The sequence below is a fragment of the Cytobacillus sp. FSL K6-0265 genome (assembly GCF_038003465.1).
GTDB classification, from domain to species: domain Bacteria; phylum Bacillota; class Bacilli; order Bacillales; family Cytobacillaceae; genus Cytobacillus; species Cytobacillus stercorigallinarum.
In genome coordinates, this window is record NZ_JBBOPE010000001.1 from 3,917,734 (window position 1) to 4,033,076 (window position 115,343).

General features: G+C 38.2%; 120 protein-coding genes (2 of these 120 only partly in view). 39 read left to right on the plus strand and 81 right to left on the minus strand.

What is annotated here, in order from left to right:
• The 3 genes from MHH73_RS19840 to MHH73_RS19850 form a co-directional block, all read right to left on the minus strand.
• On the minus strand, nt 1-317 hold the 5' portion of the coding sequence (locus MHH73_RS19840) for a hypothetical protein (RefSeq protein ID WP_341068909.1). 448 nt of this gene lie to the left of the window's left edge; the window shows 317 of its 765 coding nt (coding positions 1-317); the start codon lies at nt 315-317; its stop codon lies beyond the left edge, outside the window.
• A gap of 24 nt (nt 318-341) precedes the next feature.
• Nucleotides 342-767, minus strand: a complete 426-nt coding sequence (locus MHH73_RS19845) for a hypothetical protein (RefSeq protein WP_191813236.1) — start codon at nt 765-767, stop codon at nt 342-344.
• Nucleotides 768-1,317: 550 nt separating this feature from the next.
• Entirely contained in the window at nt 1,318-1,734 is a 417-nt protein-coding gene (locus tag MHH73_RS19850; protein WP_191813238.1) for a DUF4825 domain-containing protein, read from the minus strand.
• 145 nt (nt 1,735-1,879) lie between these two features.
• Between MHH73_RS19850 and MHH73_RS19855 the strand changes: the two genes are divergently transcribed.
• On the plus strand, nt 1,880-3,409 hold the full coding sequence (locus MHH73_RS19855; RefSeq protein ID WP_191813241.1) for an amidase: 1,530 nt from the start codon (nt 1,880-1,882) through the stop codon (nt 3,407-3,409).
• 32 nt (nt 3,410-3,441) lie between these two features.
• On the opposite strand, the gene MHH73_RS19860 is transcribed toward MHH73_RS19855, so the two are convergent.
• The 3 genes from MHH73_RS19860 to MHH73_RS19870 form a co-directional block, all read right to left on the minus strand.
• On the minus strand, nt 3,442-3,624 hold the full coding sequence (locus MHH73_RS19860; protein ID WP_191813243.1) for a hypothetical protein: 183 nt from the start codon (nt 3,622-3,624) through the stop codon (nt 3,442-3,444).
• Between the two features lie 66 nt (nt 3,625-3,690).
• Nucleotides 3,691-3,834 carry a hypothetical protein gene (locus MHH73_RS19865; protein ID WP_191813245.1) on the minus strand — a complete coding sequence of 48 codons (144 nt, stop codon included), beginning with the start codon at nt 3,832-3,834 and terminating at the stop codon, nt 3,691-3,693.
• Nucleotides 3,835-3,849: 15 nt separating this feature from the next.
• Nucleotides 3,850-4,080 carry a hypothetical protein gene (locus MHH73_RS19870; protein ID WP_191813247.1) on the minus strand — a complete coding sequence of 77 codons (231 nt, stop codon included), beginning with the start codon at nt 4,078-4,080 and terminating at the stop codon, nt 3,850-3,852.
• A gap of 46 nt (nt 4,081-4,126) precedes the next feature.
• Between MHH73_RS19870 and MHH73_RS19875 the strand changes: the two genes are divergently transcribed.
• Nucleotides 4,127-4,474 carry a YnfA family protein gene (locus MHH73_RS19875; RefSeq protein ID WP_191813249.1) on the plus strand — a complete coding sequence of 116 codons (348 nt, stop codon included), beginning with the start codon at nt 4,127-4,129 and terminating at the stop codon, nt 4,472-4,474.
• 117 nt (nt 4,475-4,591) lie between these two features.
• Here MHH73_RS19875 and MHH73_RS19880 read toward each other — a convergent pair whose 3' ends face one another.
• The 6 genes from MHH73_RS19880 to MHH73_RS19905 all read right to left on the minus strand — a co-directional run bounded on the left by MHH73_RS19880 (nt 4,592) and on the right by MHH73_RS19905 (nt 12,078).
• Nucleotides 4,592-5,038 (minus strand): VanZ family protein, encoded by a 447-nt coding sequence (locus tag MHH73_RS19880; protein ID WP_191813251.1) that lies wholly within the window; start codon nt 5,036-5,038, stop codon nt 4,592-4,594.
• 314 nt (nt 5,039-5,352) lie between these two features.
• Complete coding sequence (locus tag MHH73_RS19885) at nt 5,353-6,009, minus strand: carboxymuconolactone decarboxylase family protein (RefSeq protein WP_191813253.1); 657 nt, start codon at nt 6,007-6,009, stop codon at nt 5,353-5,355.
• 92 nt (nt 6,010-6,101) lie between these two features.
• Nucleotides 6,102-7,565: a CoA-acylating methylmalonate-semialdehyde dehydrogenase gene (locus MHH73_RS19890; protein WP_191813255.1), complete on the minus strand. Its 1,464-nt coding sequence runs from the start codon at nt 7,563-7,565 to the stop codon at nt 6,102-6,104.
• A gap of 21 nt (nt 7,566-7,586) precedes the next feature.
• Entirely contained in the window at nt 7,587-8,924 is a 1,338-nt protein-coding gene (locus MHH73_RS19895; protein ID WP_191813257.1) for a GntP family permease, read from the minus strand.
• A 22-nt stretch (nt 8,925-8,946) separates the two neighbouring features.
• Nucleotides 8,947-10,140: an iron-containing alcohol dehydrogenase gene (locus MHH73_RS19900; protein WP_191813259.1), complete on the minus strand. Its 1,194-nt coding sequence runs from the start codon at nt 10,138-10,140 to the stop codon at nt 8,947-8,949.
• Between the two features lie 135 nt (nt 10,141-10,275).
• Nucleotides 10,276-12,078: a sigma-54-dependent Fis family transcriptional regulator gene (locus tag MHH73_RS19905; RefSeq protein WP_191813261.1), complete on the minus strand. Its 1,803-nt coding sequence runs from the start codon at nt 12,076-12,078 to the stop codon at nt 10,276-10,278.
• Nucleotides 12,079-12,220: 142 nt separating this feature from the next.
• On the opposite strand from MHH73_RS19905, the gene MHH73_RS19910 reads away from it, so the two are divergent.
• Complete coding sequence (locus MHH73_RS19910) at nt 12,221-13,429, plus strand: M20 family metallopeptidase (protein ID WP_191813263.1); 1,209 nt, start codon at nt 12,221-12,223, stop codon at nt 13,427-13,429.
• A 376-nt stretch (nt 13,430-13,805) separates the two neighbouring features.
• On the opposite strand, the gene MHH73_RS19915 is transcribed toward MHH73_RS19910, so the two are convergent.
• The 7 genes from MHH73_RS19915 to MHH73_RS19945 form a co-directional block, all read right to left on the minus strand.
• Nucleotides 13,806-14,603, minus strand: a complete 798-nt coding sequence (locus MHH73_RS19915; protein ID WP_191813265.1) for a DUF4097 family beta strand repeat-containing protein — start codon at nt 14,601-14,603, stop codon at nt 13,806-13,808.
• Nucleotides 14,596-15,153, minus strand: coding sequence for an HAAS signaling domain-containing protein (locus tag MHH73_RS19920; protein WP_191813267.1), 558 nt, complete (start codon nt 15,151-15,153; stop codon nt 14,596-14,598). The genes MHH73_RS19915 and MHH73_RS19920 overlap by 8 nt, the downstream gene beginning before the upstream one ends.
• A complete protein-coding gene (locus MHH73_RS19925; RefSeq protein WP_191813269.1) occupies nt 15,146-15,469 on the minus strand; it encodes a PadR family transcriptional regulator in 324 nt (107 codons plus the stop codon). The genes MHH73_RS19920 and MHH73_RS19925 overlap by 8 nt, the downstream gene beginning before the upstream one ends.
• 153 nt (nt 15,470-15,622) lie before the next feature.
• On the minus strand, nt 15,623-16,375 hold the full coding sequence (locus MHH73_RS19930) for an amino acid ABC transporter permease (protein ID WP_191813271.1): 753 nt from the start codon (nt 16,373-16,375) through the stop codon (nt 15,623-15,625).
• Nucleotides 16,376-16,393: 18 nt separating this feature from the next.
• Nucleotides 16,394-17,092, minus strand: a complete 699-nt coding sequence (locus tag MHH73_RS19935) for an amino acid ABC transporter permease (protein WP_191813273.1) — start codon at nt 17,090-17,092, stop codon at nt 16,394-16,396.
• A gap of 51 nt (nt 17,093-17,143) precedes the next feature.
• Nucleotides 17,144-17,989 (minus strand): transporter substrate-binding domain-containing protein, encoded by an 846-nt coding sequence (locus MHH73_RS19940; protein ID WP_191813275.1) that lies wholly within the window; start codon nt 17,987-17,989, stop codon nt 17,144-17,146.
• A 17-nt stretch (nt 17,990-18,006) separates the two neighbouring features.
• A complete protein-coding gene (locus MHH73_RS19945; RefSeq protein ID WP_341068918.1) occupies nt 18,007-18,759 on the minus strand; it encodes an amino acid ABC transporter ATP-binding protein in 753 nt (250 codons plus the stop codon).
• A 215-nt stretch (nt 18,760-18,974) separates the two neighbouring features.
• Between MHH73_RS19945 and MHH73_RS19950 the strand changes: the two genes are divergently transcribed.
• On the plus strand, nt 18,975-20,129 hold the full coding sequence (locus MHH73_RS19950) for an acyl-CoA dehydrogenase family protein (RefSeq protein WP_341068920.1): 1,155 nt from the start codon (nt 18,975-18,977) through the stop codon (nt 20,127-20,129).
• Nucleotides 20,130-20,928: 799 nt separating this feature from the next.
• Here the strand turns inward: MHH73_RS19950 and MHH73_RS19955 are convergent.
• Genes MHH73_RS19955 through MHH73_RS19970 form a run of 4 tightly spaced genes read right to left on the minus strand, consistent with a single transcriptional unit; the run spans nt 20,929 to nt 23,746 of the window.
• Nucleotides 20,929-21,231 (minus strand): hypothetical protein, encoded by a 303-nt coding sequence (locus MHH73_RS19955; RefSeq protein WP_341068922.1) that lies wholly within the window; start codon nt 21,229-21,231, stop codon nt 20,929-20,931.
• A 16-nt stretch (nt 21,232-21,247) separates the two neighbouring features.
• Nucleotides 21,248-22,279 (minus strand): DUF2804 domain-containing protein, encoded by a 1,032-nt coding sequence (locus tag MHH73_RS19960; protein ID WP_341068924.1) that lies wholly within the window; start codon nt 22,277-22,279, stop codon nt 21,248-21,250.
• A 13-nt stretch (nt 22,280-22,292) separates the two neighbouring features.
• Nucleotides 22,293-22,919: a histidine phosphatase family protein gene (locus MHH73_RS19965; RefSeq protein ID WP_191813285.1), complete on the minus strand. Its 627-nt coding sequence runs from the start codon at nt 22,917-22,919 to the stop codon at nt 22,293-22,295.
• 26 nt (nt 22,920-22,945) lie between these two features.
• A complete protein-coding gene (locus tag MHH73_RS19970; RefSeq protein WP_191813476.1) occupies nt 22,946-23,746 on the minus strand; it encodes an MBL fold metallo-hydrolase in 801 nt (266 codons plus the stop codon).
• 368 nt (nt 23,747-24,114) lie between these two features.
• On the opposite strand from MHH73_RS19970, the gene MHH73_RS19975 reads away from it, so the two are divergent.
• Entirely contained in the window at nt 24,115-24,438 is a 324-nt protein-coding gene (locus tag MHH73_RS19975) for a GNAT family N-acetyltransferase (RefSeq protein ID WP_341069850.1), read from the plus strand.
• Nucleotides 24,439-24,600: 162 nt separating this feature from the next.
• Here MHH73_RS19975 and MHH73_RS19980 read toward each other — a convergent pair whose 3' ends face one another.
• Nucleotides 24,601-25,224 (minus strand): acyltransferase, encoded by a 624-nt coding sequence (locus MHH73_RS19980; protein ID WP_341068926.1) that lies wholly within the window; start codon nt 25,222-25,224, stop codon nt 24,601-24,603.
• A gap of 176 nt (nt 25,225-25,400) precedes the next feature.
• On the opposite strand from MHH73_RS19980, the gene MHH73_RS19985 reads away from it, so the two are divergent.
• The 4 genes from MHH73_RS19985 to MHH73_RS20000 all read left to right on the plus strand — a co-directional run bounded on the left by MHH73_RS19985 (nt 25,401) and on the right by MHH73_RS20000 (nt 27,888).
• Entirely contained in the window at nt 25,401-25,859 is a 459-nt protein-coding gene (locus tag MHH73_RS19985) for a MarR family winged helix-turn-helix transcriptional regulator (RefSeq protein WP_341068928.1), read from the plus strand.
• Entirely contained in the window at nt 25,856-26,332 is a 477-nt protein-coding gene (locus MHH73_RS19990) for a glutathione peroxidase (RefSeq protein WP_341068930.1), read from the plus strand. The genes MHH73_RS19985 and MHH73_RS19990 overlap by 4 nt, the downstream gene beginning before the upstream one ends.
• Nucleotides 26,333-26,427: 95 nt before the next feature.
• On the plus strand, nt 26,428-27,141 hold the full coding sequence (locus MHH73_RS19995) for a TspO/MBR family protein (protein ID WP_341068932.1): 714 nt from the start codon (nt 26,428-26,430) through the stop codon (nt 27,139-27,141).
• 21 nt (nt 27,142-27,162) lie between these two features.
• On the plus strand, nt 27,163-27,888 hold the full coding sequence (locus MHH73_RS20000) for an alpha/beta family hydrolase (RefSeq protein ID WP_341068934.1): 726 nt from the start codon (nt 27,163-27,165) through the stop codon (nt 27,886-27,888).
• A 37-nt stretch (nt 27,889-27,925) separates the two neighbouring features.
• On the opposite strand, the gene MHH73_RS20005 is transcribed toward MHH73_RS20000, so the two are convergent.
• From MHH73_RS20005 to MHH73_RS20015, 3 genes are all read right to left on the minus strand, one after another.
• Nucleotides 27,926-28,579, minus strand: coding sequence for a spr1630 family ClpXP-sensitive toxin (locus tag MHH73_RS20005; protein WP_445662548.1), 654 nt, complete (start codon nt 28,577-28,579; stop codon nt 27,926-27,928).
• A gap of 253 nt (nt 28,580-28,832) precedes the next feature.
• Nucleotides 28,833-29,246 carry a hypothetical protein gene (locus MHH73_RS20010; RefSeq protein WP_341068937.1) on the minus strand — a complete coding sequence of 138 codons (414 nt, stop codon included), beginning with the start codon at nt 29,244-29,246 and terminating at the stop codon, nt 28,833-28,835.
• Between the two features lie 30 nt (nt 29,247-29,276).
• Nucleotides 29,277-30,035 (minus strand): SGNH/GDSL hydrolase family protein, encoded by a 759-nt coding sequence (locus MHH73_RS20015; RefSeq protein ID WP_341068939.1) that lies wholly within the window; start codon nt 30,033-30,035, stop codon nt 29,277-29,279.
• Nucleotides 30,036-30,168: 133 nt separating this feature from the next.
• On the opposite strand from MHH73_RS20015, the gene MHH73_RS20020 reads away from it, so the two are divergent.
• The 4 genes from MHH73_RS20020 (at nt 30,169) to MHH73_RS20035 (ending at nt 35,357) form a co-directional block, all read left to right on the plus strand.
• A complete protein-coding gene (locus tag MHH73_RS20020; RefSeq protein ID WP_341068940.1) occupies nt 30,169-31,158 on the plus strand; it encodes a LacI family DNA-binding transcriptional regulator in 990 nt (329 codons plus the stop codon).
• 170 nt (nt 31,159-31,328) lie between these two features.
• Entirely contained in the window at nt 31,329-32,726 is a 1,398-nt protein-coding gene (locus MHH73_RS20025; RefSeq protein ID WP_341068942.1) for a hypothetical protein, read from the plus strand.
• A 1-nt stretch (nt 32,727) separates the two neighbouring features.
• Nucleotides 32,728-34,149 (plus strand): aldehyde dehydrogenase family protein, encoded by a 1,422-nt coding sequence (locus MHH73_RS20030; RefSeq protein ID WP_341068944.1) that lies wholly within the window; start codon nt 32,728-32,730, stop codon nt 34,147-34,149.
• A 17-nt stretch (nt 34,150-34,166) separates the two neighbouring features.
• Nucleotides 34,167-35,357, plus strand: coding sequence for an iron-containing alcohol dehydrogenase (locus tag MHH73_RS20035; protein ID WP_191813312.1), 1,191 nt, complete (start codon nt 34,167-34,169; stop codon nt 35,355-35,357).
• A gap of 41 nt (nt 35,358-35,398) precedes the next feature.
• Here the strand turns inward: MHH73_RS20035 and MHH73_RS20040 are convergent, their stop codons facing one another.
• The 3 genes from MHH73_RS20040 to MHH73_RS20050 form a co-directional block, all read right to left on the minus strand.
• Nucleotides 35,399-35,761, minus strand: coding sequence for a hypothetical protein (locus MHH73_RS20040; RefSeq protein WP_341068947.1), 363 nt, complete (start codon nt 35,759-35,761; stop codon nt 35,399-35,401).
• Between the two features lie 371 nt (nt 35,762-36,132).
• Nucleotides 36,133-36,510: a hypothetical protein gene (locus MHH73_RS20045; protein WP_341068949.1), complete on the minus strand. Its 378-nt coding sequence runs from the start codon at nt 36,508-36,510 to the stop codon at nt 36,133-36,135.
• A complete protein-coding gene (locus MHH73_RS20050) occupies nt 36,480-36,998 on the minus strand; it encodes a hypothetical protein (protein WP_341068951.1) in 519 nt (172 codons plus the stop codon). The genes MHH73_RS20045 and MHH73_RS20050 overlap by 31 nt, the downstream gene beginning before the upstream one ends.
• Before the next feature lie 228 nt (nt 36,999-37,226).
• Here MHH73_RS20050 and MHH73_RS20055 point away from each other — a divergent pair, with 228 nt between their 5' ends.
• From MHH73_RS20055 to MHH73_RS20085, 7 genes are all read left to right on the plus strand, one after another.
• Nucleotides 37,227-38,291, plus strand: a complete 1,065-nt coding sequence (locus tag MHH73_RS20055) for an ABC transporter substrate-binding protein (RefSeq protein WP_191813320.1) — start codon at nt 37,227-37,229, stop codon at nt 38,289-38,291.
• On the plus strand, nt 38,284-39,318 hold the full coding sequence (locus MHH73_RS20060) for a FecCD family ABC transporter permease (protein WP_191813322.1): 1,035 nt from the start codon (nt 38,284-38,286) through the stop codon (nt 39,316-39,318). The genes MHH73_RS20055 and MHH73_RS20060 overlap by 8 nt, the downstream gene beginning before the upstream one ends.
• Nucleotides 39,315-40,346, plus strand: a complete 1,032-nt coding sequence (locus tag MHH73_RS20065) for a FecCD family ABC transporter permease (RefSeq protein ID WP_191813324.1) — start codon at nt 39,315-39,317, stop codon at nt 40,344-40,346. Before MHH73_RS20060 ends, MHH73_RS20065 begins: the two co-directional genes overlap by 4 nt.
• Entirely contained in the window at nt 40,346-41,161 is an 816-nt protein-coding gene (locus tag MHH73_RS20070; RefSeq protein ID WP_191813326.1) for an ABC transporter ATP-binding protein, read from the plus strand. The genes MHH73_RS20065 and MHH73_RS20070 overlap by 1 nt, the downstream gene beginning before the upstream one ends.
• A gap of 279 nt (nt 41,162-41,440) precedes the next feature.
• Entirely contained in the window at nt 41,441-41,641 is a 201-nt protein-coding gene (locus tag MHH73_RS20075) for a cold-shock protein (protein ID WP_095371726.1), read from the plus strand.
• 89 nt (nt 41,642-41,730) lie between these two features.
• Complete coding sequence (locus MHH73_RS20080) at nt 41,731-41,907, plus strand: hypothetical protein (RefSeq protein WP_191813328.1); 177 nt, start codon at nt 41,731-41,733, stop codon at nt 41,905-41,907.
• A gap of 556 nt (nt 41,908-42,463) precedes the next feature.
• Nucleotides 42,464-43,150 (plus strand): N-acetylmuramoyl-L-alanine amidase, encoded by a 687-nt coding sequence (locus tag MHH73_RS20085; protein WP_341068954.1) that lies wholly within the window; start codon nt 42,464-42,466, stop codon nt 43,148-43,150.
• Between the two features lie 89 nt (nt 43,151-43,239).
• Here MHH73_RS20085 and MHH73_RS20090 read toward each other — a convergent pair whose 3' ends face one another.
• From MHH73_RS20090 to MHH73_RS20115, 6 genes are all read right to left on the minus strand, one after another.
• Nucleotides 43,240-44,244: a 2-hydroxyacid dehydrogenase gene (locus MHH73_RS20090; protein ID WP_341068956.1), complete on the minus strand. Its 1,005-nt coding sequence runs from the start codon at nt 44,242-44,244 to the stop codon at nt 43,240-43,242.
• Between the two features lie 14 nt (nt 44,245-44,258).
• The gene (locus tag MHH73_RS20095) at nt 44,259-45,020 is read right to left on the minus strand and encodes an SDR family NAD(P)-dependent oxidoreductase (protein ID WP_341068957.1); all 762 of its coding nucleotides are present in this window, start codon (nt 45,018-45,020) and stop codon (nt 44,259-44,261) included.
• A 2-nt stretch (nt 45,021-45,022) separates the two neighbouring features.
• Nucleotides 45,023-46,540, minus strand: coding sequence for an FGGY-family carbohydrate kinase (locus MHH73_RS20100; RefSeq protein WP_341068959.1), 1,518 nt, complete (start codon nt 46,538-46,540; stop codon nt 45,023-45,025).
• A gap of 11 nt (nt 46,541-46,551) precedes the next feature.
• Nucleotides 46,552-47,814: a PTS galactitol transporter subunit IIC gene (locus MHH73_RS20105; RefSeq protein ID WP_191813339.1), complete on the minus strand. Its 1,263-nt coding sequence runs from the start codon at nt 47,812-47,814 to the stop codon at nt 46,552-46,554.
• A gap of 118 nt (nt 47,815-47,932) precedes the next feature.
• The gene (locus MHH73_RS20110; RefSeq protein WP_191813341.1) at nt 47,933-48,484 is read right to left on the minus strand and encodes a glycerol-3-phosphate responsive antiterminator; all 552 of its coding nucleotides are present in this window, start codon (nt 48,482-48,484) and stop codon (nt 47,933-47,935) included.
• Between the two features lie 82 nt (nt 48,485-48,566).
• Nucleotides 48,567-49,370: a class I fructose-bisphosphate aldolase gene (locus MHH73_RS20115; RefSeq protein ID WP_341068961.1), complete on the minus strand. Its 804-nt coding sequence runs from the start codon at nt 49,368-49,370 to the stop codon at nt 48,567-48,569.
• 205 nt (nt 49,371-49,575) lie between these two features.
• Between MHH73_RS20115 and MHH73_RS20120 the strand changes: the two genes are divergently transcribed.
• Both MHH73_RS20120 and chrA read left to right on the plus strand, forming a co-directional pair.
• The gene (locus MHH73_RS20120; protein WP_191813346.1) at nt 49,576-49,935 is read left to right on the plus strand and encodes a PadR family transcriptional regulator; all 360 of its coding nucleotides are present in this window, start codon (nt 49,576-49,578) and stop codon (nt 49,933-49,935) included.
• A gap of 11 nt (nt 49,936-49,946) precedes the next feature.
• Nucleotides 49,947-51,122 (plus strand): chromate efflux transporter, encoded by a 1,176-nt coding sequence (gene chrA, locus MHH73_RS20125; protein WP_341068963.1) that lies wholly within the window; start codon nt 49,947-49,949, stop codon nt 51,120-51,122.
• Nucleotides 51,123-51,151: 29 nt separating this feature from the next.
• Here chrA and MHH73_RS20130 read toward each other — a convergent pair whose 3' ends face one another.
• The 8 genes from MHH73_RS20130 to MHH73_RS20155 form a co-directional block, all read right to left on the minus strand.
• Nucleotides 51,152-51,385: a hypothetical protein gene (locus tag MHH73_RS20130; protein WP_191813350.1), complete on the minus strand. Its 234-nt coding sequence runs from the start codon at nt 51,383-51,385 to the stop codon at nt 51,152-51,154.
• Nucleotides 51,386-51,588: 203 nt separating this feature from the next.
• Nucleotides 51,589-51,726 (minus strand): YxiJ family protein, encoded by a 138-nt coding sequence (locus tag MHH73_RS22510; protein ID WP_445662532.1) that lies wholly within the window; start codon nt 51,724-51,726, stop codon nt 51,589-51,591.
• Between the two features lie 5 nt (nt 51,727-51,731).
• Nucleotides 51,732-51,893, minus strand: a complete 162-nt coding sequence (locus MHH73_RS22515; RefSeq protein WP_445662533.1) for a YxiJ family protein — start codon at nt 51,891-51,893, stop codon at nt 51,732-51,734.
• A gap of 123 nt (nt 51,894-52,016) precedes the next feature.
• Nucleotides 52,017-52,196 (minus strand): DUF6366 family protein, encoded by a 180-nt coding sequence (locus tag MHH73_RS20135; RefSeq protein WP_341068967.1) that lies wholly within the window; start codon nt 52,194-52,196, stop codon nt 52,017-52,019.
• 79 nt (nt 52,197-52,275) lie between these two features.
• A complete protein-coding gene (gene yiaA, locus MHH73_RS20140) occupies nt 52,276-52,725 on the minus strand; it encodes an inner membrane protein YiaA (RefSeq protein ID WP_341069854.1) in 450 nt (149 codons plus the stop codon).
• 411 nt (nt 52,726-53,136) lie between these two features.
• Nucleotides 53,137-53,913: a VanZ family protein gene (locus MHH73_RS20145; RefSeq protein ID WP_341068970.1), complete on the minus strand. Its 777-nt coding sequence runs from the start codon at nt 53,911-53,913 to the stop codon at nt 53,137-53,139.
• A complete protein-coding gene (locus tag MHH73_RS20150) occupies nt 53,874-54,236 on the minus strand; it encodes a PadR family transcriptional regulator (RefSeq protein WP_191813363.1) in 363 nt (120 codons plus the stop codon). The genes MHH73_RS20145 and MHH73_RS20150 overlap by 40 nt, the downstream gene beginning before the upstream one ends.
• Before the next feature lie 274 nt (nt 54,237-54,510).
• Nucleotides 54,511-55,266 (minus strand): SDR family NAD(P)-dependent oxidoreductase, encoded by a 756-nt coding sequence (locus tag MHH73_RS20155; RefSeq protein ID WP_341068973.1) that lies wholly within the window; start codon nt 55,264-55,266, stop codon nt 54,511-54,513.
• Between the two features lie 687 nt (nt 55,267-55,953).
• On the opposite strand from MHH73_RS20155, the gene MHH73_RS20160 reads away from it, so the two are divergent.
• On the plus strand, nt 55,954-56,484 hold the full coding sequence (locus MHH73_RS20160; protein WP_341068976.1) for a ClbS/DfsB family four-helix bundle protein: 531 nt from the start codon (nt 55,954-55,956) through the stop codon (nt 56,482-56,484).
• Nucleotides 56,485-56,505: 21 nt separating this feature from the next.
• On the opposite strand, the gene MHH73_RS20165 is transcribed toward MHH73_RS20160, so the two are convergent.
• The 4 genes from MHH73_RS20165 to MHH73_RS20180 are packed head-to-tail and all read right to left on the minus strand — an operon-like array spanning nt 56,506 to nt 61,491.
• A complete protein-coding gene (locus MHH73_RS20165; protein WP_263600745.1) occupies nt 56,506-56,634 on the minus strand; it encodes a hypothetical protein in 129 nt (42 codons plus the stop codon).
• Nucleotides 56,635-56,686: 52 nt separating this feature from the next.
• Complete coding sequence (locus MHH73_RS20170; protein WP_341068980.1) at nt 56,687-58,486, minus strand: ABC transporter substrate-binding protein; 1,800 nt, start codon at nt 58,484-58,486, stop codon at nt 56,687-56,689.
• Between the two features lie 31 nt (nt 58,487-58,517).
• Entirely contained in the window at nt 58,518-60,017 is a 1,500-nt protein-coding gene (locus MHH73_RS20175) for an ABC transporter permease (RefSeq protein ID WP_341068984.1), read from the minus strand.
• 13 nt (nt 60,018-60,030) lie between these two features.
• A complete protein-coding gene (locus tag MHH73_RS20180; protein WP_341068987.1) occupies nt 60,031-61,491 on the minus strand; it encodes an ABC transporter permease in 1,461 nt (486 codons plus the stop codon).
• A gap of 120 nt (nt 61,492-61,611) precedes the next feature.
• On the opposite strand from MHH73_RS20180, the gene MHH73_RS20185 reads away from it, so the two are divergent.
• On the plus strand, nt 61,612-63,372 hold the full coding sequence (locus MHH73_RS20185) for an ABC transporter ATP-binding protein (protein WP_191813377.1): 1,761 nt from the start codon (nt 61,612-61,614) through the stop codon (nt 63,370-63,372).
• 262 nt (nt 63,373-63,634) lie between these two features.
• On the opposite strand, the gene MHH73_RS20190 is transcribed toward MHH73_RS20185, so the two are convergent.
• The gene (locus tag MHH73_RS20190; protein ID WP_341068989.1) at nt 63,635-64,543 is read right to left on the minus strand and encodes a hypothetical protein; all 909 of its coding nucleotides are present in this window, start codon (nt 64,541-64,543) and stop codon (nt 63,635-63,637) included.
• A gap of 183 nt (nt 64,544-64,726) precedes the next feature.
• Here MHH73_RS20190 and MHH73_RS20195 point away from each other — a divergent pair, with 183 nt between their 5' ends.
• The 3 genes from MHH73_RS20195 (at nt 64,727) to MHH73_RS20205 (ending at nt 65,818) form a co-directional block, all read left to right on the plus strand.
• Nucleotides 64,727-64,900, plus strand: a complete 174-nt coding sequence (locus tag MHH73_RS20195) for a hypothetical protein (protein ID WP_341068991.1) — start codon at nt 64,727-64,729, stop codon at nt 64,898-64,900.
• Between the two features lie 122 nt (nt 64,901-65,022).
• The gene (locus MHH73_RS20200; RefSeq protein ID WP_341068994.1) at nt 65,023-65,373 is read left to right on the plus strand and encodes a hypothetical protein; all 351 of its coding nucleotides are present in this window, start codon (nt 65,023-65,025) and stop codon (nt 65,371-65,373) included.
• Nucleotides 65,357-65,818 carry a hypothetical protein gene (locus MHH73_RS20205; RefSeq protein WP_341068996.1) on the plus strand — a complete coding sequence of 154 codons (462 nt, stop codon included), beginning with the start codon at nt 65,357-65,359 and terminating at the stop codon, nt 65,816-65,818. The genes MHH73_RS20200 and MHH73_RS20205 overlap by 17 nt, the downstream gene beginning before the upstream one ends.
• A gap of 29 nt (nt 65,819-65,847) precedes the next feature.
• Here the strand turns inward: MHH73_RS20205 and MHH73_RS20210 are convergent, their stop codons facing one another.
• Complete coding sequence (locus MHH73_RS20210) at nt 65,848-67,164, minus strand: short-chain fatty acid transporter (RefSeq protein ID WP_445662534.1); 1,317 nt, start codon at nt 67,162-67,164, stop codon at nt 65,848-65,850.
• Nucleotides 67,165-67,316: 152 nt separating this feature from the next.
• Here MHH73_RS20210 and MHH73_RS20215 point away from each other — a divergent pair, with 152 nt between their 5' ends.
• Together MHH73_RS20215 and MHH73_RS20220 are read left to right on the plus strand one after the other, a co-directional pair.
• Complete coding sequence (locus MHH73_RS20215) at nt 67,317-68,216, plus strand: nuclease-related domain-containing protein (protein WP_225230549.1); 900 nt, start codon at nt 67,317-67,319, stop codon at nt 68,214-68,216.
• Between the two features lie 179 nt (nt 68,217-68,395).
• On the plus strand, nt 68,396-69,868 hold the full coding sequence (locus MHH73_RS20220; protein WP_341068998.1) for an MFS transporter: 1,473 nt from the start codon (nt 68,396-68,398) through the stop codon (nt 69,866-69,868).
• On the opposite strand, the gene MHH73_RS20225 is transcribed toward MHH73_RS20220, so the two are convergent.
• The 7 genes from MHH73_RS20225 to hpaI form a co-directional block, all read right to left on the minus strand.
• On the minus strand, nt 69,822-71,333 hold the full coding sequence (locus MHH73_RS20225; RefSeq protein WP_191813393.1) for a 4-hydroxyphenylacetate 3-hydroxylase family protein: 1,512 nt from the start codon (nt 71,331-71,333) through the stop codon (nt 69,822-69,824). The genes MHH73_RS20220 and MHH73_RS20225 overlap by 47 nt on opposite strands.
• 102 nt (nt 71,334-71,435) lie before the next feature.
• The gene (locus MHH73_RS20230) at nt 71,436-73,256 is read right to left on the minus strand and encodes a XylR N-terminal domain-containing protein (protein WP_191813396.1); all 1,821 of its coding nucleotides are present in this window, start codon (nt 73,254-73,256) and stop codon (nt 71,436-71,438) included.
• Nucleotides 73,257-73,355: 99 nt separating this feature from the next.
• Nucleotides 73,356-74,207, minus strand: a complete 852-nt coding sequence (locus MHH73_RS20235; protein WP_191813398.1) for an FAD synthetase family protein — start codon at nt 74,205-74,207, stop codon at nt 73,356-73,358.
• A gap of 79 nt (nt 74,208-74,286) precedes the next feature.
• The gene (hpaD, locus tag MHH73_RS20240) at nt 74,287-75,276 is read right to left on the minus strand and encodes a 3,4-dihydroxyphenylacetate 2,3-dioxygenase (protein ID WP_191813400.1); all 990 of its coding nucleotides are present in this window, start codon (nt 75,274-75,276) and stop codon (nt 74,287-74,289) included.
• 13 nt (nt 75,277-75,289) lie between these two features.
• Nucleotides 75,290-76,762, minus strand: a complete 1,473-nt coding sequence (gene hpaB / locus MHH73_RS20245) for a 4-hydroxyphenylacetate 3-monooxygenase, oxygenase component (RefSeq protein WP_191813402.1) — start codon at nt 76,760-76,762, stop codon at nt 75,290-75,292.
• A 12-nt stretch (nt 76,763-76,774) separates the two neighbouring features.
• The gene (hpaE, locus tag MHH73_RS20250) at nt 76,775-78,295 is read right to left on the minus strand and encodes a 5-carboxymethyl-2-hydroxymuconate semialdehyde dehydrogenase (protein WP_341069005.1); all 1,521 of its coding nucleotides are present in this window, start codon (nt 78,293-78,295) and stop codon (nt 76,775-76,777) included.
• Between the two features lie 27 nt (nt 78,296-78,322).
• The gene (gene hpaI / locus MHH73_RS20255) at nt 78,323-79,252 is read right to left on the minus strand and encodes a 2,4-dihydroxyhept-2-ene-1,7-dioic acid aldolase (protein ID WP_191813406.1); all 930 of its coding nucleotides are present in this window, start codon (nt 79,250-79,252) and stop codon (nt 78,323-78,325) included.
• A 156-nt stretch (nt 79,253-79,408) separates the two neighbouring features.
• Between hpaI and MHH73_RS20260 the strand changes: the two genes are divergently transcribed.
• Nucleotides 79,409-80,296, plus strand: a complete 888-nt coding sequence (locus tag MHH73_RS20260) for a LysR family transcriptional regulator (protein ID WP_191813408.1) — start codon at nt 79,409-79,411, stop codon at nt 80,294-80,296.
• Nucleotides 80,297-80,544: 248 nt separating this feature from the next.
• Here the strand turns inward: MHH73_RS20260 and MHH73_RS20265 are convergent, their stop codons facing one another.
• Nucleotides 80,545-82,101, minus strand: coding sequence for a solute symporter family protein (locus MHH73_RS20265; RefSeq protein WP_341069008.1), 1,557 nt, complete (start codon nt 82,099-82,101; stop codon nt 80,545-80,547).
• 1 nt (nt 82,102) lies between these two features.
• Nucleotides 82,103-82,429 (minus strand): DUF485 domain-containing protein, encoded by a 327-nt coding sequence (locus MHH73_RS20270; protein WP_341069010.1) that lies wholly within the window; start codon nt 82,427-82,429, stop codon nt 82,103-82,105.
• 306 nt (nt 82,430-82,735) lie between these two features.
• Here MHH73_RS20270 and MHH73_RS20275 point away from each other — a divergent pair, with 306 nt between their 5' ends.
• The 4 genes from MHH73_RS20275 (at nt 82,736) to MHH73_RS20290 (ending at nt 85,601) form a co-directional block, all read left to right on the plus strand.
• Nucleotides 82,736-83,527, plus strand: coding sequence for a fumarylacetoacetate hydrolase family protein (locus MHH73_RS20275; RefSeq protein ID WP_341069013.1), 792 nt, complete (start codon nt 82,736-82,738; stop codon nt 83,525-83,527).
• Complete coding sequence (locus tag MHH73_RS20280; RefSeq protein WP_191813414.1) at nt 83,524-84,276, plus strand: fumarylacetoacetate hydrolase family protein; 753 nt, start codon at nt 83,524-83,526, stop codon at nt 84,274-84,276. The genes MHH73_RS20275 and MHH73_RS20280 overlap by 4 nt, the downstream gene beginning before the upstream one ends.
• Before the next feature lie 13 nt (nt 84,277-84,289).
• Nucleotides 84,290-84,685, plus strand: coding sequence for a 5-carboxymethyl-2-hydroxymuconate Delta-isomerase (locus tag MHH73_RS20285; protein ID WP_341069016.1), 396 nt, complete (start codon nt 84,290-84,292; stop codon nt 84,683-84,685).
• 196 nt (nt 84,686-84,881) lie between these two features.
• Entirely contained in the window at nt 84,882-85,601 is a 720-nt protein-coding gene (locus tag MHH73_RS20290) for a hypothetical protein (protein ID WP_341069018.1), read from the plus strand.
• 299 nt (nt 85,602-85,900) lie between these two features.
• Here the strand turns inward: MHH73_RS20290 and MHH73_RS20295 are convergent, their stop codons facing one another.
• From MHH73_RS20295 to MHH73_RS20345, 11 genes are all read right to left on the minus strand, one after another.
• Entirely contained in the window at nt 85,901-86,089 is a 189-nt protein-coding gene (locus tag MHH73_RS20295) for a DUF6440 family protein (RefSeq protein ID WP_341069021.1), read from the minus strand.
• A gap of 90 nt (nt 86,090-86,179) precedes the next feature.
• Nucleotides 86,180-86,668 (minus strand): small multi-drug export protein, encoded by a 489-nt coding sequence (locus MHH73_RS20300; protein WP_341069023.1) that lies wholly within the window; start codon nt 86,666-86,668, stop codon nt 86,180-86,182.
• Between the two features lie 113 nt (nt 86,669-86,781).
• Nucleotides 86,782-87,501, minus strand: a complete 720-nt coding sequence (locus MHH73_RS20305) for a hypothetical protein (RefSeq protein ID WP_341069025.1) — start codon at nt 87,499-87,501, stop codon at nt 86,782-86,784.
• Nucleotides 87,502-87,515: 14 nt separating this feature from the next.
• Nucleotides 87,516-88,532: a LytTR family transcriptional regulator DNA-binding domain-containing protein gene (locus MHH73_RS20310; protein ID WP_341069027.1), complete on the minus strand. Its 1,017-nt coding sequence runs from the start codon at nt 88,530-88,532 to the stop codon at nt 87,516-87,518.
• A gap of 825 nt (nt 88,533-89,357) precedes the next feature.
• Complete coding sequence (locus MHH73_RS20315; protein ID WP_341069029.1) at nt 89,358-90,530, minus strand: acyl-CoA dehydrogenase family protein; 1,173 nt, start codon at nt 90,528-90,530, stop codon at nt 89,358-89,360.
• Nucleotides 90,531-91,523, minus strand: coding sequence for an aldo/keto reductase (locus tag MHH73_RS20320; protein WP_341069031.1), 993 nt, complete (start codon nt 91,521-91,523; stop codon nt 90,531-90,533).
• 12 nt (nt 91,524-91,535) lie between these two features.
• Nucleotides 91,536-92,921: an LLM class flavin-dependent oxidoreductase gene (locus MHH73_RS20325; protein ID WP_341069034.1), complete on the minus strand. Its 1,386-nt coding sequence runs from the start codon at nt 92,919-92,921 to the stop codon at nt 91,536-91,538.
• Nucleotides 92,922-92,935: 14 nt separating this feature from the next.
• Entirely contained in the window at nt 92,936-93,817 is an 882-nt protein-coding gene (locus tag MHH73_RS20330; protein ID WP_341069036.1) for a MetQ/NlpA family ABC transporter substrate-binding protein, read from the minus strand.
• Nucleotides 93,818-93,836: 19 nt separating this feature from the next.
• The gene (locus MHH73_RS20335) at nt 93,837-94,499 is read right to left on the minus strand and encodes a methionine ABC transporter permease (protein WP_191813435.1); all 663 of its coding nucleotides are present in this window, start codon (nt 94,497-94,499) and stop codon (nt 93,837-93,839) included.
• Nucleotides 94,489-95,511 (minus strand): methionine ABC transporter ATP-binding protein, encoded by a 1,023-nt coding sequence (locus tag MHH73_RS20340; protein WP_191813437.1) that lies wholly within the window; start codon nt 95,509-95,511, stop codon nt 94,489-94,491. The genes MHH73_RS20335 and MHH73_RS20340 overlap by 11 nt, the downstream gene beginning before the upstream one ends.
• A 102-nt stretch (nt 95,512-95,613) precedes the next feature.
• Nucleotides 95,614-96,828: an acyl-CoA dehydrogenase family protein gene (locus tag MHH73_RS20345; protein WP_341069041.1), complete on the minus strand. Its 1,215-nt coding sequence runs from the start codon at nt 96,826-96,828 to the stop codon at nt 95,614-95,616.
• A gap of 563 nt (nt 96,829-97,391) precedes the next feature.
• On the opposite strand from MHH73_RS20345, the gene MHH73_RS20350 reads away from it, so the two are divergent.
• Nucleotides 97,392-98,054, plus strand: a complete 663-nt coding sequence (locus tag MHH73_RS20350) for a hypothetical protein (protein ID WP_341069044.1) — start codon at nt 97,392-97,394, stop codon at nt 98,052-98,054.
• Between the two features lie 44 nt (nt 98,055-98,098).
• On the opposite strand, the gene MHH73_RS20355 is transcribed toward MHH73_RS20350, so the two are convergent.
• Nucleotides 98,099-99,004, minus strand: a complete 906-nt coding sequence (locus MHH73_RS20355; protein WP_341069047.1) for a DMT family transporter — start codon at nt 99,002-99,004, stop codon at nt 98,099-98,101.
• A gap of 118 nt (nt 99,005-99,122) precedes the next feature.
• On the opposite strand from MHH73_RS20355, the gene MHH73_RS20360 reads away from it, so the two are divergent.
• From MHH73_RS20360 to MHH73_RS20375, 4 genes are all read left to right on the plus strand, one after another.
• Nucleotides 99,123-99,830: an ArsR/SmtB family transcription factor gene (locus MHH73_RS20360; RefSeq protein ID WP_341069050.1), complete on the plus strand. Its 708-nt coding sequence runs from the start codon at nt 99,123-99,125 to the stop codon at nt 99,828-99,830.
• A gap of 588 nt (nt 99,831-100,418) precedes the next feature.
• Nucleotides 100,419-102,215, plus strand: coding sequence for a T7SS effector LXG polymorphic toxin (locus MHH73_RS20365; RefSeq protein WP_341069053.1), 1,797 nt, complete (start codon nt 100,419-100,421; stop codon nt 102,213-102,215).
• A 5-nt stretch (nt 102,216-102,220) separates the two neighbouring features.
• Nucleotides 102,221-102,700 (plus strand): immunity protein YezG family protein, encoded by a 480-nt coding sequence (locus tag MHH73_RS20370; protein WP_341069056.1) that lies wholly within the window; start codon nt 102,221-102,223, stop codon nt 102,698-102,700.
• Between the two features lie 325 nt (nt 102,701-103,025).
• On the plus strand, nt 103,026-103,301 hold the full coding sequence (locus tag MHH73_RS20375; protein ID WP_341069059.1) for a hypothetical protein: 276 nt from the start codon (nt 103,026-103,028) through the stop codon (nt 103,299-103,301).
• Nucleotides 103,302-103,608: 307 nt separating this feature from the next.
• On the opposite strand, the gene galE is transcribed toward MHH73_RS20375, so the two are convergent.
• The 10 genes from galE to MHH73_RS20425 form a co-directional block, all read right to left on the minus strand.
• Nucleotides 103,609-104,598 carry a UDP-glucose 4-epimerase GalE gene (galE, locus tag MHH73_RS20380; protein ID WP_341069062.1) on the minus strand — a complete coding sequence of 330 codons (990 nt, stop codon included), beginning with the start codon at nt 104,596-104,598 and terminating at the stop codon, nt 103,609-103,611.
• Between the two features lie 17 nt (nt 104,599-104,615).
• The gene (gene wecB / locus MHH73_RS20385; protein WP_341069065.1) at nt 104,616-105,710 is read right to left on the minus strand and encodes a non-hydrolyzing UDP-N-acetylglucosamine 2-epimerase; all 1,095 of its coding nucleotides are present in this window, start codon (nt 105,708-105,710) and stop codon (nt 104,616-104,618) included.
• A gap of 32 nt (nt 105,711-105,742) precedes the next feature.
• Nucleotides 105,743-107,218 (minus strand): MOP flippase family protein, encoded by a 1,476-nt coding sequence (locus MHH73_RS20390; protein ID WP_341069068.1) that lies wholly within the window; start codon nt 107,216-107,218, stop codon nt 105,743-105,745.
• 122 nt (nt 107,219-107,340) lie between these two features.
• The gene (locus MHH73_RS20395) at nt 107,341-108,474 is read right to left on the minus strand and encodes a glycosyltransferase family 4 protein (RefSeq protein WP_341069071.1); all 1,134 of its coding nucleotides are present in this window, start codon (nt 108,472-108,474) and stop codon (nt 107,341-107,343) included.
• Nucleotides 108,471-109,763: an O-antigen ligase family protein gene (locus MHH73_RS20400; RefSeq protein ID WP_341069074.1), complete on the minus strand. Its 1,293-nt coding sequence runs from the start codon at nt 109,761-109,763 to the stop codon at nt 108,471-108,473. Before MHH73_RS20400 ends, MHH73_RS20395 begins: the two co-directional genes overlap by 4 nt.
• Complete coding sequence (locus MHH73_RS20405) at nt 109,750-110,967, minus strand: glycosyltransferase (protein ID WP_341069076.1); 1,218 nt, start codon at nt 110,965-110,967, stop codon at nt 109,750-109,752. The genes MHH73_RS20400 and MHH73_RS20405 overlap by 14 nt, the downstream gene beginning before the upstream one ends.
• A 128-nt stretch (nt 110,968-111,095) precedes the next feature.
• Nucleotides 111,096-112,139, minus strand: coding sequence for a glycosyltransferase family 4 protein (locus tag MHH73_RS20410; RefSeq protein WP_341069078.1), 1,044 nt, complete (start codon nt 112,137-112,139; stop codon nt 111,096-111,098).
• Between the two features lie 11 nt (nt 112,140-112,150).
• Nucleotides 112,151-113,470 carry a nucleotide sugar dehydrogenase gene (locus MHH73_RS20415; protein ID WP_341069082.1) on the minus strand — a complete coding sequence of 440 codons (1,320 nt, stop codon included), beginning with the start codon at nt 113,468-113,470 and terminating at the stop codon, nt 112,151-112,153.
• Complete coding sequence (locus tag MHH73_RS20420) at nt 113,445-114,737, minus strand: glycosyltransferase family 4 protein (RefSeq protein WP_341069085.1); 1,293 nt, start codon at nt 114,735-114,737, stop codon at nt 113,445-113,447. The genes MHH73_RS20415 and MHH73_RS20420 overlap by 26 nt, the downstream gene beginning before the upstream one ends.
• A gap of 3 nt (nt 114,738-114,740) precedes the next feature.
• Nucleotides 114,741-115,343, minus strand: the 3' portion of a protein-coding gene (locus MHH73_RS20425) for an acetyltransferase (RefSeq protein ID WP_341069088.1). The gene runs 15 nt beyond the window's last position; the window shows 603 of its 618 coding nt (coding positions 16-618); its start codon lies off the right edge, out of view; the stop codon is at nt 114,741-114,743.

Here is a 115,343-nt window from a genome sequence, read left to right on the forward strand (position 1 = left end):
TTCTCACTATCTAATGAGGTAATATGTTCATATTTTGCTTGGTTAATAGCTAAAGTAGACCCTTCAATTTCACTTAATGTTTTCTCATCAATTTGACTGGCTGCTAATTCTTTTAACGCTTCATTTTCTGCTCTGAGTTCTGTTAATAACTGTTCAAAATTGGCATCCGACTCATTTAAAACCTCAGCACTTGTTTGGTTAAATAAGTTATCATACCAAGTTTTTAAAGCTTGTCCCGCATCTGTATTTGCTAATGAAAAGCCTGCTCCCGTTAGCAATCCGACTGTGACTGCACCAGCTATGATTTTCTTTTTCATCTTCCCGACCCCTTTTGTCGAAATTTATTTTTCTAACGTTTCTTCTAAGAATGATAGTATTTCTTGATCCATCTCAGAATTTAGCTCTTCCTTCTTTTCACCTTCATAAGTATGAAATGAATCGCTTAGTTCTTTTTTTATATTTTGAAGGTCTACTTTGTACAAATATAAGTATTGGTCGATCTCTTTTTTTGCTTCTTCACTAGAAACTACTACGTTTTTTTCTATTTCCTCTTCAAAGGTTAATTGTGCATCTAACTTTTGCTGTTTCATTTGTTCAGACCAAGATTCATAGGCTGTTGCCAGTTCTATATTGGTCTGTTGCTCACTTAACTCGATTAATTCATTACTCCACTTTCCTAGGGATTCGCTCGAAAATGCTTGAACGAAGACACCTGTTAGTCCAATCATGAGACAAATAATGATTGTGATGGTCGTTACCTTTTTCACCCTCATACTGTCCTTTCTTGCTCACATTTATTTTTCGTAGGGGAATCAACCATAGATGTGTGTTCATTTTTAGGAAAAAGCAAAGCTAGTCATCCACTGCTGCAACTTTTATCCTAGAATCATCACTTTCCCCCTTCCATTCGTCATTTGTTCTTTCATATGTTCTATATTGTTCTTGATAAAAAACACTATATGTAGTATAAATGAGACGCATAATAATGAAAAACGTAATAGTTTAGCAAAAATTCAGAATATATTATCGATATCTATGTTTTTCTCATTCTTCCTATTATTTACACTCATTCCCACTTAAATCATAGAGAATGAGTGCACCGACTCCTTTGCTAGCAATACTTTTAAATCCAATGACCTATAAGTACAACAAGAAAAATAAGGAAAAATATTCAACCCTTTACATGCATTTAATAGGTCACTTGTTCTACCAAATATTTATATCCCATTCCAATTTACTATGTAGTTTTAGTATCAAAAAGGATCTGCAAAAGTGTCTATGTAGACCTGTAGTTCTTAAGTTATAGGTAGAATAGATCTAGTTCCAACTGTTTATCAATTGCTCTAGCTCTTCTTGGCTCCCTATAGTTGCTATATCTTTTTCATACCAACTGTTTACTTCGTCTTTTGTTACTTTCGTTTCAATTCCATTTACATGAAAGCTTATCCATTCCACGTTTTGTACTAAGGAAAACAGAGTAGTCGCTTGCTTTTTCATTAATGTCTCCCCATCATCGACTTCATGATAAAATACTTCTACACCATACGGTTCTTGCTCGGTCTTTAATTCAAAATAATCGATCGAATCTGCTGTCTCATTCAATATATTTCCCACGGCACTATTATCACCAATATAAGCACCCTTATATCGGAATACTTCTTCTTCTGTTCCTTGGCAACCAAAGAGAAAAAAGACTGGCAACAGTAAAATATATACGTTCTTTCTTGATAACATGTAACCACCTCTTGGCCGATTTTAATCTACCAATCTTACAAACACAATAACAATTTTTGTTAAATTTTCTCACAAAAATCATGCAAAAGATCTTCGCTTGTAATAAGATAGGTTAAATACACAAATGTTGAAGGGAGATTATGTGATGAAAACGAACTCGTTACTATCAGAAAATCAGCATTTATTTTTATTCGAGGAGATAACAATAGAACAGCTTCACAAATTGTATGATACAGGTGAGTATACGGTTGAAGAAGTCATTCAATCTTTCCTTGATCGTATTGAACAATATGAATCGACATATAATGCTTTTACTTTTATGAACGAACAGGCCCTTACTGATGCGAAAGCCATCGATGCGAAACGAATGCGCGGGGAAAAGCTCGGTCCATTAGCAGGTATCCCAGTAGTTGTAAAAGAAGCGGTTGATATGGTTGGGTTTCCATCTACATTTGGCTGGGCTCCACTCGCTAAAGATGCAGGTGGGATAGAATTATTACCACAGAAAGATGCCACCATTATCTCTAGATTAAAAGCAGCTGATGCCATCATACTCGGCAAAACAAATATCCCTGCCTTTAGTTGTGCTTACCACGCAAATACTAGTTGGAAAGGTCCTACATACAATGCGGTAAATAGAAAACTCACACCTGGTGGTAGTAGTAGTGGCACGGCTACTGCCGTATCTGGTAATTTTACCGTTCTTGGAGTAGCAGAAGAAACAGCCGGTTCCATACAAGTACCAGCAGCAGCGCAAGGAATCGTGGGGATCAAACCTTCATTCGGACTCATTCCTACTACAGGTGTGACTCCGCTTGCTGGCAGTACAAGAGATGTACTTGGACCACATGCCAGAACGGTGCGGGATGCAGCAATCATGCTTGATGTGATCGCTGGCTATTCACCTGATGATCCTAAAACTATTTCCAGTACGGTTCCAAAGAAAGGCTATACATCTTTCCTTTCATCACATGCTTTAAAAGGAAAAAGGATTGGTTTATACGGCCCTAGTTGGCGAGAAACGAGAATGACGGCAGAAACGGAAGAACTTTATAAAAAAAGCATTTCAATATTGCAATCACTGGGTGCAGAAGTCATTGAAGATCCTTTTCATGCAAAGCCACTGGCTCCATATATGAAAACAATTGATACAATGATTGGGAGAGAGTCCTTTTTTTACGACCTTAATCAATACTTCAAAAACCTTGATCCTTCGTTAAATATGGAAAAAGTATGCTTAAAAGCGGGAGCGATACCTTGGGCAGAAGACCAGCCCTTAGCTTCCTTTGTCCGACCACTTGAAACCGACAAAGCTTTCGAAAATGCTGAACACTTACCTGATTTAACCTGCTTTAAAGAAACGAAGAACGAACTGTTACGCACCATTACCTACATTATGGCTGAGCAACAATTAGATGCCTTTGTTTACCCAACAATGCTAGAAGATGTACCAACTATAGATAGTGAGGATGTTGCGACTTCAACCATATCCGAAATTAATATTAGTGGATTGCCACTCATTACAATACCAGCAGGGTTTTACAATAACGGCTCACCCTTTAACCTCGCCTTTTTCAGTACAATGTGGAGCGAGGGTGACATCCTTGGTATGGCGTATGCCTATGAAAAAGCTGCCGGTGGCCGGAGAGCCCCGCAATTAGTGAAAGAAAAGTAGCCCTTCAATCGAAGGGGCTCTTTTTTTATTTTCTACATAGCTGCTAGATTCATAATCGTATAAATGATTAAGCTAAACGATACTGTCAGCCAAAAAGTATTTTTTTCTGTTTCTTTTTCATCACGGATTTTCTTCAAAAGGGAAACCAAATTTAAGCAAAAAACAATACATAGGACTGGCATCAAATAGAAGCCGATAAAACTGAAGGTTAGCATGGAATCACTCCTTATATTCAAGCTCCATAAAAAAAGATGCTCTTAAAGAACATCATCATGATTGTACTAACTCATTAGCACTTGATAAATGATATACCCTATGATGGCAAGAACAATAACCATTCCTCCAACAGTTGGCGCACCGTAAAACGTTCTATTCCAATCATCATCTGTCTTCATTTTGCTCTCTTCGTCTTTTTTCCTTTTCAAACCATCACCTCAAGTTTACTTCGCATGATATAATCGTTGAGATAGAAAATAAGCGATACAGCCGGCAAGTAATGCAAATAAATAAGGGAACTGGTTAGCAATGGTTCCAAATTCTACTGTTTGACTTTGCGTTGTACCATATGTGATTTCGGGTGTATACATAAGTGTCAAGATTAGACCGGATCCGATTTCAAATACATAAATGAGAACGATAAAACTTAGTAAGAATATTAGGAATTTTTTCATCAAATAACCTCTTTCTTGTTATTTTCGCTACCTATATTTTACCATAATGAAGAATAGGAGTGAGCAAATTTTGAGTGCGATTATACTATTTTTATTAGCCGGAATTGCAGAAATTGGCGGCGGTTATTTCATTTGGTTATGGCTAAGAGAGGGGAAACCTTTTTATTGGGGAATTGGCGGCATGGTTGCCTTAGCGTTGTATGGGGTGATTGCTACCTTTCAATCCTTCCCATCTTTCGGACGAGTGTATGCTGCCTATGGTGGTGTATTCATTGTTTTGTCTGTCCTTTGGGGCTGGGGCATTGATAAAAAAGCGCCTGATATGTATGACTGGATTGGAGCTGCCATCTGCTTGGTTGGTGTGGGTGTGATGTTACTAGCACCTCGTCATTAAGCATATGATTAGGTAAAAGCGATTTGCTCTGCATAATGGGTGATGGACTATTTAAATTTGCCCACACTTCCACTGGTTTTGAAACCTTCTTGTGTGGGCGTTTCTCCCTTATTGTAACTACACAGATCTACGTCTTTTACTTTTCCGCAAATAATAAGCGATAGAAAATAAAATGAGCCCGGTTGCTGCTCCTACACTATCAATGAATACATCCCTTAATTCACCCGAACGCCCTGGAATAAAAAGTTGATGAAACTCATCAGACGCCGCATAAAGTGTTGTGAGGATCCAGGATATAAATAGCTTTTGACGCGTAAGGATATTCCCTTGTCTTATGGCAAAAAGAATAAATATACCTAAAATAAAATAAGCAAAAAAATGCGCGTTTTTACGAATAAAAGTCTCTAAAGTATGTAAGTTTTCAATTGAAAATGGAACCCAAGCAGCAATAACTTCTGTAATCCCACCACTTAATTGACTTGATTGTGTCCCCGGTTGATGAGATAAAATAAAAATAATTGCCATCCATAAAATACTAGGGAGCCAATATAATAGTTTTTTCATAAGCATGTCGTCCTTTATATGTCATAACGCTATTATACCTTAGTTGCTGACATCCTTCACGGGTTAGCCACAGATAGGGCTTGTTACGTTTATTTTAGATGATGAGCATTCACTCTTCATGTGAGACAACTTGGGTTTTTCTAACCTATTGTGTGCATTTCCTAGTTTCCAACACTTCTTGCAGCTCCTCTTCCCCTTGTTGTATCCCCTACTTTCCGAAAGGATGCTAAACTATTGGACTCCCCATGAACACAAATCTTTAACATTCAAAAAAATCCACGGGCAATCATGTCCGTGGAATAATCCTATTTCAATTATTTATCATAGGCATTTAATGCATTGATACCGTGTGCTAGTGCGGAACCAGCTTTTAAGGCCGTTGCGACAAAGATGCTTTCGACAAGTTCTTCTTTTGTAATACCGAGTCTTTTCGCATTCTTTGTGTGTATGTTGATACAGTAGGCGCAACCTGTAATATGGGCAACGGCGACGGCAATAAGCTCTTTATCTTTCTTATTGATCGCCCCGTCTTTCATAGCTGATTCATCAAAGCCGAAGAAACCTTTTACCGCATCTGGGGCATAGTCTTTCAACTCAGTCATTCTCTTCATATTTTCCGCTCGGTAGAGGTTATCTGCTTCTACTTCATCATAAGCATTTAACGCATGAGTGCCATGTGCGAAAGCAGAACCTGCTTTAAGGGCGGTCGCTACTAAGACTGCTTCTGTTATTTCCTCTTTTGAAACCCCCAATTTCTTCGCGTTACCAACATGGATTTCAATGCAATACGGACACCCCGTAACATGAGCACAGGCGACAGCAATAATTTCTTTCGTTCTTTCCGTAATGGCGCCATCCGCTAATGCCGCCTTATCAAAAGCAAAAAAGGCTTTATTGGCTTCCGCTGCTGACTTTCCTAATTCTCCAATCCTACTAATCTTTGATTTTTGATACAAACTGTCATTTGCCAACACATTCCCCTCCGATTCATTTTATTTCCCCAGAAATATTCTTGAAAAAAGGAAGAGAATCCTTTATTTTCGACAAATTCCTTTTAAATCGATCAAAACTCCCAGCGTTGAGTAAGCATTTTTCTACGAGTGTAAAATTCTACACCATCACTGCCATTTGCGTGAAGATCACCATAGAAGGAATTTTTCCAACCTGAGAATGGGAAGAAAGCCATTGGTGCTGGTACTCCGATATTAACTCCAAGCATGCCGACTTGGATGCGCTCCCTAAATTGACGGACATCACTGCCGCTCTTCGTAAACAAGCAAGCACCATTTCCGAATTCTGATTGGTTCGTTAGATCAATCGCTTCTTGGAGCGATGATACACGGATAATTGATAAAACGGGTGCGAAGATTTCATCCTTCCAAATCTTCATTTCCGGTGTTACTTTATCAAAAATGGTTGGCCCGATAAAATAACCGTCTTCATGGTAAGCTTCATCCTTGCGTCCATCGCGTACTAAAACGGCACCTTCTTCTTCCCCTGATTCAATATAACTAGCTGTACGTGCTTTATGCTCTGGGCGAATCACTGGACCTAAGAATACATTTTCATCCATACCATTACCAATTGTTATTTGATCAGCAGCGGTATTTAATTTTTGCAATAATGGCTCAATCACATCATCTACTGCCACGACAACTGAACATGCCATGCAACGCTCTCCTGCAGAGCCATATGCTGCACCAATAATTTCTTTAACAGCAGCGTCTAAATCCGCTGTTGGCATAACGATAGAATGGTTTTTCGCTCCCGCCAACGCCTGTACTCGCTTGCCGTGAGAGGAAGCTGTTTTATACACATATTCAGCAACAGGTTGAGAGCCCACAAATGAAATGGCTGGTACGTCCTTATGTTCAAGTAAACCATTCACGACATCATGTGCACCGTGAACGATATTCAATACGCCGTCTGGTAATCCCGCTTCTTTAAATAATTCTGCTAGGCGATTGGCAAGTAAAGGAGTCCTTTCTGATGGCTTCAAGATAAACGAGTTACCACAAGCAATGGCTAACGGGAACATCCAGCATGGGACCATCATTGGGAAATTAAAAGGTGTAATACCGCCCACTACCCCCACAGGATAGCGATACATACCAGATTCGATATTAGTGGCGATATCAGGTAATTGTTTACCCATCATTAACGACGGTGCACCCGCAGCAAATTCTACACACTCTATTCCACGTTGTACTTCACCATATGCTTCTTTAAAACTTTTTCCATTTTCTTCGGTTACAAGCTGTGCCAACTCATCCCAGTGGTCGACGAGTAGTTGTTGATATTTAAAAAGTACGCGAGCTCTTTTTGGTACAGGTGTTTGACTCCAAGTTTTGAATGCCTCACTTGCCGCTTTTACTGCTTCATTGACATCATCAATAGTTGAGATTGGTACTTGTGCTAATTCTTCACCAGTTGCTGGATTAGGAACCGGTTGATAGTTTTCCGTTTTTGCTTCTACCCATTGTCCGTTAATAAAATTCTTTAATGTAGATGTTGTAGTTGTTGTCATTTGTCATACTCCTCTCAAATTTTAAAATATAGAATACAAGACTACTGCTAGGAACATAGCAATTGTTGGAATCACTACACTAAGCCAGAATATTGGCCAGTACGCCCGTTTATGTGTTTCTCCACAAATCGCTCGCACAGTTGTAACAACATAACCGTTATGCGGCATAGAGTCTAGACCACCTGAAGCTAATGTCGCTACACGGTGCATGGCTCCAGGATCGACACCTTGAGCTAAATAGATTGGCGCTAAGATAGGTAGGGCAATACCTAGCCCTCCTGAGGCTGATCCTGTAATGCCACAAATTAATGTGACAGCCACCGCCAAACCTAATAAAGGTGGACCTGGCAAACTTACAAGTCCATCGACTACAGTATCGAATGCGGACACTTGAGCAGCTACACTACCAAAGCCCACGACCGCACAAGTATTCGCAACGGCGACCAGTGCATCTTGCGCTCCTTTTGCTAACGCATTCCAAAATTGGGCTAAAAACTTATACATCGTCAGACAAGCAATGACAATTCCAGCCGTTAAAGAAATAAGTGCGGCTGCAGTAGAAGAAGCAAACTGTGCGATAATATTTAGCATAACAATAACACAGACTAATGGCAAAATTGAGAAAATAATATGCGGTAATGATTTTTCTTCTACTAAGATTTCTCCTTCTGTTTTCTCCGCTAAACCTGCAGATACTTCTTCTTTTGCCCTATTACCTGGTAATGAGAAAGTTTCTCCTCTTTTAACAGCATTCTGTACGAATTTGCTTAGTAACAGTCCTCCTGCAACCATTACAAGAAGTGCCATGAGTACCCCAACCCAGCCGCCAGCCGTAGGAGTTGTACCGAAAAATTCAGTTGGAATTAAGTTTTGAATTTCTGGACTACCAGGCGCCGTCATCGTAAATGAAATCGATCCAAACACAAGAGCAGCAGGGATAAATCGATGTGGAAGATTCGCCGCTCTAAATAAAGAAACTGCAATTGGATAAACAGCAAAACCGACCACAAATAAACTTACACCACCATAAGTCATGATTGCGGCTGCAGCCACTACGGCAAATACAGCTCTTTTCGCCCCTAATGTTCTCTTAATCCATTGGGCAATGCTCTCAGCGGCACCTGTCTCATGCATAATCTTCCCAAAAATCGCTCCTAGTAAGAAAATTAAGAACCATGAGGCAAAATAATTTGTGAAGCCGTCCATATAATAACCTGCCAGCGCCGTCTCTAAATTTAAGCCACCTGTTATGGCAACAACAATTGAGCTTAGAATGGCAGCAATAATAATATTAATGCCTCTTAATGTTAAAAACATCAGTAGGACTAAACCTAATATTAACCCTAGCATTCCTAACATTTAAACGCCCTCCCCTGGACTATTACTTCACTTGTTCCTTTTTGGCAAATTGGTAATGGTAGCAAGCAAGATATAATTCTTCTAGCTCAGGAACTGTCGGCACTCTCGGGTTATTCCCTGGACTACCACTTGCAATGGCATCATGTGTCATTTTACTAATCGATTGTTTAAATAGATTCTCATCTATTCCCCATCCAGCAAGATTAGGTATTTTTAAGTTCACACATAACTTTTTAACGGCTTCTACTGCCAAATCGGCAGCTTGTTCGTTTGTGAGTGGCTCACTTCCATTAGCAAAGATTCTTCCTAAATCGGCTAGCCGATCGACACAAGCCCCTCTACTAAATTCTAAAACAGCCGGCAATAGCATAGCATTGGAGTAGCCGTGGGGCACATGGAATAGTGCACCAATCGGTCTCGACATTCCGTGCACAAGACAAACACTTGCGTTAGAAAATGCCATCCCTGCTTGCATAGAACCTAATGCCATTGCCTCTCTTGCCTCAACATCTTCACCATCTGTAAAAGCTTTCTCGATATTCTCTACAATTAATCTCATTGCTGATAAAGCCATCATATCCGTCATCGGGTGTGCTTTTCTCGATATGTACGCTTCTATCGCATGACTGAGCGCATCGACCCCGGTCGCCGCAGTGACATGTTGGGGAGACGTCATCGAAAGCACTGGATCAACAATAGCCACAGTCGGCATAAAGACTGGTTGTTTAATCATCATTTTGACATCATTAGTCGTATTCGTAATGATGGTTGCATCTGTTGCTTCAGACCCCGTTCCTGCGGTTGTTGGAATAGAAATATGATCGATAGCTGCACGGCTTGCTAATTTTTCCGCGCCCATATAGTCACCAATATAGCCACTATTAGTAGCTAATACAGCTACCGCTTTAGCGGTATCAATGCAACTTCCTCCTCCAATCGAAATAATTAAATCACAGGCTTCCTTTTGAAAAAGAGATAATGCTTCTGATACAAACTTATCAGTTGGTTCAGTAGATACACCTAGATAAAGAATCGTTTCAACATTAGATTTTGTTAAGATGGCTTCTGCTTTTTTCGTCCACCCTAAACCATCAATAATTTGGTCACTAATAATAAGCGCTTTCTTTCCTCTTAAACTGGCTTCCCCGCCAAGCTTTTCAAAAGAACCTTTTCCATATATGACCGTTTGTGGTGTTCTAAAAATCTGTGTACTCATTGTTCTCCCTCCTCTATTACTCATTTATATGCAATTGATATGCCAAAAAGAAAACCCTTACATTTAAAAGATTGTAAGAGTTTTAGTGTAGGAGAATCACTACATGTGTAGATTTTGTGTAGTGAAATAACTACACTACATTTGTATTTGAAACTTTTTCAACTTTTGATATAATGTGGTGCGGTGAATACCTAAACGTTCCGCAGCCTTTTTCTTATTGCCACCTACTTGACGTAAAGTATCTATTATAAGGTCTCTTTCCCGTTTTCTTCCCATATCTTTCGCTTCTTCTATTAAAGAAGGCTCCTTCGTTATAGCTTTTGGTTGTTCTGCTAAATAAGTATGTACATGAGTAATGTCAATCACCGTTTGTTCGACGAGAGTAACTAACCTTTCTATGACATTAACGAGTTCACGAATATTACCCGGCCAATCCCGTTGTACAAGTACCCCAATCGCTTCTGGTGTGTAGGTTTTCTCTTCGATTTGATATTGTTTGCAGATTTTTTTCGTATAGTCATTTAATAATAACGGAATGTCTGTTTTCCTTTCTTTGAGGGAAGGAAGGGGAATTTCGATAATATTTAAGCGGTAATATAAATCTTCACGGAAGCTCCCCTCTTGAATACATTTTTTTAAGTTACGATTCGTTGCAGCAATGATACGGGCACGAATCGGGTATTTCTTGTTTCCACCAATTCTCTCCCCTTCTTTTTCTTGCAAGACTCGTAACAGTTTTGTTTGCATGACTAAAGGTAATTCGCCAATCTCATCCAAAAAGAGCGTTCCATACTGCGCCAATTCAAATTTACCTAATTTCCCGCCTTTTTTTGCACCAGTAAAGGCACCTTCTTCATAGCCAAATAGCTCTGATTCAAACAGACTCTCTGGGATTGCCCCACAATTCACACTAATAAAAGGGCCTTCGGCAAACGGACTCAATGCATGCATGCTTTTCGCAATCATTTCCTTACCTGTCCCGCTTTCTCCCGTAATCAATGTTGTGGCCATGGTACGCGCAGCACGCCTTGTTAATCGCTTAATTTCTTTAATTTCCCTACTTTCACCAACAATATCGTCTAATGTAACATGGCGATCGTTTTTAAGTTGTTCGACAAAGGGGCGAACATGATTATCTTCTTGTTGATTCTTTTGTAATGATTGATAGATTTTATATACTTCCGTCACACCTTCAAAAATAAGCATGCCAATAGCACCAATCACTCTCCCATCTTGCCATAGTGGAATTCGGTGAACGATCATATCTTGGCCATTGATTCTTTGGACTACCCCACGTTCTGGTGTAGCTGTTTTAACCGTTTGATGAAGATTCGTATTTTCAATCACTTCAGTCACATGACGCCCAATCGCATCCTCTCTCTTCACACCAATAAACTGACTATAAGCTTCATTAAATTCCTGCACGACCCCATACTGATCAACAACAGCAATCCCTTCGTAAGCTCGCTCTAAAATAACCTTCAATACTTCTGATGCATTCTCTTGCTGTTCCATGCGATGGATCCATTTTTTATATCCATCCATCATATCTCTTGTATGAATCATTCCGACAACATAATCATTTTCGTCTACTACTGGCAGTTCTTCATAAGGAAAGGACGCTGCATAGAGGATGGAATCATCCAACCGGACATAAGCAAAATTCTTCGTTGGCACCGGATGAATGGTGACATCTTTATCTTGACCTTTAAGTAGATAAGAGAATAATTTTTTCATAGATACGATGCCAACTAACTTCTTATGATCATCAATGACTGGTAAGCTACTTACTTGATAACGATTCATTTTCTCACTGGCTTGTCCTAATGTGTCTCCTAATGAAATACACGGTGGATCAGGAGACATCCAATACCTTACTTTCAAGAATTCCTCTCTTTCTAGCTTCTCCCTTGTCTTTGAACGGTCTTCAATAAACATGAAAAACACCTCCTGCAAAGAAATAAAACGAAATATTCAAAAAATATATTGGAATTTATTCCTCTCTTCAACTATTATAAACATATTCACTCAAACGTGATGGACGATTTTCCATATTTTTTTACATAGAAGGAGGATTTATATGTTAGAAAAGCTTTATTCATTACTACAAGAACATTATAACGAAATGGTTGAAATCAGAAGACATTTGCACCAGCACCCTGAACTTTCTTTCCAAGAAGTAGAAACACCTAAGTTCATTGCTAACTATCATGAAAAGCTTGGGCATGAAGTCCAAACTGGTGTAGGAGAGCGTGGTGTTGTTGCTAAATTACATGGAGCAAAGCCCGGAAAAACCATTGCTTTAAGAGCGGATTTCGATGCATTACCCATTCATGAGGAAAATGATTTCCCTTATAAATCAAAAAATCCTGGCGTCATGCATGCTTGCGGCCACGATACACACACAGCAACATTACTTGTTTTAGCAAAAGTACTCAATAAACTACAAGATGAAATCGAGGGCACGGTTGTCTTCATTCATCAACATGCGGAAGAATATATGCCGGGTGGTGCGATTGCCATGATTGAAGATGGTTGCTTGGACGGGGTCGATGTTATCTTTGGTCAACATATTTCATCCGGTGAACCGTTAGGTGAAATTGGCTATCGTTCTGGACCACTCATGGCAGCAGCTGACCGATTCCATATTAAACTCCAGGGAAAAGGCGGACATGGCGCCCATCCTCACGAAGCAAATGACAGTATTGTTCTCGGCGCTCAACTCATTGTTAATCTCCAACAAATCGTCAGCCGCCGTATTGATCCACTTGAATCTGCTGTTCTTTCTATTGGAGAATTCGATGCTAAGAATGCTTTCAATGTCATTGCTGATTCTGTCACACTCACAGGAACGGTTCGAACCTTTGATGAGAATATCCGAAATAAAATGGAAAGGGAAATCGAGCGAGTAATTGAAGGTACCTGCTTAACCGCAGCGGCAAGTTATGACTATAAATATGTTCATGGCTATCCAGCTCTCGTCAACCATGAAGCTGAGACAAAATTTATTGCCCAATTAGCTGGTAAGGTTCCTGGTGTAACTGCAGCTATTGAAGTTTCCCCTCGTATGGGCGGTGAAGACTTCGCCTACTATTTACAAAAAGTTCCTGGCACCTTCTTCAATACCGGTGCTGCTATTGTTGGCAGAACACCTTACCCTCATCATCACCCCAAATTTGATATAGATGAAAGAGGCATGCTCATTGCAGCAAATATGCTCGCCACAGCAACAGTAAAATATATGGAACAACAAGGTGTAGTTGATAACACTGTGATTGAGACGCTTTGATCTATTCTCAGGCACTCTTAGAGTCTAAGGATGTGGGTTTCACTGAGCGGCGGATACTTCTTTTCATAGGCTTATGGTAGCATTATGGTTGATGTCATTGTTCGATACGCCTCTAAAAAAGTGTGATAACCGCATGCATCAAAGCTGTATTTTACGCGCAATTGTCACTGGGCTTTGCTTAGCTTTTGCGCGTATTCCCTTTTATGCACAATGCATTCGTTTTTTCCTCCTGTCTTGAGTATCGCGATTACTTCTTTTTCTCAACACTAACCTTCGATTTCTAGCCGTTATGTATACTGGTGAGACCACATTTTTCATCAATGAGCATCTGCCTCTAAAAAAAAGACAGTCTCAAAATGACTGCCTCCTACTTTCATTATTTTTCCGTTAATTCAATTCTTCCATTACTTGTCTTCAACTTCACCTCTATCGACCCGTCACCAATGATTCGATTTCCTTCATTCGATCCAAGGATATAAACCGAACCATTGGAAGTGTTAGCTGTGATCGTTGTATTGTTAACTGCTTCATCTACCTCCACATTAATCGCACCATTGGAAGTGGCTAAGTCTAACGGAGAGTGGATGGTTGGGAGTGACATTTCGATAGCTCCGTTACTTGTTTGAGCTTTTATCTCACCTTGTATATCATTTGCGATGATCGCACCATTACTCGTTTTCGCATGAATATAATCGCTATCAAGTTGCTCTAATCGTAGCTTTCCATTTTTCGTATCTAATATGACTTGATTGGCATTCAACTCCGATATCTCTATCATGCCATTGCTACTTTCGACACTTATTTCTTCATATGCTTCTCTTGGTAAATAAACTTCTATTTGTTTATTAAGCTCTTCTAAATCAACATTAAATAAGCGAAACGTACTTTTATCCGTTTTATGCTCTACTTTCAATGTATCTCCTGCTACGGATACTTTGAAAGCTTCCTTCTCTTTTTCTTTCATTTGACCACTTAATCTCACCTCTGCTTCACCATCGGTTGGGGCGAGGATTACTTGGGTATTATCTGTTTTAATCTCTACTTTATTAAAGGCTTCTTCCATTGTTTTCGTATCCGAGACATTTTCTGATTGCGTTTGACCATGGGTAAAAGCAACCCCTACTCCTCCAACACAAACGAGCAGTCCACCAATTAATAATAACTTTTTAATCACCCTTCATACCTCCTTTAACAATCGATACGTTATAAGAAAGATAACGAATAAAAACTTTCTTCATAAATTTAGTCACATAAATCATAGCGACCAATAATAATAACCCTAACCCACAAAAAAGAATAGCCGCAAATAAGTTCACTAATTCAAATGATGAGGCTATATAAATGTCGATGAGTACTAATAAGGGTGAAATAATACCTACAAAACTTACGATCCAACCGGAAAAGATCATACTAACGAGTGCAAGAAAAGGACCGAGGACAATGATGAGATTAAATAGACCTAATCCAATAACAGCTAGTGTTGCCTGCAAAATATTTTGGATGCCACCATCACTTTTGGCTTGCTCAATATGGTAACTCGCCTTAACCTCCTTGGCAATGCTTCTCGGTGAACCGAGATCTTTAGCAATTTCCTCTTCTGTTTTCCCTTCTTCTAACCCAAATTCAAAATGAGCTTCATAATCTTGAAGTAATTCAACTCTCTCTTGTTTATCAATACCTTTTAATTCCGCTTCTAAGGTGGTGAGAAATTCACTTTTATTCATCTTTAACACCCTCTTTTATTAAATGATTAACCCCGTTTGTAAATTCATACCACTCTGCTAACAACGTCTGCAAATAGCCGCGCCCCTTATCTGTTAGTTGATAATACTTTCTTGGTGGGCCCTCTTTCGATTCCTGTAAATAGGTTGTAAAATACTCTTCCTTCGTTAACCTGCGCAATAATGGATAAACCGTACCCTCAGATATTTGAATTTGATCAGATATCTTCTGTACTAGCTCATATCCATAATGATCCTGCTTATCAAGCAAAACTAATACGCACAACTCAAGCACACCCTTCTTAAACTGAACGTTCATTTTCTTCCTCCTTCCACTACTATATATTATATAGTACTAAACAATATGTGTTATTAAATTCTGTAACCATACTATAGCAGGTGCTATTATACATTGCAAGGTACTGAATGAAATTCACCAAAAAAAAAGAAGCCCGCAGACTTCATTTTTGCTTTATACCCTTAAAGGGAGATCTTTACTAATTGTTGTGTTCATTTTCTTTTGCTTTATCTCTTTATTCCTCATTTTTTCTTCTACAAAGGTAAATAACACTTCCAATAACCAACAAATTAACCAATAAATTAGAGCAGCGACTAAATACATTTCCAAAAAGTGATAACCATCATTAGCAATTATTTTTGCCAGCGCCATCACTTCTACTACTTTCACCGCAAATGCTAGTGACGTCGCCTTTATTAAACCAATAAAGGTATTTCCTAAGTTGGGTAAGGCCACTAAGAACGCTTGCGGAAGAACAATTCTTTTTAACGCTTGAAAAGTAGTCATTCCCACAGAATGAGCGGCTTCCATTTGACCGATTTGTACAGCATTTAATGAGGCCCGCATGATTTCTGCTTGATATGCTGATACATTAATTGTGAATGCAATAAAAGCGTAAAGCAGTGGTGAAATATGATCCGCATTATAAGCTGTACCGAAAGATTGATTCATCTTATCTAATAGAACAGGAACACCGTAAAAGAATACATATAATTGTACCAATAATGGTGTACCTCTAATAAATGAAATATAAATAATGAATAGGCGATTAAGGATAGGGACGCGATAAATCCGGCAAAGAGCAATCAGAAGACCGAATATTAACCCAAACACCATGGCAACAACGGCAATCGCTAAGGTGATTGGCACCCCTTTTAAAACCGCTGGAATTTCCTGAATAGCAAATTCAAAATTGATAATAGGCATTAAACGTTCATTCCTTCATTATGATTTGGATAAACTGACTTTTCCTTTCTTTAAAACCTTTTCTAATGTGCTAATGACCATCTCTATTAAAATACAAGTGCCCCAATATATAAGAGAAATGACAACATAAATCTCAAACATACCTATACCATGGTTATTACCTAATATAATCCTTACTTGACCCATGATATCGATAATACCAATCGTGAATGCTAAAGAAGTATCTTTTAATAGTTCGATAATGTTATTACCTAAATTCGGTAAGGATAAAACGAAGGCTTGCGGCAACACGACTCTCCATAATGCTTGTGTATAGGTCATTCCGACACTATAGGCTGCTTCAAATTGATCCTCACCAACTGCCAAATAGGCAGAACGTACAACTTCTGATAGATAGGCCGCATTATGCAGCGAGAGACTAATTAAAACAAAAATCATCCGATCCAGACTATTAATATCAATTTGAAAAGCTAATAACAGCTGGGGTAACCCAAAATAAACAAGAAATAATTGCACTAATAAAGGTGTGGAGCGGCAGAACGATAAATAGAATGTTGCAATTTGATAAAGTACTGTGAATCTCTTAATACGGACAATCGCAATAGCTACACCCAATACTAATGAACAAACTAATGAAATCAATAACATAAATAAGGTGATTGGCAGCTTATCTAATACTTGTATAAACAAACTAAACCAATCATTCATCACAGACATTCAACCCTCTCCCTTTTCAAATAACAAAGAATAATCCGTAATTCGCTATGATTACGGATTAAATTTATAGTTTTCCTCATTAATATAATCTAAGTTCTCAAAAAAATTGATCTTAAACCACTTTTCAGCTAAATCTGGTAAGGTGCCATCCTCAATAAGTTCTTTCGTCACTTCATCGAACTCTTTGGCTAATTCTGTTTGTTCTTTATTAAAAACGGCATAGACAGGCTCCTTTGACACAATCCCAGCCACTTTCAAATTTAAATCCAACTCTTCTTGGACCGCATTGAATGTCGTTACATTAATAAACATGGCATCATCTTTACCATCATTAACGCGCTGTAGGTTATCTGCATTAGAAGGAAATTCAATACTCTCAATTTCGATTTGCTCATCAGGATTGTTTTTGTTATAACTATTTAATATTGTTCTTAAACCACCACTAGGAGACATCGGTGCTAATTTTTTGCCAACCATATCTTCTAATGTTTTGATATCATCGCGATCTGGTTGTGTTACGAGGGAAGTTAGTGAATAACCAAATTCCTGTTCTGGATAAAGAAACTTTTCTTCTCTTTCAGGGTTTTTAAAGAACCAATTAATCGCAAAATCATATTTTCCTGTATCCACGCCAACTAAATTAGCTTCCTCTTCTCCCCAAACATATTCAAAATGGTAGTCTTCTAATTTCTTCTCTACTTCTTTCAAATAATCCATATCGTAACCAATTGGCTTATTATCATCATCCGCATATAGGAATGGTGGATTCACCTCGTCACTTATGGCGACAGTAATAATTTTCTTACCATCTTCAGTTGTCCCATTACTTGAAGACGAGCATCCAGCAACGAATAAAACGCTTATTATAAGCAGAAATGTAATTTTTAACCCTTTCATTTTAGTCCTCCATTCTCCTAGATAGTAAAGTCTGGTTCCTTCATTATTCTTTTTAAAAACTTTCTTGTTCTCTCTTGTTTCGGATGAATAAGAATGTCATCGGGTGGCCCTTGTTCGATAATCTGACCATCATCCATAAATACCACTCTATTCGAAACCTCACGAGCAAAATCAATCTCATGTGTGACAATCATCATCGTAACTCCACCACTCGCGATTTCTCGTATAATTTCTAACACTTCTCCTACCATTTCTGGGTCAAGTGCAGAAGTTGGTTCATCAAACAATAGGACGTCCGGATTTAGCGCTAACGCCCGGGCAATCCCCACTCTTTGTTTTTGTCCGCCAGAAAGTTGTTGCGGATACGCATTGATTTTATCTGCTAATCCTACCTTAGTTAGAATGTCTACCCCGATTTCCCTCGCCATTTTTTTCGATTTCTTTTGTGCGATGATTAAACCTTCTGTTACATTTTCGAGAACCGTTTTATTCTCAAAAAGATTATAGTGTTGAAAAACCATCGCCGTCCTTCTTCTTAATTGGAGGATATCTTTCTTCACTGGTTTTTTTGTTTGTATCGTTAAATCATTGATTGATATTATTCCTTCGTCTGGTTTTTCCAAATAGTTCACACATCTAAGGAGCGTTGTTTTTCCTGAACCGCTCGGACCAATGATTGTGACAACATCCCCTTTTGAAACTTCTAAATCAATCCCTTTTAATACATGGTTATTTTTGAACTTTTTATGAATATGCTTCAGTAAGATCATTTAAACCTCACTTTCCTGCATTACTGCATTGGTGTTTGAATTTTATAAAAAAAGATTAACAAAACAATTTCTATATGTAAAGTCGGAATTTTTCTATTTTTTAAATATTTACACAAACAAGCATCCCCTCCTTGACGAACCAGAACCACTTGTTTAACATTTAAACCAACAAAGGAAGTAGGAATTAGATAGTTAAATTAGAGGAGGAAGAGACATTGGTTTCACAATTATTCGTGAAGACGGAAGAGCAGAGAAAGTGGTTACATGCATTACAGACGAAAAAAGCGGCATTTCTTAGTCGTTCACAAGAAATAGATGAAGAGGCGAAATTCCCTCATGAGAATATTCGTGAATTAGTGACATTAGGTTATTCAAAAGTGACATTACCTAAAATATATGGCGGTGAGGGGCTTGGTGTGTATGACATGGTTCTTTACCAAGAAACCCTTGCTTCCTACGATAGTGCCACTGCCTTAAGTATCGGTTGGCATGTTGGTGGATTAGGCGAAATCTATGAAAATCAATTATGGACAGATCAACAACTAGCATCTTTTGCAAATGATGTACAAAAAGGCGCACTCGTGAACCGGTCTGTGAGCGAAGCACAAACGGGTAGCCCGACAAGAGGTGGCCGCCCCGGAACAACAGCTGTACGCCAAAATGGTTCGTGGGTTATTAATGGCCGTAAAAACTTCACAACCATGTCGCCTGCTTTAACCTATTTTCTCACTTCTGCCTGGATAGAAGAGAAACAAACGATTGGCTTTTTCTTAATTCATAAAGATACGCCAGGATTATCTATTGACGAAACATGGGATGTCGTTGCTATGAGAGGAACAGGAAGTCATGATCTTGTGTTAAAGCAAGTAGTCATTCCTGAAGAGGCACTCGTTGAAACAATTGCTGACAGGGGAAAGTCTTTAAACGGATGGGTACTACATATCCCCGCCTGCTATCTCGGAATTGCGCAAGCCGCTAGAGATTATGCCGTACAATTTGCCTTAGAGCATAAACCAAATAGCATAAAGGGGTCTATTAGTGAACTACCGAATGTACAAACACTTCTCGGTGAAATCGATGCCGCTTTACTTGCTGCGAGACACCTACTCTATCATGTGGCCGAAGTATACGATGATAAAGATAGAAGAAAATATATTGAAAACGAACTAGCTGTTGCTAAATATCAAGTGACGCATGCAGCACTGACTGTTGTCGATAAAGCGATGCGCGTCGCAGGAGCAAAAAGCTTACAACGTAACAATCCGCTACAAAGATATTATCGTGACGTTCGTGCGGGTCTTCATAATCCGCCAATGGATAACATCACCATCCAAAAACTTGCCGAATCGGCAATTGCTGAATTTAAATGAGGAATTGCTAGTAACAAACACGAGGGAATAAACTTTCTCGTGTTCTTTTTATGTGGAAGTCGATGCGCGTTGTGGGTGGTATTAGTAGGTTCACCCATTCTTGATGGAGGAGTGGGGGTTCTAATTGGCTGGGGGTTTTTGGGGTGGGCACCTCGTATGTTCGTCATTTCTGATTTGCCCACAGTTCTTGCTGGTTTTGAACTCTCTTATGGGGGTATTTCCTTTTTGCTCACACTTCTTCCTGATTTTGAACTCACTTAGGTGGGCTTTCCCTTTTTGCCCACACTTCTTTCTGTTCTAAAACTCTCTTATGGGGGCATTTCCCCTTTACCCACACTTCTCCCTAATCTTGAACCCTCTTTTGGGGGCATTTCTTTTTTGCCCACACTTCTTCCTGATCTTGAACTCTCTTATGGGGGCATCTCTCTTTTACCCACACTTCTCCCTAATCTTGAACCCTCTTTTGGGGGCATCTCTCTTTTACCCACACTTCTCCCTAATCTTGAACCCTCTTTTGGGGGCATTTCTCTTTTGCCCACACTTCTTCCTGATCTTGAACCCTCTCATGGGGGCATTTCTCTTTTGCCCACACTTCTTCCTGATCTTGAACCCTCTCATGGGGGGCATTTCTCTTTTGCCCACACTTCTCCCTAATCTTGAACCCTCTTTTGGGGGCATCTCTCTTTTACCCACACTTCTTCCTGATCTTGAACCCTCTTATGGGGGCATCTCTCTTTTGAAACATAGTTCTTCTTATTAATATTCCCGTGTAATCACTGACCTCGTCCCCATTCTACCTTTACATCGTCTGCCTATCATTCAACCATGCAAACATATTTAAAATAATCGTTACAACGAGGAGCACACTTGCAGCAAAAACCGCAAAACCTGCCGTATCCATCATGGCACTAAAATCCTCTATTTTCACCAAGTGGTATTGAAACATTAATTGGAATAAAATGGCCATACCACAACAAATAAAGCTTAAAAATGAATACGTAACCCACCGTGTAGCATGTTCCTTCTTTCGATTAAAGTGAAGAAATGGTAGTACCCAAGCGGTTACTCCTAAAATAAGACTACCTATATTCAACCAATCCAAAATGATCCCCTTTCCCTTACCACTTATTCGACACTTTCTCCGCAAAGCCAAGAAAGTCTTTCACCTGAATGATGCTTCCATCATCCAATACTGCTTTTCCTGTAAAACGACCAAATACTTGGTGCTGGTCACTGGATATGATCATAACCGAAGTGTAGTCTTTACGATCTAAAATCGGGATGAAATCCATTTCAAATCTGCCGTCATTTGAGGTGAACTGCCAAGGCTCTAGATAATCAAAGTTTCCATTCTTTTGTGGAATATGAAAAGTGACTTCATCTAGTTTATGGCCCACGCCGTCATAGAAGAGCATATTTTCACTGGCGTTAGAAGTGTCGCCAAATCCATAGCCAATATTAAATCCAAATGATTTCCCATTCACGACTCCAGATGCGGCGCCCCAATACCAAGTATTTTTATATGTCCAAACCCCTCTACCCCAGTCTAACGTAGCAAAAGTCGTACTCTCATGAAATTGATATTCTGTTGCGCCATAATGAACATGCCCCTTTGCGCGCATCCCATTGATCTTTTGATTATAGTAAAAAGCTTTCTTATCTTCCTTAAATGGAATGGCCATTACGATAGAATCTTGAGGTTCATTAAATAAATCAATATCACAGGCGAACTCTTTTTTGCCATCAAAATTATTCATACGGCAACATAACTTTCTTCCATTCTCCGTATGCAAAAAGGACATCTGAATTCGCTTATCTTGGTATACAATATCCCCTTTTTTAGAGGTTGATGGCAAGTTCAACTTTCCAAAGGTAAGAGGCTTTATCACACTAGTCGTTTGAAAGGAAGCACGTTTAAAATCGATGAAAGAAACACTGATTAAAGCCATGTACGAGTTATCCGCAATAGTTAATGCCACACCAAAGTCATCATTAGTAATTAAATAATAGTCCCATTCTTTTATTCGCCAGCCTTGAGCCTTGATTGCCTTTCTATCATATGTAAGTAGGAGCTGTTTGGCATAACCAGTCTGCATAAGCTCACCTTTATTATTTAGAAGATGGCCAGTTTCCGTCATTTCTCTTTGCACAGTATTTACCTCCCTAGGTGAATTCATATTGGTCCGGTTGAAGGTGAGACATATCTGCTTCCAATAGGATATTTTTCTGCCCATTTACGATTTCAATTACTGAAAGACAAGTATCATGAATGTACGGGGCATCCCAAAGATTTTCCATAGGTATTTGTTTTAAGTAGGCAAGAAGCGTTTTAATTACGACCGTATGTGTGACAAGCAAAACATGACCATTCTTATGATTTGTCATCACTCTTTCTAACATTTTTACTGCTCGGTCTTGTACTTGCTGAAAACTTTCCCGCTCTGTTGGGTGATAGAGATGGGGCGCACGCCAAAAAGCATGGAATTCAGCTGCGTATTGTTTTTCTACATCTGATTGTTGCTGCCCTTCCCAACTTCCCATATAAATCTCTTGTAAATCCTCATCAGTAAAAATCCTAATAGAGCGATTGCCTTTAATCAGGCTCGCTGTCATCATCGTTCTTCCACTTGGACTGGCATAAATAGCTTCAAACGGGACTTTGCTTAAATGTTCGCCTAATAATTTGGCGTTCTCACTCCCCGTTGTTGTTAGGTTAGAATCTAATCTCCCTTGTAGCCTTCTTTCTCTATTCCATTCTGTCTGACCATGTCTTGTTATGTATATTTTCACTATTCATCCTTCTTTCTGTACAAAAACTAAAAACGGAAACTAATTTGATGAAAGGAATGAATACCTGTCCCAAATTGATCCAATTGATGACTCTTTAAATACTGAACGGCATCATAAGCTTCCTGCAAAACAGTCGGTGCTAATCCTAATGTATGATGTGATCCGAACACTTTTTCCACATTGGGAATCATCGCTATTTTTTCAATTGATTGCACGAGATCAGATGGACTCGTAGAAGGATAAAAAGCGAATATCGGCTCGGTATCATACAATAAATCACCTGTGAATAAGTAGTTATTTGTTTCATCAAAAATAGTAATATGTCCCGGAGAGTGTCCTGGCGTATGATAGATAATGAGAGTTCTATTCCCTAATTGCAACACATCACCATCCGCCAGTAAAGCGGTTGGCTCTCCTGTAAAAGGCTGATATGTTTCAGGATTAAATGTTTTTGGGGTCGGGATTGTTATATCCCTTTGGATATCCGTGCGAATTTGCTCGATCGTTAGACCACTAATGCCATTTACTAACCAGTCTTTATCTAGCTCATGAACGTAAATGGTATCGTACAATCCATGACCACCAATATGGTCGACATGAACATGCGTCGTAATGACCTCAATAGGTAAGGAAGTTAATTGGTCGGTTATACGTTTAATGTCATCTATTCCAAGGCCAGTATCAATGAGAACCGCCTTTTCTTCACCAATGAGTAAAAACGAGTGCACTTTTTCCCAGTGGCCATATTCACTAATTGCATACGTTTTCTTATCAATTAATTGCACAGTAAACCAAGAATCATTTATTAACACATGCTTCACCTGCATTTCGAATATTGGGATGGAAGGGTTTTGAGGTAGTTGATATATAATGGTTGTTCTATTCCTAAGTATAGCAATTTTTGGTAGGTGTGAATAGATAACGTTTCCCAAAAAGGGATACCAACCTTTCAATTAAATAGTTTTTGTGGAACGGATACTCTCTCGTTCTGATTTTAATAGAATCTATATATAAAGTTGTTAAGGAAGGAAAGTTTTGATCATTATCGAAACCTTATAGAAATAATATTTGTTAGGTGTGAGTGATAATGGAAATGAGAAAGGCAACAATGAATGATATCAAAGGAATAACCGAATTGATGGGGCATCTTGGGTATCCTACCACATTCAATAAAATGTAAATAAGACTAAATAATATCTATTCAAGTCCGGATTATCATACTTTAATAGCCTCAGATAACGGCAAAATAGTTGGAATGATTGGTCTTGTTAAGGGATATTACTATGAACTGGATGGATTATATATTCGTATTGTCGTCCTTGTGGTAGATAAAAACTATCGTAATAAAGGAATAGGCAAACAACTATTAGAAAATGCAGAAAGTTGGGCAAAGAATATTGGAGCAACAGGAATAGGGCTGAACAGTGTGGATAGACCTGAGAGGATTAACGCGCACCATTTTTATAAAAAGAATGGTTATGTAGAAAAAAGTATTGGATTTGCCAAAAAAATGAGCTAAGAATAGGCTATTGATTTATATTCTTCCACAATCTCCATAGAGACTGAAAATCACCTTACGATTCCATTCGCTTTATAAAGACTTTGAAAGCCTTATTACATTATAAAAATAATAAGGCTATTATTTTTGAAAACAAAATTCAACATGATTATCGCTCCGCACCTATAACCGCTCTCGACTCCAAGTTGTTCCTGTTTTGATTACCTTAGCTGGAGAGCCTGCAATGGTTGTATGTGCTTCGGAGAAAGGTTTTGTAACCACAGACCTTGCGCCGATAATCGTATCGTCTGGTAGCACCGCTCCTTTAGAAATCAAACAACTGGCAGCAATCCAAACATGATTACCAATGACAACATCCTTTGCACCGTTCAATCTTTCATTTGTTTCAATGTCAAGAACGGAATGAGCATCTGTTGTTCTTATTGCTATGTCATAAGAAAACATACAATCTGCGCCAATGTGAATATTCTTTCCTTCTTGAGATAATAGATAAACATTTTTAAAGGTTGTTCGATCACCAATCTTAATCGATTGTTTTTTGCCTTTTAATAATATATGACCAATCAAGTCGGTATCTTCCCCTATTGTAATTTCATTGTTTGATCCTCGTATGTGAATTAATATATTCGATAGTTTTGTCCCTTTTCCAATATGGATTTTATTATTTGAACCAGTGATCCTTAATTCCGCATTTTTAAAAATAAACAATTCTTCATCATATATGAGTTGATTATTTTTTCCGAATACTTTCGTCGTTAGTCCTTTAATTTCTTCCTGAAGTATCATGAATATAGGCCTCCTTACGCAATGATTGCTCGTATTATAACATCACTGACGTTTTGTAAAGGAAGAATTTACAGAATCTGAAAACAACTGTTACATATGATTTAATTGTCATCTTTTATTTTTGTATTTACATCGCACACGATATATAATAGATCGTATACGATGTAAATGAGGAGGTGGCCAAAGTAAAAGCACAACCTCTAGAGGACCAATTATGTTTCGCTATTTATAAAGCAACAAATCAATATACGAAGCTATATCGAAAAGCACTGGAACCATTTGACCTAACTTACCCACAATATATTGTCCTACTCGTCCTGTGGGAAAGTGATCATATGATTATTAAACAATTAAGTGAAAAGCTATCATTAGGGATTGGCACATTAAACCCCATTATTTCTAAATTAGTTGAAAAAGATTATGTTACAAAAACACCTTCACCAATGGACAAACGATCTGTAGTCATTTCATTGACACCAAAGGGGAAAAACTCCGAAAAGACGATATCAGAAATGATTTCAACTAAAGCTACTGAATGTGATTCTTTTACTGTATTTGATCATCAATTCAAATTAAAATTACAAGAATTGAATACACTGTTATCCCATTTAAATGACTTGGAGGAGAAAAAATGAGTTTATATGATATAAATGTAACACTCGAAAACGGGACCAATTATACATTGGAGGAATATGAAGGCAAGGTATTATTAGTTGTCAATACTGCAACGAAATGTGGTTTGGCTCCACAATTTGAAGAACTCGAAAGCCTCTATCAAAATTATAAGGATGCGGGACTGGTTATATTAGGATTTCCATCGGATCAATTTAAACAAGAGCTCGACTCTGCTGAGGAAGCGAGTAAAGCTTGTCGGATGACCTACGGTGTTTCATTCCCTATGCACGAAATCATAAAAGTAAATGGGAAAGAAGCACACCCTCTATTTAATTATTTAACGACAGAAGCAAAAGGGTTTTTAAGCAAAAGCATTAAATGGAACTTTACCAAGTTTCTCATCGATCAAAATGGGCATGTGGTAGAGCGATTCGGCCCTACGGATAAACCAAGAGATTTTGAGGAAAAGATTAAACATCTACTAGCAAATTAACAAATAAGAAACTTCATCCTCCCCATGATTATTACCGTTCACTTTAGGGTATTACAATGAATACCATCAATTAATTATCAAGGGGAGGTTCATTCATGAATCGGTCAAAGAAACTAGGTATCGTATACCTTATTACATTCGCTATCATGATTTTCTTAAATTATTGGTCCGCTACAAATGTTGGCAATGTTGCTGATGCGAATCAACCATTATTGCAACCTGCTGGTTTTGCATTTTCCATCTGGGGTTTTATTTATTTCCTTTTATTCATTTGGGTGATAAGAGCTTTTTTTGTAAAGAATGATGCTGTTTATGTAAATACTAGCTACCTACCTGCTCTTAACTTTTTATTAAATGGCTGTTGGATTCTTGCCTTTACTGCTCAAGCATTACTTACATCAGTAGTCATCATTTTTGCATTACTTGTCACATTAATTCTGATTTATGGCAGAATAAACAATACACCTCACACTTTCTTTGAAAAACTTCCATTTTCCATTTATATTGGTTGGGTTTCTGTAGCAAGCATTTTAAATGTATTTGTTTGGTTTGTAGGAATGGAACAAACTGTATTTCTTGGAATGGATGAATTGACTTGGACCTTTATTACGTTATCAGTTGTTACGATAATAGCGATACTTTTCTCTATTCGATTTAAAGACTTTATTTATACACTTGTTTTTATTTGGGCATACATTGGTATTTATGCAAAAACACCTAATGATACTTTGAAAACGTTTGTGATGATCCTCATCCTTTTATTTATCGTTATTTTTATCTATACGCTCTATAAATTTTTCAAAAAGTAGATACATTATAAGAGGCAAATTATGAAGAAACTATTCAAATCTAAAATATTCCTTATCCTATCAGCACTATTAGTGACAGCAATCGGAGGATTTATTATCTGGACTCAGATCACTTATCATTCAGTGAATGAGCCAACGATCCATTTAGACAACCAAATGAGCGTTGAAGATGATTGGCTCTTATTCGGTAACCCTAATAGCCAAGTAGGGCTTATACTTTATCCTGGTGCAAAAGTTGAACCTGAAGCCTATGCCTATCTTGCTCAAGAATTAGCTAAAGAAAATTTATTTATCGCTCTACCTCATATGACACTTAACATGGCCATATTTGATGTGTCCAAAGCGAACGAAATTATTCATATGTATAACGATGTGAATTGGTTTGTTGGCGGTCATTCAATGGGCGGGGCAGCAGCAGCCATGTATGCTGATCAAAATATACATCAAGTAAATGGTTTAATACTATTAGGTGCCTACGCCTCTGATAATGAAACACTGGCAAATTCGCAATTACCTGTCTTATCCATAAGTGGCTCAAATGACGGATTAAGCACGCCTGCTAAAATTGAGGAGAAGAAAGTTCTTCTTCCAGATGAAGCCGACTTCGTAGAAATCGAAGGTGGAAACCATGCCTATTTCGGTGTATACGGAGAACAATCAGGTGACAACCAAGCTGATATTTCTATTAAGAAACAACAAGAAACGATCATCGATACAATTACTCACTGGATAAAAGAACAAAAATAATATTAAGAAGGGCTATCTACTATAGCTAGCCCTTTTGTTATTCTCCTCTAATTCCTTCTACTTCAATCTCAGTAATATGATAAGATGAATGAAATGCCAAAGGTAACCAGTCTTCAACTAAATGAATTCTCTTCATGCCTGGGGTTGGCATAAGCAGTTGAATTTTTGATAATAGTTTTGATTCATCCATTTCATAAGAGACAATATAAAATTGATCAAACGTTTGTTTAAGAAAATCGAATTCACCAAAGCTTAATTGTTCAAAGTTCTGAGAAGTGACGTCTTCTAAGATTAACTGTTCGCCTCCTTCATTCATTTGTTCTAATTGCTGCCAATCAATATGGCGATTAATTTTGGAGAGTTCAACTAAATAGTGCTCCTCTTTTCGACTAGGAGATGATTGAGGTGAAGGGCCTCCACTTTTAATGATAAACAAAGAGTTTGTTGCCGTATTTTCAAATTTCAAGTAACCCCATGCATAGCCTGCTTTAGAAAATTCAAATTGAATCCCCAGTTTGCGACATTCTTGGGCTACGGCATCTTCAATGTGATTGCCTTTTACCCATGCATAACCTGTACTAATAAGCATTTCACGTTTCTTCTGTTCACGCTCATGAATGTAGTGTCTATATCCTTTTAATATCCCATCAACAATCGCCTGACTTAATTCAGGTGAGAATTTATAATTCATCAAGTGTTTATTTCCTCCTATGTTTTGTTTTTTCGCACATTCAACCTTTTTTGGAAAGGAAGATCATTGCTTGTTTTGGAAAAAAGCCATCGTAATTGCCATGCCCCTTTGTCTATTAATTCTTTTTCGCTCTCCCATACCATACGCAATAGGAGCTTCTTTATTCTTGTCTCTATTCTATTATTTATGGTCTTCTAGTAAACAGAAATGATAAAAGCATTCGCCTAGTAAAAAAACGAATGCTATCTTTCTTTTAACCATTTTGAATAGAAATTGAAGTTTCTTCTCTCTTAATTTTCCAGTTGAGCGATAAAACTTTTTCAATCTCCTTTAATTGCCCCTCACTTACTTTTATATTAGACACTCCGTTTTCTACGAGCATGTAATCTTGGTCTTTCTCTAATCCGAACTTCATACTTAGAATGCGTTGCAAACCAGGGAAAGTAAGGAATTTGATGCGGTAACCATTGTTAATCATTGAAACAAAGTTCGCCTCATCTTTTTGTGCCAGATGAGCTAATTGTTCAAATTCGAACTGCTCGTTATACTTCCTCCACTCTGTCGTGCCGTTAGACAATGATTTTTTGATAATTTCTTCATCCGTTACACCTTGATTACGTAATAGTTCAATCATATATGCTTCCATTAAAGTTAATTGTTGTTTCAAAGTTCATCAGCTCCGAGGTTTTCTTTCATTTTACCACGGGATGGGCTGATTAAAGTACTCATTCATTACTTGAAACCAAATATAGTAACCAATATTATTCGGATGCACCCCATCTGCCAATGTGTCTTCTAACTCAATTGAACTGTCCGCCAATCTTTTTGTCATCGGTTGATAAATATCTATATATGGCCATTCGTTTTCTTTAATATACTGTTCTGTTGCTTTTAAATAGTCTTGATAAGAATGATTGCGCTTGTTTTCAATTTTTCCGTTATATAGAACAGTTGTAGGATTAGGAGAAAGAAATAGAATTTTCGTATGAGGAGTGGCCTTTTTAATTTTATCAACGGTTTTTTCAATTGCTTGCTCTGTTTCTTTTATGCTTTGATGATACTTATAACTATTAACAACACCTGTTTCAATCATTACCAAATCAGGCTCTGCTTTTACCAATTGATCAACCGTTCCTTCCGTAAGGAGCATATTTAATGTGTAGCCACTTTTAGCAAAGTTATGAAATGACAGCTGTTTTTTATGTGGTAAATGGCGTTCACGCACTTCCTTTTCTAATAAATGAAACCAAGAAAACATCGGATGAGATGCCCCTTTTCCACGAGCCACACTACTGCCAATAACCGCTATTTTTGCACCGTTCTCACTGTAGCTTTCAGAGACGATATAATCATAAATGGTTGTCTGCTCGCTAAATGAATGGATTGTTTTAGCCGACACAGCAGAGCCAGAAAACAACAAAATACTCGTAAACGCTAAAATCATCATTCTTTTCATTTCACTCGCTTCCTTTCATACTCTCTACTTACCCCTTTTCTGAGCCGGTTAATCTAGGTCATTTTAACTTCTCTCTCCTTATAGAATCTGATAAAATAAGGAAGCACAGCTTTTCTTGAAAGGAGGAAACTAGATGGTCTCTTCTAAGGATGTTGCCAAACATGCTGGCGTTTCTCAAACGACCGTATCACGTGTACTCAATACACCAAACCTTGTTAAAAAACCGACAGTAGATAAAGTGATGGCTGCGATCGAAGAACTTCATTACATTCCAAATGCTCATGCGCGTTCACTTGTACAAAATAAAACGTATACGATTGCGCTTCTTTCAGGCCCGCTTCATAACCCATTCTTTGTCGATACAACAGCAGCCATTGTTAATTACGCAAATAGCAAAGGATATCGTGTTCATGTTCAATTTGTGAATGATGAAAAATTGAATGAAGCCTATACATCTGCCGTTGAAAACAAGGTAGATGGTGTTGTAATGTCATGCATCTTACTTGATGACCCTATTTTTGAGAAGTTCGAAAAAATGGACATTCCATTTATCACCTATAATCGCAAACATATAAATAATAAACATTTTGTTGAAATAGATAACTATCAAGCTGGTGTGCTTTCAGCTCAGCATGTTCTTGAGCTTGGTCATAAACAAATTGCCTGGATTGGTGGACCTTCTACAGTTAGTACATTTAAGAATAGATATGATGGCTTTGCCCATACCATGAGTGACCATATGCTTTCACAGCAATATGTCATTCAAACAGATACAACGAAACAAGGTGTCAAAGAAGCGTTTGAAAAGTTAATGCATTTGCCCACTCCACCTACAGCTATTTGTTCTGCCACTGATGCAATCGCTTTACAAACGATTGATGAAGCTACAAAAGCCGGATTTCATGTGCCATTAGACATCAGTGTTGTTGGCATCGATAATGTTGATATTAGTAAACATGGTAGGATTGAATTAACGACAATCGGCAGCGTTTCTGAGCAAAATTTAGGTTACCTCGCTATCAGCGAACTGATTGAAATGATTGAAAATAAAAAAAATAGTTGCGTAAAAATCACTGAATCTGTTAAAGTATTTAATAGAAAAACAACAAAGGCATATCAATAATTTTTATTTATGCAAAAATGAATACGTAACCATTGAAGCATAATCCCATACCCTCTTCCATATGAGCTTAAACGACTCATATGGAATCGCTTTATAAAAAAATGGTTACGTATTCATAATTTAATATTCAAACTTGTAAGGGTTTACAAAATAAGGAGGAGAATACCCTAATGAAATGGAAAAACAGAAAATACGGCGAGGAGTCACCGTATATCCCAGCTGGACCCTTTAAGGTTCGTTTACCTTTTATCCATTACCGCTTTGAATGGCCCGATTATGTTCAAGGACTATTAATGTGTGCTGTTGATTTATCAGCCATCCCGCTTTTAATGGAATTACTCGGTATGCCTTTTGAAGTAGCACTTGCTATTGTTGTTTTAAATGGACTTTTTTACTTATTACATCATTTACTAGGTGATCCGGCTGTACCTGGTTGGATAACGCCAGCCATTCCTTTGATCATGTTGTATTGTCAGCAATTTCCGGAAGGCCCTGAACGTGTTCACTCACTGATCGCCTTCCAATTAACACTCGGTATTCTATCATTATTACTCGGCGCTACTGGATTGGCATCAAAGGTTGTTCGCTTTATTCCACCTGCTCTAAAATCTGGGATCATCTTAGGGGCTGGTTTGGCAGCTATTATCTCAGTGTTCCAAGTGGGCGGTCGTTTTGAACTATTCCCTTGGACGATCTCGATTGCAATCGGCATTGGCTTTTACTTACTATTTTCTAAGCATTTCACTCAATTTCAAAACCGAAATTCTTTTTGGAAAACCATTGCTAAATTAGGTATACTTCCTGTTATCCTACTCGCTGTACTGATTGCACCAATATTTGGTGAAGCAAAGTGGCCATCGATTGAATGGGGTTTCTCATCACCTGATTTCATTACTCTTTGGAATGAATACACGGTATTCGGTCTAGGGTTGCCACCATTGATGATGTTCATTACAGCTATCCCAACTGTCCTAGCAGCTTATATCGTTCTTTTCGGTGATGTACTGCAAGTGAAAGCATTAGTTGAAGATGGGCAATCTGTTCGTCCGGACGAAAAGGTAGAATACAATCCTAACCGCTCTCACTGGATCTTTGGTATACGCAATAGCGCAATGAGTATCCTTGGTCCAGATGTAACGATGGGTGGACCTGTTTGGAGCGCGATGCAAGTTGTAATGATTGAGCGCTACAAGAAAGGTAGAAAAGCAATGGACTCCATTTTCGGCGGAGTTGGTTCTTTCCGTTGGGGTACGAATACCGGATTATTTTTGCTTCCTATTGTTAGTTTAGTTGAACCTATACTAGGTGTAGCAATGGCATTAACCTTACTCATTCAAGGGTATGTCAACATTAAAATCGGTGTTCTAGAAGCAAGAAGTCAAAAAGATTTAGGTGTAGCGGGTATCGTCGCTGCTGTCCTTTGTACGAAAGGTGCCGCTTTGGCATTTGCAGTTGGCATCATGCTTTGTCTATTATTATACGGAAAAGATTTCTTTAAAGGAGAAATTGACAAAACGTTTAATAAAGATAGTGAAGAACTAAAAAAACAAGAAAAGCAGGTGAGTTAATATGAAGAAACAATTATATATTAATGGTGAATGGAGAGACTCAGCAAACTATGCTGAGCTCCTCTCCCCTTATACAAATAAAGTGATTGCGCAAATTCCACAAGCTTCAAAAGAGGAAGTGGAAGAAACCATTGAGATTGCGCATCAAAAAAGAACAGAGATGGCTCGTTTGACGGCCTACGAGCGTGCAGAAATACTAGAAGAGCTTGTTCTATTATTTAAGGAAAATCGGCAAAAAGCGGCTGAAATCATTTCTTTAGAATCAGCGAAACCTTTGAAATTCTCACTCGGTGAAATTGACCGTACAATTGAAACATATAAGTTCGCCGCTGAGGAAGCAAAGCGCTTAACAGGAGAAATGATTCCAATGGATGCAGCCAAAAACGGGGCTAACCGGTTCGGTTATACCATCGAGGAACCGATTGGCGTAATTGGAGCCATTACACCATTTAACTTTCCACAAAATTTAGTAGCACATAAAGTGGGACCAGCGATTGCCTCTGGTAACCCGATTGTATTAAAACCAGCATCGCAAACACCTTTATCCGCTCTATTTCTTGCAGAACTCATTGACCAAACTTCTTTACCCAAAGGTGCATTTAACGTAGTTACTGGCAGTGGTCATATTGTTGGAGATGCACTTGTCGAAAATCCGCTTGTGAAAATGATTACTTTCACTGGTAGCCCAGCGGTTGGGATTGGCATTCGCAATAAAGCAGGGCTAAAGAAAGTTGCTTTAGAGCTTGGCTCGAATGCAGGACTGATTATTGATAGAAACGTAGACTTAGATGAAATCGTTCCAAAGTGCGTAACAGGTGCCTTTTCTAACCAAGGTCAAGTATGTATTTCTCTACAACGCACTTACGTACTAGAAGAGATATTTCCTACTTTCGTTAAAAAGTTTGCCGAAGCCACTCAGGCATTAACAATCGGTGATCCAATGAATACAACAACTGACCTATCAGCGATGATTCATTCGGCTGAACAGGAGCGAGCATTGAGTTGGGTTGATGAAGCAGTCTCCTTAGGAGCAGAGATTATTACAGGCGGAAAAATTGAAAATGGTGTATTTTTACCAACCATCTTAACGAATGTCGATGCGACAGCAAAGGTTTCTTGCCAAGAAGTGTTTGCCCCTATTGTTATTGTAAACCGAATCGCTTCAATTGAAGAGGGTATTCATGCAATCAATGATTCTGACTATGGTTTGCAAGCAGGGATTTTCACTAATGATATTCAAACTGCCTTCCATGCTTCTAAAGCGCTTGAAGTGGGCGGCGTGATGATTAATGATATTCCGACCTATCGTGTAGACCAAATGCCATATGGCGGAGTGAAAGAAAGCGGTACTGGCAAAGAAGGTTTGAAATACGCGATTCACGAAATGACAGAAACAAAATTAATTGTTTGGAACCAAAATTAACTAGAGGAGTGACCATCATGTCTGAAAAAATCACCTTTACCCCAATAAGCTACACTGGTTGGGATGCCCTTTCCCACCTCGTTGAAGAAGTAGAAAAGTTTAACGTCAAAAAAATCCTTGTAATTACTGACCCTTTTTTAAAAGAAATTGGCTTAACAGATAAAGTGACACACCCACTGAATGAGGCAGGATATACCACTGATGTTTACACTGATGTCATCCCTGAACCACCACTAGCCATTGGGGAAAAACTGGTCTCCTATACGCGCCAACACGCTTTTGATATGGTCATCGGCATCGGTGGCGGCAGTGCCCTGGACTTAACAAAACTAGCTGGCGTCATCGCTGTTCATGAAGGTGATGTAGCTGATTATTTAAATCTAACCGGTACAAAAGCGATTACGAAAAAAGGATTACCGAGTATCTTAATCCCAACTACTTCTGGCACAGGATCAGAAGTAACAAATATCTCCGTCCTTTCATTGGAAACAACAAAGGATGTTGTCACACATGATTATTTACTTGCAGATGTAGCTATTGTTGACCCAAAACTCACGATGTCTCTACCTGCAAAGGTAACAGCTGCTACTGGTATTGATGCCCTTACACATGCGATTGAAGCATATGTGTCAAAAAATGCGAGCCCAGTCACGGACGCTTTAGCACTACAAGCTATTCGCCTAATCAGTCAATCCATCCGCACAGCTGTGCATCATGGCGACAATAAACAAGCACGTATTGACTTGAGCTATGGTAGTTATTTAGCTGGTATTGCCTTCTTTAACGCAGGTGTAGCTGGTGTTCATGCACTTGCTTATCCACTAGGCGGGCAATTCCATATTGCTCATGGTGATTCAAATGCCGTTCTCCTACCATATGTGATGGGCTATATTCGTTCTGCATGTGAAAAAAGAATGAAGGATATTCTCGATACAATGGGCTTCAGCTCTACCTATCTTTCACAAGAAGAAGCTTCCCACCGTTGTGTCGAAGAACTAAAACGCTTAGTCGAAGATGTTGGCATCCCGTCCTCTTTAAAAGGGTTTAACATTGGCCATGATGCACTTGATTCGTTAACAGAAGACGCAACAAAACAAACTCGTTTACTCGCGCGAAGTCCAATGGAACTAAGTAAAGAAGATATATATGCAATTTATGAAGCTGCCTTTGAGGGTAAGGTTGTTGATCAAACTTTAGTAAAAGCATGATGATAAAAAAGGGGCGCAATTGATTGCAGCCCCTTTTCCTATTAATCTGTTTTCAATTCATAATTAACTACTCGATTATCTTTAAATGTAATTATTATCCATTCACTATTGGTACTAATGATACTCTTTTTATCCAAATAATAAACGATGTTATTGTCACTTATAAAATACGTGTTTTCTGTTGGTGTTCCTAGTTTTTCAATCACTTCGTTATAATGTCTATTTTTTAAATCATATGTATTTAACAAATCGTCTATCATTCCCACTCGTTCGTGTGATTTATTTCTCCAATCCAGTTCATTAAATTTGGCTTGGACCTCATTAAAACTCGTAGGATAATCAATACGATTAGCAGTACCAATGCTAAAAAAACAACCAAAGTTGCTTACGCTTCTTCCTCCCATTTGGATGTAAGCATTTTATCGCAAACCACACACATAAAAAATCCCATACACTTGGTAAAATGACATATAGCACCGTATGAAGATTACATCAAGTACAATATCGTTACGATAACTAGCAGAGATAAAACTGCTTGAGTGAACTTCATAAATTTGAATAAGCTCCTTTTATTCACTTGGTATTATTATACATTCACTCAAAATGATATTGGTAGTCATCTAGAGTGATTGTTTTCACACGGTCAAAGGAGGCGACCACGGCATTCTGGTGGCTATATTAAAGGCGTGACTGCTCCTTTGCTGCGCTCTCTAATTACATTACAACTGTCAGTGTCAAGCTAGCGATGTACATATTTGATATATGATGTAGGGTTTTACGGGGTTTGCCAATACATCTTAGCCGGTTTTTCATCTCTTGTGGGTGCATTTGTTTTTTGTCCACACATCTTGACTGGTTTCTCATTTCTTGTGGGCGCATTTGTTTTTTGCCCACACATCTTAGCTGGTTTCTCATCTCTTGTGGGCGCATTTCCCTTTTGCCCACACATCTTAGCTGGTTTTTCATCTCTTGTGGGCGCATTTGACTTTTGCCCACACATCTTAGCCGGTTTTTCATCTCTTATGGGTGCATTTGACTTTTGCCCACACATCTTAGCTGGTTTTTCATCTCTTGTGGGCGCATTTGACTTTTGCCCACACATCTTAGCCAGTTTTTCATCTCTTATGGGTGCATTTGACTTTTGCCCACACATCTTAGCTGGTTTTTCATCTCTTGTGGGCGCATTCCCTTTTGCCCACACATCTTAGCCAGTTCCCCATCTCTTGTGTGTGCATTTCCCTTTTGCCCACACATCTTAGCCGGTTTCCTATCTCTTGTGTGTGCATTTCCCTTTTGCCCACACATCTTAGCCAGTTTCCTATCTCTTGTGTGTGCATTTCCCTTTTGCCCACACATCTTAGCCAGTTTCCCATCTCTTATGTGTGCATTTGACTTTTGCCCACACATCTTAGCCGGTTTTTCATCTCTTGTGGGTGCATTTATTTTTTGTCCACACATCTTGACTGGTTTTTCATCTCTTGTGGGCGCATTTGTTTTTTGCCCACACATCTTGACTGGTTTCTCATCTCTTGTGGGCGCATTTACTTTTTGCCTATACATCTTGGCAGTTATCTCATGAAAGTGGACCATTTCTTGATCATGTACGGTGATGCTCGTTTCTATGCTCCCCCCATCCCCCATTCATGGATTTCCCTTCAAACAATGATTTCTTCTTTTGTACATTTTCCACATGACAGAATCCTATCAAAAATAGTTAGATTCCATTAATCCTTCACCTATAAAGTTGTTTTAAATTTCCGAAAATCGTTGACTTCTACTCTAGGTAATTATACACTGAATGAGAATGATTATCGTTATTAAATCACTACATACGATTGTCACAGTTTAATAGAAGAGAAGGGGAAAAAAATGAAAGCAAAGAAGTCGTTCTTATTACTACTATTACTTGTATCTACCGTCATGTTTGCCTTAATTGGTTGCTCAAATAATGAATCAACTGCTTCTGAAGATGAAAAAGATAAAGAGGCAGAAACAACTACAGATGAAGCATCCGAAACAGAATATCCAATTACGATTGAACACGCCTTTGGTGAAACAGTGATTGAAGAAAAACCTGAAAGAGTGGCAACGATTCAATGGGCGAACCATGATGTTGTACTAGCCTTAGGCGTTGAACCTGTCGGTTTTTCTGCAGCAAACTATGGTGTAGAAGATGGTAGTGGCTTACTTCCATGGACTACGAAGAAACTTGAAGAACTAGATATTAAAGACCCTAATATTTATCAAGATACAGATGGTCTTGATTTTGAAGCGATTGCAGACTCCAACCCAGATGTTATTCTTGCTGGTTACTCTGGAATTACACAAGAAGATTACGATTTATTAACACAAATTGCACCAGTTGTTGCCTATCCAACTACTCCTTGGACAACAACATGGCGTGAACAAGTTCTTCTAAATGCCAAAGGAATGGGGATGGAGCAAGAGGGAGAACAACTCATTAAAGATACAGAGGATTTAGTTGCGGAAAAAGTTGCGGAATATCCTGAATTAAAGGGAAAAAAAGTAGTTTGGGCTAACTTCTCAGCAAACGATTTGTCTCAGTTCCACCTCTATACACCTGCTGATCCACGTGTGTCTTTCCTTATGGAAATGGGATTAGAAACACCTGAGAGTATTACCAATCTAATCAAAGATGAAAATGCATTCTCTTTATCTTTGAGTGCTGAAAATGCTGATGTACTTAATGATGCTGATATTATCATCGGTTATAATGATGAAAGCACATATGATGCTGTAAAAGCAGACGCTCGTCTTGGCAAAATCAAGGCTATAGAAAGAGGATCGGTTGTCTTTATTGGTAACAACACACCACTTGCAGCTTCTGGGAATCCTAACCCGCTTTCTATCGAATATACAATCGATGAATACTTAGAATTAATCGCAGATGCGGTTGAGAAAGTTGATGAATAATCTAATTGAAAAGCAAGTCCCAAAAAGGCATCTACCAAAGCATTTGATAATTGTGCTCACCGCATCTATCATTCTATTATGCTTATGTGTTGTTGCCTCTTTGGCATTTGGCGCAAGGTTTGTAACATGGAATGAGTTAATCACCGGTCTTTTTCATCCAGAAGTAGCGTCTTTTAGTTCAAGTGTTGTGCAAGAACGCATCCCTCGTACAGTTTTTAGTTTATTATGTGGTGCTGCTCTTGGTGTTTCCGGTGCACTCATGCAATCTGTAACAAGAAATCCAATTGCTGACCCTAGTATTCTTGGCGTAAATACAGGGGCAGCGCTTTTTGTCGTCTGTGGGATTGCTTTTTTTCAAATTAGCAGTGCAGCGGAATATATTTGGTTTGCGATTGTTGGCGCTATGCTAACAGCCATTTTTGTATATGGAATTGGTTCTATGGGGGGTTCAGGTGCGACCCCACTTAAGCTCGTCTTAGCAGGGGCAGCGACAAGTGCCGCTCTCTCTTCCCTCGTTAGTGCCATTATGCTATCCCGTACATATGTCATGGATCAGTTTAGATTTTGGCAAGTAGGTAGCGTAGGGTCTGCTAACTGGGACTTAATCCTCACATTCTTACCTTTTTTAATTATAGGAATTTTGCTCGCGATTATGACTGCTTCTGCTTTAAATGCATTAGCACTCGGGGACGAAGTGGCTACCGGACAAGGTGTCAGAACCGGTATGATTCGTTTAATCGCTGCATTTGCAGGGGTCATTTTATGTGGCGCCGCGACTGCACTAGCCGGTCCAATTGGCTTTGTCGGTTTATTAGCGATGCACTTGATGCGACTCATTCTAGGTGCTGACCTTAGATTCACCATTCCCATGTCAGCGATATCAGGGGCAGTCATTTTAACAATCGCTGATATCATAGGTCGACTCATCGGTAGCCCCGGGGAGTTAGAAGCTGGAGTTGTGACAGCCTTTATCGGTGCGCCTTTATTAATATTTTTAGCGATTAGAATGAAGGTGCGTTCACTATGAGACATTCATTGTTATCCGTTATTAAACAAGGACGAAAAAAAAGAAGACAGCGCTGGTTACTGATTAATAGCTTACTCTTTGCTACAGCCTTAGCCTTATGCTGCGCCATGCTTATGTTTGGTAACTCTTATTATCCACCACAAGAGATTTGGAGTGCGCTAACAGGGGATGCTGCTGGCGGTGCTTCCTTTGCCGTCAATACAATCCGTCTCCCGAGAATGTTAGCCGGTTTTTTTGCAGGCATTGCTTTTGGTATCGCAGGGAATACATTTCAAACGATGCTAAGGAACCCGCTTGCTAACCCCGATATTCTCGGTATTACTGCTGGCTCAAGTGTGGCCGCTTTAATTTGTATTCTTATTTTCCATACAAGTAACACGGTCGTATCTATTGCATCAGTCATTGCTGGATTATTAACGGTTTTCCTTATATTTATTTTATCTAAAGGAAAATCTTTTTCCATCGGACGTTTAATACTAGTCGGTATTGGTATCCAAGCTATGTTGAGTGCAGCAATTTCTTTTCTATTAATGCGAGGCGCGCAAGAAGATATACCTACTGCCTTACGATGGTTAAACGGTAGCTTGAATGGTGCTCAGCTAGATTCAACGATTCCATTAATGATTACTGTCATCCTTTTTGCGCCTATTGTGGCAATTTTGGGTAGACAGCTCGGCATTCTTGAATTAGGTGAAGAATCCGCGACATCACTCGGACTCAATACGAATCAAACAAGAATACTCCTTGTACTTAGCTCAGTCGCCATGCTAGCCATTGCCACTGCAACGACCGGACCGATTGCTTTTGTTGCCTTTTTAGCTGGACCGATTGCAAAAAGACTAGTTGGTGTCGGGTATTCTAATGTTATTCCTGCAGGCCTCGTTGGTGTGAATCTTGTTTTAGCAGCTGACTTGATTGGTCAATTTGCTTTTACAACTAGATATCCTGTTGGTATTGTTACTGGTTTACTCGGGGCACCATATCTAATTTACTTACTTATCCGTATGAATCGAAAGGGTAGTTTATAATGAAAACAATACACCAATTTGAAACGAAGGAAGTCGTAGCCGGCTATGATCAAAAGACGATTCTTCACGGGTTGGATGTGGAGATTCCAAGCAATAAGATAAATGTCATTATCGGGGCAAATGCTTGTGGGAAATCGACTTTGTTAAAAACGATGGCGAGACTAATCAAACCACAGTCCGGTCAAGTTATTCTTGATGGGAAATCAATTGATCAGATTCCCCCGAAGCAACTCGCTCGGGTACTCGGTATTTTACCACAGTCCCCTATTGTGCCAGAGGGGATTACAGTAACTGACCTCGTTGGTAGGGGGCGTTATCCTCACCAGAAAATGTTCAGTGGTTGGTCTAAGAAGGATTATGAAGCGGTAGCAGAAGCAATGGAAATTATGAATATCGCAGAACTGGCTGATCGTAATATTGACGAACTATCTGGTGGACAGCGGCAAAGAGTATGGATCGCTATGGCACTGACGCAACAAACGGATATTTTGTTTCTAGATGAACCCACGACGTTTTTAGACATTGCCTATCAAGTAGAAATACTAGATTTATTAACAGACTTGAACCGGAATTATGGTACTACGATTGTCATGGTGCTGCACGATATTAATCTTTCCGCACGCTATGCCGATTATATTTTCGCATTAGAAAAAGGACAACTCATTGCAGAAGGTGAGCCTTCTGAAGTCATCACCAGTGACCTCGTGAAACAAGTCTTTGGTCTAGATTGTATGGTTATCAACGATCCTGTCTCCCTCTCTCCATTGGTTGTGCCTAGAGGACGGTACCATGTACAAGTAAATGACTCATTATAAGGATAAGATACTCGCTAAGTTACTAGCGGGTATCTTTTTTTTCACAATTTGTATAGGAACAACGCTATTCATCACCTATTGCAAATCTTTCCAACAAAAAAACACCCTTCCTGTATTTGCTAATCTCATGGATAGATGTTATGATGAAGTTAATTATTTTTGTTCGGTGTAAAATTGAGAGAGAGGAAATCTCTTCCAAGAAATTTTTAATCTTAAGATCGTATGATTGAACAAGGGTAGTAATACATTTGTGGAATTCCCACAATAGGAGACGATAACATGGAAACAGGTACAGTAAAATGGTTTAACGCAGAAAAAGGATTCGGATTTATTGAGCAAGAAGGCGGAGAAGATGTATTCGTACATTTCAGCGCGATTCAAAGCGAAGGATTCAAATCTTTAGACGAAGGTCAAAAAGTAACATTTGACATCGAGCAAGGTCAACGTGGCCTACAAGCTGCTAACGTTAACAAAGCATAATTACTATAGAATGAAAGACTCCATCTAGGGGTCTTTTTTTCATTCACTATAAGAACACATTATCTTCACTAATGAAAGGGATTGAGATGATGAGCGTAGAAATGTTTCGTATCGGGGAAAAGGTAAGTATAAAAAAAACGAAAGAGCAAGTGATCATTTCAAAAAGTCAGTATGTAAAAAATATGAAAAGGTACTCTTATGTCGTTGATAAATATCCTGGCACATTTTTCTTTGAAGAAGAATTGATGAAGAACGAAAAGAATTAAGCTCTTCCATCTGTAATCAATGATTCTAAATTATAGTATCAATCAATTTTGAAGAGATGTTCGTTGAGGGTACACCAATCACTAGTGGATACTTCTACTAAATAATTGGTTTGTTAACTAAAAACTTAGATGTCAATTCTGCATAGATAGCCAAAAAAGCAGGCAATAAAATGACCGAAGCACTTGGTATCAAAGCCTTTATCGGTGTCCCATTAAATCGGACAGATGGCTAAACTTTGGGACATACGAACGGTCCTTCTCCAACGAACAAGTGGGGATGGTACATATCGCCGATTTCCTTGCCTATCTGATTACTATGAAGATATTGAAGCATACCGATTATGCCAATATCGAAAAGGATAGCACATGTAGTACGTGATGGAGAGCAGTAATGAAAGAAAAAATTACTGCCTTCTTATTTTCATACCTCTCTTAATCTCCACTTTCCCCTACTAAACCTCCTTTTTTTTACGAATCAACACCAAAAATAGTTTAAGTGTACAAGCAGTAATGCTACTCCCTGCATAAAGCTATTAAAAAAGGAGGTATTTTTCATATGGTCAAAATATACATTGATCCAGGTCATGGCGGTACCGATTCAGGAGCTGTCGGGAATGGTTTACAAGAAAAGAATCTCACATTACAAATAGCGATTAAAGTGAGAGATTTATTATCAGGATATAGTAATGCCGAAGTGAGAATGAGTCGAACAAATGACCAAACCGTTTCCCTTACCCAAAGAACAAATGATGCCAACGCTTGGGGGGCAAATTATTACTTATCCATTCATATTAATGCCGGTGGCGGTACTGGCTATGAGGATTATATCTATCCTGGATCCAGCACTCCTACAACAACCTATCAAAATATCATTCATGAAGAAATAATGAAAGTCGTTAACTTCGCCGATCGTGGTAAAAAACAAGCCAACTTTCATGTATTAAGAGAAAGCAATATGCCGGCCATTTTAACAGAGAACGGTTTTATTGACACAGTCGCTGATGCTAATAAATTAAAACAAGCTTCATTTATTCAAGCCATTGCCCAAGGACATGTAAATGGACTCGTACGCGCCTTCAACCTGGTTCCTTCAGGTGGCGCTATCCATCATACAGTTGTCAGCGGAGATACTGTATACGCCTTATCACAAAGGTATGGAAGCACGATTGCACAAATCCAAAGTTGGAATGGCTTAGATGCTAATTATACAATTTATCCAGGGCAAGTTTTGCGGGTGAAGTAAATGATTCGTGCAACAACTATTTTTAAAAGTGAAAGTCGGGCTGCCCCTAAACCGAACAAGCCCGACTTTCTATTTCTAATAAAACCCTCTTATGCCTCTTGACTCTCTTTCCATTGTAGAATTAACTTACCTAATTTTTTTGGCGTATTTTTAAAAGCATCTATTGTGGTCCCAGCTAAATGCGCCGTAATTGTTACATTATCAAGGTCTACAAACGGGCTCGCCTCTCCTAAAGGTTCTTGGTCAAAGGTATCAATAGCTGCACCAGCAATTTGCTTCTCATTTAATGCTCGAATAAGATCATCTTCACATACTAATCCCGATCTAGCTGTGTTGATAAGAACAGCCGTATTTTTCATCATTGCTAACTGTTCATACCGGATAAGATGCTTCGTTTCCTCCGTTAATCTCCCATGTAGAGTCACAACATCTGAATCTGACAATAAAGTCTCTAAATCAACTTCTTCAAATGCTGTTTCCCCCTGAAAATAAGGATCATAGAAAATAATTCTAGTATCAAAACCACTTAGAAATTTTCCAACAAGTTGCCCAATATGACCATATCCAATTATCCCTATTGTTCTATCTTCTAATTCTGGTACGAAATCAACATTACTAAAATCTTTGCGCCAATCTCCTTGTTTTAAGGCAGCATGTGAACGGGCAATATTTCGAATTTCAGATAGAATCATGCCCACCGTAAATTCAGCTACACTTCTTGCATTTCTACCGGGAGTATTAATCACTTCTACCCCTCTTGCTTTAGCCTCATTTATGTGAATATTTTCTACACCACCCCGTAAAACACCTATTAATTTAAGAGATGTGGCTTTCTCAATCACTTTTTGGCCAATAGGTGCAAATTGTGTAATGATCACATCATACTGATCGATATCGTCATATAAGTTTTCTGGTAAACATACTACCTCACTACCTTGTTGCTCGATAGCAAGATTATCCTTTTGCAACGCTTCTAAATTCTCATGTCGCCACTCTCGAATCGTCAACTCGAAACCACTATCTATTAAAGTGTTTAATCCTTGTTCCATCATTTCCTTCGTGATGAATAAATCCGCAATAGCTAAACATTTCATCTGTGCTTCTCTCCTTATCTCATTAACATTCCGCCAGTAGCATCAACTGTCGCCCCGGTCATATACTTAGATTTTTCTGATACTAAAAAAGCCGCAATATCTGCCATTTCTTCTGGTTTTGCTACTCTACCAACTGGAATCCGATTGACATAATAGTCGCCTTTTTGCTGTAAAGAATCTTTAATCATATCGGTTTCTACAATACCGAGTGCCAAGTTATTAACTGTAATGTCATCCTTTGCATGTTCTCTAGCAAGTGAGATCGCAAACGCAATCATCCCAGACTTACTAGCTGCATAGTGTGAATGGCCTGTTGTTGAGCCATAAAACGCTGCCTGTGAAGTAATATTTAAAATACGACCACTTTTCTTATGAAATAAACAGTGTTTGATAAACCCTTGTGAAGTTAGAAACACACTATCCAGATTAATTCCGATTGTCTTCTGCCATTCTTGCAATGACATATCTTTAATATAATTGGTTGGCCATACCGCAGCATTATTAACTAAAATATCAATAGATACTTCTATCCGTTCACTTGCCTTTTCCACTAACTCTGCTACTGCTTCCTCATTCGAGAGGTCCAGTTGAATAGCCACTGATTTTTGTCCATACCCTTCTATCTCTTTAACTACTGCCTCTGCTTGTTCTCTGTTCCCTTGGTAAGTAAGGACAACATTCGCCCCCTCTCTACCAAGTGTTCTAGCAATCTCTTTGCCTACGCCACGAGAGGCGCCGGTCACAACGGCTGTTTTTCCCCTTAAACCTAAATCCATCCTTATCTCCCTACCTTCCATACCTCTTCCATTTTCGCTAGTGTCTCTTTATACTGTTGATATTTATTTTCATAGATTGCCTTTTTTTCAGGGCGAGGTTGAATAACACGATTCACCTTAACCATTGCTTCAGCTGCTTCTTTAACTGATTCGTAGTCCCCGTTCATAACTGCTGCACACATGGCAGTTCCCAATGTTCCATGCTCTTTTACTTCCACAATTTCTAATGGTATTTGCAAGCTATCAGCAAATATCTGTAACCACACATCAGATTTTGTCACACCGCCAGCTATTCTAGAAGCTTCAGGTTTTTCAATATATTTTAACAACCTTTCAATATGATAGATATGTCCAAAAACAATCCCTTCATAAACGGCTCGAATAAAATGTTTCTTTTCATGCCAACTATTCATTCCAATAAAGCATGATGTAGCATGTGGCACTGTATTTGAACCGAATAAAAACGGGAAGAATACAAGCTGACTCTCCTCTGGTGTCGTTTCTTCCACCAGCTCATTACAAATATCATAGATCGATTGACCTGTCAGGGCACATTGTTGTTTTTCTTCTATCATAAAATGATCAATAAACCATTCCAGATTACTTGCTGAGGTCGGGCTTGCTTCCGTGGTTAACCAATAGTCATCCAAGCAATAAATTGATGTCATAAATAACTCACGATCAATGACCGGTTTCTTCGTAATATATTCATTTATACTCCATGTACCTGCAACAATCGCTAACCGGTCTTCTTTTACCAAACCTGAGGCAACTGCGGAAGCTGCGATATCAAAAATCCCACCCGCAACAGGCGTTCCTTCTTTTAACCCTGTCATATCAGCTATCTCTTTAGTAATGGCCCCACAATAATCTGTTGACTGTTTAAGTGGCGGTAATTTATCTATGAGATCATCGATACCAAAAAAGGATAATAATTGTTGATCATAACAGCGGTCGCGGACATTTAACAAATTTGTTCCTGAGACATCTGTTAGTTCTAGAAAAGCTTCGCCCGTTAATTTGAAGCGTATATAATCTTTCACAGTAAATATATAATCTGCCGCTTCTATAACAGATGGTTGGTGATCCTTTAACCATCGTAGTAACGCTACAGGCTGACCAGCCCAAACAGATTGCATTGTCTTTGGTAGCACCTTTTCTTCAAAACGACTATCGCCATACCATTCTTCTATATATTTCTTGGCACGATTATCGGTCGAGATAATCCCGTTATATACAGGCTCCCCTTTTTTATCTGATAGATATAAACCATTCCCATGTCCAGTAATGGCAAGACCCACAATCGTGCTTGTATCAATTGAATAATTATTAATTAATTCTCGAATGACTGCCAGATTCGCTTCCCATAATTCATACATATCACGTTCAGTATGATAGGGTTTTGGCATAATCATTTTTGTCTTTTTTGATGCTATGCCAATTTCTTTGCCACTCAAAGTATATAATGCTGCTTTTGTGATCGTACCTCCATTATCGATTCCCATAATATACTTCTCCATTGTTCTACCCCCTAAGATAATAATCCAGCAATCTTAATAATTATCCACCCTAACGGTGTGGTCGCTCCACCAACAAGATTAGCAAGCTCTGTCTTTTCATGAATACTACTTGGTAAAGTGACATTAGATAGGTTAGCAGCTTCTGTAAAACCAGCAGCAATATCTGTCCCTATATAAAGCACTAATGTCATAATAGCTATTCCGGTTATATATAATCTCACCATATTTTGTTTAAGATATGGCGCACACATGGCAAACAGAAATGAAAGCGATGCCAAATCAGTGAATGGCAATAAACGATTACCTGGTAAAATAACAGCGAGTAATAATGTCGTCGGTATCATTAGTAAACCAGTAGCCAACACCGCTGGCCTTGCAATCAATAATGCCGTGTCCATCGCAATATAAAACTCTCGATCTGGAAATCTTCTCTTTAGAAAAGTTTCAGCAGCTTCTCTAATAATATTTAAACCTTCCACAAGCACATCAACCATTTTAGGTAGTAGTACCATTACTGCCGCAACTGTTATGCCTAGTGTCATTACAGCCGCTACATCAAACCCAGCTAAAATTCCTAATAATGTTCCTATAATTGCGCCCAATGTCATAGGCTCTCCAAATATCCCAAACTTCTTTGTAACCGTTTCAGGATCTGCCTTTACATCTCTTAAACCTGGAATTCTTTCTATTATCCAATTGATCGCTATACCCACAGGAACAAATATGGCCGTAGTCCCATGTGGAAATGAAATACCTTTTAATTGATAATCCTCTTGTATACGGGTAGCTGTCTTGTCCGCAATATAGAGTGTCACTAGAAAATGTACAATTGATGCTACAACCCCTAACCAAATACTTCCTGAGAGTGTGTAAACAATTGCGCCAACAATCATAAAAATCCAAAAATTAAAGATATCAATATTCACTGTTTTTGTTGCCTTCAAGAAAAGCAGTATTATATTTACTAGTATAAGCCCAAAAACAGCGAATGGCACTATTGGTGAACCCCAACCAACCGCTGCAGCTACTGGCCAGCCTGGATCTATAATAGTTAAGTTCAAATTAAAACGCTCAACCATTGATTCTGCAGCTGGTCCAATACTTTCAAGCAATAAGGTTATAATGAGATTAATACCAACAAAACCAATTCCAACTAGCATGGCAGCTTTAAATGCTTTACCAATAGGTACCCTGAAGCATAGTGCCAATATAAAGAAAATAATCGGCATCATGACAGATGGACCTAAATCAATTACCCAATTTATCAGTTCCATAAAGCTCCCCCTAAACACTTTAAATTAAAAAATTCCCCCACAAAGAAAAGGTACTACACATACCCATTCCATATGGGGGTTTTCTCATGGACACTGAACCCTCAAATCTATTTTTTTGTTAATATAACCATAAAGAAGGTTGACTCGTTGTTACAGCCAAAAAGCCAGCTGCAAAAACAGAATCAAGTTGTTCTTTTTGATCAATAAATCCCCCTGCCAACAATGGTTTATGTGGCAAAACCTCTCTAATACGTTTAATATACTGAGTCGCAAATGGACCTGGTAGAACTTCTACTGCATCGAATTGCGATCCATTTAAAGCACTAAGAGATTGTTCAAAAGAACGTGAATCCAATAGAAAAATTCGATATATTGCTATTAACCCTATCTTCCTTGCTTGTTGGAGAACACGCTGATTGGGTGAAATGACCCCATCAACTTTAAATAAATCTTTCAACCACTTTACACCTTTTGCATCCTTTGTTAATCCTTCGACTAAATCAATATGGACAAGTACTTTTTTATTATGTTCATGGCATCTTTTCGTTAATTGACCTAAGTTACCAATATGAACATCAGATAACAATATAAATGGCGACTGACTCTTTAAAGCATCATCTAAATATTTTAACTGTCGAATGGATGGAATAACTGTTTTTTCATTAAACATATGACACCTTCTATTATTTGATAATTTTATCGTAAAACGCTTACAAAAGAGTGTCAATCTGTTTTACTTCCAGTCTATGACCCTATCTTTCGCTTAATGCCTTATAATCCTGATGGGCTTCGGCCACATTGCCACCTTTATGAATAATCGTATGAAGTGCCGCTATAGCAGCAACAGGATGTTCATTTTGTGTTACGTTTCTCCCTACCGCTACTCCCTTTGCCCCAACATTCATACAATGATGAACAAACTCTAAATACTCTTTAAAATCATTTGTCTTTGGCCCACCCAATGCTAATACTGGACGTTTAGCAGCCTGAACAATTAACTGATCATCCAACGTACCTGTAAACCTTGTTTTAATTATATCTGCTCCTAATTCTGTACCTAACCTAGCAGCTGTGGCAATGACTTCAGGTCTATTGGAGGCTTCATTTGTTACAGCATAACCATAAGGTAAGGTTTCACACATAAAAGGCATCTGCCAATGATCTGCGTCTTTCGCTAATTTCAAAGCAATTTCATGAGCAACGCCCTCATTTTTAGCACCTGGAAAAGTCATGGATATCACACCATCTGCTCCTATTCTCAATGCATCTTCAACTGAAAAGGTAGTTTGAGTAAAAGGTACACTTGGATCATAAATTTTACTAGACATATCTGCACGCAATAGCATACCTACACCAGAAAACTCTTCCACATACATTTTAGCCATTCCGTAAGTAACTAATATGGCATCTAGACCCTGTTCAATCATTTCAGGCAATAATTTAATCGATTGTTCAATCCCATTTGTTTTGTTTGAAAAATAAAACCCATCCAGAGCGAGAACTAATGCTTTCCCATCTTCAGAAAATATTCTTCGCAATCTTCTTGCTTTAAACATATAACCTCATCCTTTCTAAACCATAAAAAAGACCTCAAAAAATGCATTAACTATTTAAGCTAACGATTTATTGAGGTCTCTCATGAACACATGACCAAAATGGTTATATTTTATTTTGATACTTCTATATTATCAGAAAAATAACACCCTAGTCAAAGAGAATTAAACTCTTTACATATTTACATAAACGAAAATTTATATTACTATGAAATCGAAAACCGATATCGATTTTACAAATCAAGGAGTCTTTACTTTGGAAAACAATAAAATAATAAGAAAGTTATTTTTAGGCTTTATCCATATTCATATTTTACATCATGCGAAGGAGCACCCCATATATGGGAGCTGGATGTTGGACGAATTAAGAGAACATGGTTATACCATTAGCGCAGGTACACTATACCCAATACTCCACGGGATGGAAGCTGATGGTTTATTGCTAAAAGAGGAGCAATTGGTAGATGGAAAAATAAGAAAATATTATCGCATTACTGAAAAAGGTGCAGCTATCTTAATTGAAGCAAGAGCAAAAGCATATGAATTATTCAAAGAAATTAAAGAATAAAGGGGTCCTGCATGCAATACTTTAAACAACTACTTGAAATTTTCATTGTATCAACAAGACTTGGTTTCACCTCTTTTGGAGGACCAGTCGCGCATTTAGGTTACTTTCATCAGGAATATGTTCGTAAAAGAAAATGGATGGATGAAAAAAGTTATGCCGATCTTGTAGCATTAAGTCAATTTTTACCTGGCCCAGCAAGCAGTCAAGTCGGCATTGGCATTGGGGTCATGAGAGGTGGCGTTTTAGGTGGGATTGTATCTTTTATTGGCTTTACAATGCCCTCAGTCATTGCTCTTATTTTATTCGCTTATTTTGCTCAACAGCTTGGTCTATTGGAATTTGGTATTATCCAAGGGTTGAAAATAGTTGCTGTGGTCATTGTTGCTCATGCGATTTTAGGAATGGCGAAGAGTTTAACCCCTGACTTGACTAGGAAATCAATCGCTTTATTCGCGCTTTTAATCACCTTACTTATTCCCCATAACCTATCGCAAATTGGGGTCATTCTTGTAGCTGGATTGCTTGGTTATTTTATGTTTAGTAAAAAAGAGGAGCATGACGGTTTATCATTACAAGTACCGTTATCAAAGAAGATAGGATTGGTTTGCTTAAGTTTATTTTTTGGGCTCTTAACCATCCTTCCGATTTTAAACAATTTAATTTCAAGTACTTGGCTAAGTATGGTTGACAGTTTCTACCGGGCTGGGGCATTGGTATTTGGAGGAGGACATGTCGTTCTTCCCTTATTAGAAAGAGAATTTGTTCCTACTGGATTAATTAGTGAAGAAGCCTTTTTATCAGGGTACGCGGCTGCTCAGGCTGTGCCTGGACCTCTATTTACCTTTGCAGCATTTATTGGCGCGGATATGAATGGTTGGTTAGGAGGTATGGTTGCAACATTTTCTATCTTTTTACCTGCCATACTACTGATCTTTGGTGTCTTACCTTTTTGGCATTCATTAAGAAAGAATCAACATATAAAAGGAGCATTCATTGCCATTAATGCTGCAGTTGTTGGAATATTAATATCAGCCTTTTATAAGCCCATATGGACGAGTGCCATGATTACGCCATTAGATTTTTCCTTAGCAGCCATATTATTCTTTATGTTGGTTTATTGGAAACTTCCACCGTGGCTCATTGTTTTAGCTGGAGCACTAGGGGGAGTATTAATAGAAATGACTTGAAAGCCGTTATTGTAAAATAGCGGTTTACTTTATTTTTCCTTCATCTTTAATTTATTTTCTAGCTCCGTTACACGATGCTCTAATTCCTGCCTTTCAGCAAGCTCCATTCTTAATTTTTCCTCCATTAGTTTTCCGTTTTTCAAATATCTTTTTATTACTTTACACGCTGCTACAAATACGATGATAAGTACGGTAGGAATGATAATAACAAAAGCCAATATTATTATCCCATTAACTAACGCAAACATATCCCCAAACCCCATGATTTCTACTCCCAACTGAATGAATATCTTATTGTTTAATTAGTATATAGTCAACATTTCCATAGAGCCACTCTTTATTTTCCCACATAGGCTACTAATAGTATAAACTGAAACAACAGCTTGTCCACTCCGCCCTCCTTCGGAAAAACCCGAATGATTTCACAAAAACTTTTGATACAAGAATATTATTTTTTTATTAACTTCTATTCTACCAAATACGCTAACAGCAACACACGCACCTCATCGTACAGCAGATATTTATCTAAAAAAAGAGGATAATCTTTCATTACCCATTTTAAAAACTCATAGGTTGGGAACTGCTCAAAAAAGTTGGATGCCAATAAGGTTATTTGCCCTTAACGTAACTAAGACTACCTGCTATATTCATCCAGTATGTATTTAAATCTGGAGATAAATCTTCTAAAGGATACGATTCACCAAAATCATTATGGATCTTTGTTAAATCTTCATATGGCATAGGATGATATAGGTTTTCCCTTTTTTCCACTAACTGTATAAATATTGTTTGTCTATTGATATGATCACCACCGATTTAAATTGTTGATTGATTACATGCTTATGTTAGCAAAGGGAAAATAAAGGCTTCTATTGAGAGCTGTTCTTCCCGATATCAAAAGAACCACTGATAAAAGAAAAATCCCCCAATAGCAATGATTATGAGTAACAATAAATCTTTCCAACCCATCCCACTTACATCAGGTGATGGACTCTGACTTTTATTGATGCTATCATTTAGCGTAACTGTGGGATGATTCTTCAACTCCTTCTTCTTTCTATCTTCTGAAGGCATTTAACCACCCCTTTTTGTTTTCATTTTAGGGAAAAGCAATAGATAGCTATATTTACTGCATCGTTCCCTATCGCCACTGTCATTCTCTTTCTCTTGCAGCTTGTGTATCGCGAATATTCTTTTGTACTGCCACACTTGCAAATAAACTAAGGACAAAAGCCATCGCATAAAATCCTTTTTCGCTTAGAATAATACTGCCAGCGTTATATAACCCAATGGTCATTAATGAAACGGCGACAATTAAAGCAAACCAACTGATACCATAATAAATACCTGTCACAGGAATACCATCTTCCTTATCCCTTACCGCCTTTTGTAAAGAAATTGCGGCATACAATCCAAATATTAGAACAGCAAAATAATAGCCTTTCTCATTCAATTCCATCGCCGCATTAAATAGACCAATAATATAAGCCGCCACACCGATTAATAGCGCTGCCCATGAAGCACCTTTAAAAGCTGCTGATGGTTCCCCTTCTTTTCTTTCTTCTTTCACTTTATTACTAGTCTTTTTCACCTTTTCTATCATCAACTCTTCATCACTTGGCAACATAATCTCCACCTTTCTCAACCCCACCACACGGCTAACACAAAAGTTGACCAGCCTGACATGATGAGCTTATAATAACTACATTTTATGTTAAATTATTCTGTAAAATGTTACCGCAACCCTAAGCATATAAAATAAATAACTGCTTATCGTTAAGAAAGTGATTGGATAACTATTAGGCAACATGGCATTAAGGTAATAAGCAAAATCTTGACCAAATATGACAAATAGCGTGCTAAGGAGTAAACAAATGAAATGCCTCTTTTTGTTTAATTTAGTGTAATTATACACTTAATTAATTCGTTTAAAAATGTTTATTTATGAAAAATCTCATTTTTGAGAATAAATACCTAAAAAAAGTTAGTCCGAAAACTCGAACCAACTCCTCTTTTATCCTTTATTCAGTTTTAAATTGGCTTTTCTTATGAACAAATTCACATTAAGGATAGTTTTATACATCAAATAACCGATCATTGCCCCCATCGTATTGAGGATAATATCATCAATATCAAACTGCCCGACTTGCAAGAAAAACTGTAGAAGCTCAATAGAAAAACTCGCAGTAATGGCAGTGATGGTTACGACTGAAAAAAGACGACATTGTTTAAAAAGCACCGGAAGTAATAATCCTAATGGAAGAAAAATAAGGATATTTCCAATTGTGTTAGTTATAATAATATCCAAATTAAAAAGATCAGCATTTAACAGATAGTTGATTGTTGTTTTAAAAGGGATAATATTCAAATTCATTCCCCATTCAGAAAAATTAAAGTTAAAAAAGCTCATTTGTTCTTCTCTTGAAAAAAAATAAAAATTATATCCATAACCATTAGCATAATTCATCACTCTCTCCAAAAGCCGACCAAAAATTAACTTCCATGAGACGACTAGCGCAAACAATGAAAACAGCAACCAGCTACTCACCTTAAAGAGTCGATAGAATGGGAAGATAGATTGATTATACCCATGGGCAATGCTTTTCTGATTGCCAAAATCAGCTAGAGCCAACTGTACGGCCTCTTTTTCACTCTTGCCATTTAGCATATATTCTTGTTTCAGTAGTAAAATATGGTCAGTCATTTCATCAATGATCTCCTGTTTTTCAACATGGTTACAATCAATAGTATTTACAATTTGTTTGATATAGGATTCAATTTCTTTGTCCACTTGAGCCCCTCCGTTGTTACGTTAATCAAATCATTCACTTTTTGCCACTCGCCTAGTTTCCTACTTAATTCTGTTTTTCCACCGTTTGTTAATTGATAGTACTTTCTTCGACCACCAAGCTGTGAATCTTCCCAATATGATTCAATCCAGCCATTCTTCTCCAGCCTCTTTAAAGCCGGATACAATGTCCCTTCACTCATGTTATACAACTCATGACTGTTTTCCTTTAAGCTCTTAACCATCTCATATCCGTACATATCTTTTTTCGATAATAATGAAAGCAACAAAATATCAATACTGCCCTTCATAATCTCTTTATCCATTCTTTTTCTCCTTTATTTGGAAAGTTACTAAATATATTGTAATACGATATACATCGAATAACAAGGTACTTTATAAAAAATGTTGTCTTAATGTTTTAATAAACCAAATTTGTTATTATTTTCAGTAGTAGCATACTTTATTTCGAAGAGTGAAACCGTATGCTCGCTGTCCTCATAATACAAAATATCGTTTAATTATAGTCAATAGTAAATGGTTATAAAAAAAGAAGGCAGTCTTTATAGACCACCTTCGTGAGTAATGTAACTCTATTTCCTATAATGCGCCCATACCACCATCTACACGATATTGACCACCTGTTATGAAGCCACTCTCGTCAGAAGCAAGGAACAAGACAAGGTTTGAAATGTCGTCCGATTCAGCATATCGTCCTAGTGGAATCGCTTTTGCCAACGCATCTTGATCTGTTCCCATACCTTCTTCTAGTGAACGCATCATACGAGTGTTTACAGGAGATGGATGAACGCTATTGACACGAACATTATATGGAGCAACCTCAATGGAAGCGGCTTTGGTTAGGCCAACAACTGCATGTTTAGAAGCAATGTATGGCGTTACACCAGGACTACCGTGTAATCCCGCTACAGAAGATGTGTTGATAACACTACCGTATCCTTGTTCTTTCATGACACGAAGAACGTGTTTTAAGCCAAGGAATACACCACGAACATTTACTGCAAGTACTTTATCTAGATCTTCCACTTTTTGTTCCGTGATTGGAGCTACTTTTCCTTCAATACCAGCATTGTTAAAGAAGATATCTATTTTTCCATATCGTTCAACTGTTTCACGAACATAGTTTTCGACATCTGCTTCTTTGGACACATCTGCTTGAATGATATGTACTTCACCATATGACAGCAATTCTTCCTTTGTATTGGCTAATGCTTCATCAAATAAATCAACCAGTACGACAGTTGCTCCTTCATCTAGGAATTGTTTCGCTGTTACTTTCCCGATTCCACCAGCTCCGCCAGTTATAATTGCTACTTTATCTTTTAATTTTGTCATAATGACATTCCTCCTTGGTAATCTCAGGCTCCATTAAAACGCTTACAACAAGCCTGACCATACTATCTAACAATAGTATAAACACTACTATTCCTAGTATAAACTATTTTTGAAATAAAAATAAAATTTCATTTCTGATTTCCTTCAGGGATTAGATCTTAGCGAGTTAAAATATTTTTTTGAACATAGTGGGGGAAAGGTTCGTAAAGTGATGAGAAATAGTCAAATAAGTCTCATCATTCCACGAGTATTCTGTTTCTTTAGCTAAATGACCACAGCAATTAATGGTAAGTCCCACTATGTAAAACTAGGGAAAATTTGTTATTATTTTCAGTAGTAGCATCCTTTATTTAGAAAACTGAATACAATTTACCGAATGCTCGCTGTCCTCATAAGTATCACTTTTTCAACAAGGGCATAAGAAAAGAAGCGTTTCGTTTTTTGCCATTGTTGGATTAATACACCTGATTGTTTAATAGAAAATATCGTTTATAGGGGTATACTATGGAATTAATCTACCTTTTTATCATTTTTCTTATTCTCTTTCTCATTAGTGCAGTATTTAATATCTTCTTGAAATTGACAAAGAAGAGAGATTGGCTGATTACTTTATTTATTAGCGTTTTTTTAAGCATTATTATTTATGGAGTGCAACAATAGATTGGAAAATGGAGGGAAATTGCCTAAATGGATGATATAAAGGAACGCCTCATACAGGAAAGCGAGCAACATTTCCACACATTAATGCAACTGATTGAATCTGTTCCTGTAAGAAAAAGAAGCCTTTCCATCGAGACAGCTGACCGGGATAAAAATTTCCGCGATATTCTTATGCATCTATATGAATGGCATGCGATGTTGGAACGATGGTATAGAGAAGGCATGGCCGGAGATACACCTTCCATGCCGGCACCCGGGTATAAGTGGCGCAAAATCCAACAGCTTAATCAACAAATTTGGGAAAACTACCAAGATATGAAACTCAACCAAGCAATCAAAAAATGTAAATTAAGCCATGAGCGAATCATGAACATTATCAGGTCCCATACCACTGAAGAAATCATCACGAAAAAGCATTACAAATGGACAAAAACAAGCAATCTATATAGCTATTTTGCTGCTAATACATCCAAGCACTACTTGTGGGCAATGGGGAAATGCGAAAAGATTATCACAGAACTCAATACAATGGATTTGATTGGTGATGGGCGTAAATAGTTTTAGAATGTTCCTGCGTTACTAATTTTCTTGTTCTGAGCCTTTTTTCGCTTTGAACTTTGGCAATACGTTCGATTGCGGCCATTCACTGATTTTTAAACGCAAGTAAATCATCTGCCGCCATAAACGATGAAGTCGATGACGCCACATAAAAAAGCCCCCCACTAGAACTTCTGTGAGGGGCATCTTTCGTTTCTCTCCATTATTCAGCTTGATACTTACCTAAGAATTCCTTCACTTTATCCGCATCGGCTTTTAATTCATTGCCAGTGTCTACGAGTGGACTTACTGTAGATGAGGCTTTGAGTTTATTACCTTGGTAGTAATCAATGATTTCCTCTTGGTTGATTGAGTAAAGCACAGCTCTTCTTAGATCGGCACTTTCAGAAACGGCACGACCTTCTGTATTGAATAGAAGGTAGGATACAGCATTACTTGGAATGCTTTGTAATTGTAATTTGCTATCGCCTTCCACTGTTTCATATTTATTTTCTGGAACGCTGTATTGAATATGTGTTTCTCCGTTACGTAAGGCAGATAGTGAGCTATCGATATCGGCAATGAATCGAACGTTTACTTGGTTAATGTTTGGTTCATTTTCGGTACCTGTCATATAGCCTGGGTTTTTGTAGAATACAGCTTCATAATCATTTTTATGAGATAAGATGTATGGGCCACTTGCATATAACGTATTGTCATAGCTATCGCCTTCAGTTATTGTGTTTTGGTCACCATAAGCGATGTCCTTGTTTACATCAAAGTCTTCTACTTTATACGTATTGATTGATTCGACTTGTTCTTTTGATACAATACCTGCTGATTGGTGCGCAAGATAGTTTAATACTTGTGGGAAAGGTTCAGTTGTTGTTACCTTCACCACTTGGTATTTACCTGCCGCATTGTCTGCTGCATTATCTTCAGCCACTAACTCGGCAATCTCTGTTTCTAAGCCTTCTTCAAGTGCTGCTTTAACCGTCCCCTCGCCGCCTGAAGTTTGTACCTTTTCTAATTCTGAAACATCTGTCACCACTTCAGCTGTTTCAATATGCTCATGTAAGCTATATGTGCGGTGATCTGGTACAGAATTTTTGTCTTTCGCACGTTCTAGTGAGAAGACAACATCCTCTGCACCAACAATATCATCTGTTTCTTCTACTTTTTTATCAGTAACCTTGGCAAAATTAACGTCATCTCTTAATAAGAAATAATACTCAGAATTGCCGTCTGCAATACTAAAATTACGAGATAGGGAACCATCAGCCGTAACAACATCATCATCTGTTAAGTTTACAAGGCGAATATACATATTCGAATTTAACATATTGATCGAACCATCATTCCCTTTAATTGGATCAAGGGAAGTTAATGTTGAAAGTGTTTGTGACAATACGAGTGGATCTGTTTCTCTCTTCGCTTCATCTTGGAAATCAATCGTTTCCCATGCTAAAGAGCGGGATTTAGAAAGGCGAACAGAATCTGGTACTAGCACATCTTTATTCAATGCTTGTGTTTTGTATGAGCTATATAATGGTGCAATATAAGCTTTATCAAATACAAGTTTTTCCTCGAATTCCTTATATGTTTTCGCGTATTCTTCTGGTGTTTCAGTACTTGCTTTATTTATTAACTCATCAATCTCTTTATCAGCCATAATGCTGTAATCTCCGTCGCTAATAAACAATGAACGCACAGCGTAATCTGGGTTTCCTGTTACAGTCGTCCAATTTGTTAAAGCAACATCATAGTTTCCTGCATCTTGTTGTGCAGTAAAGCTGCCATAGTCAGGTTGGATGTTTAGTTTTACATCAAAACCATTTTTCGTTAATTGGTCACGAACAATGTTCATGTCCTCTTCATTACTGCTCATGCCAAGAATCTCTATTGTTGGCTTAGAGCCATCACCACTACCTGAACCTTCATTCTCAACATCAGATTTTGTATTCACACATCCTGTTAAAATTAATGTAAATATTAACAAGAATGATAGTACCGCCTTTTTCATCTGCTTTCCCCCCTGAAAGTCTTTTAATTTATTAATCAAGCTTAGGGTCAAGTGCGTCACGCAACCCATCCCCAAGAAAGTTAAACGATAAAACAAGTGCAATAATAGCAATACCAGGGTAAATGGCTAAGTAAGAATGTGATTCCAAATATGCACTACCTACTTTTAAGATATTCCCCCACTCCGGTATATGCGGCTCAATTCCTAATCCTAAGTAACTTAAACTACTTGTGGCAATCACTGCGCCTCCGATTGTTAACGTTGCTTTTACAATCATTGGTGCCAGACTATTTGGGACAATCTGTTTAAAAATAATCGATAAATTACTTGCTCCCAGCGCACGAGCCGACATGACATATTCCATATTGGAAATCATCAGCACATTTGCTCGCATTGTTCTTGCATATGTTGGAATGGAACCAACACTTAAGGCAATCACTAGTGTCGTTGTGCTTGCTCCGAAAGCTGCGATAATAACAATCGCCAGTAAAATACCTGGAATCGCATATAAAACGTCTAATAAGCGCATTAAAATATTATCCGTGCGTTTTCCATAATAACCAGAAATCGCTCCTAGAATCCCACCAACCACAAACGGAATTAAGGTTGATAAAACCCCTACAATCAGAGATATTCTCGCCCCAAAGACAATGCGGGAAAAAACATCGCGACCAAAATTATCTGTACCTAAAGGATAGGCAAGACTCGGCATTTGTAATGTAGCACCATAATTATTTTCAATCGCCATATCATAATCAAAGGTCCAATAACTGCAAATCGATAAGGTGAAAATAAACAGAATGAAAAATAATCCTAGCATCGCTGTCATATTACTCGCAATTTTCTCCCATATCGCATACCATTTGGCAACAGTAGATGGCGTTTTGCTAAGCACTTCTAATAGCATAAATAGACCTAAGGCAAGGGCAAATAAGTTTCCAGTAAATGAAGTGATAATCAATAAAATCCCAACATATAACTTCCATTTCGGTGACTGGCCTTTATCCTTTATCACAAGGAATAGTACAACCAACTGGAAAACAAAAATGACCAGTAACAGAAACATACCCATTAAAAACGTGTTCGCTACATACGGTTTAAATAAGTTTAATGCAGATACGGCCAAACAATAGAATTGCGTCATCAACATAAACATTGTAAATAAGTATTGTGGGTTTTTTTTCTTTTTAATGAGCCCAAATGCAAAAGCGGTTGTGAAAATATTACCCACCAGTACACTTAATAGCTGAATGTAACCCCAAATTCTTGTCGATGCGCGAATAACGCCATCTCTTTTCAAATCCCGCTTTACTTGATAAGCAATAAAAGCTTGAATGATAGAGAAAACGGCATAAGCAATAAATAATGTAAAGAAAAATGGCTTGATTGCCCCCGCGGAAAAATCAATGCCTGCAAGCAGAAAAATCAGCGTTAAGGCAATCGAGACAACAAGGGCAAAGTTTGCCTGCGTATATTCAGATGTCGCCTTTAAGGCGAATTTTTTTAACAAGCTATCTTTATGAGTAGACATGCTGCACCTACTTTTAATATTGTTTCATTTTTGAACGTATTCTTGGATCGATAAATGCATATAAAATATCAATGAATAAGTTCACTAATGAGATTGTAATGGCAATGTATACAACACCGCCCATAATAGCGGGAATATCAGGGATAAACTGCTTATCAACAATATAACTGCCTATTCCGCTTATATTAAAAACTTTTTCTGTAACAGCAGCTCCACCGAGCATACCGCCAAACATTAAACCAATTACAGTAATAATTGGAATCAATGCATTTCCAAAAGCATGACGCCATAGTATTCGGCGCTCATTAAGCCCCTTTGCTCTTGCAGTAATAATATAATCTTCATGAATGACTTCTAGCGTAGATGAACGAGTCATCCGAGCAATGGAAGCCATTAAACCGGTACCCAGAACAACCGCTGGCATGATGATCGAAAGTAAATTGCCTGGTGTAAAAGTAGCCGGCAACCACTGTAACTCAATCGAAAATGTTAAAATAAAGATTAAACCTTGCCAAAAGTTCGGAATCGATAATCCAATTAAAGCTACGAACATGAGCGTATAATCTAAAAACGTATTAGACCTTGTAGCGGATATGATCCCAATGGGAATAGCAATAACAACCGCTAAAATTAAGGCAATAAACGTTAAAAATAATGTAATTGGAATTTTTCTAGCGATGGCATCAACAACATTTTCATTTCCGGCAAAAGAAGCGCCTAAGTCAAATGTAAAAATACCTTGAATGGCTTGCCATAACTGAACCCAATACGGTTGATCTAACCCATAAATCTGGTTAAATGTTGCGATTTGTTCCTTCGTAGCCGTTACTCCTAAAATATTGGCAGCTGGATCAAACGGTGAAATATACAAAATCGTAAACACAAAAAAAGCGACCCCTATAATGACAAACAGGGTGGAAACAAGCCTTTCAAAGATATACTTTATATACGGATTCATATACAAGAAAATAAGGATATAGAACAATAATCCAGGTATGAACGTAAGGACAACAAATACTGGATGTTTTAATAATGTCCGCATGATACCTGAGAAAGTTAATTGATTTTCTCCTCGCTGCGCTAATTCCTCTTGCACTTTATCCTCTACTATCTGAAGAAATTCATCTTCTGCTCTCTTTTCAGCTACTTGTTTTATCTTCAACTCGTCTATCTTTTGCTGAAAGAAAGTTTGCTTTCGCCTTTGCTGTTCTAAATGCTTTGTAATTAATTTTTCTTTTAATCCGGCATCTGTACATGCTTGATGAAGTTCATGCCATAACCGCTGATAAGCATCATCTTTTCTCTTCATTAGGTAAATAATGAGGCTAATTACATAAACTGGTAAACCTATAATCAACATCCCCCATTTTAAAAATGGGTATTGGTTCATTTTCCCAAAGGTTTGACTGAGTGTCGAAAGCACATTTGGAACGCTAGATGAATGTCTTTGTGGCGCATTTTTCACTGTATTCATTCATCCGTTCACCCCCTCTAGTCCCGATAATTCCTAGTTGTATACTATATTTTAATTCTAGTATAATATGACTGTCAATATCGTTCGAGAGTAAACATCAAAGTTTGGTAGGTGGAGAATGTGGAACCGTTATTAAAAATAGAAAATTTACAAGTATCCTTTATGTCTCGAGAGAAGGAATTTGAAGCTGTGAAAGGTGTCAGCTTAACTGTCAATAAAGGAGAAACATTAGGCATTGTCGGTGAATCAGGCAGTGGCAAGAGTGTGACTGCCCGCTCGATTATGAGACTACTCCCGTCTCCTCCTTCCCTTTTAAAAGACGGCGAGATTATATTTTCCGGTAAAGATCTAGTCAATGCAAGTGATCAAGAAATGGAAGCGATCAGAGGGAAAGATATTAGCATGATTTTCCAAGATCCGATGACATCGTTGAATCCGACGATGCGTATTGGTCAACAATTAACTGAAACGATGCTTAAACATACAAAAGGATTACCTAAAACACAAGCAAAGGCTGAAGCAATTGAGCTTTTAAGATTAGTAGGGATTCCAAAGCCAGAAGTTCGTTTTGCTCAATACCCACATGAGTTTTCTGGCGGGATGCGGCAACGGGCAATGATTGCTATCGCTCTTGCTTGTCGTCCTAAGCTCCTGATCGCTGATGAACCAACAACAGCACTTGATGTAACTATACAAGCGCAAATACTGAACCTAATGAAGCATATGCAAGAAAAATTTGGCACTGCGATTATTTTAATCACCCATGACCTTGGCGTTGTTGCTGGCATGTGTGACCGTGTTGTCGTCATGAAAGACGGGGAAATTGTTGAAAAAGGCACCACCGAAGAAATTTTTGAGCAAGCCACTCACCCTTATACATTACGATTACTCAATGCTTTACCAAAGCTTCATGAGAAAAAGAAAGCAAAACCAGCTCCACGTATTAGCGAGCATATTAATGCAAATGAACCTCTTCTCGAAGTGAAATCATTGAAACAACACTTTGATTTAGGCAAAGGCCAAGTATTGAAGGCAGTTGATGATATTAGCTTCTTTATTCAGCCAGGCGAGACACTTGGTCTTGTCGGGGAGTCAGGTTCAGGTAAGTCCACAACCGGGCGTGCGATTTTAAGATTAAACGAACCGACCGCTGGTGAAGTGTTGTACCAGGGTATTCCTGTAAATCAACTAACCGCAAAGGAAATGAAGATGATGCGCAGGCATATGCAAATGATTTTTCAAGATCCTTATGCTTCGTTAAACCCGCGCTTTAAAGTAATTGATATTATCGGGCAAGCACTAGATATTCATAAGCTTGTAAAAAATAAGCAAGAACGTCGGAAACGCGTTGAAGAATTACTAGAAATGGTAGGTTTGGAGAAGGAGCATGCAATGCGTTATCCCCATGAATTTTCAGGGGGACAAAGACAGCGAATTGGGATTGCCCGCGCACTCGCCGTTGAACCAAAATTCATCGTCTGTGATGAACCACTCTCTGCACTAGACGTATCCATCCAAGCACAAGTCGTTAAATTACTTGAAGACTTACAGCAAAAGCTTGGATTAACCTATCTATTTATCGCCCACGACCTCTCAATGGTCAAACATATTAGTGACCGTGTAGCCGTCATGTTCGGTGGGAAAATTGTTGAACTCGCAGAAAGTGAAGAACTGTATGCTAATCCGCAACACCCATATACAAAATCACTCCTCGCTGCTATCCCAATCCCTGACCCAGCGATTGAACGGCAGAAAAAACGCGAGACTTTGTCCGCACAAGAAGATCGACGTGAGGCATATCAACTCGATCAAGCTGAACTGGTAGAAGTAACGCCGGGCCATTGGGTAGCGCAGGTGCGGGAGACAGTGGTTGCAAAATAATAGAAAGAAAAAGCATGAATCTCCAATGAGAGATTTGTGCTTTTTTGAAGACAACTACTTTTCACTTCAAGGAGAGTTTCAGATAGTGGAGTGGCATCACTAGGGCAATGGGAGAGAACAGAGTTAACCGTCCCATTTGCTGCAACTAGTGTCGAAATGCAATATGATTAGATGATTTTGGAAGTCCCATGCGATTTTAGGCAAATCGATGCTGACCTCTAAACGAATCTGTATAATACAAATGTATAAACCTCTAATCTTCTTATATTTTTTCCCCCTTCAAAATCATTGAACTTAAAGCAAACAGAGCTTCCATCAGAAATATGAGCAATGTAAAAAGAGAAATTAAAGCAAATAGATTCCCAATCAGAAATATGGGCAACGTAAAAAGAGAAAGCAAAGCAAACAGAGTGTCTATCTGAAATATGAGCAACGCAAAAGGGGGAACCCAAGCAAACAGAGTCCCCATCAGAAATATGAGCAACGCAAAAGGGGAAACCCAAGCAAACGGAGTCCCAGCCTGAAATATGAGCAACGTAAAAGGAGAAAACCAAGCAAATAGAGCCCCTATCAGAAATATGAGCAACGCAAAAGGAGAAAACCAAGCAAACAGAGCTTCCATCAGAAATATGAGCAACGCAAAAAGAGAAAGCAAAGCAAACAGAGTCCCCATCTGAAATATGAGCAACGCAAAAAGAGAAAGCAATGCAAACAGAGTGTCTATCTGAAATATGAGCAACGCAAAAGGAGAAAGCAAAGCAAACAGAGTCCCCATCAGAAATATGAGCAACGCAAAAGGAGAAAAACAAGCAAACAGAGCCCCTATCAGAAATATGAGCAACGCAAAAGGAGAAAAACAAGCAAACAGAGCTTCCATCAGAAATATGAGCAACGCAAAAAGAGAAAGCAAAGCAAACAGAGCACCCACCAGATATATGAGCAACGCAAAAGGGGGAACCCAAGCAAACAGAGTCCCCATCAGAAATATGTGCAACGCAAAAAGAGAAAGCAAAGCAAACAGAGTCCCGATCAGAAATATGTGCAACGTAAAAAGGGAAACCCAAGCAAATAGTGCCCCCACCAGATATATGAGCAACGCAAAAGGAGAAAACCAAGCAAATAGAGTCCCCCACCAGATATATGAGCAACGCAAAAGGGGAAACTCAAGCAAACAGAGTCCCCATCAGAAATATGTGCAACGTAAAAAGGGGAAACCCAAGCAAATAGTGCCCCCACCAGATATATGAGCTACGCAAAACGGGAAAACCAAACAAACAGAGTCCCCATCTTTTCCCTATTCATCTGCCATCAAACTATTTATACTAAAAGGACACGAGACTATAGGAGGTTCTTTATGGATTTATTAAAAACTTGGGAGTCGGCTCTTTTAAGTTCAAATTCTATCATCCGGACTTATGCGTCAGAGACATTAGAACATACTTTTCTTTCAACTCATGATACGCTTAATAAAGTATTAGATTCTCAATATGCTGATGCGCTTATTCCACATATCAAATATATGCATTAGATAAAAAAAGTATCGATCTCTTAATTAAAAGGATTGAATCTTCCCCATCCTCTAGATCTTTCCATTATCAATATTTACTTTTACAAGCATCACCAGAATTACTACTTGCGAATAAGAAGAAATTGAAGTCATATGTAGAACCATCACTATTAGAATGGTTGCAAGGTTTGAAAGCAGCTAATAACAAAAGTCTCTGGGAAGACTTTGGTATGGTTTTAGCCGAACCGGACAAGAAATTTAACCCAGAACTACATCCTTATGGAATATACATTGTAGATGAACTTCTCCTTAGGAACGAACTATTGACGAGCGAAATTGATATCGTTCTAGAAGAAAACCTTAAGAAACCTTTTTTTACTTACGATGCTATTTACTTTCTATATTTTGCTGGAAAAATTAAATACGAAGGCGCACTTCAAGCCCTTTTAAAGATAATTAGAAGAGGCTTGTCGCTCATTGATTCGAATAGGTAATGATACGGTTATTAAAGAGGTTGAAAAAATTGCTTTAAACGAGAACTACATTCATTGTATCGATATATTAGCAAAAATAAGAACAGATGCGTCTGAAAAAGCCTTACTCCGACTTTTTGAGCAAACAAAGAATATATCCATTCAAACAGTAATAGCTGATGCCCTGTGTCAACAACTATCTATTGCAGCCATTCATAAAGTAGAACATTTGTTAGAAGAAGGTTTTGATGCGAGCATCCTAGAATTAGATGAATCTCTTTATGCAAACTTGGTGCTCCAACAAATAGATAAGCCCTATATAAATGAAATGAAAAACAATGTTCTTCAACAACAGGCACACGCCAAACAACTGTTAGATGTGTACTTCCAACAGCCGGTGACAAAAAAAAAATCGGACGGAATGACCCGTTCCCATGCGGTAGTGTTGTATGGCATAATTGTTTAAAGGAGCTTCGTAAAAAAGCTCCCTTTGGTTTAATAGACCCAAAATATGAGAATAGAAGTAATCACACCAACCCAAACACTCAATAAAATACAATAGCCCATAATATGTCGAATATGCAGACCTACTACACTTAAAATAGGGAGTGCCCAAAATGGCTGTATAAGATTCGTCCAGCCATCTCCCCATCCAACAGCCATCGCCGTGATTGCATGATTCACTCCTAATTGTGCTCCAGCCGCTACTTGTAACGGACCTTGCAACGCCCATTGGCCCCCACCTGAAGGAGCAAGTAAATTAACAAACCCAGCAGTCCAGTAAGTAAATAACCCAAACGTTTCTGTCGATGCGACCGATGCCATCCAATTAACAATATTTTCTGCTAAACCAGAACTTCCTAAAACAGCATTAATTCCCGCATAAAAAGGAAACTGTAAGATAATCGGCGAAATCGATGTTGCGGCATCTTTAAATGCCTCAGCATATCGAAAGAGAGACTGGTGACATAATAAACCGAGAGATAAGAATGTAAGATTAATAATATTCAAGTCTAAATCTCTACCATTAAAAAAAGAAATAAAAACATATAATAAGCCTATAATTCCTGTGATTATCCCCCATATTCTGGCATGTTCTAACCGAGAGGCAAACGAATGTTTATTTGCTTCATCGCCATCTATCCGAGAAGAGATCCTTTTTTCTTTTTCCGCAAAAGGAATAATGTTTTTCTTTGGAGCCATTAAGACGAGAAAAATAGGCATAGTAATCAATAAAGCTAACAAGATGATAATGGTACCTGAATGAAAAATCGTTTCTGATGTGGGGATAACACCAATCATACTTTCAAGGAAATGCCCTTCTGTTGCCACCGATAATCCAATTGAACTTGATAACCCAGCAGTATATAAAACTGTTGGTGCATAAGCAGCCGCTACTAGTAAGGGAAAATGTGCTTTCTGATTTCTTTTCCCCACTTCTCGAGCAATAATCGCACCGACAATAACCGCCAATCCCCAATTAATATAATAAGCAAATGAAGTCACGAGAAATGTTAGCACATAAGCTTGATTTGCGCTTTTAGCTAGGGACGCCACTCTAATAAGAAAACGTTCAATAAAAGGGACTTTCGCTAGCGCCATACCTGTCATTAATAATAAAATCATTTGCATAGTGAAAGTCAGATAGGCCCAAAAGCCATCACCATAAGACTCCACAATCGTCAATGGATCACTTGGATTCATCACTAAAGCAATAACCATCATAAGCAACATCAGTATCACGGCAATGACAAAGGCATCCGGCAAAAATCTTTCAACAATTTTTGAAAATCTCTCTGCCAAACGATTCATTCCTAACTCCCCCTAATACGCTTGTCAGCACTAGGCTGTAGTACATGGTATGATTTTTCAGAGAATGTTATACCGCTTTATTTTTGTAGGCTTTAGCGTAGATTTGTTTTATAATAGTTAAAAATAGGAAAGGATGATTTTGTTTGACTATTATGAAACCCCTCTTTCTTCCCCAACAACTCCGTTTTCTCAACGCACTCCATGCTAGAAAAGAATTATCGTCAGGCCAGCTCCATCACCTACAATCAATGAAAAAAGGAGCAGATGGTGAAATACGTTGGACAACCCTCTTAAACGAACTGCCAGATGACATACCCATTCTCTATGATCTCAATTTAGAAATAAACCAAACCGTTTTTCAAATCGACGCCCTCTGTATCCTACAAAACAAAATGGTTATATTTGAAATCAAAAACTACAGAGGCAATTATTCAATAGTAGATAATCAATGGTTTAGCCCAACAAAAAAGGAAATGAAAGACCCCCTCCTCCAAATCAAACGTAACGAAACACTCATTCACCAATTTCTTAAAAAGCATCAGCTTCCAATCCCCTTTGACTATCACCTTATATTCGTCCATCCCGAATTTGTTTTATACGGTGCGACGCCAAATCAAAACGTTATTTTCCCTGGACAAATTCCAGCATTCCTAGACACCTTTAAAAATCAAACAATCTCGCCAACAGGTCTCCATACGAAAGTCATCGATACTTTACTAACCAACCATAAGAGCAAACTTACAATGCTCGTCAAACCAGAATATGACTACGAAGAATTGGCAAAGGGCGTCTTTTGTAACGGGTGTTGTGGGAGGATGATGCGGATAAGCAAAAAAAGTTTTAAATGCACTCATTGCTCTCAAATCATTGTATTAAAAAAAGTAGTCTTAGAAATGATCAAGCAATACAAACTCCTATTCCCGCAACGTAAAATCAAAAAAAGTACCATTTATGATTGGTGCGGCAAGGAAATAAGTGGAGATTCAATATTAAGAGTTTTGCAACAAAACTATACTGAAAAAGGGAAATCAAGAGGTGTTTACTACGAATAGATAAGACCAATTAATTCTACTAGCGACGACTTTTATTAGTCGTCGCTATCTATGCTCGTTAATTATTCGTTTGTTTCCTTTATAACTATTAGATTTGCTTTTGGTTACGAGTATTCGAGGCTTTAGCCTTAAAACTTTCTTCTCTTTTTGTGTTGCTCATATTTCTGGTGGGGGCTTTGTTGGCTGGGGTTTCCCTTTTTGTGTTGCTCATTTTTCTGATAGGGGCTCTATTTGCTTGGTTTTCTCCTTTTGCGTTGCTCATATTTCTGGTGGGGGCTTTGTTTGCTTTGCTTTCTATTTTTACGTTGCTCATTTTTCTGATGGGGACTCTGTTTGCTTTGCTTTCTCCGTTTGCGTTGCTCATTTTTCTGATGGGGACTCTGTTTGCTTTGCTTTCCCCTTTTGCATTGCTCATTTTTCTGGTGGGGGCTTTGTTTGCTTTGCTTTCTATTTTTAAGTTGCTCATTTTTCTGATGGGGACTCTGTTTGCTTTGCTTTCTCCTTTTGCGTTGCTCATATTTCTGGTGGGGGCTTTGTTTGCTTGGGTTTCTTCTTTTGCGTTGCTCATATATCTGGTGGGGGGTCTGTTTGCTTTGCTTTCTCCTTTTGCGTTGCTCATTTTTCTGATGGGGGCTCTATTTGCTTGGCTTTCTCCGTTTGCGTTGCTCATTTTTCTGGTGGGGGCTCTATTTGCTTGGCTTTCCCCTTTTTCGTTGCTCATATTTCTGATGAGGGCTCTATTTGCTTTGCTTTCTCTTTTTTCGTTGCTCATATTTCAGATAGACACTCTGTTTGCTTGGGTTCCCCCTCTTTCATTGCTCATATTTCTGATGGGGACTCTATTTGCTTGGGTTTCCCCTTTTGCGTTGCTCATTTTTCTGGTGGGGGCTTTGTTTGCTTTGCTTTCTATTTTTCCGTTGCTCATTTTTCTGATGGGGACTCTATTTGCTTTGCTTTCTCCTTTTGCGTTGCTCATTTTTCTGATGGGGGCTCTATTTGCTTGGGTTCCCCTTTTTTCGTTGCTCATATTTCTGATGGGGACTCTATTTGCTTTGCTTTCTCTTTTTTCGTTGCTCATATTTCAGCCAGACACTCTATCTGCTTTGATTCCTCCTTTTTCGTTGCTCATACTTCAACTAGACACTCTATCTGCTTCGGTTTCCCCTTTTTCGTTGCTCATACTTCAACTAGACACTCTATCTGCTTCGGTTTCCCCTTTTTCGTTGCTCATACTTCAACCAGACACTCTATCTGCTTTGATTCCTCTTTTATCGTTGCTCATACTTCAACCAGACACTCTATCTGCTTTCATTCCTCTTTTATCGTTGCTCATATTTCAGCCAGACACTCTATTTGCTTTGCTTTCTCTTTTTTCGTTGCTCATATTTCAGCCAGACACTCTATCTGCTTCGGTTTCCTCTTTTACGTTGCTCATATTTCAGCCAGACACTCTATTTGCTTCGGTTTCCCATTTCGCGCCGCTCTCAGCTCTAACTTCCCCCTCCTGTTTCCCGTACAGAATGTTTACTATACTAAACATCATCCCTAACACCACACAAATCCAAAAAAAGCCCACAACTCCACTGCGGGCTCTCATACTAATTATTAATAAAATACTTTTTCTTTCCCACCCGAACCGTTTATCCACGTAGAACCGACCCAGCCATCTAGGTTATAATCGCTTAGTGCTTGATCGACGAAGGATTTGAATTGAGCGGTGTGACCTGCGGCGTCTGCCATTTTCAAGTTGTCTAAGCGGATGCCATCTTGATTACCGGCGTAGTTAATTTCATAGAGTTCATTGCGGCCGCCGAATTCGGTGCCAATGGCATCCCAAACAAGCTTCAATAGTTTGACACGTTCTTCTGCTGTAATCCCGTCCGATCCTTTATAATATTTATCCAAATACGTGCGGATTTCAGGATTTTGGAAATCTTTCGCACTGGAAGGAAGCTGAATCAAACCGCCTGCCACTACTTGCTCGAAGATTTCCTTGATTTTTGGCCAAACAACCGGTGCAAAAGTACGATAAGCGGTGGCATAGGTGCTATTCGGCAACACATATCCCCCCGGCGCTTCTTCTGGATCAAGGGCCATAGCAGTAGAGATCGACCAGAACATATTACGCCAGGCGATGACTTCACCAATACTAGCTTGCACACCACGGAATTGGTGAGATCCGGCTGCTTCCGTTGCCTTCATTAGCAAGCCAACCATAAAGTCTAGCTTAACGGCAAAACGGGTACATCCTTGGAAAGTATAGCGATTGATCCAGCCCGTTTTCGGTCGGAAACCGTTCGTAATTTCTACATTTTTATAAGCCAATACATCTTCCCACGGAATAAAAACATTATCCAACACGATGACGGCATCATTCTCATCAAACCGGCTAGATAGTGGATAATCAAATGGGCTGCCTAATGTTGTAGCGATTTCTTCATAAGATTGACGACTAATGACTTTCAAACCCGGTGCATTCATCGGTACAAAGAAAATCAAGGCGTGGCTCTGATCACCATCCATCACTGGCGCATAGTTAGCGACAAAATTATAATGGGTTAGCGCCGCGGATGTACCGACCATTTTGGCACCGCTTACAATAATGCCATTCTCCTTCTCTTCAACCGCACGTACAAAAACATCCTTATTCTTTTCTAACGGTTGGCCGCGGTCTAATTGTGGATTAACGATGGTGTGATTACAAAAAGGAACATCTTTTTGTGCTTTTTTGTACCATCTTCTGGCATTGTCTTCAAACCCTTTATAAAAGTCAGCATAAGGTCCAAGTGATCCGGTAAATGCTGCCTTATAGTCTGGTGTTCTGCCCATGAATCCATAGCTCATTCGTGACCACTCGGCCATGGCATCTCTTGCCTCGAGCAATTCTTGCGCATTTTTTGATCCTTTGAAGAACTTATGGGTACGGAAGCCAAATTCAGACTCAGTTGTTAGGACGGGTGCCGTACTCGGATCATGTAACGCATCATACATTCGCGCGATTGACCTTGCTGCATTGCGATAAGCTGGATGGGTGGTCACATCCTTGACTGTTTCTCCATTTAAATAAACCACACGGCCATCACGTAGACTCTCTAAATATTCTTTACCAGTTAGCATAGTGAAACCCTCCATTTATTTATTTGTTTATTAATAAAAGGATAACAAGGGTTTCTACAACAATACTTGCTTATAAATTTAAGCGTTTTCACATCTTTTTGTCTAAAAAATTTCTAGATCACCATTAACGATTAAGATTTGTAGTGTTAAGTATAGTTGGTAACCATATGAAGGGTCCCGTACGTCCTTCCCTAATAAGGTTTCTATCTTCTTCACACGATAACGTAAACCACTCATCGATAAAGATAAATCTTCCATCGTTTTTTCTAAATTACATGCGTTCGAAAGAAAATAGTACAGTGTTTTCAATAAAGATAATTGGTCATTCTTATACGTCAACAACGGTTCCAACGTGTCTTTAGCTTTTTTCAAAATGGTTCCATTCCCACTTGTTTGAATAAGCATTCCGACAACGCCCACTTCTTCAAACGAAACAAATGGATGGGAACTAGTGGCAAGACTGAGTGACGTTAACGACTCTTCATAGTGAGTTGCTGCTTTACCGATATTTTCAGCGCGCGCACTCATGCCTATTTTTATCAGGATGGAAGGAAAAGCTCTTTTCACCGCTCTCAGCAACCTGAGCGACTGCTCTTTCATTGATTCCGTTTGCGAAGGCTGCATTAAAAAAATAATTTGTCCATTTCGTTGACCAATTAATGTACCATCGTCTTTCTGAAAATATTTGAACATAAATGCTAGCAACTGCTCATGGAAAAACAGTTCGTTGTCCTCTGAGGATGTCTTCTGCACATAACGCATAGCTAATATGTAATAAGGGCGATCTAAATAAATGTTTAGATACCTCCCTTTTTGTAAAACATCACTTACTGCCTGATATTGTCCATTCAATATTTGTTCTAAAAAATGCCCCTTCATCCGTTCCATCGCTTCGAAAGACGTTTTCTCATTTAACATAAATAACGAACAAGCCGTCGCCACTCGTTCTAGTATCATTTCGTCTACAACTGCCGGTTGCTTTTCTCCCTTTTGGTAAATAAAAGAACAGTAGCCGAACGTCTTTTTCTCCAGTCGTATCGGTGTAATCATACGTTTATATTCCTCATACTCAAAAAGCTCCGTATGCTGAACGCCTTGCCTTTCTATTGGCAATCCTTCTACCATGCCAACGACAGCAAGAGGCTTGTGGTCAGCATCTTCTATCAAAATGGAGATACCGGTTTTTTCATAAAGTACGAGGGCAATAGAAGTCAGGTCACTTCCTTTCGTTAGTTCATCCATTAATAGCTTATGTAAGGTGAGGGTCGTCTGGAGATTATTCCTTTCTTCTAGAAGGTTTTCGTAGGTTTGTTCTAATTCATCAACGATTGTATGATTTTCGTAGTAATGTAGTTCCTCACGAATAGTGTCATCCCAATCGTGTAACGATTTCCCGATATAATGGCAAGTTTGTGCCCCATTTGCTTTGCATGATTGTTCTTTAAAAATAACGGTATGACCGCAAATACTAGAATAATAGCCGCTTGCATAACCAATAAGCGTATAACAAATGGGCTGTTCAGCTGGGCCTGATTGCGTAAGATGTTCTTCTGCTTCATACGAACTTAACCAATCACCTGCTACATGAACGGATTTTACCGTACCATCTGCTTGCTGATCTATATGTAAATAAGAGGTTTTTACCTTCGTATACCCTTTCATCATATGCAAAATCGGACCTTGGCTCAAAATTTCCCGAATGGACGAAAACGGTTGTTCCAGTACTCTTTTCGCATCGTTTATCCCAAGGTTCCAACCATACCTTATGAGAAATCCTTTCATTCGATCTAAACCAATATTTTTAATCAAATCTTTACGTAAAGTACCGAATACTGAGGATGAAGTAATAATGACGCGCTCGGTGTCCAAATAGATGGACCCATTATGATTGTTTACTATCATTGTCGGATTCTGCTGACTCATAACATACACCCTTCCTTATTGAAGTTATCCATTCATTCTCGTCTCAACCTGTATTTCCCTTCTTTTTCCACAAAAGAAAATAGAGTACCAATCAGTACCCTAAGTTGCAGCCTGTTCAAAGGCTATATCATCTGCATATGAAAGAAAATGAATAGTTACTTCTTCGTAAGTCAATGCTAGCTGTGGTTTTTTTACGAAAAATTTCAATGTTGATGTTGAAGGGTTAGAGACTTCCAATAGGCCGGATAATTCATCACTATCCATCACGAGAGCGGCGTGGTACAAGCCCGTTTTTGGTAAAAAATAAGTGGGATCGATCTGAATACACAGTACGAATTCGCTTGCATCCGGTCGGTAATGGTAACATAGTTTGCCGCGAACAGAATAATAAGCTGCCAAGTAATTCGGGATTGTCTGTACATCTCCACTTTGAAGAAGATGGCGAATGGCTGTTGAGCTTATTTTATGATGATGATGCTCATATTTTTCCACAGTCGTTACCGAAAAGCGTCCGTCGCTATCTTGTTCCAGTTGCTTCATATTGCCTTTTCCTTTAAATCCATAGGTAAAATCAAAACCGGCCACCACATGTGCACATGCAAGACCAACGATATACCGCTCAACAAATTGTGTATGAGTAATGCGTGAAAATTGAAGATTAAATTGAACAATATAAAGTTTTTCTACACCTAATCGCTTGAAAATTTCTATTTTCATGGGGAGCGGTGTTATATACTTATCAATTGTTTGAGCGTGTGGGATGCATTGACTAGGATGAGGGAAGAACGTCATGACAGAAAACGTCAGATTTTTTTCTGTAGCCATTCTCTTAGCTGTTTCTAACAAACGCCTATGTCCTTTATGTACGCCATCAAAAAATCCTAAGGCAAGAACACATGATGTTACGTTGTGAAGGTTCATCGTTTTTTCATTTAAGTGATAGATTTCCATGCTTATACCTCCTAACGAGTGAACGCGCTCCGGCCAAAGAGCAGTAGGCGAGTCCTCTTATAAAGACTCGCTACTTGTATTACACAATAAATATCGGTTTCGCCTGCTTTAGTTTCCCTGCTACGGTTTCAAGCGGTTTGCCAGTGTGTACATCTAGAACGGTTGATGCTTCATTAAACCAGCAGTCCGGTGCTTCAGCGCCCCAAAATGTTTGGCGACGTTTGTCGTTGAGTTCCCAGCGGATTGGTTTGAAGTCAGGATCACTCGTTAAATAATCGCCATTATATAGTTCGATACGATGGCCATCTGGGTCTCTTAAATAGAGGAAGAAGGCATTGGATAAACCGTGTCTTGCTGGACCGCGTTCAATATTTTCTGCATAACCGAGTGCTGCTAGCACATCACAACCATGGATTAGACTCATCGGATCACTTAACCAGTAAGCAATATGATGTACTCTTGGGCCATTCCCATTCATAAATGCCACATCATGCACAGACGGTTTCCGGTGAATCCAGGCTGCCCAGATTTTATCATCTTCAGTTGCCGTGTATTCTGAACAGGAGAAACCGAGATCTTTAGTATAAAAATCATAAGCGGCTTCCACATCAGAGACCATATTATTGAAATGGTCAATCCGTTGGGCTTTTGCGCCTTGATATAAGTCGTAGCGCTGTAATAGGCGTTCCACTGTATCCATTTTCGCAAAGAATTCTAAGGGAATTCCGCTGACATCCTGTACGCGTAAGGCTCTGCCTATTGCATGTTGGCTACCTTCTTCTAGCCATTTCGTTTTCATTCCGCGTTTTTCAAATAAAGCAGCTAATGCATCGAGATCTGCTTCTGAGCGCACTTTATAGCTTGTTACTTCGACATGTGGTGCGTCTGCTTTCTTCAACACTAAACTATGATGAACATGTTCCTCTAAACCCCTTAAATAAATCGTATTTTCATCAGATTCGGTTTCAACTAAACCAAGCCCTTTTATATAAAAATCACGAGACCGCTCTAAATCAGTCACATGTAAAACCGCTCTTGCCGTGCGAATAATATCAAAATCTACACTCATCACGCGCTCCCCCTTATACGTTTAAAAACTTTGAATTAGACCCTTTGCCTAAAAATTCTTGGACTCTGACCTTTAACTCATCCTTTGCTTGATAATTATCAAAGTATGTCATCCCCATACGGATAGGATCGCCGAAGAAGTAGTATTCATAATGCATCTGCCTGCTGCCAAATGCACTCATCGTGATATCCCAAGCTAACCTAAATAGTTGGACTCTCTCGTAACCTTCTAGATTTTTTCCTTGTAATCCACGGTGAATAATATCGCCAATTTCTTCATTTTGGAAATCCGCTTGTGTCGGAATACCCATTAATCCAGATGCACCTAGTACACGCAGAATTTCAATGAGACGTGGATAAACTCTTGGATACCAGTTACGTGCAGCATCGAGTGCCTCGTAATCAGGTGTCATCGTCCCCCACTTATCGAGCTTTGCATTATGTTCAGCACGGTACATATGAGATTTCATTGTTTCAAGTGCCAACATGATTTCTGTTCCTTTGTCTTTCACATGTTGGAAACCATCAATACCGATAGCATCCATCATCGACAAAGCCACGCCAAGTATAAATTCCGTCTTGATAATATTTTTGGAGACAACTTGGTGCGACATATGCACGACTGCATTTGTTTCGCGGAAAGTGCGGTTACAAATCGATGAATTCCCGCACACAAATACGCGCTCCCAAGGCACAAAAACATTTTCAAATGAAACAATCGCATCCCCTTCTTCAAAACGGGAACTAAGTGGATGGTCAAAACTGTTTTTACCGTAATCAAATGATTCCCTGCTAATGAATTTTAAACCTGGAGTATTATTTGGAATGGCAAAGGCGAGTGAGTACGGATCATCTAGTTCACCCGCTTTTTTCACCGTAGATGGAAACACGAGAATCTCATCAGTGATGCCGCCTTGCGTCGCTAATAAACGGATACCATCCACATATATCCCTTCATCTGTTTTCTTCACTAAATGGAGAGCGACATTAGCATCCTTCTGTTCATGTTGTGCCTTAGCACGGTTCACTTGTGGATGAATCAATGTATGAGTCAAGCTAATATCATTTTCTCTAGCAAACTCGTAATACTTACGGGCATTTTCTGCGAACATCGGGTCTGCCTCAGCAAATAGACTATTAGCTACACCCATCGCCATCACTTCTGCATTCAAGTAATCTGGTGATCGTCCCATCATACCGCCAGATGTGAGGGCCCACTCTTGAATGGCTTCACGTCTTTTTATTACATCTTCAATCGTTTTTGGTTGCAGCCAAGTCATGCCTACTTGTTCACCTGTTGTCGGTGATGTGTAAAGCATTTTCTCCGGTTTTTCAAACTGCAAATCGTATAGGTTCGCCATTGATTTCACGACACCTTTTAAACTGGGATGTGTTGTTACATCTTGCACTCTTTCGCCGTGCAAATAAATATTATTGCTTGCTGTTTGTAGCCGCTCAATATATTGCTTCCCATTCTTTGCCCCCATCTATTCCCCTCCTTATTTTTTCTTACCGAATTGTGGAATATGGTGATCACTGATGGCGACATGAATGACTTTAGGTTCTGTATAAAACTCGAAAATGGCATAATGTCCACCTTCTCTGCCGATACCACTCGCCTTCGTTCCACCAAACGGAATGCGTAAATCCCGTGTATTTTGTGAATTAATCCAAATCATTCCTGCCTCTACAGCTTGGGCCACGCGGTGACCACGCTTAATATCATTCGTCCAAACGAACCCAGCTAAGCCGTATTTAACGTCGTTCGCCACTTTGATGACCTCTTCTTCTGTTTCAAATTCAATTACAGCCATCACTGGTCCGAAAATTTCTTCCTGACAAACCGTCATATCATTCGTCGCATTTAATAATAAAGTAGGCGGAACATAGTTACCGGCAGAGAATGCTGCTGGCACATCCCCTTGGAAAACGTCACATCCTTCTTCTCCCGCGATTTCAATATATTTTTTCACTTTGTTATAATGGGCCGTTTCAATCAGCGGGCCAAGTTCAGTGGACTTATCCATCGGATCACCAACGACAATGTTCTTCACCCGTTCTTTAAGTGCTGCAACGAACTTTTCTTTAATATTTTTGTGTAAAAACACGCGGGAATTCGATGTACAGCGCTCACCATTAAACGAGAATATTCCCCATACAGCTGCATCAAGGGCGCGATCTAAATCGGCATCCTCAAAAACAATCAGCGGTGATTTCCCCCCTAATTCCATTGAGGTTTTCTTCAACGTATCGGCAGCATTTTTAATAATGGTCGAGCCAGTCGTTGTTTCACCCGTAAATGAAATCGCTTCCACATCAGGATGACGAACAAGCGCATCACCGGCCGTTTCCCCGAAACCGTGGACAATATTGAATACCCCTTTCGGCAAACCGGCTTTTTGTATCACTTCAGCCAATTTATTTGCCGTTAAAGGAGATAGCTCCGCAGGTTTAAGGACGACTGTATTCCCAGTCGCTAAAGCAGGCGCCACCTTCCATGTTTCTAACATAAACGGCGCATTCCACGGAGTAATTAACCCCACCACCCCAAGCGGTTTATAGATGGTGTAATTGATAAATTCATCGTCCACTTGATAAGCCTCACCATGCAAGGTAGATTCAACCATTTTCGCGTAAAATCGGAAGTTCATCGCCGCACGTGCTGCTTGTTTTTTCGTTTGACTGATCGGTAACCCTGTATCAATCGCTTCTAATCTCGCAATCTCTTCCGCTTCTTCATCAATAAGGTCAGCGATGCGGTTAATATAAACCATACGCTCTGAGATTTTCATTGTTTTCCAAGTCGTATCAAAAGCGGTTTTCGCACTTTCTACCGCGGCATCAATATCTTCCTTCCTACCTTCAGCTACAAGATTAATCGTTTCATTCGTAAAAGGACTTAAATTGGCAAACGTTTTCTTTGAAACACTATCAACAAATTCACCGTTGATAAACAGCGATACGTCCTCAACAGCTAGATTTTGTGTCGGTTGGTTCGTATCGGTTACATGATTGGCCATATTGATTCACTCCTTTTTAAAATCGGCTTACTTCTGCACGACACCGCCTGGAAGCTCTACATATTGTTTTAATACTTCTGCAATTTCATCTTGTAAGCTCTTCGTTGGTAAATCCATTGGCAATCTGAGAACGGGCTTAATTTTGCCCATTTGACCTAGCGCTGCTTTTAATGGGGCAGGGTTCGTATCTTTGAACAAAACATCATTTAACTCCATGAGTTCGTAATGCAAGTTTTGAGATTGCTCGACATCGCCATTTTTCCATGCATCATAAATCGCTGCCACTTTATCAGGAACAATATTTGCTGTTGCACTAATATGTCCCGCGCCACCAATGGCCAGCATCGGGTAACAGAGGAGTTCAATTCCTGAATAGAGTAGGAAGTCACGACCGCAATTTAGTAACACACGATTCACATGTTCGAAATCTTTATTTGATTCTTTTACACCAATAATATTTGGACAATCTTTACTTAACTTCGCAAGTGTTTCCACATGCATATTTGTTCCTGTTCGACCTGGGATGTTATATACAATAAGGGGAAGATCAGGTACAGAGTCAGCGACGAGCTTAAAATGTTTATATAACGCATGTTGCGAAGGCTTATTATAATAAGGAACGATAATAAGGGCAGCGTCTGCACCCATTTCTTCTGCTTTCTTCGTTAAATACAACGTTTCTTGATGGTTTGTTGAGCCTGTACCTGGTACAAATGGTACTCTTCCGTTAATCGTTTCTTTTGCCACTTCCATCACTTTGATTCGTTCATCGATTGTCAATGAACTTGGTTCTCCAGTTGTTCCCGTAACAGAAATGCCATGACTTCCGCTTTCAATATGCCAATGGATGAGTTTTTTAAATGATTCAAAGTCTATCGATTCATCTTCATGAAATGGTGTAATAATCGGGGCAATCGAACCTCTTAATCTTTGTTTTACTTCTGCAAACTTCGTCATTTACAAACACTCCTTCTTTTTATTTAGTTCTGAAATTTTAGAATATTTTTACTGTAAGCTCTTTCAATTGCAGTTTAACATGTGTTAGATTATATAAAAAATATTGTTTTTGTTTGTTTTGGATATAAAAAAAGTATAGTTTCAAGGAGGCGCAATATGGACATAAAGCAGCTGCAATACTTTTGTACAATTGTTCAAGAAGGGCAAATCACTCGAGCAGCAAAGAAGTTACATATGGCACAACCACCACTTAGTCACCAGCTGAAACAGTTAGAAGATGAACTAGAAGTCAAATTATTCGATCGCATCGGCAGGAAAATGGAACTGACCAAATCAGGCAGGGTCCTTTATGAACGCGCCTTGCAAATATTATCTGAGTTAGATGAGGCAAAAAATGAAGTCAAAGAAACAAATGAAGGCATAAAAGGAAAATTGGCTATCGGCGCGAGCAAATCATGTTTCGCCTTTTTACCCGATCGCCTTCGTGCTTTTCGTGAAAAATACCCTCTCGTTACTTTTCAGTTAAGAGAAGGTGACACATACTACATTGGCGAGCTGCTGAAGAATCGTGAAATCGAACTAGCTGTCACTCGCCTCCCACTAGAGATGGATGATATTGAGATGATTCGTTTTCCGACAGAACCTTACGTCCTCGTCATCCCGGAATCATGGCAACAACATATCCACAACAAGACCTCAATCAGAATGAAAGATATCAAAAACTTCCCATTACTCTTACTCCATCGCATCAATGGCAAAGGTCAATTCGAAATCGTCACAAATGAATGCCGACGTCACGGCTTCGAACCGAAAGTGATTTTAGAGTGTCCTGATGCCTCTATGCTATTATCCCTTGTGAGTGCCGGCGTTGGCGCAACGATTGTGCCTAAATCTACACTGCAATCCTATTATGCAGACAAGACGATGGTCGTAGAACTAGAAGATGCAACCATCCAATCAGAATCAGCCATTATCTGGTTGAAAAATCGTTACCTCTCCAAAAGTGCGAGTCGGATGATAGAGACCTTTCAAACAAACGTTTGATTGAATTGGGTGAGATAGGTTGATAGAGTAGTTTTTTGAGATGGGTATATTTGGTTTCGAACGGGGGAAAGGGGATTTTCACAGTTCCTTTTTACCGGTGATTTTTTCGATTCGCTTGGTAAACTGAGAGCAACAATTTCTCTTTTTGCGTCGCTCTCATTCCCCCCTCTTCCTACAAGAGCCGTAACATCTCTCCTCATAAAAAAACAAGATACCCGCCAACAACCAGGCATCTCGTTCACCAATATTTAATGTTTAATTACACCTTTCACATCGCTACCTGTATGTGATTTTACTAATATTTCTGTATAGCGATCTTCTTCCAAAGCTGCTTTCTTGGCACCAATTTTTGTCCCAATGTAACAAGCTAAGAAACCAAGTGGGATGGAAACGATACCTGGTGAAGAAAGCGGGAAGATAGCTTCACCTGTTAGGAGCGCCGCACCTGGTACAGGATTCCACACATTCGGGCTTAAGGCAACGAGTGTAAGCGTCCCCAGTAAACCGACCAACATCCCGAAAACCGCCCCCGTTTTATTAAACTTTCGCCAGAATACCGTAAATAAAATAACTGGAAGATTCGAGCTTGCTGCCAAAGTAAAAGCAAGGGAAGCTAAGAAAGCAACATTGAAGCTTTGTAAAGAAAGGGAGAGTACAATGGATACCGCCGTAATCATTATTGAAGCTAAGCGAACCATGGTCATTTGCTGTTTCTCTGTCGCTTGTCCATTTTTGAAAATTTCATTATACAAATCATGAGAGAACGCAGCTGCCCCTGTCACAACAATCCCCGCTACAACTGCTAGAATCGTTGCAAATGAGACCGCTGAAATGAAGGCAAACATCAAATCCCCACCAACAAGTTGCGCCAATAATGGTGCCGCCATATTACCGGCTGGATTGGCTTCAATAATGGATGGCATCCCTACTAACTTCGCTGCACCAAACCCTAAGAAGATTACCATAAAATGAAAACACCCCATAATCCACATGACCCAAACAACGGACTTACGCGCAACTTGGGCATTGGGAACTGTCAAGAATCTGACTAAAATATGCGGTAAGCCTGCCGCCCCAAGCAACAACCCTAACACCAATGAGGCTGCATCCAATCCGCTTAAATACTTTACCCCAGGGTTCAAGAAATCGGCTCCAACTGGTGTAGCAGTTTTCATCTCAGCAAACATCCCAATGAAGTTAAAATTAAATTGCCACATCACCATAATAAACAAAATAAAGGTTCCGCCCACGAGTAATATCGCCTTAATAATCTGGACCCAGCTCGTTGCCGTCATTCCACCGAAGAGTACAAATGTGAGCATACCAATACCAACAATAATGATTGAGATATGAAATGGAATACCTAATAACAATTTGAACAAAGCACCAGCCGCAACCAATTGGCCAAGCATATAAAAAATGGATATAACAATTGTGTTAATGGCAGTGACCGCGCGCACCTGCTTGAAACGGTAACGTGCAGTAATCATGTCACCTAATGTGTACTTACCTAAGTTTCGTAAAGGTTCAGCTACTAAAAATAAAATCACTAAGAAGGATAGTAATGCAGGATACATAAGGAAGAATCCATCGAAACCTGACAAAGCAAAAGCACCAATTAACCCTAAAAAGGTCGAGGCAGACATAAAGTCACCTGCTAAAGCCAAACCATTTTGCCTAGCAGTTAATCCACCGCCCGCTGTATAAAAAGAGCCAGCCGTTTTTGTTTTTTTCGAAGCGAAATACGTTATTAGCAAGGTGCCAATAGTAATAATTGAAAAAAGTATAATAACCTGCATATCCATGTTATACATTCTCCCTTTCTAATATACTTTTCACCACTTCATCAAAATGAGCGGCTCGTTTCACATAAACATTGCACACCCAAAGGGAAATAGGGATAAAAGAAACACCATATAACCAAGCAAGTGTCACTTCTCCAAAAACATGGACATTTAATACATCCGTGTACAGAGCTAAAAAGGGCAAAAGTAATGAGTAACCAACATAGAACAGTGTATACGAGAGAATAAACTTTTTCTTTTCTGCCATTAACACTCGAAATTCATCCATCTCTGCTATTCGATCATATTTAGTTACATGGGATTGATGATTGCGCACTTCATTTTGCATAGACTATCACATCCTTATTTAATTACTTATCTAAAAATTCAGTCTATTAATTTGAAAGCCTTTTCAAAAACACTCTATCATGACCGTCCAAAATTAGAAAAATACCAATTTCATTGGTTTTTAATATAAAAAAAGTATAGATCCCCCAGATCATCTTGCGAAAACCCCTCTGCTCCTTACTCTCTCTATTCTTTACGTTAAATCGTTACATCAGTGAATAACTGATTGACTATTTTAATAATTTGAAAAATAACTCGTAATCTATTATGATTTAATCACCATTTTGTTGAAGGAGTGTTGAATCCATTGATAAAAGCAATGATGAGATATAATGGACAATTGATTTTACAAGAAGTTCTTGTCGAACCTACTAAACAGTTAATAACCATTGGAGAAGAAACAACCCCAATGGAACAGCTTGACGTCCTTCCCCCTGTATCAGGAACAATTTATGGAACACTACTTAACTACAAAGGTGAGCTAGAAGCACTCGGTTCAGCTATTTATGAAAGCCCTTACCAACAACCACCGAAAGCACCAATTCTTTATATCAAACCAGTCAATACAATCAACAACCATCAAGCGACCATTCCTTTGCCACAAGAAGAAGATTCCTTACAAATAGGTGCTGCTCTTGCAGTAGTCATCGGTAAAAAAGCAAGTAAAGTCTCAAAAAAAGAAGTACGGGATTATATTTTGGGCTACACAGTCGCCAACGACGTCAGTATCCCACACAGCAGTGTGTATCGTCCTGCCATCAAAGAAAAAGCAAGAGATGGATTTTGCCCTATTGGGCCTTGGATTGTTGAAAATGAGGAAATACCAAACCCTGATGATTTAGACATTACTGTCCATATTAACGGCGAGTTAAAGCAGCAGCAAACAACAAGAAACTTAATCCGCTCTGTCGACGAGCTGATTGCAGAAGTTACTTCCTTTATGACCTTGTATGAAGGAGATACATTACTGATCGGTGTACCAGAGAACCCACCTCTTGCTCGTAATGGGGATGTTGTTAAAATAACGATTGCTGGCATCGGCTCACTTGAAAACCAAGTGGTTGTCACAAAACAAGCTGTAAAGGAGAATACGATATGAAAACCGCACGTGTCGCTTATCAAGGAAATATTCATGAGGCCACAGAATGGGACGGTAAGCTACAATTAGATACTGGCGCCACCGTTTCAGAGGATGATGTCGTTTGGCTTCCTCCTATTGTGCCACAAACAATTTTTGCACTAGGACTCAACTATGCTGATCACGCGGCAGAGCTTGCTTTTAACGCACCGAAAGAGCCACTTGTTTTTTTAAAAGGACCTAATACACTTATCGGTCATAACGGGGAAACTTTTCGCCCTGCCGATGTCACCTATATGCATTATGAATGTGAGCTAGCAGTTGTGATTGGCCGATCTGGTAAAAACATTCAAGAGAAGGATGCATATGACTATATCGCTGGGTATACCGTGGCCAATGATTATGCCATCCGCGATTATTTGGAAAACTACTATCGCCCGAACTTACGTGTGAAAAATCGTGATACATTGACACCGCTCGGCCCCTGGTTTGTCAGCGCAGATGAAATAAAAGATCCAATGAATCTCGCATTACGCACCTATGTAAATGACAAAATCGTCCAAGAAGGAACAACGAAAGATATGATTTTTAGTATTCCAAAGCTCATCGCTTATTTAAGCAGTTTCATGACACTCAATAAAAACGATATCATTCTCACTGGGACGCCAAAAGGTTCAGTCGATACGAAAGTGGGCGACACGGTCATCACTGAAATCGAAGGCATCGGTCGACTCAAGAACACCATTGTTAGTGAACCGGTCTATCAGTAAAAGGAGGATATTTATGCCACATTTCATTATTGAATATACAAGTAACATCAAAAGCGATGCACATATTCCCGCTTTATTGGAAAAAGCGAACAAGATCCTCATCAGTAAATCGCCTACTTTTCCAATAGGCGGTATCCGTTCAAGGGCAATTGAACTAGCAGACTACTATATTGCAGATGGTCAGGCAGACGATGCCTTCGTTCATGCAACCCTCAAAATCGGCTCCGGACGAAGTGAACAAGAAAAGGCATCGGTATGTGATGAACTCTTTACCATGATGAAGGAACACTTCCAGGAACTATATGATCACCGCTATTTTGCTTTATCAATGGAACTATATGAATTTAGCGAAGCTGGTACGTATAAGTGGAATAATATTCATGGTCGGTTTAAGAAAACCTTGCTCTAAAAGTTGAGCAGGGTTTTTCCTTTGTCTCCATGGATAAGGAGTTAAGGATACAGGGATGACTTGTATTCGGGCCACTCATTTTATATGTGTAAATTAGTTACGGATAATAGCTAATGTTGGTGGGTGGCCTTGGTTTGGTGTTTACTCATATTGCGTTGCTTATTCCTCTGTCTTTCGTTTTATTTGCGTTGTTCCTTTGTTTTACATTGCTTATATTTTTGGCTTCGGTTTTATTAGCGTTGTTTTTTCGTTTTACATGGCTTATATCTTTGGCTTCTGTTCTATTAGCGTTGTTTCCTTTTACTTTGCTTATATCTTTGTCCTCCGCTCTATTAGCGTCGTTTCACCGTTTTACATGGCTTATATCTTTGGCTTCCTTTCTATTAGCGTCGTTTCCTCGTTTTACATGGCTTATATCTTTGACTTTCGCCCTATTAGCGTTGTTTCTTCGTTTTACATTGCTTATATCTTTGGCTTCCGCTCTATTTGCGTCGTTTCACCGTTTTACATTGCTTATATCTTTAGCTTCCGCTCTATTAGCATCGTTTCTTCGTTTTACTTTGCTTATATCTTTGGCTTCCGCTCTATTAGCGTTGTTTCCTCGTTTTACATGGCTTATATCTTTGGCTTCCTTTCTATTAGCGTCGTTTCCTCGTTTTACATGGCTTATATTTTTGCCTTCCGCTCTATTTGCGTCGTTTCACCGTTTTACATTGCTTATATTTTTGACTTCCGCTCTATTTGCGTCGTTTCACCGTTTTACATTGCTTATATTTTTGTCTTCCGCTCTATTAGCATCGTTTCACCGTTTTACATTGCTTATATCTTTGGCTTCCGCTCTATTAGCATCGTTTCTTCGTTTTACTTTGCTTATATCTTTGTCCTCCGCTCTATTAGCGTCGTTTCACCATTTTAATTTGCTTATATTTTTGCCTTCCGCTCTATTTGCGTCGTTTCACCGTTTTACATTGCTTATATCCTTGTCTTCCGCTCTATTTGCGTCGTTTCCTCGTTTTACATTGCTTATATCTTTATCTTCCTTTCTATTAGCGTTGTTTCCTCGTTTTACATGGCTTATATCTTTGTCTTCCGCATGGTGCCAACCTAAAAAAGAAGAAAATCTTCTAAAGCAGCAGACAACCCCACCTTCAATTAATGCAAGGTAGGGTTGTCTACAGTCTGAGAGTTAAAAACAACGGTTTCTGGCATAAAAGGTTACTCTAGTTTCTTCACAACAACCTTCCCGGTTTCATCTAACAACGGAGTAAGTCCACTTCCGCCTGTACTTGCCCATGTATGAACATAATGGACCCCGGTTTCACGATCAACGAGGATGGAAAGCAGCCCTGATGAGTAACTTTCTTTCAATATTTCTACAAAACGGGTCTCTCTTTTTTTAAACACGCCAACACTCCTTTCTAAATTTCATTTTTAGTAAGAAATACAAGGCATACTGATAAAAGTATTTGTAATAATCAATGGAAGTATTTCATTTTAAGAGAATAAATTAATACCAGACATGATTAAAATTCCAATAACAAGTGCCTGTGCTACGATAGCAATGGTTGCCCATAAGCTGACATAGCTTTTTTTTGCCCCTCCTGCTAATCCGATTGCAGCCGAAATATGAAATCCCCATAGAAGTCCTGCTAAAGAAACGCCTGGTACACCATATTTTTCAAAATATTTCTTTGCTTTGATCATACGTTTAGTTGGTTCTTTTTCCTCTTTCTTTCCTTTCATCAACTTTGACCTCAACGCATTAATAACCCATATAAAAGCCATGACTGATACCCAGTTACCTAATATCGCTATTAAAATAACGGGTATTCCAGGAAATCCCAAAAGGAACCCGAATGGAATCGCACCGTATGATTCAAAAAATGGGATGAGCGATAAAACAAAAATACTCAGTAATTGTAGAAATAAATTATCTTCTAGTGCTGGCATTAAGTTCAAATAGAAATCTTGTATGTCTTGCATAAGTTCTCCCCTCTCATGTTTGCCTACTTTTAGTATGAAGGATAATCCCTTCTATATCAGCCACTTTTGCATGAAAGGAGGGAAATTCATTCCGAGTGGAGACGATTTATGCCTCAATGGAGACCGTTCTTTTGCCTTCTCTTTATAAGGAATAGTAAAGCCATGCCACTCCAAATAAATGGCACAACCATAAACTTCAATACAGAGGTAAAGTCATCATTTTCAATCAGAGTAAGACCCCGTTCAATATGATAATTGGGAAAAAGAATCGTTAACTTATTCAGGAGCGAAGAATAAACAAATCCTTCTATTAAGAAATAAGCTATCATAATTGGCCATCCATATAAACTTACATCAATTGTATTTTTTGCATATTCAGCGATAGCCGTCCCTATAAAAAGCCACATACTTAAAAAGGGGATGGTAAATATACTGGCCATCAGTATTTGCGGTAAACTATAGCCATAAATAATCATGCCAATAGTGAACAAAAGATAAGACATGCTATAGGTGACGATGGATTTAGCTAAGAAAATATTGATTCGCCTTACCTTCATCAATCGATATACTATTCCTGTCCCTTGCTCTTTTTCTTCAACCATTATGTTTCCTTGTGTGTACATTGTCACCAATATACTAATAAAACTCAGCAGTGAAGTCATGCCTTTGAAAAAGGTAATCTGTTCATTTGAAAAGGTGATTGTCAGATTATTTAATATGTAAATGAGAAAAATCATCGCGAAGGCAGTGAAAAAGAGTAGTAATACTTGCCCATTAAAGCGCAAATCTTTGAGTTCCCTTACCATTAAAACCTTAATTTGTCGTACATTCATCCGACTCACCCCTTTTACCAGTTCAACAGTTCTTTTAACTCCCCATATCTTGATTTGGATAAAGGGACCGTCTTTTCATTTTCCAATGTGAGGCTATAACTATTCTTACTCCATACCACAACTTCCCTAACCCGCTGCAAATTTACTAAGTAAGAGCGATGACAACGGAAAAAACCATATATATGTAATCTCGTTTCAATGTCCTTCATTGAAACAGTTGATATAAACTCTTCATTATTCACATGGAGAATTGTTTGTCTATCTCTCGATTCCACAAAATCAATCTCCAATGGATCAAATAGAATAAATTTATCGTCTGATTTAGCTGATATTTTCTCAAATCTTTGTTGGTAAATTGTTTCGTCCTCTATGTCACTAGCCTCTTTTTCCTCTACCTCTTCTTCGGCATCCTCGTTATATTCAAGCTGCTGTAGTCCTCTATCGGTCAAACGGAATACTTTTGTCCCTATACGAATGCTCTCTTCTAATGAAGAGGTAAGAATAATAATGAAACCATCCTTTTTCAGCAATTCATTTAGAATACGATTCAACACTTGCTTCGATTGGAGATCAATGTGATAAGTGGGTTCTTGGAAAATATAAATATTCGTAGGTTGAATCAAACTGCGTGCAAATTGCAATCTTTTTTTCTCTGAGAACGTTAGTCCCTTATTTTTCTTTCTACGTACTTCATTTAATTCGACAAGAGCTAAAATTCTATCTATATCCACTTTCACACCATACAAGTCACACCAAAAACGAACCGTCTGTTCAGGGGTTAACCGTTTATATTCGCCCATATTCGTCCGGTAAAAGAATAAATCCTCCACCCCACGGAGAACACCGTCTGAGAGACGGATTTCATTTGTCATATAACTTCTATCTTCCTCCATTAAGGATAAAAATGCATGCATATATTCCATGTCTGCTTGAATCGCAATCACATCTTTTTTTTCAATGGTCAATTGTATAGAAGGCAGGACAACTGTATTGCCAACGACCTTTCCAAAACCTTCAAAGATTAATGACATTTACACTCTTCTCCTTCTGAACCTATTTATTATGACGGATTTCTATAAGTGGTACCTTCATAATGAACGAAAAAGAGGAAAAAGCAAACGAAAAGGGAGCAAATCTTGGTTAAACTCATCCTTTTATTATTTTCGCCTAAACGAGTGGACATTCATTTTTATCGGGGTGTGTAAAACTGATACGTTAATTTATGATACAATAACTGTTTTTCATTGGAGTACGCAATTTTTCAGACGGAAATTCATCATATTATAATTAGGGAAATAGTGGCTCCTAATGGCAAATAATAAAAAATGGGTATACATAATGGCAAAGGGAAAAGGACATTTTGAGAAAACTATGTGGCAAGATTCATTTACTATCTCACCACATTCATTAAGGAAATTAACAATATTGAAAATAACCGTTAGTGTCATTGCTCCTTGTCTCAACTGACTCCCTATTTTCACACGAACTTAGAAAAAGCGAGAAACGTGATTAAATTTTCAAGCATGCTAACATTGGTAAACAGATGTTTTTTAAGTATAAATACTACTTATCACACTAAAAGCAGCATATCTATCCGTTCTCCCTGACTACCTTCATCAAAATTCTACATATCCAATCATTTTCCGGGAAATAAGACAAGCTTTCGACTATATAGTTACTTTAAAAAAAGCAAACATTATGGTGACACCTTGGTGTGCCTATATGCCGTGGCATCCTTATAGTCAATAAGATACAAAAAGCGACCACCCTTTAACATTAAGGCTGGTCGCACTTTTACATACCCCACATCTTTCTCTCCTATTAGGTCCGTATTATCATTTTATAGCAAGCATTCGTTACTCAGAAAATAAAGCAGCTTTCGCCAACCCCTCCACAATCATATCATCAGCCGGATGCATAGACAGACCACATTGCACGTCTCGGAAAAGGCGTTCTAGTTTAAAGTCTTTTGACAGTCCTCTTCCACCAGCTACTCTCATGGCGAGTTCCACGATTCGTATCGCTTGGTGACAGATGGTGTATTTCGCTGCTTGAAAGTCATTTAGTAAGTCATTTCTTTGGTGGGGGAAGCGATCCCATTTGTCTGCTAGTGAATACAGTAATGTACGGGATGTGGTTAAGGAAATTTCCATTTCGCCGATTTTTTGTTGGATGTGGGGGACTTCGGCTATTGGTTTTTTTAAACTGCCTGCTTGTTGGTGTTTGGCAAAGTCGATAATAAAATCTCTGGCTGCATGGGCAACACCAAGAAAGACTGAGGCGATGAACAGAAAGGTGGAGCGGTTTTTTAAGCCTCCGTCTTTGCCAGTTGCTTTTGCCAGCAGTGCCTCCTCTGGTACGAACACTTCATTTAATACAATCGTATCACTACCTGTCGAACGCATACCGATTGTGTTCCATGTTTCTTTCACTACTACTTTATCTGATTTGCGAACGAGAAATTCCCCAAGTACACCTTCTTCCTCCACCCAGGCCATCACTATCAGTGGATCAGCAATCGGTGCCAGCGTGGCGAATGTCTTTTCCCCTGAAATGAGGTAACCATTAGCGGTTTTTCTCGCAATCGTCTCTGGTTGGCTTCCTCTAAAAATATTGCCGCCTTTCTTTTCAGTTGCAAAGATATTAAGAATGTCTCCGTTTTGCACAACACCTTGACAGACCTTCGCAAACACCTCCTCTTTCCAACGGTTTCCCTCACGATAATTAAGGAATAAACAAGACTGCCAACCGGCTGCAAGGGCAACTGCTCCATCCCCCTTAGCCAACCGTTCTAAAACTAATGTCATTTCATATAATGATGCCTCGTACCCACCGTATTTCTCAGGGATTGTTAACGAAAAGAAGCCTGCCTCTCTTAATATGTTAAAAGAGGCAAACGGAAACATCCCTCGCTCGTCATTTTCAGTCGCATAAGATTCTAGCTGCTTTGCTACTTCATCAAACTTTTCCGCTAAAGCTGCTTCCCGTTCATTCCGTAGGTGGATGTCCTTTGTTTTGGTTAATAGCATTTATAGCTTCACTCCTTTAAATAAATCCTCTTCGCGACTATGATCGGTGGAAAGAGGGGGTGCTTCCGATAAGTTAGTAATCGCTTCATAGAGCTCATCACTTAAGTGAACTTCTCTTGCACGAATAGCATACTGTAATTGTTCCACACTACGTGCACCGATGATTGGGGCCGTGATTACAGGGTTCCTTAACACCCAGGCTATGGCTAATGAGACTGGATGATAACCATATTCTTGTGCCAATTGGATAAATTGCTCAGTCGTCGTATAGTATTGCTTCGTTCCATACCGTCTTGCATAATTTTTTAATTCTATCAATCTACCTTGAGCGGGTAAGTTGTCATGATTATATTTTCCAGATAATAAGCCGCCACCTAAAGGACTATAGGAAATGATCCCTAATTGTTCTTCCTCCGCTAACGGGAAAAGTTCTACTTCCGCTTGGCGCTTCACTAAATTGTACATCGGTTGAATGAGCTCAAACCGAGCAAGCCCTTTTCTAGCAGAAATGCCAAGTGCCTTCATAATTTGCCATGCTGACCAATTACTCACTGCCGGGTAAAGAATTTTTCCTTGCCTTTGTAAATCATCTAGCGCAAGTATCGTTTCTTCTATATCTGTATGAGGATCAAACAAATGGATGAAATAAAATTCAATTCGGTCTGTCTTTAATCTCCTCAGACTATCTTCAACTGCTTGAAAAATATGACGCCTTGATGCCCCTCTACTATTCATATTTTCACCAACGGGAAAACCTACTTTAGAAGAAATAATCACCTCGTTACGACAATTGCTGATGCATTCACCTAAAATTTCTTCTGACCTGCCCTGACTATATACATTTGCTGTATCAAAAAAGTTAATACCAGCCTCTCTCGTTAAATGAAACATCTCTTTAGATGTCTGTTTATCTGCATTTCCACCAAATGACATCGTGCCAAAACATAGATTGGACACCTTGATACCTGTTTTCCCTACTAATCGATTAGTCACTATTCTCGCTCCTTACAGTTTTGTCGTGTGCGTTTGCCTATATCTACTTCCTGGATGTCCGTTAGGTAATAAGCTCTGCCCCTTACCAAATATTTTTTCGCGAAACGTTCCTTCTGCATAATCCTTTTTATACAACCCTCTATCTTGTAATTCAGGAATCACTAAATCAATAAACTCCTGTAAATTTTGTGGGGTGACAAAATGCGCTAAATTAAAGCCATCAATGCCTGTATCCTCAAAGAAAAACTGAATGGCATCTGCAACTTCCTTAGGATTACCGACAATCACATGATCACGATTGATTGTTTCAAAACGGTTTAACACTTCCCGCACCGTTAATTTTTTCGGCGCATCCTTTGTTAGTGAGGCTGCTCGCGATTGTCCATGCTCAGTATGCTTGTATTCAAAATAACTATCTAAATCGGTATATTTTGATAAATCATATCCACTTGAACCACCATACTGCGCTTTTGCGGCCTCTGCACTCCACAGTTTTTGATACGTTTCAAACTTCGCTTCCGCTTCCTCCGTCGTTTCCGCTACAATCACATTTAAAAATGTATATAATTTCACCTGTTCTGGGTTTCTGCCATACCTTTTTGCCCGTGCTTTAATATCCTTAATATGCTCACGGATTTTCTCGTTTGTTGGACCGCCAATGAAGACACACTCCGCATGCTTGGCGGCAAATTCTTTTCCTCTCTCAGAAGTGCCCGCTTGATAAATCACAGGCGTTCTTTGTAAAGAAGGGTCTGTTAGATGAGGTCCTTCTACTTGATAATAATGGCCTTCATGGTTAATAGAATGCACTTTTTCAGGATCGACTAAAATGCCGCGTTCGACATCTGCTATCATCGCGCCATCCTCCCAGCTACCTTCCCATAATTGATAGACAACATCTAAAAATTCATCTGCCCGCTCGTAGCGTTCATCATGCTTAATCATATTTGTTAAGCCATAATTTCGCGCAGCATTCGGTAAATAGGATGTGACAATATTCCAAGCGATTCTCCCTTTTGTTAAATGGTCTAATGTTGAAAAACGACGGGCATGACTAAAGGGATGTTCATATGTTGTACTCACTGTCACAGCAAATGATAAATCCGTTGTCACACTAGCCATCGCCGAAATCATCATCGCTGGATCATTTAAAGGAAATTGCAAACCGTCTCTTATCGCTGGTTCTTTACTATTACGATAGACATCATATACGCCTGCTACATCAGCAAAGAAAAGGGCGTCAAACTTGCCCCTCTCTAAAAGTTTTGCTAAATCTATCCAATAAGACAAATCATTGTAATGGCGATGCCGCCTACTTTGAGGGTGCTTCCATAAGCCATGTGAATTATGCATGGCACCAGCCATTTCAAATGCATTCAATTGAATTTGCTTACCCATTGACTCTCCTCCTCTTACTGTTTACCAGATTTAATATCTGCTAGAAGTTGATCAAGTGTGTCCTGTAATTCGGCAATTGGAATATCAACAACGACATTCCCGCCATTGGAGTCTTCCTTCACAGCCTCTACGACTCTTTCTTCTTGATAAATTCTAGCAATCGTTTGATATGTTTCATCATTCGCATCCTCCCCACGAACCGCAAAAACATTTAAGTATGGCCGTGTTTCTTCACTATGTGGGTCATCGTGATAAATCGCATCCTCTAGAAGGTAACCTGCTTGACCAGCAATTCCACTATTAATAATCGAAGCGGCAACATCAGGTAAGACTCTTGGCGTTTGTTGTGCAACAACGGTCAATATTTCTATGTTTCGCGGATTGTCTACAATATCATCAGGTGTTGGATATAACCCAACATCCTCTTTCAAAGTAATTAAGCCCGCCTCTTCCAATACTTTTAACCCCCGCCCCGTATTTGCTGGATCATTTGGGATAGCAATTGTTGCACCCCCCGGGATATCGTCTGGATGATCGTATTTTTCCGAATATAACCCCATTGGTGCGACAACTGTCGAGCCAATCGGTTGAATATCTGCATCGTCATTTTCGACGATAAACTGACTTAGAAACGCTAAATGTTGAAAGGAGTTCACGTCAATTTCTCCATTGATTAAAGCGTTATTGGGTAAAGTGTAATCGGAAAACTCGACTAACTCGACCTCAATTCCCTCTTCCTTTGCCCTTTCTTGAATGATCTGCCAATACTGACCATCTGAACCTGTCACACCGATTTTGACATGTTTTGTGTCACCAGAAGCTGAATCAGAACCACATCCACTTAAAAATACCGCAGTTAATAGAAATAGCACGAAAACAAATTTTCCTTTTTTCAATTAAAAACCCCTCTTTTCTTCATCTTCTTAAAAAGAACCTTGAAAGCATATTTCCTAAAAACTGAGCGATTTGTACAAGTAAAATAAGGATCACAACTGTGACGATCATGACTGACGTATCGAATCGTTGATAACCATAAGTCATCGCCAAGTCACCCAATCCACCGCCACCAACTGTCCCTGCCATCGCGGAGAAGTCGATTAAACCAACAGTGATAAAAGTAATCCCAAGAATCAGCGGGCCAAGTGCCTCCGGTATGAGCACCGTAAAGATAATTCTTAATGGACTAGCTCCCATCGCCTGAGCCGCTTCAATAATTCCCGGGTCGATTGATACAAGATTATTTTCTACAATGCGAGCGACAGCAAAGGCTGCGGCAATCGTCATTGGCAACACCGCCGCGGCCGTACCGATTGTTGTGCCCATAATCATTCTCGTAAAGGGACTAATGGCAACGAGAAATATGATAAATGGGATTGGTCGAATAATATTAATCAATAAATTTAAGAAATAGAAAATCCAACGATTCTCTAAAATATTTCCTTTTCTCGTAACAAAGAGTAGCAAACCAATTACAAGACCGAGAATAGTAGCAAATATTAAAGTCAAGATCACCATCAAAATCGTTTCCCCAGTTGCTTCTATAATTCTTGGCCAAAATGTCGCCCAATCAACTTGCATAATGAACCTCCTTCAACTCAACAATTTTTTCTAACTCCTTAATCACTTTACTTACTTCTACTTCTTCACCAATGAATTCGACTATTAAACTACCAAACAATCTTTCTTGCAGTTCACTAATATTGCCATAAAGAATATTGAAGTCTACCTGATATTTCTTACTAATTTTTGATAGGATGGGCTGATTACTAACCCCTTCTTTATAGATAATGCGATACAGTTTCCCCCGCTTGCTCTCCTGTAATTTTTCTAATAGATGTGAGGAAAGTTGGTCATTCTGGACGGAACGAATGAAATTTTTAGTCGTCTCGTTCTGTGGTTTCGTGAACACGTTAAATACTTGACCTTCTTCTATCACTCTGCCATCCTCCATGACAGCCACACGGTTACATACTCTCTTAATCACATGCATCTCATGGGTAATGAGCATAATCGTAATGTTATATTCCTTATTCACCTTCAATAGGAGCTGAAGAATCTCTTCCGTTGTCTCTGGATCTAGTGCGGATGTAGCCTCATCACAAATGAGAATGTCTGGCGATGTTGCCAAGGCACGGGCAATGCCCACCCTTTGCTTCTGACCGCCTGATAAACTTTCCGGGTATTTAGTTGCCTTATCCTCCAAACCTACGAACCTCAGCATTTCCTTCACTCGTTGATCGAGCTTTGCTTTTGACCAGCCAGCAAGCTTAAGTGGGTAAGCAATATTGCCATAGACTGTTCGCGAACTAAAGAGATTAAAAGATTGAAAAATCATCCCGATACGGCTTCTTAATTGACGCAACTCTTTTTGTGAGAGAGCATCAATTCTTTTGTCATTAACTATGATTTCACCCGAAGTCGGTCGCTCGAGCAAATTAACTAAACGTAACAAGGTGCTTTTTCCCGCCCCACTAAACCCAATAACCCCAAAAATCTCACCCTTCTTCACTTCTAGACTTACATCTTGAACGGCTTTTACGACATTCTCCTTTGTGCCAAATGTTTTACTTACATTCGTAAATCGAATCAAACCTTTTCCCCCTCTAAAACTCATTTCTTTAAATACAAAAAGGCAGCCTTCTATAAAAGAAGTCTGCCTTTAGTTGATCTAGTCGGCTTTTCTTAAATGTGATTAGAAATACACAACCCCTACTGGGAGCTTTTCATTATTGATGATGTATTTACCAACCGCTTGTGCTTTATAAACAGTTGGATTATGAGAAGATATCGTGCGGATGTTGCGCCAATGACGATCTAAATAAGCTGACTGCTTCGTCGCTGATGCACCTCCTACCTCAAATAGAAGAGTCGCTGCTTTTAATGCTAATTCATCCACAACTACTTTTGCTTGTGCTGCCTGCAATGACGCTTCATGGTTAAGCTCATAATTTTGTTCCGCATTACCTGATTGATTCGTCGCCCTCTCTAACGCTTCCGCGGCTGCTAACACCGTTGCTTCTACAGCAAAAGCGATACTGGCAATTTCACCTACTTTTTGTTGTAATAAGGGATCGTCCTTCGGTTGTTCTGCCGGTGCATAACTAAACGTGCGTTTTCGTTTATGTATCAAATCTTTCGCATCCGTCACCACATTGCGGACAATACCAGCAATCACAGCTTGTAGGATTAATTGCAGAAAGGCGTTAAATGATTTTTTATCCTCCTTGAGCTCCTTGATTTCTTCCGGGTAAACCGTGACATCTTTAAAGATGGTCGTTCCACTTCCTGTCCCCTTTTGTCCAAACCCGTCCCAATCATCTTTTATTATGACACCCTCTCTATCTGTCGGAATAAAAGCAGACACTACTTTACCAGACGACGTTTCTGCCATCACACTCACCCAATCGGCATACATGGTTCCTGTACAAAAATACTTTGTACCGTTTAATCGAAAATTTTCTCCATCTACGGATAAGGTCGTTTCGAACTTTGAACTGCCTGCCGCATTCTTCGAGATTTCCGTATAAGCATTGCCGATGATCTCTCCATTTACAATTTTATCCAACTCTTGTTCACGTTTCGTTTCGTCCCCTAGCTGAATCAACCTTTCCACGTGTGAGAAATGAGACCTTAATAAATGAGCAACATCTGGATCTGCCTCGGCTAAACGGATGACGACTTGTATTAATTCCTTCAATTCAATACCGCCTCCACCAAGCGCTTTAGGTACCCTCAATGCTCCTATTTTGTTCTCTTTAATTAATCTCATCGCGTAAAAAGGTCTGGCATCACTACCATCTTCTCTTCTCTTTTTCGCATCTTGCGCAATTGCTATTAATAGTTCCTCCATCTCACAGGAATCTATTGTCATTGCTTTATCTGATGTTACTAGCTCTTTTCCTGACATCACCACGCCACCTCTTTACTGTTTTAATCCAATTATTCGCACTAATTTAGTAGGAATTATAAAAAATAAAAAGACTCTCTATACAGCATTTCACACGCTGTATAGAGAGCCTCTAGTGTTCCAGTCGGCTATCTTTTTAATAAATTAATCATATCTTAAACGGTAACAGTAAAGATGTCAACATAATTTTTAGATAATATAGAATTATTTAATATTTATAAATATTTAACTCCGTATCAGATGCCATTCCCTAGACAAAATAGCCTTCTCACTAAAAAAAGTAAGAGACATAGTAATTAATATTTAAAAAATGACTATTTACCAATGCAAAACCATTCACAAATAGGTAATTTCATCATAATTTATCTAGACACTTTATGGAGATTTGAATGAGGAGGCACAACATGTATTATTATTACGGTCCATTCGGGCCACAACCTTATAATCAACCTCAGGCCAATAATCACAACGCTCGCGGCTTACCCGGAGGATTTCCTGGCGCTGGTGGCTTTTCAGGAGGAGATGGCCCCCCATCAGGCGGCGCACCACACTTAGATGATTTCATGCCGAGCCAAGGCTCACCTAATAACGGCGGCGGGTTGCCTAACTTAGGTGACTTGATGCCAGGGCAAAATAATGGGGGAAGTATGCCCAATCCAGCTGACTTCCTACCGGGACAAAATGGAAATGGAGGCGGCATGCCAAACTTCCAGGAATTATTACCAGGACAAAACGGCTCCAACAGTAATGGCGGAGGGTTACCGAACTTACAAGACATCCTTCCTGGACAAGGAGAATCCGGAGCAAATGGCGGCATGCCAAGCTTAGAGGACCTAACCGAACTCCTCCCACAGCCGAACGAGTCAAACGGACAAAGCGGGCAAACACAAGGCAACAGCGGGACAAATGGCAACGGACAATCAGGTGAAAACGCTGGCGAGGAAGGAGCAACAGCCCCTGCCTTACCCGCACCACCATCACACTATATCGTCAACAAATATTACTCTCTACTCAAAAACCCACAAACCGCCAAAAACATTCTACAAAGCAAAGGTTCCGCCTGTGTAAACAAATGGAGCATCATCCAACTAACCGACGGGCAAATTCTATTAATGCATATCACAGGACACGACGCAAACGGGCAAACACAAGGCGTATTTTGGCCATCTGGCCGGTATGGTGCATTTGGTAGTAGTGATATTTCGGGGTATAGTTGCAGAGAATGAGTGAATAAAGGTCGCTTTAGGATGGCGACCTTTTTGTTTAGTTATTATCCACTTTTTGCTTTATTTTGAACGAAACGAATGTCGCCTATCACTTCTTTTTTGAAAGTAATATTTACGAGATAAATACCTATTAAGATAAATGAGCCCCCAACTAAAAGTGACAAAGAAATCGGTTCATCAAGCAGGACAGATCCAGTCAAAACACCAAAGAATGGAGCTAAAAATAAATAGGAACTCGTCCTGCCTGGATCGCCTTTTTGTAAAAGGAAATACCAAACCGCAAATTGCACGATAGAAGACATAATACTTAGCCATAACAAAATAAATACTGAATGCCTCGTCACATGGAAGAATGGCTCTTCCAGTACGCTACTTAACAATAAGAGAATGCCACCGCCAAGCAACATTTGATAGGCGGAAAGCACCCATGTATCGAAATGCCCACTCCAGCGATTAACTAATAAAGTAGACATTGCCCAAAAAACAGCAGAAAAAGCCCCAAACACAAGACCAATCCTAAAATCACTAATACCCCCTAATGTAATTCCTACACCTATGAAGCCCAAGACAACCCCACTCCACTGATACCATTTATAACGGTGACCCAATAAAATAGTGCCAAAAATAATGACCAATAGCGGATTCATAAAAGTTAAAATAGAAGATTCACTGGCTGTTATCGTTCTTAAGCTGATAAATATGCATCCCATGACCCCAGCCGTTTGAAACGACCCAATCAATAGCACTCTTCCCCAATTTTTCTTGCTACTAGGGTGCTCCCTCTTCTGTATCATCACAATCACCATCATGATCAAACCAGCTAGAAAAAAGCGTAAACCTGCCAATAACAAAGGAGATGAGTAGCCTAACCCTATTTTCCCTATGGCAAAAGATGAACCCATTAGTGCTGTAGTCAAAATAATTAAAGTAAAAAAATTAAATTTCTTCATGTATATGACCCTCCCCAAAAATATCCCCACCTACCTTGTAAATAGGTTTTCTTTGAACTATTATAAAACCTATATCATACGATACTTATCGAAGTATGGATTACAGAGGTGTGAAAAAATGAGTATACATCCGAATATTACGGCACTAACGGCGCTACTTGCTGAAAAATCTAGAGCCACTATACTGGCAGCTTTAATGGATGGGAAATTCCATACAGCAAGCGAACTAGCCTACATGGCCACCATTAAACCCCAGACAGCCAGTTTTCATCTTGCCAAACTAGTAGAAAACAATCTCGTAATCAGTGAAAAAAATGGCCGATTTCGCTATTTCCGTATAGCAAATGATGAAGTGGCCAACACACTAGAAATTTTCATGTCCATCTCCCCTCCACCTGAAGTTCGCTCTTTAAAACAATCAAGCCAGCTAAAAAGATTAGAAAACGCCCGAACTTGTTACGACCATTTAGCCGGACGTCTGAGTGTGAAACTAACCAATATCATGGAAGAAGAAGGATATATTGAGAAAGCCAACAAGCGATTTATCATAACAACAAAAGGCGAGCATTTTTTCAAAGAATTAGGGATAGATGTAATTGCGCTATCCAAAAAACGCCGCTCCTTCTGCCACGCCTGTCTTGACTGGAGTGAACGTACACATCATTTAGGCGGCGCTTTAGGGAATGGCTTATTTGAAAGATATCTTGAATTGGGGTGGATAGAATCTAGAGAAAACTCGAGGGAAATTGTTTTAACCAACAAAGGGATATCCGGTTTTAGGGACTTTTTTGGACTGGAACATGATTTACTGGTAAAAACAAAATAAGCGAAGATATTTTAGAATACGTTTGATATGAATGTTTCAAGGAATGAGCTGAAGGAGGTCTGCTATTTGTTGACTGCCTTCTTCTTTTCTCAATATCATTTAAGCCACATCTTTTATTAACACCCTACCACTTAGCATACGATTTAATGATACGATTCCCTTTAAATTGAACTATCCATTCTTTTGCATTTTCTAGGCGATCCGCCCGTCCCCACTGTTTCCTTCTTGGGAAATTGTCCTTATTTTTCTTCTTACCCAAACAAACGAATAGAGGTGCATAATGTGGAGAAAACCCATCCATTTTATCTATACACTAACAGGCCGAATTACGGCTGAGAAAAAGCAGGAAGTGATCACATCACTAAAACCAGGAATCGGGTTTGTTGAATAAAAAACGTAACTCAGTTGGGCAAGAGTGCATTTGTCTTGTCCAATTGTTATGTGCCAGAAAATTGCTTCATATATAGTAAAAATAAACTACTACTATCCTCATATTGAACTATTTACCCATTACTCCTACAATTTACATATATATTTCCAATTTTAACAAATGGCCATATTTGTACGAGACCTACGAGGTGACATATAATGAAAGTATTAGATGCTGATGAGTTACATTCGGGCATAAATAACACGCAAAATGGATTGAAGCACTTAAGAAACCAGCTCGAAACGCTAGAAATGAGCATCCTTTCTATTAGTAGCTTAGAAAGTGAGCTCCGCGGGGAAGGCGGAAATTCCATCTGCGCGTTTTACAAAGACGTCCATCTCCCCTTTCTCCAATCGATGAAACAAATGGTAGAACAATATGAAGCAACATTAAAGGAACTTACCCAATCATTACGTTCGTTAGACTCATCTAGCCGAGCAATGATACGAGAAAGCTTCCTTCAACAAGACCTAGCCCAAAGCATCAGAAGAACAGAAAACATCACAAGCGACTTAACAGACGAAGGCAACCGCACCATACAATCAGTCGGTGATATCGTCTCCTTGCCACGGTTGGATGATAACCGATTACACCAACATGCCGAGTCGGCCAACAATCAAATCAAACAAACCGTAGAAAGATTACATCAATTCGACCAACAACAAACAAATAAACTAGAAGCAACTGCCCAAGACCTATCAAGACTCAAAAGCACCATCAGTGAAATCCAAACATTATTCCAAAATGGGACACTTAGTCTATCAACCTATCAGCCTAATCAGCTCGCTCACCTATTAAACAATCCAGTCATTGGCGGCATGTCATTATCACAAACCTATGGACCAATGGCACTCGGAATGATGCCAACCTATGCCCCACTTTCATCGATGAACTTTGCCTTTGGTGGTCAACCCGTCAAGGATGTCGAATCCAACCAATCAAACTTAGGTTGGCTTTCAACTGGTTTAGACTTTGTACCAGTTCTTTCTAATATCAAAGCCGGTATCGAAGCCACCACAGGAACCGACTTCATCACCGGAAGAGAAATCGGCAACCTAGAAAGAGCCGCCCTCGTCGCCGCAATCTTCGGTGGACCACTCGTCAAAGGCGGCATCAAAGTCGTGAAGTGGGGAGGAAAACTCTTCAACAAGTTCAAGAATGTCCTCAACCCAAAGAAAGTCAAATCAGTAGTTGATGGTATCTTCAGTAAGGTGACCCAAGGATTTAACGCACTGAGGAACACAGCCGCTGAATTGACGAAGAAGATGGCGGATATACGGATACCGTTGCCGGTGCAGAATCAGTATGCGTTGGCGGGTGGCAGTGGTGCATCAGGTTTGGGCTTTAGATCAACAACAGTAGGCGAAATGGCGTCTGGCACGATGGTGAGGATGAGTAGTTCGGTTAGAGATGGGGTTGGTAAGGGTACGGGTAATGGTAATATAGTCAACGAAGTTAAAGAAATTGATTTTGGAAAGCACATAATAAAAGGTGAAAATGGTAAGAAACAACTACTCCCAAATACTAAGTACGTAACCAATGATAACTACAAATATACTACCGATGAACTTGGACGTATTGTAAATGTAGATGCTCCCGAACTTGTATTGAAAAAGGCTAATAGAAATAAATATGCTCAGGCAAATGTAGGGGGAAAAGACAGATTACCGGATGATGATGGCGGACATTTAATAGGGGCACAATTTAATGGTCCTCCTGATATTGATAATCTTGTACCACAAAATAGTCAAATTAATAGGAGAGGTGGAGTTTGGTACGAAATGGAGGCTGAGTGGGCCAATGCATTGAAAGAGGTACCGCCCAAGAAAGTCTCTGCTAATATTGAACCGATCTATTCTAATAATTCAATGCGACCGGATTCCTTTATGGTCGAATATGAAATTGAAGGCCAATTTCCAGTGATTCGCGAGATTGCAAATAAATTAGGAGGCTGATATTGATGAGTTTTGAAACAAAATTAAACGAGTTATATAAAGAAATTGCACACCAGGTTAATGATATGATTCCAACTGAATGGGATAATTTCTGGTTTAATGGTGAAGTTAAGGAGGAAGAAGGAGGAGTTTTCTTCTTTTTTACGCCTAAAGGTGAGGAACAACACGTTTTTTCACATTATATTCCAAAATTATATAGTGTAGATAAGAGGGCTTATAATAAAGAACTACATAAATTATTTCAACTAACTGTTGAACTCCAAAAAGTTTTTACTGATAATGACCAAGATCCTTGGTTTTCAGTGACATTAATATTAAATGATACAGGTAAATTAAACGTACATTTTGATTATATAAATTGGCATGAAAGTGAATTTGGTCCAACAGATAGAATTAAGTATTTTGAATATAAATATATAAGTCACAACAAAGAACAGCTAGATTTAGATTTAATAGAGAGAATGAAGGAATTTGAAGAAAAGTAAACAATAAAGCACTTGGTTGCCTTTTAGGCAACAGGTGCTTTTATTTTTGGTGAAGTAAGAACAACATGAATAAGACCAGTTTGAAATTCAGAGCTCATGAAGGTAGTATTTCATGGAGTATTGATCTGAGGGATATAGAGGCTAAAACTGGACAAAAGGTTAATAAAGAGCAGATTCATCTTATAAAAGAAGCCTTGAGAACCAAAAACTATGAAAAATTGACACCAAATCCAAGGAGGTAAAAATAGCATATGGCTGATTTTGAATTTATTAATGAGCAAGAAAATAAAACTTATAAGGTATCTGAAGGTGGTGAGAGAAGCAAATGGATACGAAACAAAAGTTAATTGACCAAATTAAAATTGTAATCCATAGACTCGAAACAGACTATAAGAAGGATATAAATGGTGGGGTATTAAACCTTATATACACCAGATATAATGATGCATTAAGAATATTAGAAAGTCACAAAGATTTAAAGGGGATAAATATTTTAGGTGGAGTACGTGCATACATGGACAGTTACATTGATTATCAAAACATACTTTTACAAGAAATGCATACAGCAGAAAATTTAATTAAAGATTTACATATAAGTTAAAAATAATACTTTGTATTGGCTAAACGTCAAAGGTAGTCTTAGTGCTTTTTGATATAGGCATTTCAAACCATACTTGAAAAACAAAGGAAAGAATGAAAGTCATGGATTTCCGAGGTGGCCTTATTAGCTGTTTCATTCACATTTTAGTTTTAATAGGCCACCTCTCCATTTAAATTCTAATTCTTTAATATATGCATAAAGTATTGAGAAAAATTTTTCTAATCATAGGGAAGGTTGTGTAATACTATGAAACCATCAAAAATATAGACTGCTTGGTTCTTGAAGCATCGGTATAACAAGAAGTGAACTATTTCTTTGCATAACCATCCGGGTTATTCCTGTGCCAATTCCATGCATCAGAAATAATTTTCTCTAAAGAATTAAATTGAGGTTTCCAGCCTAGAATGTCTTTAGCTTTCTCTAATGAAGCAATTAAGACAGCTGGATCTCCTGCTCTTCTCCCTTTTACTTCCGCTGGTATTGAGTGTTTAGTAACTTGTCTAGCCATATCAATCACTTCTTTAACTGAGTATCCATTTCCGTTACCTAGATTAAATACTTCACTGGGATTATCTTTTCTTAAATACTCTAAAGCTTGATAGTGAGCTGCTGCTAAATCCATGACGTGAATATAATCTCTAATACAAGTACCATCTTCTGTTGGATAATCATCACCAAACATATAAATTTTGTCTCTTTGTCCAAGTGGTACTTGTAAGATCAGAGGAATCAGGTGAGTTTCTGGATGATGGTCTTCTCCAATATTGCCACTTCCATGGGCTCCTGCAGCATTAAAATATCTTAAAGAGACGTATTTAATACCATAGCCTTGATCAAACCACTTCATCATTTTTTCCATAGCCAGCTTAGTCTCACCATAAGTATTCGTTGGATTGGTTTCATTATCTTCAAGAATAGGAATGTTCTTAGGTTCTCCATAGGTAGCTGCTGTTGATGAGAATACTATTTTTCTAACATTATTATCCTTCATAACATCTAATAGACACATCATGCCATATACATTGTTATGGTAGTATTCATATGGCTTTTCCATACTCTCTCCAACTAGAGAGTTTGCAGCAAAGTGAATAACTGCCTCTATATTATGAGTTTTAAAAACCTTGTCCAAAGCCTCTTTATCTCTAAGGTCAATATGATAGAAATCTTCTATTCTAACAGATTGCCTATATCCGCTCTGTAGATTATCAACAACGGTCACATCTTCATTTTGTTCTATGAAGTAACTTACTGTATGGGAGCCAATATAACCTGCTCCACCGGTTATTAAAATAGACATTTCCTTTTTTGTGCCCCCTAAACTTCCAAAACATCAGCTATTCTCTTACTTGCAAATCCATCTCCATATGGATTGCTTGCTTGACTCATTTTTTCATACTCTGTTTTATCTTCAAGTAGTAATTTACAGGTCTTATATATATTCTCTTCATCTGTCCCAACCAGCTTTAATGTTCCAGCAGCAATACCTTCTGGGCGCTCAGTTGTATCACGCATAACTAACACTGGCTTACCTAAACTCGGAGCCTCCTCTTGAATGCCCCCACTATCAGTTAATATTAAATATGATCTTGATAGGAAATTATGAAAATCCAATACTTCTAATGGCTCAATAATTCTTACCCTATCGTTATTTCCTAGTATTTCATTAGCAGCTTCCCTAACTACCGGATTCATATGAATTGGATAAATTGCCTTAATATCCGGATTTTCATCAATAATCGTTTTAATAGCTTTAAACATATTTTTCATTGGTTCACCAAGATTTTCTCTTCGATGAGCCGTTATCATAATTAGTCTGCTATCTGACGCCCAGTCTAACTGATCATGATGATAATCATCTCTAACAGTTGTTTTAAGTGCATCTATGGCCGTATTACCGGTTACATGTATAGTTACAAGATCTTTACCCTCTTTAAGTAGATTTTCTTTGGACATATCTGTTGGAGCAAAGTTATACTTGGCAACAATTCCTACAGCTTGCCGATTGAATTCCTCGGGATATGGAGAATAAATATTATATGTTCTAAGTCCGGCTTCCACATGACCAACTGGAATTTGCAAATAAAAACATGCTAAAGACGTTACAAATGTCGTTGAGGTATCACCATGAACTAAAACTACGTCTGGTCTTACCTTATCTAATACAGCTTTCATTTTTTCTAAAATGTTTATAGTGACATCGAATAGAGTCTGTTTTTCTTTCATGATGGATAGATCAAAATCCGGAACCACATTAAAAGCATCTAGGACTTGATCTAACATCTCTCTATGCTGACCTGTAACACAAACAACAGTATCTAATTTATCTCGTGTTTTTAACTCTTTGACTAAGGGGCACATTTTAATAGCCTCTGGCCTTGTTCCGAATACAACCATGACTTTTTTCTTCATGACTTCCTCCTCAAAAACCCTCTTTAACTTTTTTACCTTTCAACAGCGTTATCCCGTCTAAAAAATTTATTTTGAACAAATCTTTTTAGTTCAACGGTGATATCCTTATTAAATTTAAGCGACAAAATTAAATAAATAAGTAAACCTATAATAATTTGTACTATAAGATTTGTCATACTACTTTCAAATTGAAAGAAAGCACTACTTGTAAATACTATTACTCCCATAACAATACTAATCCAAAGCGCTGACCACATACTTCCTATATATTCAACTAAACAAGGTCCAATTAGACCCCTAATAATTATTCTATAATTTAATATACAATATATAATTTCTAGAAATAGATATGCTATCGCCACTCCAACTACGCCACCATAGAATAGACCTAAAAGTATGCCTGGAACTTGTGTAAACATTAATAATAGGTTCCATTTAAATCCAAGATCTGCTCTCCCTTTTGATAACAATAGTGAACCTGCAGGGTTTCCAGTGGATCTTAATAACCCTACACCTGCTAAAATTTGAATTAGGAGGATACTATTTGACCATTCTTCTCCAAATATAGTTGGTACGAAGAGTAATGATGTAGATGCCAACCCTATGAAAATAGGGAAGTTTACAAAGCTTAAGATATTGAGTATTTGTAAGTAACCTTTTCTTAACTTGCTATTTTGATCCTGGACCTTTGAAAATATAGGAAAAGCTACTCTTGTTATAATAGGATTAATCTTTGAAACTGGAAGGATGATTAAATTATACGCTAACGTATAGTAACCAAGTGCTTCTGGTCCTAGAAATTTCCCAATAACAATATAATCAAGGTTTTTATTAAAGTAGTTTAGAGTTCTTTCGCCCATTTGGTATAGTCCAAAGCTCAGAAAACCTTCAAGATCTGATTTATTAAAATGTATTTGTGGTTTCCAATCACGACCAACAAAAGCAACTAATAATACTACTTTTATCGTCGCATTAGCTAACTGTCCCCAAACAATAGTAATAACACCATATCCTAAATATGCAAAAGTTATTGTAGTGATAGTACCAACTAAAGTTGAAATAACCTCTATTTTTGCAAGATAGTTAAATTTTAATTCCTTTTGTAATAAAATTTGAAATTGCTGTCCAAATGGTGTAATAAGAAAAATAGCAGCTGCCCAATAAATTAATTCTTGAATCTTCGGCTCTTGGTAAAAGGATGCGACAAACGGAGAGATTATGATTAATAATATAAAAATAACTAAGCCAGCAAAAATATTTAGCCAATAAAGACTTGATAGCTGCTTTTTAGTGATACTTTGCCTATGAATTATTGCATTAGATATTCCCATATCAGCAAATGCTTGTGAAAAACCTATAACAATCATGACCATACCCATTAAACCTAAAGCTGATGGTCCTAATATCCTAGCGATTAAAGCTAATTGAATAAATTGCAATATCATATTTATTCCAGTAGATGTTGTTGTCCATTTTGCTCCACTTAATGCCTTTTGTCTCAGTGTCATTATATTTCCTTTCAAACGGCTTCAATTTTCCTAAAAAAGTTTAATTTTTTAATTTATTGCTTACACAAATTATACATATAGAGTAAATGATATTTTCGATTTTAGATGATCATTTCCAATAACTAAACAATATCATCATAGATTGATTTATGTTTCTCTGTATTAGCATTTACAGTGTAATTATTGATAAATCTATTAAGAAACCATTCTTTATCTTTGTTTAGTGAATCAATATTAGATTTATAAAAGAGAATACGTTCAGAAAATGCATTTACGTCACATTCTAAAATATTTTCCTCTTTTCCTATTACTTCAGGTAAACCACCTACATTCCGCCCAATGACGACACATTTTCTACTCATAGCTTCAATAGCTGTTCTTCCAAAGGATTCCCTATCTGATGTTAAAATAAATATATCCGACATATAATATAAATTAGACATAACTTCTTGTGTTACATTATGAAAAATTACATGCTTAACGTCTAAATCTTCTATCTCCGAACAAAACTGTTTAAATGAATCCTCTTGTTCTTGACTCATTGTAGAAATTGCAAATACAAAAAAAATATCTTGGCTTTTCAAATTAAGAACAATGTCTTTTGCTAGACTCCAATTTTTATAAATACTCATTCTTCCCGAAAACATAATAGTAAAGAGGTCCTCACCAATGTGATTATTTTTTTTAACTTTATTATGCATTCTTGAATCATATTTTTCATATATTTCGCCCGCTGAATTTGGAATCACACTAACATTTGCTTTTCCTATATGGTTTTGCCAGTAAATACTACCGATATTTGTTAAACTTACTATCTGGTCATACATCATATTTATGAGTAATAACGAAATTAATCTCATAGGCCAGCGATATGTCACTACTTGATCCCGATCTGTATAAATCAATTTAATATTAGAGGGAATTGCTTTTAATAATTTCAATAATCCAACCGCCCAGGCAGCCCTAGGCATATGAATATGAACAATATCTGGTTTCAACTTAATTAATTCTTTTTTTAGTTCTCTTACCAATTTTATTGCCTTCAAAGGTTGATTAATGAATAAAGGAAACCTATCCTTCAGCTCATTAATTTCTATAGTTCTAACACTATCATTAATAGTGTAATCTTTATCTTGAGCAGGTAAAATCAAAAAAGTATCGCTGTAATTTTTTGAAATTTCTGTCGCGATTGAACATGTTGATATCGGTGCCCCACCGTTATCAGGATGGGAGTCTATGATATATAAAATCTTCATACTTTAACTCTCCTATCAGAAGAATATTTAGTACTATTTTCCTGTAGATATCTTGATATTAAAGGGAGTACTAAAAAAATTGCAAATATAATACCGTATGATTGAATAGGATTAAGAAAGCCTAAGAGAAGAAATAACAAAGAACAAAAAATAAAAGAATTTCTAACTTTCGTACCTTGTAACCTTCTTTTTATAATCATTAGACTATAAAACATAAAGATAAATATTGGCAGAGATCCAATAATTCCGTACCGTCCTAAGTCATCAATAAACTGAGAATGATTACCAATCATATTATGATCATGATAGTATGCTCCAAAGCCAATAAAAGGGTTTGACAGAAATCCATTTATACTAGTTTCCATTAACAGTGTCCTTATACTAGCTGATTCAATATCAGAATTCCCCTCTAAGATACCTATGACGGACATAAGTTTATCTTGAGTCATTATAGATGGTGTGATATCTCTTATATATTCTAATATTCCAATTAAGGTTGTCAGTAATATTGGGAATAATATCCCCATAATACTCGCTACAGTGATAAAAACAAGATATATATTTTTATAAGATGTAAAAAATGCAAGAAATATTGCAATTATTAAGAATAAATATGCAGTTGTAAAATTCGAAAGAGCTAAAACCGATATTGCTGCAGTTACTATAATTAATAAAGGAAGAAACAATTTTGTTTTAAAGGATTGTTTTAAACCCATGAGTAATATCGGAATTAAAAGTATTGTCCCATAAATAAAGTCAAATCCAGCAACATTTCTAGATTCTAAATACCTTATAACTTCAGTTGATGTTGACGCGCTTGTTATTAACCTAGATACGTTTATATCAATTAGTAAATTATATGCAGTAGTAGCAGCAGTAATAATAAAGCAAAAAGCAATAAATTTAATAATAATATTTACTGAAGTACTACTACCTTGAGAAAAATAGAAATACCCCATATAAACAAATACGAACAATAGTATAGTGGGCACTAATTGAGTAATCTTCATATCACCATAACCAAATAAGTAATATAAAAGCATAGTAATTATATACACACTACCAATAAGGCTAATTCCCAAAAGATTATAAAACCACTTTCGACTTAATAGTAAACTAGTTAAAAACCACATTACTACCACTAAAAAAAACAACAGCTGAAAAACACCTTGATTTGTCATACTTCTAAATACAGGAACTATGATCCAGGCACAAATATACAAGCAAAAAATTAAGTTAAGTTGTGTTATTAACTTGTTATTTTTTTTTTGATAGTTAGTTGCTACCAAACCTTTTCTCCTCCAAATTAGCTCTTATAACATGCTTTATTTTATTTGGCAATAGAATCTCTAATACTGTTCTTTTATTTAGGTTCTTTTGCTTGTTTTGTTCTTTTTTAATCCATTTATCGATATTTATAATAGAATGTTCTTGTAATGGTGCCTTCTCAAAAATTTTATTAATATCTTCTTTTCTATCCATTATATTATGATTGAATTCTGCAAAATCTCTAGCATCTTTTTTAAATTTATTCAATTCTTTCCTATTATCGCAATAATAATTCATTGAATTTATAAGAGACTGTTCATTAACAAAAGCTGATGGCCAATAATACCCATCTTTTCTCGCCCTTAAAAGTTCAACATCTACTAATCTACCATTCTTTTCGTTAACAACCTCATTCATTGGAGGGTTATCTGTTGTAATTACAGGCAACCCACATGCTAATGCTTCATATATCGTTAAGCCAAGGCCCTCAAGAATTGTAGGATAGACATATACATCCCCTAAGTGATATAAACCTGGAGGAGGCACTTCCTTAATAACAATTTCAATATTATACCTTTGTGCTTCTTCTTTCTTAATAATATGTTCTATATTAACTTGTGAATGTATAATCAACTTTGCATTCTTTTCATAAAACTTTCCATTTATAAATGCCTTTACTAAGCTGTTAGTTCCCTTTCTTCCAGACATACCCATAGAATGAAAGAATTTAATTTCACTATTATTTTTGGGTTTTTCATCATATTCAAAAATATCTAAGTTAGTTCCCCAAGGGACATAATATGCACCTTTATGCCATTCAAAAACTGAATAGTGCCTCTTAGTATTACAAATCAAAAAATCATAAACTTTATATTCATCTACTGTTCCCTCTGTATAATAGTCAATGTATGCTCCAATTTTAATTTTTGGAAAATATTTCTTAGTCTTCAATACACAAATAAGATCTGTTTGCTCATTAAATAAAATTGCATCTAATTGATTCTCTTTAATCCAGTAAGAGAAGTGTTTCCAGTCAATCTTTGTTGAACCTAGCCTTAAACCCCATGTTACAAAATCATTAGCAAATTTAGGATTATTTCTTTCGTATTTCTCTCCACCTCTTGCATATACATAGAGTTCATGATCGTCTAATAGGCTCATGTATGTCTTTGTAACATAAGTCGCCCCTCTCTCTAACCATGTGCTAACAAATCCAATCTTCATATATCCTCCCCCACTTCACCTGTAAATTATAAACCGTACAATTATTTAATTTTGAGTTAATAAATACTTCGAGAACCTATATTTCATTTTAAACAATTCAATAAAAAGTGTAGGAGTTGCAATAACTTTTAATCATTAAGACATTTATACAAATACTCAATTGCATTTTCAGGAGTATATTTATATGCTTCATCGATACATTTTTCACGCATATATTTAATTTCCTCTTGATTTTCCATATAATACAATAGGGTTTCTGCTAGTTTCTCTACATTTTTACATGGTATTATTCTCCCTGTCTTTCCATCTTGAATTAATTCTGAATTATACCGCCAATCTGATGCAACGACCGGTAAACCTGAAGCAAAAGCATCTAATATAGTCCCAGCAAACCCTTCGCCTATATAGTATGTTGGGAATAACATTAGATAATAGTCTTTCAAAATATCAACAACTTTATTATATGGTATAACTCCTTTATAATTGATATAATCTGGTGAAGCTGTCATTATTTCATGGAATGTATCTTCATAATCTGGAGCTATCTGTCCATATATATCTAATACATACACTTCTCTTCCTGCACTAGAGTTTATCTTTATTACAGCATTTATTGCATCTTCAATGCCTTTTTCTTTTAACACTCTAGAAAATGTACATAATTTAAATGGCTTTTCACTAACCATAGATAGCTCACTTTTACTAAGAATACTTATCTTTTTAAAATTAGGCATTACTGAAACATTATTTAAACCCAATTTTTGAAGTTTATTGGACATAGATAAAGTTTCTACAAAGATACAGTCAAAATTTTTTAGACCATTCAAATATTTCCTTTGATTATCTAAATAATCCGGAAGCCACCCACCTATTACAACATAGTAAATCCTTCTTTTAAAAATTCTATTTAAGATAATAAATAATGGAATAAAGATTTTTAGCCCGTTTTGGGCAGGAAGCATAATAACACTTTTAGAATTTTTAAAAATCGATATACAACGTAACAATAAAGCAAAAGGATTCCCTTTCCAATTATAAGTATCCATGTAAGTTACTTCATCTGTCCCAAAAAGATTTTGTAATTCTTCTGTTAAAGTTTTAGTTTTTACTGTTTGCCCATCGTAAAAATCTTTTCCTTCTCCAAAATGCCCGCATATTCCCACTCGATGCATAAGTATACTCCTTACAGTCTCCAATAAATATATTCATTTTTCTCAATCATATTTTTATTTAAAATACCCTTTACATCTACAATAACCTTTTCTTTATTTGGCAACTTCTTAAACATATTATCTATCTGTTCCATGGATAATTCCCTAAACAAATCATGTGCAACAGAAAATACAATACAATCCGCACCATTTATCATATCAAAAGGAACCAAGTCCACCCCATATTCATATTTAGCTTCCACAGGATCTGCATAAGGATCGACTACAGTTGGCTCAATTCCGTATTCATTAAGACGTTTAATGATATCCTCCACTTTTGAATTACGTGTATCAGGACAATTCTCCTTAAAAGTTATACCCAAGATAACAACTCTTGCTTGTTTTACTACCTTGTTTGCTAAAATCAATTTTTTTATAATTGCATCCGCAACAAATTCTCCCATACCATCGTTAATCTTTCTTCCGGACAAAATAATTTGTGAATGATACCCTAACTTTTCAGCTTCATATAAAAAATAGTAAGGATCAACACCGATACAGTGACCACCAACCAATCCAGGTGAAAATTCAAGTGCATTCCATTTAGTATTCATTGCTTCTACAACTTCTTGCGTATCTATACCCATACGATCAAAAACAATAGCTAATTCATTCATAAATGCAATATTTATATCACGTTGACTATTCTCTACAACCTTTGCTGCTTCAGCTACTTTAATAGAACCGGCACGATGTACTCCAACCTCGACAACCAACTCATAAACATTAGCAATTTCCTCTAAAGATTCCTTATCCATGCCGGAAACAATCTTTGTAATATTCTCTAATCTATGTACTTTATCACCAGGGTTAATACGTTCTGGAGAATAACCTACTTTAAAATCTACTCCACATTTAAGGCCTGACTCTCTTTCAAGAATAGGAATACAAATATCTTCTGTTACTCCTGGATACACTGTAGATTCATACACTACAATTGACCCTTTAGTAAGATTTTTTCCAATTGTTCTACTTACACCTTCTATAGGAGTCAAGTCGGGTGTTTTATCTGCTTTTACAGGTGTAGGAACAGCCACAACATGGAATTTTGCCTCCTGTAACTTAGTTGGATCTGAAGTAAAATCTACTGTAGTATGTCTTATAGCTTCATCACCAACTTCATTGGTTGGATCTATTCCATCCTTATACTGCTCAATCTTTTCGGTATTAAGGTCGAATCCGATAACATTAACCTTCTTAGCAAAAGCAACCGCTATAGGCATTCCTACATACCCTAATCCAATGACTGCTATTTTTTCCTCTTTATTAACTAGTTTGTCGTACAGGTTCATTAGTTAATTCCTCACTTTCATCTACACTTTCAATAATATTAATCAGTTTCTCTGTTAATCTATTAAAATCAAATTGATAAGCAGCTTCTCGTGCATTTTTCCCCATTAAACTATTTTTTCTTTCATCACTACTAGCTGCAATTATAGCTTTAGCGATTTCTTCTGCGTTTTGTACCGGGGCACTAACTCCGCAATTGAATTTTTCACAGATACTATAACCTGTTGTATATGTTTGTACGATACATTTCCCAGCTGCCAAATATTCAAAAAATTTATTCTGACTTTGGCCATACTTATCAAGTGATGTACTTGAATTATGAAGTATATTAATGTAAGACTTTTTAAGAATCGAAGGTATATATTTCTTTTCTACTCGTCCTTTAAATATGACATTAATTATGCCTTCCTCTTTACAGCGTTTTTGAAGTGGCTCACTTTCATCACCTGAACCATATATTAAGAATCTAATGTCTTTCTTACCTTGGTTTTGAATTATTTTTGCAGCATCCAACACCATTCCAAGGTTATTTACTTTCCTTATAGAACCAGCATATACAACATTTTTATAGTCTTTATTATCTAGATCTGAATCTATTACCTTATGTTCTTCACTGTTTTTATCAAATTTATTAATTACTACCCCATTACTTATATGTTTTACTTTATTTAGATCTATATGATTATTCCATTTTTGATCCATAATATATTGTTTGCCTCCCTCCCATGTCATAATGATAGAGTCGGCATTCTTATATATCCATTTCTCGCCTTGGTATAATATTTTAGCAATTACACTATTTCTTTTTAAAGCACCATACGCTACAATACTTTCTGGCCAAAGATCTCTTACTTCACAAATACATGGAACCCCTAATTTTCTTGCTACTTTTATTCCTGCAACTAAAGTAAGAGGATGCACACTTGAAGCTAATATCACATCCGGCTTCCCATATTGTTCTGCATATTCTTTCGATATAGACAAAAGATTCTTATAAAATGAAAACATGTTTTTAATCCGCTGTCGCCCATTACCAATATATTGAGGTGTTTTCACAAATACAAAGGGGATTCCATTACTCATATCTGAAGTATAAATATTACTACCAGTATCAAAATCTTCATTTAAGTTATGCACTGTAGATGCACAAAAAATAGTAGGGTTATAACCTTGTTTCACTAAATTTTCTGCAAACCAATAATGTCTTCCCGCTTGGTCTTTATACATGTTTGTAGCATAATGATTCCAAATCCAAATATTTTTTTTCATACTTTATACTCTCCTAACCGGAACACCAATATATATTCCGGGTTTAGATATGTCCTTAACCACAACAGCACCTGCACCAACTGTACAACCGTTGGTGATATTTATATTATTACTAACTACACTGCCAATACCTAACCAAGTTCCTTGTCCAACCTTGACCGTACCTGCTAAATGGGCACCTGGGGAAATATGTACAAAATCTTCTATACAGTTATCATGGTCGATTGTAGAGCCGGTGTTAATAATGCAACTTTTTCCTATTTTAGTACAGCAGTTAACTACTGCTCCTGCCATTACAACTGTTCCATGCTCTATTTCCACTTGATTTCCGATTACCGCATTCGGGTGAATTAATACAGGAATACTGGCCTCTACTGTTTCCAGCATTTCATGAATCCTTTGTCTTGTACCATTATTACCAATACCAACAAATACTTCATACTCAGCCAAATGAGAAAAAACATCATCTGATGTTCCAATGACTTCTAAACCCATCGATGATTTAAGGCTTTTGTCGTCATCTAAAAACGCAATGTTTTGCCATTTATTCATTTTCAATGCTATATCTGCAACAACTTTTCCATGGCCGCTAGCCCCAATTATTAA

Coding starts and splice junctions, on each gene's coding strand:
- MHH73_RS19850 (WP_191813238.1), bottom strand. CDS start 1,734: ATGTTATCAAGAAAGAACGTATATATTTTACTGTTGCCAGTCTTTTTT.
- MHH73_RS19855 (WP_191813241.1), top strand. CDS start 1,880: ATGAAAACGAACTCGTTACTATCAGAAAATCAGCATTTATTTTTATTC.
- MHH73_RS19860 (WP_191813243.1), bottom strand. CDS start 3,624: ATGCTAACCTTCAGTTTTATCGGCTTCTATTTGATGCCAGTCCTATGT.
- MHH73_RS19870 (WP_191813247.1), bottom strand. CDS start 4,080: ATGAAAAAATTCCTAATATTCTTACTAAGTTTTATCGTTCTCATTTAT.
- MHH73_RS19875 (WP_191813249.1), top strand. CDS start 4,127: ATGAAGAATAGGAGTGAGCAAATTTTGAGTGCGATTATACTATTTTTA.
- MHH73_RS19880 (WP_191813251.1), bottom strand. CDS start 5,038: ATGAAAAAACTATTATATTGGCTCCCTAGTATTTTATGGATGGCAATT.
- MHH73_RS19890 (WP_191813255.1), bottom strand. CDS start 7,565: ATGACAACAACTACAACATCTACATTAAAGAATTTTATTAACGGACAA.
- MHH73_RS19895 (WP_191813257.1), bottom strand. CDS start 8,924: ATGTTAGGAATGCTAGGGTTAATATTAGGTTTAGTCCTACTGATGTTT.
- MHH73_RS19900 (WP_191813259.1), bottom strand. CDS start 10,140: ATGAGTACACAGATTTTTAGAACACCACAAACGGTCATATATGGAAAA.
- MHH73_RS19905 (WP_191813261.1), bottom strand. CDS start 12,078: ATGTTTATTGAAGACCGTTCAAAGACAAGGGAGAAGCTAGAAAGAGAG.
- MHH73_RS19910 (WP_191813263.1), top strand. CDS start 12,221: ATGTTAGAAAAGCTTTATTCATTACTACAAGAACATTATAACGAAATG.
- MHH73_RS19920 (WP_191813267.1), bottom strand. CDS start 15,153: ATGAATAAAAGTGAATTTCTCACCACCTTAGAAGCGGAATTAAAAGGT.
- MHH73_RS19925 (WP_191813269.1), bottom strand. CDS start 15,469: ATGAACGTTCAGTTTAAGAAGGGTGTGCTTGAGTTGTGCGTATTAGTT.
- MHH73_RS19930 (WP_191813271.1), bottom strand. CDS start 16,375: ATGCCTATTATCAATTTTGAATTTGCTATTCAGGAAATTCCAGCGGTT.
- MHH73_RS19935 (WP_191813273.1), bottom strand. CDS start 17,092: ATGTCTGTGATGAATGATTGGTTTAGTTTGTTTATACAAGTATTAGAT.
- MHH73_RS19940 (WP_191813275.1), bottom strand. CDS start 17,989: ATGAAAGGGTTAAAAATTACATTTCTGCTTATAATAAGCGTTTTATTC.
- MHH73_RS19945 (WP_341068918.1), bottom strand. CDS start 18,759: ATGATCTTACTGAAGCATATTCATAAAAAGTTCAAAAATAACCATGTA.
- MHH73_RS19970 (WP_191813476.1), bottom strand. CDS start 23,746: ATGCAGGTGAAGCATGTGTTAATAAATGATTCTTGGTTTACTGTGCAA.
- MHH73_RS19980 (WP_341068926.1), bottom strand. CDS start 25,224: ATGATACTTCAGGAAGAAATTAAAGGACTAACGACGAAAGTATTCGGA.
- MHH73_RS19990 (WP_341068930.1), top strand. CDS start 25,856: ATGAGTTTATATGATATAAATGTAACACTCGAAAACGGGACCAATTAT.
- MHH73_RS19995 (WP_341068932.1), top strand. CDS start 26,428: ATGAATCGGTCAAAGAAACTAGGTATCGTATACCTTATTACATTCGCT.
- MHH73_RS20000 (WP_341068934.1), top strand. CDS start 27,163: ATGAAGAAACTATTCAAATCTAAAATATTCCTTATCCTATCAGCACTA.
- MHH73_RS20005 (WP_445662548.1), bottom strand. CDS start 28,579: ATGAATTATAAATTCTCACCTGAATTAAGTCAGGCGATTGTTGATGGG.
- MHH73_RS20015 (WP_341068939.1), bottom strand. CDS start 30,035: ATGAAAAGAATGATGATTTTAGCGTTTACGAGTATTTTGTTGTTTTCT.
- MHH73_RS20020 (WP_341068940.1), top strand. CDS start 30,169: ATGGTCTCTTCTAAGGATGTTGCCAAACATGCTGGCGTTTCTCAAACG.
- MHH73_RS20025 (WP_341068942.1), top strand. CDS start 31,329: ATGAAATGGAAAAACAGAAAATACGGCGAGGAGTCACCGTATATCCCA.
- MHH73_RS20030 (WP_341068944.1), top strand. CDS start 32,728: ATGAAGAAACAATTATATATTAATGGTGAATGGAGAGACTCAGCAAAC.
- MHH73_RS20035 (WP_191813312.1), top strand. CDS start 34,167: ATGTCTGAAAAAATCACCTTTACCCCAATAAGCTACACTGGTTGGGAT.
- MHH73_RS20040 (WP_341068947.1), bottom strand. CDS start 35,761: ATGGGAGGAAGAAGCGTAAGCAACTTTGGTTGTTTTTTTAGCATTGGT.
- MHH73_RS20045 (WP_341068949.1), bottom strand. CDS start 36,510: ATGTGTGGGCAAAAGTCAAATGCACCCATAAGAGATGAAAAACTGGCT.
- MHH73_RS20050 (WP_341068951.1), bottom strand. CDS start 36,998: ATGGGGGATGGGGGGAGCATAGAAACGAGCATCACCGTACATGATCAA.
- MHH73_RS20055 (WP_191813320.1), top strand. CDS start 37,227: ATGAAAGCAAAGAAGTCGTTCTTATTACTACTATTACTTGTATCTACC.
- MHH73_RS20060 (WP_191813322.1), top strand. CDS start 38,284: ATGAATAATCTAATTGAAAAGCAAGTCCCAAAAAGGCATCTACCAAAG.
- MHH73_RS20065 (WP_191813324.1), top strand. CDS start 39,315: ATGAGACATTCATTGTTATCCGTTATTAAACAAGGACGAAAAAAAAGA.
- MHH73_RS20070 (WP_191813326.1), top strand. CDS start 40,346: ATGAAAACAATACACCAATTTGAAACGAAGGAAGTCGTAGCCGGCTAT.
- MHH73_RS20075 (WP_095371726.1), top strand. CDS start 41,441: ATGGAAACAGGTACAGTAAAATGGTTTAACGCAGAAAAAGGATTCGGA.
- MHH73_RS20080 (WP_191813328.1), top strand. CDS start 41,731: ATGAGCGTAGAAATGTTTCGTATCGGGGAAAAGGTAAGTATAAAAAAA.
- MHH73_RS20085 (WP_341068954.1), top strand. CDS start 42,464: ATGGTCAAAATATACATTGATCCAGGTCATGGCGGTACCGATTCAGGA.
- MHH73_RS20090 (WP_341068956.1), bottom strand. CDS start 44,244: ATGAAATGTTTAGCTATTGCGGATTTATTCATCACGAAGGAAATGATG.
- MHH73_RS20095 (WP_341068957.1), bottom strand. CDS start 45,020: ATGGATTTAGGTTTAAGGGGAAAAACAGCCGTTGTGACCGGCGCCTCT.
- MHH73_RS20100 (WP_341068959.1), bottom strand. CDS start 46,540: ATGGAGAAGTATATTATGGGAATCGATAATGGAGGTACGATCACAAAA.
- MHH73_RS20105 (WP_191813339.1), bottom strand. CDS start 47,814: ATGGAACTGATAAATTGGGTAATTGATTTAGGTCCATCTGTCATGATG.
- MHH73_RS20110 (WP_191813341.1), bottom strand. CDS start 48,484: ATGTTTAATGAAAAAACAGTTATTCCATCCATTCGACAGTTAAAATAT.
- MHH73_RS20115 (WP_341068961.1), bottom strand. CDS start 49,370: ATGTTTAAAGCAAGAAGATTGCGAAGAATATTTTCTGAAGATGGGAAA.
- MHH73_RS20120 (WP_191813346.1), top strand. CDS start 49,576: ATGAAATCGAAAACCGATATCGATTTTACAAATCAAGGAGTCTTTACT.
- chrA (WP_341068963.1), top strand. CDS start 49,947: ATGCAATACTTTAAACAACTACTTGAAATTTTCATTGTATCAACAAGA.
- MHH73_RS20130 (WP_191813350.1), bottom strand. CDS start 51,385: ATGGGGTTTGGGGATATGTTTGCGTTAGTTAATGGGATAATAATATTG.
- MHH73_RS20135 (WP_341068967.1), bottom strand. CDS start 52,196: ATGCCTTCAGAAGATAGAAAGAAGAAGGAGTTGAAGAATCATCCCACA.
- yiaA (WP_341069854.1), bottom strand. CDS start 52,725: ATGATAGAAAAGGTGAAAAAGACTAGTAATAAAGTGAAAGAAGAAAGA.
- MHH73_RS20150 (WP_191813363.1), bottom strand. CDS start 54,236: ATGGATAAAGAGATTATGAAGGGCAGTATTGATATTTTGTTGCTTTCA.
- MHH73_RS20155 (WP_341068973.1), bottom strand. CDS start 55,266: ATGACAAAATTAAAAGATAAAGTAGCAATTATAACTGGCGGAGCTGGT.
- MHH73_RS20160 (WP_341068976.1), top strand. CDS start 55,954: ATGGATGATATAAAGGAACGCCTCATACAGGAAAGCGAGCAACATTTC.
- MHH73_RS20165 (WP_263600745.1), bottom strand. CDS start 56,634: ATGTGGCGTCATCGACTTCATCGTTTATGGCGGCAGATGATTTACTTG.
- MHH73_RS20170 (WP_341068980.1), bottom strand. CDS start 58,486: ATGAAAAAGGCGGTACTATCATTCTTGTTAATATTTACATTAATTTTA.
- MHH73_RS20175 (WP_341068984.1), bottom strand. CDS start 60,017: ATGTCTACTCATAAAGATAGCTTGTTAAAAAAATTCGCCTTAAAGGCG.
- MHH73_RS20180 (WP_341068987.1), bottom strand. CDS start 61,491: ATGAATACAGTGAAAAATGCGCCACAAAGACATTCATCTAGCGTTCCA.
- MHH73_RS20195 (WP_341068991.1), top strand. CDS start 64,727: ATGGATTTATTAAAAACTTGGGAGTCGGCTCTTTTAAGTTCAAATTCT.
- MHH73_RS20210 (WP_445662534.1), bottom strand. CDS start 67,164: ATGAATCGTTTGGCAGAGAGATTTTCAAAAATTGTTGAAAGATTTTTG.
- MHH73_RS20215 (WP_225230549.1), top strand. CDS start 67,317: ATGAAACCCCTCTTTCTTCCCCAACAACTCCGTTTTCTCAACGCACTC.
- MHH73_RS20225 (WP_191813393.1), bottom strand. CDS start 71,333: ATGCTAACTGGTAAAGAATATTTAGAGAGTCTACGTGATGGCCGTGTG.
- MHH73_RS20230 (WP_191813396.1), bottom strand. CDS start 73,256: ATGAGTCAGCAGAATCCGACAATGATAGTAAACAATCATAATGGGTCC.
- MHH73_RS20235 (WP_191813398.1), bottom strand. CDS start 74,207: ATGGAAATCTATCACTTAAATGAAAAAACGATGAACCTTCACAACGTA.
- hpaD (WP_191813400.1), bottom strand. CDS start 75,276: ATGAGTGTAGATTTTGATATTATTCGCACGGCAAGAGCGGTTTTACAT.
- hpaB (WP_191813402.1), bottom strand. CDS start 76,762: ATGGGGGCAAAGAATGGGAAGCAATATATTGAGCGGCTACAAACAGCA.
- hpaE (WP_341069005.1), bottom strand. CDS start 78,295: ATGGCCAATCATGTAACCGATACGAACCAACCGACACAAAATCTAGCT.
- hpaI (WP_191813406.1), bottom strand. CDS start 79,252: ATGACGAAGTTTGCAGAAGTAAAACAAAGATTAAGAGGTTCGATTGCC.
- MHH73_RS20260 (WP_191813408.1), top strand. CDS start 79,409: ATGGACATAAAGCAGCTGCAATACTTTTGTACAATTGTTCAAGAAGGG.
- MHH73_RS20265 (WP_341069008.1), bottom strand. CDS start 82,101: ATGGATATGCAGGTTATTATACTTTTTTCAATTATTACTATTGGCACC.
- MHH73_RS20270 (WP_341069010.1), bottom strand. CDS start 82,429: ATGCAAAATGAAGTGCGCAATCATCAATCCCATGTAACTAAATATGAT.
- MHH73_RS20280 (WP_191813414.1), top strand. CDS start 83,524: ATGAAAACCGCACGTGTCGCTTATCAAGGAAATATTCATGAGGCCACA.
- MHH73_RS20285 (WP_341069016.1), top strand. CDS start 84,290: ATGCCACATTTCATTATTGAATATACAAGTAACATCAAAAGCGATGCA.
- MHH73_RS20300 (WP_341069023.1), bottom strand. CDS start 86,668: ATGCAAGACATACAAGATTTCTATTTGAACTTAATGCCAGCACTAGAA.
- MHH73_RS20305 (WP_341069025.1), bottom strand. CDS start 87,501: ATGAATGTACGACAAATTAAGGTTTTAATGGTAAGGGAACTCAAAGAT.
- MHH73_RS20310 (WP_341069027.1), bottom strand. CDS start 88,532: ATGTCATTAATCTTTGAAGGTTTTGGAAAGGTCGTTGGCAATACAGTT.
- MHH73_RS20315 (WP_341069029.1), bottom strand. CDS start 90,530: ATGCTATTAACCAAAACAAAGGACATCCACCTACGGAATGAACGGGAA.
- MHH73_RS20325 (WP_341069034.1), bottom strand. CDS start 92,921: ATGGGTAAGCAAATTCAATTGAATGCATTTGAAATGGCTGGTGCCATG.
- MHH73_RS20335 (WP_191813435.1), bottom strand. CDS start 94,499: ATGCAAGTTGATTGGGCGACATTTTGGCCAAGAATTATAGAAGCAACT.
- MHH73_RS20345 (WP_341069041.1), bottom strand. CDS start 96,828: ATGTCAGGAAAAGAGCTAGTAACATCAGATAAAGCAATGACAATAGAT.
- MHH73_RS20350 (WP_341069044.1), top strand. CDS start 97,392: ATGCCGAGCCAAGGCTCACCTAATAACGGCGGCGGGTTGCCTAACTTA.
- MHH73_RS20355 (WP_341069047.1), bottom strand. CDS start 99,004: ATGAAGAAATTTAATTTTTTTACTTTAATTATTTTGACTACAGCACTA.
- MHH73_RS20360 (WP_341069050.1), top strand. CDS start 99,123: ATGAGTATACATCCGAATATTACGGCACTAACGGCGCTACTTGCTGAA.
- MHH73_RS20365 (WP_341069053.1), top strand. CDS start 100,419: ATGAAAGTATTAGATGCTGATGAGTTACATTCGGGCATAAATAACACG.
- MHH73_RS20370 (WP_341069056.1), top strand. CDS start 102,221: ATGAGTTTTGAAACAAAATTAAACGAGTTATATAAAGAAATTGCACAC.
- MHH73_RS20375 (WP_341069059.1), top strand. CDS start 103,026: ATGGATACGAAACAAAAGTTAATTGACCAAATTAAAATTGTAATCCAT.
- galE (WP_341069062.1), bottom strand. CDS start 104,598: ATGTCTATTTTAATAACCGGTGGAGCAGGTTATATTGGCTCCCATACA.
- wecB (WP_341069065.1), bottom strand. CDS start 105,710: ATGAAGAAAAAAGTCATGGTTGTATTCGGAACAAGGCCAGAGGCTATT.
- MHH73_RS20390 (WP_341069068.1), bottom strand. CDS start 107,218: ATGACACTGAGACAAAAGGCATTAAGTGGAGCAAAATGGACAACAACA.
- MHH73_RS20395 (WP_341069071.1), bottom strand. CDS start 108,474: ATGAAGATTTTATATATCATAGACTCCCATCCTGATAACGGTGGGGCA.
- MHH73_RS20405 (WP_341069076.1), bottom strand. CDS start 110,967: ATGAAGATTGGATTTGTTAGCACATGGTTAGAGAGAGGGGCGACTTAT.
- MHH73_RS20410 (WP_341069078.1), bottom strand. CDS start 112,139: ATGCATCGAGTGGGAATATGCGGGCATTTTGGAGAAGGAAAAGATTTT.
- MHH73_RS20415 (WP_341069082.1), bottom strand. CDS start 113,470: ATGAACCTGTACGACAAACTAGTTAATAAAGAGGAAAAAATAGCAGTC.
- MHH73_RS20420 (WP_341069085.1), bottom strand. CDS start 114,737: ATGAAAAAAAATATTTGGATTTGGAATCATTATGCTACAAACATGTAT.